Source organism: Tessaracoccus zhenghani, from assembly GCF_055326325.1.
In genome coordinates, this window is the sequence record NZ_JBUZNQ010000001.1 from 593,728 (window position 1) to 707,166 (window position 113,439).

The window sequence follows — 113,439 nt, forward strand, 5'->3', positions numbered from 1 at the left end:
TCGCTTGTTTCTGGGGGGGCGGACGGGGGGGTGGGGAGGTGGTGGGGGGCGTCCCCCCCCCCCCGCTTCTGTCCGGTGCTTCAGTGGTGGTCCACCGGCACGACCGTGAAGCCTGTGCCGTTGGTGTAGTTGACGAGCACGTCGAACCACGAGTCGATGTCGGGCCGCTGTCTCAGCAGTGCTCGACGCTCACGTTCGGTCATTCCCCCCCAGACACCCCATTCAATCCGGTTGTCGAGCGCCTCCGCGAGACACTCAGATCGGACCGGGCATCCGACGCAGACTGAACGAGCCCGTTTCTGATCTTTACCTTCTGGAAAGAGTGCGTCCGCCATGTCCCGGCATTTGGCCTGGAGCGTCCATTCACTAACCTCGGCGAGCGACATCAGCTGCCCTCCCTTGCGCAGTTCGTCCTATGCATCGACCGTAGCGCATGTCATGGCGTTTGCAACAGGGGGGTTCGGGTTACCGCCCATGCCAGCGGCCATTGAAACGTCTGACAAAGGGGTTTTGGACCCCCTCACGTAGAATGCGCCGTATGAAGTCTGCCTCCCTGGGCCAGAAGGGCTATTCCCTCCTGATGTTCTTCGCGGTATCACTCCTGTCGGGCCTCCTGCTCGCAGGGCTGGCCGTGCCTATGACCGCTCTCGCCGGCAACGGCGTGAAGATGGCTGCCGAATCGCTGGAGCAGTTGCCGGCCGAGTTCGAGACCCCGCCGCAGTCCGAGCGATCCCGCGTCCTGATGGGCGACGGCAAGGTGCTGGCCACGTTCTTCGACGAGAACCGCATCTACGTGCCGCTCGAGGACATCTCGCTGTTCATGCAGCAGGCGCAGATCGCCATCGAGGACCACCGCTTCTACGAGCACGGCGCGATCGACTTCCAGGGCTTCGGCCGCGCGGCCGTGAAGACGCTGACCGGCGACACCCAGGGCGCGTCGACGCTGACCCAGCAGTACGTGAAACTCGTGCGCGTGGAGACCGCGTCGATGAACAACGACCAGGAAGGCGTCCGCAAGGCCACCGAGGTGTCCCTCGAGCGCAAGATCGTCGAGATGCGCTACGCCATGGCCGTCGAGGAGAAACTCACCAAGGACGAGATCCTCGAGCGCTACCTCAACATCGCCTACTACGGCGACGGCGCCTACGGCGTGGAGGCCGCGGCCCAGCACTACTTCCAGGTCTCAGCCAAGGACCTGGACCTGGCACAGTCGGCGATGCTGGCCGGCCTGGTCCAGAACCCCGTGCAGACCAACCCCACCAGATACACCCAGCGCGCCATCAACCGCCGCGACACCGTGCTGAACCGCATGGCCGAGCTCAAGCTCGTCACCAAGGCGGAGGCCGCCGCCGCCAAGGAGACGACGTTCGATCCGTCGAAGATCAAGCGCCTCCCCAACGGCTGCGTGGCCTCTCAGTTCCCCTTCCTTTGTGACTACGTGCAGCGCACGCTGATGAAGATGCCGAGCATGGGCGAGACGGAGGAAGAGCGCCGCAACATGCTGAACCGCGGTGGGCTCACCATCCACACGCTGATCGACGCGGAGGCCCAGCTGGCCGCAGAAGCGGCCGTCGCCTCCCAGATCGCACCGCTCGACCCCGTGTGGGGTTCCTCGGTGCTGGTTCAGCCCAGCACCGGACTGATCGTGGCGATGGCCCAGTCGCGCCCCAAGATGGGACCGGACGAGGCCGTGGGCGAGACGTTCAAGAACATCAACGTCGAAGGCTCCATGGGTGGCATCGAAGGCTTCCAGGCGGGCTCCACGTTCAAGGCCTTCACCATGGCCGCCGCGCTGGACCTGGGGATGACACCGGACCAGAAGTACGACGCCCCCAAGGAACTCGAGATCGACGGCGAGACCTTCACCAACTGTGAGGGCCCGTTCAAGACCCGTGCGGACCGCCCCGTCAGCAACTACGACAAGGGCTACGGCACCATCGACATGCGCAAGGCCGCGGAGTCGTCGGTCAACACGTACTTCATGCAGCTCATCCAGGCCGTGGGCATCTGTAACACCACGACGATGGCCGAGAAGGTGGGCGTGAAGCTCGCCAACGGTGACCCCATGAGCTCCCAGGCCTCGTTCCCGTCGTTCACGCTGGGCACCGCCTACATCACGCCGCTGTCCATGGCGGAGGCCTACGCCACGTTCGCCAACCGCGGCATCCACTGCACCCCCATCATCCTGCAGTCGGTCACGACCAAGGAGGGCAAGAAGCTCGAGGTGCCCTCGGCCAACTGTGAACAGGTCATCCGGCCGGAGATCGCCGACGGCGTCAACTACCTGCTCCAGGGCGTGGCCATGAACGGCACCGGTCGCCGGGCGGCGCTGCGCGACGGTCGCGACGAGGCCGGCAAGACCGGTACCACCAACGAGAACAAGGCGGTCTGGTACGCCGGCTACACCCCGGAGATGGCGGGCGTCGCCATGATCGGCGTCGACACCGCCAACCCGTGGTGGAAGACCAACACGCAGACGGTCAAGGGCACCATGCCCGCCAGCGGCACGTACCTGGAGGGATCCGGTGGCGGCGACGCGGGCCAGATCTGGAAGGCCGCCATGACCTCGGCACTCGCGGACAAGCCCAAGACGAAGTTCACCGAACCCACCAAGACCATCCTCGAGGGCCAGCTGGTGCCGGTGCCCGACGTGAAGGGCATGGGCTACAACGAGGCCAAGGAGACCATCGAGGCGGCCGGCTTCACCACCCGCACCCAGCGGGAGTACTCGAGCCGTCGCAAGGGCGCCTTCCTCGGCATCACGCCCTCTGACCAGGCCGTGAAGTTCTCCACCATCACGCTGCGGGTCTCAGCCGGTCCGGAACCCGCGCCGAAGCCTGCGCCGAAGCCCGTGGTCACTGAGCCCGCGGCGACGGCCCCCGCTGCCCCCGCTGCCCCCGCCGCTCCTCCGGCCGCACCTCCCGGCCAGAAGCCGGGTGGCCCTCCGGGCCAGGGCGGGGACGACGACGACTGATGCGCGCCGCCACCAAGATCCTCGGCGGGCTGGCAGGCCTGGGCGCCGCCTGCCTCGGCTGGGGCCTCGTCGAACGGAGCCTGTACACCGTGCGCCGGGTGCAACTCGACGTGCTGCCGAAGAGCTCCACAGAGCTCCGCGTGCTTCACGTGTCGGACTTCCATCTCATGGACTCCCAGCGCGGGAAGCAGGAGTTCATCGCCGCCCTGGCTGGGCTGGAGCCGGACCTCGTGGTCAGCACCGGCGACAACATCTCTCAAGCCAGGGCCATCCCTGCCCTGATGGCGTCGCTGGAGCCCCTGCGCGGCATCCCCGGCGTGTTCGTCTTCGGGTCCAATGACTACTTCGCGCCACAGTTCCGCAACCCGCTGAGGTACCTCACACACGGGTCGTCGAACGGCCACAAGCAGCCGGAGCCTCGCCCGCTACCCACAGCCGAGCTCGCCGACCGTCTCGAGGAGCTGGGCTGGGTGAACCTCACCCAGGGCCGCGCCGTGCTGGAGGTCGCGGGGCATCGGCTGGCCTTCCGGGGCACGGACGACGCCCACCTGCGCCGCGACGACTACCCCGCCGTCGGCGGGCCGCCGGAGCCGGGCGCAGCGCTCAACATCGGCGTGACCCACGCGCCGTACCTGAGGCTGCTGGACGCCATGACCGCGGACGGCATGGACCTGATCTTCGCCGGCCACACCCACGGCGGCCAGGTCTGCGTGCCGGGCTACGGCGCGCTGATCACCAACTGCGACCTCGACACGGCCCGCGTCAAGGGCCTGTCCACCCACACCTCCGCGGGCCACACCGCGCACCTCCACGTGTCCGCGGGATTGGGCACCTCCCCCTTCGCGCCGTACCGGTTCGCATGCCGCCCAGAGGTGACGCTGCTCACTCTGGTTCCCCGGCCGGATACGGACTGACGCTCGCGGTCCCGTGGGCAACCGTGAATTCGCACCCGGGCCCGCCGTGCGCTAATCTGTTCCTTGGCTCAAAGAGCCATCGGGGTGTGGCGCAGCTTGGTAGCGCGCGTCGTTCGGGACGACGAGGCCGCAGGTTCAAATCCTGTCACCCCGACCATGTGTCGCAGGACATGGGAAAGCCTGAACCCTCTGGGTTCAGGCTTTTCTGGTTCCCCGGGGCTGGTGGTCCGCCCCGGCCCGCAGAGGGCCTCAGTAGGTTTCGAGCTTGCCCTGATCGTCGTTGCAGACGAGGCCCACTCCGGTGGGCAGTTCCAACCCGGTGAGCTCCGCGCAGTCCGGCGTCGCCTGGAGCACCGTCAGGAGATGCCACTGGCTCGTCTCGCCGTCCTCTCCCCAGATCGCCTGGCCACCACCACAGTCCGTGCTGATCGTGCCGAGGATGAAGCCGTCCGGGTGCTTACTCATCACGCTGAGCCCCAGCACGGTGCAGCCGTCCGTACCGGCGGAGGTCATCGCGTTCTCCGCGTAGTCGCGGAACGTCGGTGACGCCTCCTCCAGCAGGTCGAGCTGCGAGTAGGCGACATTGTGGATGTGGTGGTCCTCCCACCCGTTGGTGGGCTGGAAGCCCGGACCGGCCGCAGCCGACTGCACCGACGTGAGCTCGCTGGTGCGCACCGCCGCCCGCGACATGGCCTCTTCCGCCTCCGCGACGGCGTCAGCCTGCTTCTCGGCGGCCACCACTTCGGCCGGCAGCTCGTCAGCGGCGGCGTCCTCGGCGACGCCGAACCTGGGAGCCAACTGCCTGGCCGAGACGGCCGACGACACCATGGAATCCGGGGCGCACGCCGGCAACAGCAACAGCGCCGCGGCCGGGGCCGCGAACCAGGCAGCCCTCATCAGAAGTCCCGCGCCGAACCGTCGTCGCCCAGGCAGCGCAGGCCCGGAGCCCCAGCGGGGATGCCGTTGTACGCGAGGTCCGCACAGGGCACGGGGTCAGCGAACTGGACGATGTAATGCCACTGGTTGTCCGCGATGCCCCACACCACTTCACCGCCCGCACAGTTGGACTCTTCAGTGCCGTAGGCGAAGCCGTCGGAGTGGATGCCGTGGAGGATGACCTCCTCGGTGACGCAACCGGTCTCGTCCTCGACGCCGACGCGGCTGGTGAGGAAAGCGCGCAGCGACTCCGGGAGTTCGGTGGCCTTGATGATGTCGGCGCCCGAGCGCAGCGTCAGGTCCAGTTCCATCCAGGGACCGCCCTCCTGCGGGGGCTGTTCAACCGGGGACAGGCTCGTCGTCGACTCTGCGGTGGGAGGCGGGGCCGACTCGCTGGCCGACGCGGATTCACTGGGCGAAGCTGACTCCGACGCCACGATCTCCGTCTCCGCCGTGGACGGTGGTTCAGTGGCGCCGGGCGTGGTCATGTCAACCGCAGGCGCCGTGGGGGACGGCGCGGCCGGTTCGGGGGAACACCCGCTCAGTGCAGCTGCACACGCGAGCACGCCCGTCAGGATAACTGCCGTTCGCACCCCAGCACTGTAGCAGCGTGAGACAAAGTCCCATCAAGTAGCAATGAATGAAAATGTCTGGCTATGGTGGAAATGGAAGCGCTCAACGGAGATGCGTGATTCCACCGCAACGAAGGGGTCCCATGACAACCGCCACCCAAGTTCACCGGAAAACACGAGCCGACCTCCCCGCCACGGGCGAGGCACCCACCCACCCGAAGCTGGTGGCATGGCTCGATGAAGTTGTCGAGCTGTGCAAGCCCGACGCCATCCACTACTGCGATGGTTCCGACGCGGAGTACGACCACCTGGTCCGCGTCCTCGAAGAGGCGGGCACCGTCATCCGCCTCAACGACGAGAAGCTACCCAACTCGATCTACGCCCGCACGGACCCGGACGACGTGGCCCGCGTCGAGGACCAGACGTTCATCTGCTCCGAGGACGAGCGCAACGCCGGCCCCACCAACAACTGGATGGCCCCGGCCGAGATGAAGCGCGTCATGAAGGGCCTCTACGACGGCTGCATGCGCGGGCGCACCCTGTACGTCATCCCGTTCTGCATGGGCCACATCGAGGCCGACGACCCGAAGTTCGGCGTCGAGGTCTCCGACTCCGCCTACGTGGCGTTGTCGATGCGGATCATGACCAGGATGGGCGCTGAGCCGCTCAAGGCGATGACGGACACCCAGGCCGACTTCGTCCCCTGCCTCCACTCGGTGGGCCTGCCGCTCGAGGAGGGCGAGCAGGACGTGCCGTGGCCCTGCTCGGAGACCAAGTACATCGTCCACTTCCCCGACGAGCGGATGATCTGGTCCTACGGCTCCGGCTACGGCGGCAACTCCCTGCTGGGCAAGAAGTGCTACTCGCTGCGCATCGCCTCCGTCATGGCGCGCGACGAGGGCTGGATGGCCGAGCACATGTTGATCCTGCGCCTCATCTCCCCGGAGGGCCGCCAGTACCACATCGCGGCCGCGTTCCCGTCGGCCTGCGGCAAGACCAACCTGGCCATGCTCGAGCCGACGGTCCCCGGCTGGAAGGTCGAGACCCTGGGCGACGACATCGCCTGGCTGCGCTTCGGTGAGGACGGCCGGCTGTACGCCACCAACCCGGAGACCGGCTTCTTCGGCGTGGCGCCCGGCACCAGCTACGAGACCAACCCCAACGCCATGCGCACCATCGCCAAGGGCAACTCCATCTTCACCAACGTCGGCCTCACCGCCGACGGCGACGTGTGGTGGGAGGGCATGACCAAGGAGAAGCCCGAGAACCTCACGGACTGGAAGGGCCGCCCGTGGAGCGGCTCGACCGGCCCCCAGGGCGGCCGCAAGGACGAGAAGGCGGCACACCCCAACAGCCGCTTCTGCACCCCCATCGAGCAGTGCCCCATCCTCGCCGACGACTACCACAACCCGCAGGGGGTGCCCATCGACGCCATCGTGTTCGGCGGGCGTCGGGAGAACACCATCCCGCTGGTGACGCAGTCGCGCAACTGGAAGCACGGCGTCTTCATGGGCGCCACCTGCTCCTCGGAGACCACAGCCGCAGCGAAGGGCGCCGTCGGCGTGCTGCGCCGCGACCCCATGGCGATGTTGCCCTTCATCGGCTACCACGTGGCCGATTACGTGCAGCACTGGATCAACATCGGCAAGAAGGCCGACGAATCCAAGCTGCCGAAGGTGTTCTACGTCAACTGGTTCCGCCGCGACGAGGACGGGCGCTTCATGTGGCCCGGGTTCGGCGAGAACTCCCGCGTGCTGAAGTGGATCGCTGAGCGCGTCGACGGCAAGGCCGACGCCGTGGAGACCCCCACCGGCTTCGTCCCCACCAAGGAGTCGCTCGACGTCGAGGGCCTCGACATCTCCGACGAGGACCTCGAGGCCGTGATCAGCTACCGTCCGCAGGAATGGCACGACGAGGTCCCGCGCATCGGCCGCTGGTTCGACACCTTCGGTTGGCGGCTTCCGCGCGAGTTGGTCGACGAGCTGCGCCACCTTGAGGTCGCCGTCGGGCGCGCCCCCAGCTCGATGTGGTGATGACCCTCCCCCGACCGGCCGACTGAACGCAATCGCCGGCATCGCCCTTCGAGGCGGTGCCGGCGATCGTCGTGCGGGGGGATCAACGAACGAGCTCAAGCCCGTCTGCCACCTTCTGGTCCAGCGGCGACCAGTCGGTGACCGGGTTGTTCTTCAGGGACAGGAAGGTCAGGTTCTCCAGAACCGCAAACGGGGAGACGTCGGTGATCTGGTTGTCATCCAAATTGATCCCCGACAGCAGTGGCAGCTCCGTGACGAACGAGGCGTCGGTCAGGCCCGCGTTCATCGCCATGAACGTCTCAAGACGATCGAGGTCGGTCACGTCGGAGGCCTTCAAGCCGGTCACCGGGGCATCGGGGCCGCCGATGAGCAGATGCTCGAGCCCGCGGAGCGCGTTCAGGTCGGACAGGTCGGCCAGCGGGACCTGGCACAGGTTGAGGCTCGTCAACGTCGACAGCGAGGCCAGGGGATCCAACGAGAGGGCCCCGGCGATGTAGCGCCGTCCCTGGATGTCGAGTTCCGCGAGGTTCCTGGCCACCTCGATGCCCCCGAGGTCCTGGACGGTATATCCGTTGGCGGTGATGCACTCCAGGGTGATCAGCGCCTCGACCTCCGAGCGCACGATCTGATCGTGCCCCGTCTGCGCGCGGACGCAGTCGGTCAGGGAGCGGTCGGCGAAGGTGACCTCGTCCGCCGGCTGGGTCGGCTCGGGCGACGCGGTGACGGTGGGGATTCCGATCGGCACCTCTGCCACCGGGCGGTCGTCGGTGAAGCGGACGATGTTGTTGAAGACCCACTGGTCCTGCCAGCCGTAGACGCCGGCGGCACGCTCCCCCGCGGTCTGGGTGACGACGGTTGCCATGGCGTAGGAACGGCACCCCCGGCGCCCGGTCCGCTCGTTGTCGCACTCGGTCCACCACTCGCGGCCGTCCGCGGCCGTCCAGTTGCCCGGGTTGGCCAGCGGGTTGGAGCCCCAGAGCTTCCGGGACGCGGGGAGGTAGGTGAGGTTGTTGAAGGCCCAGCCCGTCGTGCGCGTGAACGTGCGCTTCGCCCCGTCGAGATGCGCGTAGGTGATCACGGTGGCCTTGATCTCCGTGCGGCACCGGGTGGTCCGGGAATACGGCTCGCAAGCGGTGCGCCATTCCCGCCCGTTGACGAGATGGGTGCCCTCGGTGGTGTAGACATCGACCTCCGCATGCGCAGGCCCGGCGGGCGCCAGGAGGGCCGGTGTGGCGGCGAGCACCACGACGAGCAGTAGCTTGAACCAGGAACGCATGGCCTCCCCCAACCAAGGCGCCACCCTGACGCTCAGAACGACGCTAACAGAGCCGTCGCCGCCGCGTTGCGCGGCCCCGCATAGCCTGGGTCCATGCAGCGTTTCACGTGGCTCATCGTCCTCATCGCCGGTCTGGCGTTCGCCTTCAGCATCGAGGGCTGGAAGGTGACGCCCTTCAGCGCCCTGCTGGCCGTGTGCGTGATCCTCCTCGCGTGGTGGATGAGCCCGTTCTCCGGCGGCCGCACCAAGCGGCACGCCGACGTCATGGCGTTGCCGCCGGAGCAGCGCCGCGTCGTGGCCTACTGGCGGCCCGGCTGCATCTACTGCCAGCGCCTCCGGGGCGGCCTCGGGAGTGATGCCAAGAAGGTCACGTGGATCAACATCTGGCAGGACCCGGACGCGGCGGCATTCGTCCGCAGCGTCAACAACGGCGATGAGACCGTCCCCACCGTCGTGATCGGCGGCGAGGTGCTGGTCAACCCTGATCCGCGCGAGGTCCGCGCCGCCCTCTGAGCAGGCGGTGACGCTGGTCGGTGACGGCGGCCCGGAGGTTCACCCGCCGTCGACCGTGGTGCTGCCAGGGAGGAACTCCCACTGGAACACGTGCTTCTCGAACGGCGACTCCCGCTGCGTGACGGCCCGGTGCACGACGATGTCCCCGATCCTGGTGAAGACGTCGGGAGTGCCGTAGACGCTGATGGGGCCCAGATAGTCGCCCTCGTTGTGCGGGATGTCACCGATCGAGATGATCTCGAGGTCGTCCGGCACCCGCAGGCCCATCGACAAGGCCATCCCGCGGAGGATGCCCGCGAACAGGCCGTTTGTGCAGATCACCGCCGTCGGGCGCGACTCCAACAGCTCCCGGCAGGCGCGGGCGATGGCGTCGCGCTGGAAGCCTGCCCGGTGGATCAGCGGCTCGTCACCGAACTCCGCCGCGGCCCCCCGGAAACCCACCAGCCGGGTGGGGCCCGGGCGGCGGTCTTCGCTACCGAAGATCGAGAGGAAGTGCACCTCGTCGTGGCGTGCCCTCAGCCGCCGGTAGGCAGCCGCTGTCGGCCCCACCGCCGAGGAACTGATCACGTCGAACCCGTCCGGCTCGGCCTCGGTGGAGAACACCACCAGGTTGGCACCGTGCTCGACCAGGTCCAGGGTGCGGGCCAGGCCGCCCTGCTGGAAGTCGACGGACGTGAGGAAGGCGACACCGGGGGTGTAGCCCTGCAGAAACTCGTACCAGGTCTCATCGACGAGGGTCAGCGTGGAGAAGCCCTGCGGCAGGGCCCGGCGCTGCACCTCGATGGCCACCTGCGCCGCCCACGGATCCTCCGGGCTGCCGAGGCCGAGGACGACGGTGCTGGTGTAGCCCCGGCGCATCGCCTGGGCGAACCTGTTGGGGACGTAGCCGAGCTCCGACGCGGCGGCCTCGATCCGCTCGACCGTCTCCGGGGACGCAGGCTTGCTGCGCCCCGCGCGACGACCCGACAACACGAAGGAGGCGGTGGCGGTGGAGACACCGGCGGCGCGCGCGACGTCGACGAGCCGCGCACGCTTGACGTTCGGCTCGTTCAGACTGCCGGGACTCACTCCTGCCATCTGTCAAAGTATCGGACCAGTTCAGGGTCCAGCGGGGGCACCGTCATCGGCGCGCCACCCGAACGGATGGATTCGGCACCCATGCACGCGACCGCGACGGCCTGTCGGGCCGCGACCGTGGACACCTCGGTGGCCCCGCCGTCGCGCACGAAGCGGAGAAACTCCGCCACCAGCGAGGGATCCGCCCCGCCGTGCCCGCCGTCACCCCGGTCGATGACCTCGACGTGGTCAGGGGTGCGCGCGCCCGAACGGCGCGATGTCCAGATGTTGATCTGGTCACCGCCGGAGTCGCCGATGTTCTCGATGCGGCCCGCGTCACCGATCACGGTGTAGTTGCGCCAGTAGTCGGGGGTGAAATGGCACTGCTGGTAGGTGGCCAGCACGCCGTTGTCGAGACGCAGGTTCAGCAGCGAGATGTCCTCAACGTCGACGACGGGGTTGAGTTCCTTCTGCGCAGTGGGGGGCCAGTTGTCCTGCGAGTACCAGTCCCACATCAGCCGGTCCGAGTTGTCGCGCCGGTCGGTGATGTCGCCGTAGACCATGAGGTCGCCCATGCCGGAGACCTCGGCGGTGTAGCCGCCTGCCAACCAGTGGATGACGTCGAGGTCGTGGGCCCCCTTCTGCAGAAGCAGGGTGTTGACCAGCGAGCGGTCCGCGTGCCAGTCCTTGAAGTAGAAGTCGCCGCCGGCGCCCACGAAGTGGCGGCACCACACGGAGCGGACCCGGCCGATGGTGCCGGCGTCGATCAGTGCCTTCATCTGGCGCACCACGGGCATGTGCCGCATGTTGTGGCCCACGTACAGCTTGGTGCCCGAGTCACGGGCGGCCGTGAGGATGGCGTCGGCATCCGGGATGGAGATGGCGAGCGGCTTCTCGCAGAACGTCGGCAGCCCGGCCGCGAGGGTGCGCAGCGTGATGTCCTTGTGCGTGTAATCCGGGCTCACCACCATCACCGCGTCCAGGCCATGGGCGAGGAACTCATCCATCGAGGTGTAGGCGGCGCATTCCGGGCCCACCTTCTCGGCAGCGTCGCGGTGGGCGCGTTCCGCCGGGTCCAGTACCGCGACGATCCGCGAACCCTCCCCCGGCCGATGCGCGTGCAGGGCGACCGAGCGGCGCAGGCCGAAGCCGACCACGCCGATCCTGAGGTCTTCCATCATTCTCCTTCGTTGATTTCCAAGAGTTCATCGAGGATGGGCCCGGCGGCCAGGCTGAGTCCGCCGCCCTCTCCATCGGTGGTCACCAGGGTGACCGGGGTGGTGCCCGCGCCGAGCAGCGGAGCGGGGACGTAGAGCGTCTGCTGCGGGCCGATCCGCCAGTAGCGGCCGAGCATCTCGGGCCCGGCGAACGCGAAACCGCGCGTCTGTGCGCGCGTGTCCAGGAAGGCGTCCAACCCGCCGTCGCTCGCGACGTCGAACTGGGTCACGAGCAACCCGGCGCCCTCAGCCGGCAGCCCTGCCGCGACGGCGGCGAGGATCTCGTCGCCGAGCAGGTCGAGCGGGAGGGGCCACGCCTCCCAGCCCATGATGTAGTGCGTGCCGAACCAGGCGCCGCGGAGCAGCCCCTTGCGGTCGCCCAGCAGCGGGCCGAAGTTGATGCGGCCCTGGGATTCCACCAGCACCTCGAGGGTGTGGGTGCCGTGCTCAAGATCCACCTGCAGCGCCTGTGGGGCACCCTCGTCGCGCTCCACGATGCCGAGGCGCACGCCGTCGACGAACACGACGGCGCGGTCCCGCAGCCCGTGGAGCCGCAGCGTGTGTAGCCCGGGGCGGAACTCGCCGCCGGGGTGGTCGAACGAGGCGCGCAACAGGAGGAGTCCGCGCTCCAGGCCGAGTTCCTCGAACGAGGGCGGGAAGGGCGTCGGACCCTCATGGGCCTGCAGCCCCGGGACCCGGGACACGGCCGCGGCGGACAACTCGCGCAGCGCGTCGAGCGTCAGCACGCCGCGCGCCCGCTCGGGCAGTTCCGTCTCCGGCAGCGACGCGGGGTCTCGCACCAGGTCAGCGGGTACCTCGGGCAGCTCCACGTAGCGGCCGATCACCTCGCGGTAGGCGTCGAACTTGTCCGTCAGCCGCCCGTTCTCCGCGATGGGTGCGTCGTAGTCGTAGCTGGTGATGGTGGGCTGCAGCCCGTCGTGGAAGTTGCAGCCGCTCCACAGCCCGAAGTTGGTTCCCCCGTGGGCCATGTAGAAGTTGGCGCTCATGCCGCGGCTGAGCATGTCGTCGAGTTCCTGCGCCACCTCGGAGGCCGGCCGCACGTGGTGGCGCTCGCCCCAGTGGTCAAACCACCCGTTCCAGAACTCCATGCACATGGGCGGGGAATCCGGGAACTCGCTGACGGAGAACTCGTGGAACTGGACGGCCCGGGAGCCGAAGTTGATCGTGGGCAGCACGCCGTCGACGGTGCCCGCCTGTGTGTAGACGCGCGCGGGTCCGTCGCTGGTGACCAGCGGGACCGTGACGCCGCGGCGCAGCAGGCCGTCGCGCACGTGCGCCAGGTACTGCTGGTCGTCGCCGTAGCTGCCGTATTCGTTCTCGACCTGCACCATGATCACGCGGCCGCCGTCGGGGTACTGGCGCTGCACGATGTGCGGCAGCAGCGTGTCGAACCATGCGTCGACCGCAGTGAGGTAGCGCTCGTCCATGCAGCGCAGGCGGATGGCGGGGTCGCGCAGCAACCAACCGGGAAAGCCGCCGCCCTCCCATTCGGCGCAGACGTAGGGGCCGGGGCGCACGATGATGTCCAGGTCCGCCTCAGCCGCCAGGTCGAGGAACCGGCCCAGATCCCGCGCACCGTCGAAATCGACGACTCCCGGGGCCGGGGCGTGGAAGTTCCACGGCACGTAGGTCTCGACCGCGTTGGCGCCCATGGCGCGGAGCCGGCGCAACCTGTCGGCCCAGTGGCCGGGATGGATGCGGCTGTAGTGGAAGGCACCCGAGACGACGAGGTGCTCACGGCCGTCACGGAGGAAGTGCTGGCCCTGATGGGTGAACATGAAAGACGGCTCCAAGGAAGAGGGGGTGCGGGCTGGGACGGAGGCGGCCTCCGCCCCAGCCCACGCGTGTGACGGTCAGTTGCCGCGGTGCTCGAGGTTCATGAGCGTCAGGACGGCGTCGGCGGGCAGGGTTGCGTTGGGTGCGTAGTCGTCCTCACCGGGGACCGGGAAGTTGGTCCAGTTGGTGCCGTTGATGACGGCCTTCCAGCCGGCGGTGGCGGTGGCGATGAACGGGGCCTCGTCGATCAGGATCTCCTGGGCGCGGATCGACAGTTCGTTGGCGCGGTCCTGATCCGTGCCGGGCTCGATGCCTGCCAGTTCCTTGACGATCGCGTTGTATTCGTCGTTCTGCCAGCGGCCGTAGTTGAGGATCGCCTGCTCGCCGAGCGGGAAGTAGGTCTCCTCGCCGAGCGAGTTCCACACCTCGTACGGCGTCGAGCCGCCCACCGGGGAGCCGGAGAGCATGCCGAAGTTGCCGGTGGTGCTGGCCTCGGAGAACGGGGCGTCGGCCATCTGGTTCACAGCCACCTCGAGGCCGAGGTTCTCGCGCCACTGGTCGGCCATGATCGTGCCGGTGCGCACCCACTCGTCGTAGGGCTGGTACACGTCGTAGCGCAGGTCGAAGGACTCGCCAGCAGCGTTGACGAGCTTGCCGCCCTCAACCTTCCAGCCGCCCTCTGCGAGCTGCGCCTTGGCGTACTCGGGGTCGTAGACGTGCTCCGAGTCGTCGGCCAGCTGGTCCGCGTAGACGGTGGAGTCGATGCCGGAGGATGCAGGGACGCCGTAGCCCACGGCCACCACCTCGGCAGCGGTCTCCAGGTCGACGGCGGCGCGCAGCGCGCGGCGCACGTGGACGTCGTCGTAGGGAGCCTGCTCCACGTTGAACGTCAGGCCGTCGGAGGTGCCCACGGGGTAGAAGCCGTAGAAGTTGTGCTCTGGATCGAGTTCCACGAACTCCTTCTGGGCGTTGGCCCAGCCGAACGTGCCGAACTCGACCTGCCCGGAGATGATCTGGCTCTTCTGTGCGTCGCCGGTGACGGCGTGCATCGCCACCTGGTCGACGCCCTTGGACTCGCCGCCCCACCAGTCGTCGCGGATGTCGAAGACGATCTGCTGCGGCGAGAACCGCGCCACCGTGGCGGGGCCGGTGCCGACGGGCTCAGGGTTGGTCCACGTGCGGACGTCCTGCTCCTCCCACACGTGCTGGGGGACGATGCGGCGGGTGGCGAACCCGATGAGGTCCTGGTAGGCCTGCTCCTCGTACTTCACCACGACGGTGGTCTCATCCGGCGCCTCGACGGCGGTGAACGGGTAGGCGGCCGGGGTTTCGCCCGACAGCACCAGGTCCCAGGTGAACTTCACGTCGTCGGCCGTGAACTTCTCGCCGTCGGACCAGGTCACGTCGTCGCGGATCTTGAAGGTCAGTTCGGTGCCGTCGTCGTTGAATTCCCAGCTCTCGGCCAGGTAGGGCAGCATCTCGCCCGCGGAGGTGCGGTTGACGCGGATGAGCGGCTCGTAGATGTAGGCGGTACCCGGGGTCACGGTGACGCCCGTCGGGGAGAACAGGTTGAAGTTCTGGTTCCAGGTGGTGCCGCCCCAGCCCACCTGTTGCAGGATGCGTGGTTCGGTGTTGGCTCCGCCGTTGGAGTCCCCCTCGCCGCGGTCTGTGGAGCATGCGCCCAAGGTGAGCGCCAGGGCCGCCACAATCGCCCCGGTCAGTGTCTTATTCAGCATGTGACATCACTTTCTGGTTCGTGTCGCTGGATTGGTCGTAGAGCCAGCACTTGACGTCTTGGCCATTGACGTCGAAGAGAGGCGGTTTGGCTTCGCAGACCGGCATGACCCGAGGGCAGCGGGGGCTGAACCGGCAGCCACGAATGCTGATGGACGGATCGGCGGGTTCGTCGATCCGCAGTTCCTCGCTGAAATCGGTGTTCTTCACCCGTGAGGGGTCCGGTGCTGATTCCAGGAGAAGCCTGGTGTAGGGATGCTTCGGCGACGCCACGACCTCCTCGGTGGGGCCCGCCTCCACGAGTTCACCGGAGTACATGACGCACATCCGGTCTGAGACGTAACGCGCGCTGGCGATGTCGTGGGTGATGTAGAGGATGGTGACCCCGCGCTCCTTCCGGATCTGGTCCAGGAGGTTGAGCACGTCGAGACGGATGGAGACATCCAGCATCGAGGTGGGCTCGTCGGCCAGCAGGATGTCCGGCTCGACGGCGAGCGCGCGGGCGATCGAGATGCGTTGACGCTGACCGCCGGACAGGGAGGTCGGGTAGCGGTCGATGTAGTCCGCAGCGGGGGTGAGCGCCACCAGCTCGAGGAGTTCCAGGATCTTCGCCTCCACCTCCTGCGCGTTGAGCGAGCGGTGGTGGATGCGGATGGTCCGCCCGAGGATGTGGCGGATGGTCTTGAGCGAGTTCAGGGAGGCGAACGGGTCCTGGTAGACCAGTTGCACGTTCTTGTAGTACTCGCGGCGGTTGAGCCGCCCCGTGACGGGCTGGCCGCGGAACCGGATCTCACCCTCGTGGGGGGTGTAGATCCGGGCCAGTGCGCGGGCCAGTGTCGTCTTGCCTGAGCCGGATTCCCCCACCAGGGCGACGATCTCGCCCCGGTGCAGTTCCAGGCTGACCTTGTTGCAGGCCCGCACGTCGACCTTCTGGCCGTGCGCGTCGCGGCCGGCGAAGATGATCGACAGTTGGTCTGCGGCCAGCACCACCTCGGCGGGATCGGTGCTCATGCGGACGCCTCCTCGAGGGCGGGGGCGGCAGGGAGGATCCCGCCGGAAAATTCGGCGGCCCGCACATGGCAGGCGACCACGGACCGGTCCGTCGGGACGAGTTCGGGCCGTTCGACCGCGCAGAGGCCGCGGGCCTCCTCGCAGCGCGGACGGAAGGAGCACCCGGAGGGCAGCTTGCGCAGGTCCGGGGGCGAGCCCGGGATGCCGTGGCGTTCGCGGCGCGGTTCCGTCAGGGACGGGAAGGCGTTGCGGAGGCCCTGGGTGTAGGGGTGTTGTGGGTCCTCCGCGATCTGGCGGGCGGCTCCGATCTCGACGATCCGGCCGCCGTACATGATGGCGATCCGGTCCGCCATCTCCAGCAGGAGGGACAGGTCGTGCGTGACGAAGATGACTGCGAAGCCGAGCCGGTGCTGGAGACGCAGGATCTGGTTGAGGATCTGGCGCTGCATCACCACGTCGACGGCTGTGGTCGGCTCGTCCATCACGATCAGGTCCGGGTCGCAGGCCAGCGCAAGCGCGATGAGGGCGCGCTGGCGCATGCCCCCGGAGAGTTCGTGGGCGAACTTGCCCATCGCCTGAGGGGCGATGCCCACCATGCCGAGCAGTTCGGCGGTGCGCTCCTTGATCTGCTGCCTGCTGAGGGAGCGGTCGTGGGCGTGCAGGGCGTCGGCGAACTGGTCCTGGAGCCGGGTGACGGGGTTGAGGCAGGCCATGGCTGACTGCATCACGAGCGAGATGTCGGACCAACGGAACGTGCGCAGGATCTTCTCTGGCGCGGAAACCAGGTCAATGCCGGCAGGGTGCTTGTCGTCGTAGAATCGCACCGAGCCCTTGGGCGTGACCGCGGGCGGCTGCTGCAGACGGGTGACGGCGTTGAGCAGGGTTGACTTGCCGGAGGCGGATTCACCGGCGATGCCGAGGATCTCCCCGCGCTTCAGCGTAAAGCCGATGTCGGCGCACGCCTTGACGTTCTCCCCATCGGTGAGGCCGAGGTAGACGACGTCGAGGTCCTCGACCTCGAGCAGCGTGGCTGGGGTGGTGGTCATGCGGTCACCTCCGAAGTGCGGCGGGCGTGCACCCGGCTGTTGAACCTGCGGGTGCGGGCGGCCAGGGTGGCGTTGAGCTTGGGGTTGGTGACCTCGTCGAGGCCGAAGTTGATCATGGCCGTGGCGAAACCGATCAGCGCGATGCAGAGGCCGGGCGGCAGGAAGTACCACCACTGCCCGCGCAGGATGGCGCCGGAGCCCTGGGCCTGCGCGATCATGGTGCCCCACGTGATGCCGGAGGTGTCGCCGAGGCCGAGGAAAGCCAGGGAGGACTCGGCGAAGATGCCGCCGACGAGGGCGCCGAGGAACATCGAGGAGATGATGCCGCCCAGGTGCGGGATGACCTCGACGACGATGATGCGCCAGGTCGACTCACCCGAGGTGCGCAGCGCTGACGTGAAGTCGCGGCTCCGGAGGCTGAGCGTCTGCGCGCGGATGGAGCGCGCACCGCCCGGCCAGCCGAGCAGGCCGATGACCAGCGCGATCAGCAGGTAGCCGGCGTTCTGCACATAGCCGGCGATGATGAACAGCAGCGCGAAGCCGGGCAGCGTCATCAGCACGTTGATGATGGCGTTGATGGTGCGGTCCGTGTTGCCGCCGATGTAGCCCGACGCCGTGCCCACCAGCACGGCCATCACGGTGGCGATGGTGCCGGAGAGCGCACCGACGACCACGGAGCCACGAGCCCCGATCACCAGTTGCGCGAGCACGTCCTGGCCGGTGTTGTTGGTGCCCAGCCAGTGCTCCGCACCGGGAGGCGCGGCGATGGCCTGGTAGTCCACGGCCCGGGGATTGATCCGGAGCACGTACTCGACGAACCACGGGCCGAGGATCGCCACCAGGATGAAGAACGCGAGGACGGCGAGACCGACGACGACCCTCTTGTTGCGCAGTAGTCGCTTCATCTCAGCCCTCCCTGGTCCGCGGGTCGAGCAGCACGTACAGCGAATCGGCGATGAAGTTGGCCACCAGCACGGCGAGCACGATCATCAGGAAGATGGCCTGCATGAGTGGGTAGTCCTTCGTCGTGATGGCCTGGAACAGCAGGTAGCCCATGCCGGGATAGGTGAACACGATCTCGGTCAGCACCACGCCGCCGATGATCCCGCCGATCGACGATGCGAGACCCGTGACGTTGGGGAGCATGGCGTTGCGGGCGGCGTAGCGGAAGATCACGCGGGCTTCGCTGATGCCCTTGGCCCGGGCCAGCGTGACGAAATCCTCGGAGATGGTGGTGACCATCATGTTGCGCATCGAGAAGAGCCAGCCGGAGAAGCCGACGAAGACGCCGGTGAGGATGGGTAGCGCGGCGTACTTGAACACCGAGATCAGGAACCACAGGTTGTTGATCTGGAACGGCACATTGGGGTCGTAGCCACCCGAGGACGGGAAGAGCCCCAGCGTGAGGGAGAACACCCAGAGGCAGATGAGCCCCACCCAGAACGACGGCATCGAGGAGAAGAACTGCGAGATGGGCGTCAGCCAAGCGTCGAGCTTCGAGCCGGGCTTGTAGCCGACGATGATGCCCAGTGATGTGCCGATGGCCCACGCGACGATCGTCGAGATGCCCACGAGGAACAGCGTCCAGGGCAGGGCACCGATGATGAGTTCGAGGACCGGCACCGGGTAGCGGGAGACCGAGAGGCCGAAGTCGAGGGTGAAGACGCTGCCGAGGTAGTTCCAGTACTGCTCGAAGATGTTCAGGTTGGGATCGCCGTACAGGTTGCGGATCGAGCGCAGCATCTCCGGGCTGAGCGCGGTGCCGGTCTGGCGGGTGATCTGCAGCGCCAGCGTCTGCGCGGGATCACCGGGCATGGCGCGCGGCACGAAGAAGTTGATGGTGAGGGCCACCCACGCCGTGACGACGTAGAACCCGGCGCGCTTGAGGAGGTACCTGCCACCGGAGCGGTGAGCGCGGCCGAGCTGGTCGTCGGCCGTCTGCGGCTCGAGCGGATCCGCCTCCGAGACGGGCGCACGCCCGGAATAGACGGTCCCCTCAGCGGGGTTGCCTGCCGTCATCTTGCTCCTCTCGACCTGGCGACTACCTTGTCAACACCCTTTTCCCCTGCTCCAGCGCAGTGGCTAATGGGTTAGCCAGCTAATTGATTAGCCAAAGGTAGCAGCCGAGGGGTTCGCCAGAAAGCCGTGCCCAGAAACGATCTACCGGGTTGCGCGATTGACGCCCGGACCGCCCGGTGAGACGGTGCAGGGGTGAGCGGTTCTGTGCTGGTGAGTGGTGGTCTGGTGGTCGGTCTCGACGGCGAGGGCGAGCGGGCCGTCGACGTGCGGATCCGCGACGGGGTGGTCACCGAGGTGGGGCCGTCTCTGCCGGTCCGGGGCGAGGAGGTCGTCGACGCCTCGGGCTGTTGGCTGATCCCCGGGCTGTGGGACAAGCATGTGCATTTCGGCCAGTGGGCCCGCTCCACCACGTGGATCGGCCTCGCGGGCACCGCCGGCCCTGAGGAGGTCTGCGCCCGGGTGGCAGAGGCCCTGGAGATGCGTCGCGACGACGGCCGCATCGCGGTGGGGTTCGGCTACAGGTCCGCGGCGTGGGAACGCGTGGGCACCGTCGCGGAACTGGACGCAGTGTCCGGCTCGCAACCCGTGGTCCTGATCTCCGGCGACGCGCACAACGGCTGGCTGAACTCGGCTGCGCTGGAGCGCCTGGGGGTCGCGGCCCGGCCGGGCCCCATGACGGAGAACGAGTGGTTCGCCACGCTGGCCCGGCTGACGGCGATGCCGGAGCAGGCCGCCACCGTCGAGGAGGAGGGTGCCGCCGTCGGGCACCTGGCGTCGCGGGGGCTGGTGGGCATCGTGGACCTGGAGTTCGCCGACGCCTTCCACCACTGGCCCCGCCGAGTGGCCGCCGGGATCCGCGGGCTGCGTGTGCGGGCCGGCGTCTATCCCCCGCAACTCGATGAGGTCCTCGGAGCAGGCTGGCGGACCGGCGACACGCTGCCCGGTGGCGACGGATTGATCACGATGGGGCCGTTGAAGATCATCACCGACGGGTCGCTGGGCACACGCACGGCGTGGTGCTGCGAGCCCTACCTGGGTCTGCCCGCCGACGACCCGCATCCCTGCGGCGTGGTCAACGTGGCGGGCGACGAGTTGGCAGCCCTGCTGGACCGGGCGCGGGAGGCCGGCCTGGAACTGGCGGTGCATGCCATCGGGGACCGGGCGAACCAGGCGGCCCTCGACGCCTTCGAGGCCACGGACGCGGCCGGCTCGATCGAGCACGCGCAGTTGCTGCGCCGCGAGGACGTGCCGCGATTCTCGCGACTGGGGTTGACGGCCAGCATGCAGCCGCACCACCTCGTCGACGACCGGGACATGACCGAGCGCTGGTGGGGCGACCGCGCGGACCGGACGTTCCTGGTGAAGTCATTGCTCGATGCCGGCGCCACTCTCGCATTGGGTTCCGACGCGCCGGTGTCGCCGCCGGATCCGTGGCTCGGCATCGCCGCTGCGGTGCACCGCAGCGGCGACGACCGGCCGGCGGTGCAGCCGGAGGAGTCGCTGACCGCGCGCGAGGCCCTTGCCGCGTCCGTCGACGGCCGGCGCATCAGCGTCGGCGGTCCGGGCGACGTGGTGCTCCTCCGCACGGATCCGCTGGCGGACCACGGGTCGCCTGAGGCCACTGCCGCTGCCCTGCGTGCCATGAAGGTGGTTGCCACCATCTGCGACGGGGTCCTCACCTCCCAGCCATAATGGGGCCCATGATCACGCTGCCCACTTCCCGTGTCCCGGACCCGATGACCGCTCCCCCGCTGCGCTGGGGGGTGCTGGGCACCGGGTGGATCGCGGACCGGTTCTTCGACGCCGCTCACCGCCACACCCAGCAGCGGCTGGCCGCCGTCGGGTCCCGCACGCAGGCGAAGGCGGACGAGTTCGCCGCCCGGTTCGAAGCACCGCGGGCCTACGACAGCTACGAGGCACTCGTGGCAGACCCGGACATCGACGTCGTCTATGTCGCCACTCCCCACAGCGAGCACCTGGCCAACGCCAAGCTCGCCGTCGAGGCTGGCAAGCATGTGCTCGTCGAGAAGGCCTTCACCCAGACGGGGGCCGAGGCCCGCGAACTGCTGGACGCCGCACGAGCTGCCGGGGTGGCCGTGATGGAAGCCATGTGGACCCGGTTCATCCCCCACATGGACGTCCTCCGCCAGCTGTTGGCCGACGGCGCGCTCGGCGAGATCGAGACGGTCTTCGCGGACCACGGCCAGTGGTTCGCCGACGACCCGAAGTCGCGGTTGTTCGACCCCGCCACCGCCGGCGGGGCGATGCTCGACCTGGGCGTCTACCCGGTGTCCTTCATGCACTTCGCGCTGGGCACCCCGGGGCGCGCCCTGTCGCTGGGCACCCGCGCCTTCACCGGCGTCGACCGGCAGATCTCCGCGGTCTTCGACGGCTTCGAGGCGCACCTCGGCGCCAATGCCCTCATCACCACCACCTGCAAGGCTCTCACCCCCACCCGGGCCTTCATCGCCGGGACGAAGGCCACCGTCGACATCCCCACCTTCTTCTACGGCCCGCAGCAGTTCACCTTGCGCACCGTCGACGGAGAGACGCAACTGAGCGACGAGCCCACCCTCACCGACCACGCGGGGCTGGCCTACGAAGCGGCCCACTTCGCCTCGATGGTGACCGAGGGCCGCACCGAATCGGAACTGCTGCCCTGGCACGAGACGCTGGCGGTGATGGACACGATGGAGCAGTTGATCAACGCACTGCCGCGCGCCTGATGACCTTGACGACCTCCTCGTAGACCAGCACAGCGACGCCTGCGCCCACGGCGACCGCCCAGTGGGCCAGGTCGAGCGACGTGGTGCCGAACGCGTGCTGCAGGAACGGCACCTGCACGACGGCGACCTGCGCCAGCGCGGCCCCGAGCAGCGACACCCACAGCCACGCGTTCGTGAACAGGTGGCTGAACGCGCTGCCCAGGTCTGAGCGGGAGTTCAACGCGTTGAACAGCTGCATCATCACCAGCGCGGTGAACACGGTGGTGCGGGCGACTTCCAGCTGCTGATCCGTCCCGACGAGGTGCTCGAGCCCGCTGAGGAAGCCGCCGGGCAGGCTCAGGTCGTAGATGACCAGGCTGATGATGCCCATCACCAGGCCGGTGCCGATGATGCGTGCCCACATATGCCCGTCGATGATCCGGTCGTCGTAGGCGCGGGGTTTGCGGCTCATCACGTCGTCGATCTCCGGGTCCACCCCCATGGCCAGCGCCGGCCCGGAATCTGTGACGAGGTTGATCCACAGGATCTGGGTGGCCAGCAGCGGCACGACGGTGGCGCCGGGGTTGCCGGGATCCGCCAGGCCGATGAACGAGCCCAGCACGACGCCGAGGAACACCGTGGCGACCTCGCCCATGTTGGAGCTGAGCAGGTAGCGGATGAACTTCTTGATGTTGTCGAAGATGACCCGGCCCTGGCGGACCGCCGCCACGATCGTGGCGTAGTTGTCGTCGCCGAGGATCATCTCCCCGGCCTCCTTGGTCACCTCGGTGCCGGTGATGCCCATCGCGATGCCGATGTCGGCAGACTTCAGCGCTGGGGCGTCGTTGACGCCGTCGCCGGTCATCGACACGATCTGGCGGTCCGCCTGCAGCGCGTCGACGATGCGCAGCTTGTGCTCCGGCGACACCCGGGCGTAGACGGAGGTGCGGCGCACCAACTCAGTGAGTTCGTCGTCGGAGAGGCCCTCGAGGTCGCGGCCGGTGACGGCCCTGGGCGCGCCTGGGCCGTTGTCCGTGATGCCCAGGTCCTGGGCGATCCTGGCGGCCGTGACGGGGTGGTCGCCGGTGATCATGACGGTCTTGATGCCGGCGCGGTGCGCCTCGGCGATGGCCTGGGCGGCCTCGTCGCGCGGCGGGTCGATGATGCCGACGACGCCCACCCACACCAGGTCGTGCTCCGCGGTCTCGTCGAAGCCCTCCGGGTCCGCGTCGCCCGCCTCCCGCCAGGCGACACCGAGCGTCCGGTAGCCCTGCTCGGACAGACCGACGACGGCCTGGCCGAGTTCCTCGCGCCGCTCGTCCGTGAGCGGCCGTTGGGTGCGTCCCACCTGTTCCTCGACGCAGCGCTCGAGGAGGACGTCGGGGGCACCCTTGGCGAACAGCCGCTGCTGGTCCTCGCGGTGCCCCAGCACGGACATGAGTTTGCGCTCGGAATCGAAGGGGGCCTCGGCGTCGCGTTCGTACCAGCCGACGCGCTCGGTGACGCCCTCGAGTTTGTGCTGGGCCACGACGAACGCGGCCTCGGTGGGATCGCCCTGGATGCTCCAGGTGCCGTCGTCGTCCTGGGTCAGCTGCGCATTGTTGGCCAGCACGCCCGAGGCCAGGAGCCGGCGGGCTTCCGCGGCGGCGTCGTCGCCGCCGTCGATCTCGACCCCGCCCTCCGGGGCGTAGCCGGTGCCGCTGAGCTTGACCCTGCCCGAGGCGGTGACGATCTCGCGCAGCGTCATCTCGTTGCGCGTGAGCGTGCCGGTCTTGTCCGAGCAGATGACCGACACGGAGCCGAGCGTCTCGACGGAGTGGAGGTCCTTCATCACCGCGTTGCGCCGCGCCATCGTCTGCACGCCGATGGCCAGCACCAGCGACAGGATGGCGGGTAGGCCCTCCGGCACTGCGGCGACGGCGAGGGAGACTCCCATCAAGAGGATGTCCACGGCCTCGTCGAGGCTGCGCACGCCGTTGACGAGCGCCACTGCCCCCATCACCACGATGGCGATCACGACGACCAGCAGGCCCAGCATCTTGGAGATCTTGGCGATCTCCTGTTGCAGCGGCGACGGATCGCGCTGCGTCTCGTCGAGCAGCGTGGCGATGCGGCCCATCTCGGTGTCCATGCCGGTGCCGGTGACGACGGCGCGGCCGACGCCGCGGGACACGGCGGTGCCCTTGAAGACCATGTTGAGGCGGTCCCCCAGCGCGGCCTCTCCTGACAGCGTGCCGGCGTCCTTCTCGACGGGCTCGGACTCGCCGGTCAGCGAGGCCTCCTGCACCTTGAGCGACGACGCCGTGAGGAGCCTGCCGTCGGCGCCCACCGCGTCGCCCTCCGAAAGCACCAGGATGTCGCCGGGGACGATGCCCGCGGAGGGGACATCGGTGAGTCTGCCGTCGCGCAGCACGGTGGAGTGCGTGGCCGTCATGTCCGACAGGGCAGCGACGGCGTTCTCGGCCTTGTTCTCCTGCACGAAGCCGAGCACCGCGTTGGCCACCACGATGATTGCGATGACGAGCGCATCGATGGGCAACCCGGAAGCCCCTTCAGCAACCCAGGCGAAGATCGAGATGACGATCGCGACGAGCAACAGGTAGACCAGCGGGTCTGCGAACTGACGCAGGAAGCGCCGCCAGGCCGGCTCCTCCGGGGCGCCGCGCAACTCGTTGGGCCCGAACTCTTCGAGGCGTTCGGCGGCCTCCTGCGAAGTCAGCCCGTTGCCTGGATCAACCGGGATCTCGGCAGCTACATCGGCTGCGGATTTCGTGTATGCCGGTGCCGTCATGGGCGCAAACTCGCTTTCACAGGTGCCTTTCTTCCACCATACGCTCGTCGCCGGAGGGGTCCGGTCAGGCGACCAGGCTGCGGGTCTCCTCGTCGGCCAGCGCGAATACAGCGGCGGGGGCCTCCGGGGAGGAGGTGGAGAGGACCGCCAGCGGTTACTTACTCCAGATGGAATCGAAGACGTCGGCGACCAGGTCGTCGAAGATGCCGAGCTCCCAGGCCACGTCCAGGGCGGTGTAGCGGGAGCGGTAGAACATGGCCTTGGGAAACATGGTGCGCACGTCGTCGCGCGTCACGCCGATGTCCTCAGGCCGGGACGGGGCACCCGCCTCACGCAGCATGGTGCTGAGTTCCGCGGTGGTGACCAGTTGGGCGCGCAACTCGTCCACGACGGCGGGCCATCGGTCGAGCAGGGGCTGCAGGCGTGCGACGAGTTCGTCGCCGGCCGCGTACTTGGCACGGGTCTCGCGGGCGGCGTGGTCCGCCAGCGCACCGGTGAAGCGGCTGCGGATGTCAGCCTCGATCTCGCTCCACGGGGCGCGGGCGGCGGCCGCTGCGGGCAGGTCGATCGCGGTGAGGTCGCGGGCCAGCAGGGCCTCGTAGAAGGCGCACATGGCCAGGGAGCCGACGGCCACCTTGAAGCCGTGCGACAGTGGCGGATTGCGGTGGGCGCCCAGCCCCTCGATCTCCCACAGGTGGGCGAAGTAGTGCTCGGCGCCGGAGGCGGGTCGGGTGCCGTCGTAGGCCTGCATGGCCAGGCCGGAGAGGCAGAGCCCCTCGACCAGGCCGGAGAAGGCCTCGACGTTGCCGGCCGCCAACTCCGCCGGGCGCGACAACGCCGTCGCCACGCCCGACTGGACCATGTCCCACACGGCCCGGTCGATGGGCTCCACTCCGGTGTGGTGCGCCAGGATCCAGTCGGCGCCCCCGGGGATCTTGGCGACGAGGTCGCCGTAGCCGGAGGCGGTCATGGCGGGCGGCGCGGCGGCCACCACGTCGAGGTCCATGATGACCACGACTGGGGCCTTGCAGTTGCGGGTGGCTTTGACGCCGTTCTCCGTCATTGGGGCTCCTGCGCCGGTGTAGCCGTCCATGGAGGCGGCGGTGCCGACGACGGCGTAGTCGCGGCCGAGTTCGAACGCCGCCAGCTTGACCAGGTCGTTGATCGTGCCGGAGCCCAGCGCGATGGGCAGGTGCGTCCCCGGCGTTCCCGGGGAACCAGTGGCCGCATCCTGGGACGTCAGCGCACGCTGGATCTCCCGACAGTTGTCGTAGGACGCGTACAGCGCCGGTTGGCCGGGGAAGACCAGCGGCTCAGCCACCTCGCACCCGGCCCCACGCAGGGAGGCGGTCAGCCCTTCCCCCGCCACCGCCCACGTGTTCTCGTCAGCCACGATGAGGAACGGACCGGCCCCGAGGTGGGCGGCGACGAGCCGACCACTCTGGGCGAGCGCCCCGCGCTCGACGGCCGCGCCCACCGTGTCGGTGGCCCGGTTCAGCGCCGCGCGGAGGGTCTCACTCGTCACGGCCGAACACCACCTCGACGCCGAGGGCGAGGGCGGGGGTCGCGTCGACCCGCCGGGTGTTCTCGCCGGGGAACGCAGGAGCGTCCTTGGCGACCTCGATGACTCGGGTGGCGTATGCCATGTTCGTTCCTTCTCTCGTTCTACGAGGTGGTCGTGTACTGACCGATGCTCCAACCACGCTATGGCAACGCGCGGCACACCGTTGACGAAAGGCGAGCACAACGCGGGCCTGTCGGGTGATGTGCCTGTCTTTCCCAGTTCCGGGCGGTCAGTTGCCGGAGCCGTTGGAGCCGAAGAAGGAATCCCAGGGGACGTTGACCTGGCGGTCGAGCCCGACGACCTCGTAGAGGTGCCGCAGCAGCGGGAACTTCTCGGGCGCGACGATCCCACGGTCCGTGAGCTTCACCAGGGCCTTCCCGATGACGGCGATGGCCGCTGCGCCCTCAAGCGTGACGCCGGGCATCTGGTCGCGCGCCTGGCTGAAGGTGAGGCCGCTGCCGACGAGCCGGCCGCACTTCACGTTGCGGCCGCCCATCGACGTGACGAAACAGTCGCCGATACCGGGCAGGCCCAGTGGCGTGGTGGGGCTGCCGCCGAGGAGGTCCATGAACTGGATCATCTCGATCGAGGCCTGGCCGAACAGGGCCGCCCCGTAGTTGAAGTTGACGTAGCGCTCTCCCGCAGTGTCGCCCATCGCGTCGAGGATGCCGCTCATGAAGCCGGCGCCGAACGCGTAGCAGTTCTTGGTGGCGGCGCAGACCTCGACGCCGACGAAGTCGGTGTTGGTCCACACGTGGTAGACGTCGGTGGCGAAGAGGCCGCGCCACATGTCAAGGACCTCCTGCCGGTCGCCGGTGAACACGACGGAGGTGTGGCGGCGCACGGCCACCTCGCCGGCGATCGACGGCCCGGCGATCGCTGAGAAGGTCACCTGGCTGCGCAGTTCCTCGGGTAGCTCGCCGGCCAGCACCCGCGGCAGGATGGTGAGGTTGCCCTCGTCGTCGGCCTCCATGCCCTTGGCCAGCGCGATGACGTGCATGCCGGGCCGCAGCAGCATCGCGAGCTGCTGCCCCGCCCAGTGGACGCCGAACGAGTTGACCCCGCTCAGCACGAGGTCGACGCCGTCGAACGCGTCGGCGGCCTCCTCGAACTGGTGGGCGGTGGTGCCCTCGGGAAGGGGGAGCCCGAGGTTGGGATGCACCCCGGTGCTCTTGATGGAGTCGATGATCTCACGGTCGAGATGCGTGCCCACCAACCGCATCGTGTGGCCGTTGTCAGCCAGCGGGGTGGCCAGTGCGCTGGCCATGATGCCTGCGCCGAGAACCGCGATCGTCGCCATGTTGCTCCTTTGCCGCTGCCACGCCTCGATGCGTGAGCTTGTCGATGCCCCTGACGCTACTGTGGCCGGGTCGTCATTGCGAGGTGCGGACGGGCTATCCCATCGTCGTGCAGACGGCCGGTTGATTCCGGTGCGTGGGACAGCGCCGGGCTGGCACTGTGGAGGCACACCGATCAGAAGGACCCCGCCATGACGCTCAGCTCCCCCACCGGGTGGTACGACGCCTACGTCTTCGACCTCGACGGCACCATCTACCTGGGCGACGACCTGCTGCCGGGCGCGAAACGGGTGATCGAGGAGCTGCGGGAGGCGGGACGGGTGGTGAAGTTCCTGTCCAACAACCCCACGAAGGACCCGCAGCAGTACCAGGCGAAGCTGGAGCGGCTGGGCCTCCCCACCCCGCTGCAGGACATCGCCAACACCGTGGTGACCACCACCCGGTGGCTGCTCGACCACCACCCAGGCGCGGCGCTGTTCGTGATCGGCGAGGAGCCGCTGCAGCGCGCGCTGCGGGAGGCCGGGTTCCGCCTGACGGAGGACCCGGCTGAGGTCGACATCGTGGTGGCGTCCTACGACCGGGGCTTCGACTACCGCAAGCTGCAGATCGCCTTCGACGCCATCTGGTTCCACGAGCGGGCGTTCCTGATCCAGACCAACCCGGACCGGTTCTGCCCGTTCCCCGGGGGGCGCGGCGAGCCGGACTGCGCGGCCATCACCGCCGCCATCGAGGCGTGCACGGGGGTGAAGTGCCAGGTGTCGCTGGGCAAGCCGTCGGCGTTGATGGTGGAGGCGGCGCTGGGGGCCGACAACGTGGACCTAGGCCGGTGCCTGATGATCGGCGACCGGTTGATGACGGACATCCAGATGGCGATCGACTGCGGCATGCCCTCGGCCCTGGTGCTCACCGGTGAGTCGACCGTCGACGACGTGCTGAAGCAGCCGGAACACAACCGCCCCACCTACATCGTCGAACGCATCGATCAGTTGCTGCCACGCCGATGAAATGCGACCGGTCGGCGCCCGAGGACGCCGACCTTCACATGCCTGACCTAGCCGTCAGCCATCCAGGTGGTGATGGTGGGGATGCTCGGCCTCCAGTTCGGTGAACGCCAGACGCCCCTCGTCATCCTCTTCGGCCTCGAGCAGGGCCGAGGTGCCGGCCACCATCCTCGTGCCCCTGCCTTCAGGGAGCACTGTGCGCCGGAGAGTGACATAGACAAGAGGGGTGATGATGAGGGTGAGAAGGAAGCCGATCGGCAGGATGCCGGTCAGTTGCAGAACGTAGGAGACGGTGAAGCCGACCAGCAGAGCAATGATGCCTGCCCAGTTGAAGAGCTCGACCCGGCGCGTGGACGCGGGCTTACCCTTGCGCACGATGAAGTAGTCGGCGACCACCAGCGAGCACAACGCGAACGTGGCGATACCCAGAGCGGCGAGGAACTGGACAAGCAGTCCCAGGATGCCTGCGTACACCGCGACGAGGGCGATGACGTTACCGATGATGAGCATCGCGATGCGGCTTGGGGTCTTCTGGAAGAGCGCATCGAAGAGATTCGACAACGTCAGGGAGCCTGCATAGGCGTTGATCGCCTGGGCCTTGACCTGCGCCGCGTACATGACGATGAAGCCGATGATCCCGGCAAGAATCACGAAGTAGGCGCCCGCATTGTTGTGCGCGAGGAACTGGACCTTGTCCGCGATCGAATCGCCCATCTGGGACTCAGCAAGCGCCGGGTTATCCGACAGATACTGCGCAACCACGGTGTCCCCAGCCTGGTACAACAACGCACCGAGCGAGACGACGCCGAAGTTGACGATGATATTTCCGCCGATGGCCATGATGGCCACGTCCTTCTTGTTCCGGGCATACCGGGCGAAATCCGCGCCGGTGAGAGCGAGAGCCCCTGCAAAGCCGATCATGCCGGCAAGCACGGCGAGGAAGGCGCCCGGGCCGAACCCTTCGGGCCGCTGAGTCATGATCTCGGCCAGGGGCTGAGTCGACCTATTGACCGCGATGAACAGGATGACCACCAACAGGGCGCTGGCGATGATCGTCAGCCACAGCGACGAGACCTGGATGAGTTTCAGTCCGAACAGAGCCAGCAAGATCCACGCGATCGTCAGGATGGTGTAGATCACGATCCCGTTCATCACCGTGGGCTGCCAACCCAACAGGAACAGGGTGCCGTTGTAGAGAAGCGCGTTCTCAAGCGCCAGGAAGCTCAGGATCATCCAGGCGAAAATCAGTGACGCCAAAGCCGATCCCCGAGCGCCCAGCCCGTGAAACCGGGTGCTCACAGTGCTGGACATGCCAGTGCTCTGGGCAACCCTGCCCACACCGGTGCCGATGACTGAGCCGAAAGTCGCCGAGATCACGGCCGCCACCATGGTCCAGCCGACGCCGACCATGTAGCTGGAAGTGCCGCCGATCAGCAGCATTGCGAGTGTGGTGCCGACGCCTGCGGTGTTGGCGAGCAAGGACCAGCCGCTCACCCGCTCGGCCTCCGACACGGGGTTGAGGACGTTGTCCTCCATCTTGTTGCGGATATCGCTCTGTTCCTTGGCGCTGCCCGTTGTCTCCGTCACGGATCCTCCTTGATCGTGTGCACTGTGTGGTGCGGATGGGATCGGATTGTTCGCTGAACGGCCATCCTCCGGATAGACGCCTGTCCGGCCACACCGGACACGACACTGCGTCCGGAGTCACCGGACACGGGGTTCGCTGGGGCCGTGGCAAAGGCTTACGTTCCTGCCATGAACAACGACGTTTCTCTCACCAGGCTCAGGCAGCCGCACCACGACATCAGATCCTTCGCCGAGCGTGACGCCCGCTGGACGCGGCTCTCGCAGGCAGCACGTGACGAGGGCTACGACGTGCTGCTTTTCGCCGCCGCCGATTACCGGGGCCACAAGGGCAGCGTGCGCTACATCTCGGGCTACAACCCCTGCCATCGCTACGCCTACGCCGTGATGTTCCCGGGGGAGGAACCCCAGGTGGTCCTTCCGCAGAACCTCGAAGCCGACCGGCGCCCGAGCCACGATTGGGTCTCCCAGTACCTCACCCCGTACAAGCTGGGAAAGGGCCTGGCTGAGGTTCTGGGGAGCAAGGGCGATTCCCCCCACATCGGCGTCATCGGACTTCGCCAGGTGATGAAGATCGAGGATTACCTGGCCATCACCGAGCTGCTGCCCAAGGCGAAGATCTCGGACGCGGGCCCCATGTTCAGCCGAATCCGCGCGGTCAAGTCCGCCGCAGAGCAGCTTGCGGTCCGGGAGAGCGCCTACATCCTGGACGCGTGCTTCGATCGTCTGCTCGACATCACCCAGCCGGGCATGACGGAACAGCAGATCGCTGCGGAGATGTTCAAGGTGGGCTCGGAACTCGGCGGGCAGGACCCCCTGTTCCTCACCATGTTCGCGGAAATCAAGGGCAACGACGGCAGACCCACCTTCGGCCAGCCCGAGGACCGGGTCCTGGGCGTCAACGACGTGTTCACCTTCTCGTTCGAGATCGTCGGCCCCAACGGTTACTGGACCGAGCTGTCCCGCATGGTGACATTCGCCACCCCCACCTCCGCCGTCGCTGAGATCGCCGGGGCGGTGGCTGCCGGCACAGCGGCCGCGCAGCAGGCCCTCGTGCCGGGCACCGTCTTCGGAGACGTCCAGCGTGCCGTCATCTCTGCCGTCGAAGCCAGGGGCGCCAAGTCCGAATACTGGTCAGGGCACGGCATGGGCCTTGACGTGCTCGAAGAACCCTGGATCGGGCTCGACGTCGTCGGCGACGACTCCGACGCGAACGCTGTGACGCAGTCAGCCGACGGTCAGGTGCTCGCGCTCCACCCCACGCTCTGGAACGAGGAGTCCCAGGTCATGGGCTACATGTCCGACTCCTTCATCATCGCTGACGGCTTCGCGGAGAAGTTGTCGAAGCACCCCACCCAGATCCACCAGATCAGCTGATCCGACGTTGACCAAAGGAGGTCACATGTCTGAAATCCAGACCCGAACCGTCGATCCGGTGCTCGCCTCAGTGCTTGCCCGGAGGTTCGATGCCATCGCCAAAGAGATGGCCACAGTGCTCATGCGCTCGTCCAGATCCCCCATCTTCAATGAAGTCGGAGACCTTGTCACGGTCATTTTCGACGCCAAGGGACGAACGATGGCCCAAGCCGAGTTCGCCGCCATCATCGCGTTCGGAGCCCAGCCCCCACTGAAATACATCATCGACTACTACGGCGACGACATCCATGAGGGCGACGTCATCATCCACAACGATGTCTATACCGGTGGCAACCAGAACGCCGACACAGGCATCTACATGCCGATCTTCCACGACGGCGAACTCGTCGGGTGGACGGCCTCCAAGGGGCACCTGGCCGATATCGGCGGGATGACGGCCGGCGGCTACGATCCGGCGGCGCGCGAAGTGTGGCAGGAGGCCTTCCGTATCCCACCGGTCAAGCTGTACGAAGCCGGTAGGCGTCGCAACGACGTCTGGGATCTTGTCTCCGCCAACATCCGCTTCGGTTTCGTCATTGAGGACATCAAGGCGATGATCGGTGCCTGCGAGGTGGGCAAGCGCCAACTCCTGCAGGTTCTCGATCGGCATGGGCGCAAGGTCATCGACGACCACATGCAGTACGTGATGGACGCCTCCGACAAGCAGGTCCGTGCGGAACTGGCCACCTGGCCCAACGGCGTCTACCACGGCGAGAGCGAAATGGTCAGCGACGGGGTGGACCCCTCCAGCCGACACATGATCCGTGTGAAGATCACCATCAGCGACGACGACATCGAGTTCGACTTCAGCGAATCGGACGATCAGACGCCAGGCATCGCGAACCAGCCCAAAGCCTCGGCCGCCGGCGCGGTGCGCATCAACTTCCTGATGCTCGTAGCGGCTGCGGGGGTGGTCCTGCCGACGAATGAGGGGATGTTCGGCCCGGTCAAGACGATCTTCCGCGAGGGCTCGCTCCTGAACCCGAAGTTCCCCGCGGCGACCATCTTCGGTAACCAGATGACCGACAACATCACGGAAGCCATCATGATGGCGTTGGCCGACGCGCTTCCCAAGCGGGTGACCGCCGGTTGGTGCAAGGCGATGAACGCGACCATGACCGGCGTGGATCCAGACACCGGCGAGCCCTACGTCTCGCTCACCGTCTTCCAGCGCACAGGCCCTGGCGCTATGAACGGCTATGACGGATGGGACGGGTTCGGCTTCAGCGGCGTCGTCGGGCAGATGCGGTCCCCCGACATTGAGATGTTCGAGCTCACCTCCCCGCACTTCTTCCTCTACCACGAGTACGACCCGGACAGCGCTGGCGCAGGACAGTGGAGGGGCGGGATGGGCACCCGATCTGCCTGGCGTGTCGAAGGCCTGGACGCGCACGGCGTCACCCTGGGCGAAGCCGCTGTGTCAGAGGGCGCACTCCCCGGGCGCGGGCTGGAGGGCGGCGAGGACTCCGGTCTCAACGTCATGCGGGTCGAGCTGCCCGACGGCAGCGTCTACGACTGGGGCTCCAAGGAACGCATCACCCTTCCCACCGGTTCCACCATCGTGTCCCTGTGTGGCGGCGGAGGTGGCTACGGCGACCCCTTCAAGAGGTCAGCGGAACTGGTCACCGACGAGGTCCGCAATGGGATCACCAGCATCGAGAAGGCTCGCACCTCGTACGGCGTGGTCGTAGACCCGGAGACCCTCGAACTAGATGAAAAGGCCACGTCGGCACTTCGCAAGGACAAGGAGAACAACCAATGAGCACCATGCGCGTAGGTGTGGACGTGGGCGGCACGTTCACCGACTTCCTGGTCGTCGACCAGGACGGCTCACGTCTGATCCACAAGACGAGTTCCATCCCGTCCGACCCCGCACGTGCCGTCACCAAGGGCCTCCGCGAGATCGCAGAGAAGCGCGGTGAGTCGGTGGAACAGTTCCTGGCGCAGGTCAGCACGATCGTGCACGGGACGACCGTCACCACCAACGCTCTCCTCACTCGACGGGGCGCCAAGACCGGCCTGCTCGTCACTGACGGGTTCCGCGACGTGCTACCCATCCGCGACGGCACCCGCGAGGAGCCCTACGACAACCGGATGCAGAAGCCGAAACCCCTGGTCAATCGTCAGCTCACCCTTCCGGTGGGAGGACGCATAGACAAGCACGGCGACGAGGTCACCGCGCTGGATGAGGAGTCCGTGCGCGAGGCAGCGAAGTTCCTGAGGGAACAGGGGGTCGGCGCCGTCGCCATCTCCTTCCTACACTCGTATGCCAACCAGGACCATGAGATCCGCGCCAACGAGATCCTCGAGGAGGAACTGCCGGACGTTTACATCACGCGCTCGAGCAGGCTCCTGTCCCAGGCCCGCTACTACGACCGCACCTCGACATCGGTCCTGAACAGCTATGTCGGCCCCATCATCTCGGACTACCTGGCCGTCCTCACGGAGACACTGGAGGAGGCTTCGTTCGGGGGGATCCTTCTGATCATGCAGTCCAACGGTGGCGTCGCCACCCCTGAGGAACTGGCACGCCGCTCGGCGCTCTCGCTCCTGTCCGGCCCTGCTTCCGGCCCAACCGCGGGCCTGATGGAAGTGGCCGTCCATGGGTTCGACCGCTGTCTAACCGTCGACATGGGCGGCACCAGCTTCGATGCTGCCATCGTGGCTGGCGGACGGCCGCTGGTGATGACGGACGGTCTGATCGACCGCTGGCGGATCGCGCTTCCCATGGTGGACATCCACACCATCGGTGCGGGAGGTGGGTCCATCGCACGCGTCGACGAGGGTGGCATGCTCATGGTCGGGCCACAGAGTGCCGGAGCGGTTCCCGGACCGATCTCCTACGGTCGCGGTGGGGAACTCCCCACGACGACCGACGCGGATGCCGTGCTGGGGTATCTCTCCCCGGAGAGCTTCGCAACCTCTGGGTTGAACCTTGACGTCGATGCGGCCCGCAGAGCGATCGGCGAACAGATCGGCGACAAACTGGGTCTGGATCCGCTCACGGCCGCAGCGGGAATCTACGACGTGGTCAACGTCTCCATGGCGGCCGGCGTGCGGGAGATCACGGTGCGCCGCGGCCTCGATCCACGTGACTTCCCGATCGTGGTCGCCGGCGGAGCGGGGCCCGTGCACGCCGCCGCCATCGCCAGGGAACTGGAGATTCCGATGCTCATCGTGCCGCGGCAGTCGTCGATCTTCTGCGCGGCCGGCATGCTGGTGTGCGATTTCCAGCACGACTACGTCCAGAGTCAGAAATGGAACCTCTCCAGCATCGAGACCGACGAACTCAAGGCCCTGTGGACCGAGATGGCCGAGCGTGGACGACGCACCCTCCACTCTGAGGGAGTCACGGATGCCGACATCGAATTCCTCCCCTCCATGGACATGCGCTACAAGGGTCAGTGGTTCGAGATCAACGTGCCCCTGGCGTCCAGCTCGCTGGAGTCGGTGGACCTCAATGAGATCGCCGCGGAGTTCCATCGCCTGCACGACGTCCAGTTCGGGTACCACTCGGAGGCGTCGCCCATCGACGTGTTGAACGTCCGTCTGGCCGCCATCGGACGCGTGCGTGGTTCGGTGGGCAACTCGGAAGAGGCCCCCGAAGGTGCCGACCCAGTGTCCGGGGAGCGCGAAATGTGGAGCCCGGCCCAGCGCCGGATGGTCACCGCAACCGTGTACAACGGTGAGTTCATGAGGCCCGGCGATGAGATCTCGGGGCCGGCCATCATCGAACTCGGCACGACGTCGATCGTGGTGCTGGATGAGTACGACGTGGTCGTGGATGTGAGCGGCTCGTTCGTCCTGTACCTGCGCAGCAGGGCCGAGGAGATGCGCTCGCAGATCGCGGTGGCAGCAGCGGTCTGACGGCCGCGGTGCAGCGGAGAGCCAGGGGGTCGGTCGTCACCGGCCCCCTGGTTCGCGCTCAGCGCAACTCCCGTGCTGTTCCGGTCCAGCCCATGGCGCGCGATGTTTCGATGGCCGCCTGGCGTACCGCCGCCCCAAGCTCCTGAACTCTCGTCCGGTTCATTGACGCCGCCGTGTCGCCGATTCCGATCGCTCCCATGGCCAGATTGGTGCCGTCGAACACCGGCGATGCAACAGACCGGATGCCGGGCTGGCTCACGTCCGTCACGATGTAGCCGACACGCTCCCACCCCTTGAGTTCTTCCTCCAGCGACTCCTGTTCCTCGGCGGTCAGGAGCGGTCCGAGCTCGGCGTCCCTGGCCGCCTGCGACATGGTTGCCAGCACTGCGCGCCCACAGCCCGAGGCGTGAATCGCCCACCGCCGGCCAGTTCGGTTGATGGTGGCGACACGGGTCGAGGCCCGTTTCCGGTAGGCATAGAAGACAGCACCCGGGAGGTAGGCGGCAACATGGACCTCGACGCCGAACCTGTCGAGGTGGCGTTGAATGGGCTGCTGGGCCGCGTCCACTAGCCCCTGCCGCTCAATGACCTGCCCGCCGAGCATCGCCAGCCCGATTCCCAACTGGAAGCCGCCGTCGGCCCTGGCTTCCAGCAGGTTGGCTGTCACGAGGGTCCTGCAGAGGTCATGCACCGTGCTGCGAGGGATTCCCGTCTTCGAGGAGATTTCGCGCACGGTCAGCAGGCGGTTCATCCGATCGAACACGCCGAGAATCAGGGCCGCCTTTGCCACTGACTGAACATCACCAGCCACGGAAGAAGCTTACCCGGATGACCCGTCGGCCCAGATGGGTGACCGTCGTGGATCCAGCGTCCCGGGGGTCTCAGCGGAGGAAGAGGGCCCTGAGCCTCTTGGTGGCGACGGTGACCCCGATGAGGATCATCACCGCGAAGTAGCCGAGGTGCGCCCACATCGACGGCTGGATCAGGCCCGTCGTCAACTGGCGGATCATGTCCACCCCGTGCCACAGCGGCAGGGCCATGATCACCCACTGCACCGCCTCCGGGTAGACCGTGATGGGGAAGAACGTGGCCGAGAGCAGAAACATCGGCAGCATCACGAAGAACACCAGATCCAGGTGCTGGAACGACGTCATGTAGCTCGTCGCCGCGAGACCCACGGAGGCGAAACCGCAGGCCACGACCAGCGCCGCGGGGATGGCCAGCAGCGCCGTCCACGAGAGGTTGAGGCCGAGCAGCGTGGTGACCACCATGAACCCGCTGGCGTAGAGCAGCCCGCGGAACAGCGCCATGAAGATCTCACCGAGCGCCACGTCCATGGGGCCCAGCGACGTGGACAGCATCTGCTCGTACAACTTGCCGTAGCGCATCCGGAAGAACACGTTGGTGGTGGAGTCGTACAGCGCGCCGTTCATGGCCGACACCGCCATCAGTGACGGCGCGATGTAGGCCGCGTAGGGTACCTCGCGGCCGTAGAACTCCACGCCATCGATCAGGGCGCCGAGGCCCAGGCCCATGGACAGCAGGTAGAACACCGGCTCGAAGAAGCCGGACAGGACGACGAGGTAGTTGTTGCGGGCGATCACCTTCATGCCGCGGGCGACCACCGAGCGGGTGTTGCCGCGGTAGATGCCGCGCAGCGCCTTCGGCACGCGCGTCTGCCGGGCGAGGGAATCTGTGCTCACTGGTCCAACCTCCTGCGGAAGTGGCGCACGGACAGCAGCCCGCCGATAACGGCCATGACGGTCAGGAACCCGACGTGCGTCAGGCCCATGCCCAGCGTCAGGGGCGCGCCGTAGAGGGCGGTTCGGCCCAGTTCGGCGGCGTGCCACAGCGGCGACACCCAGCCGATGGGTTGCAGGTAGCCGGGCAGCGTCTCCAGCGGGAAGTAGGTGCCGGAGAACAGGGTGAGCGGCACGATGATGAACCGCTCGATGAAGCTCAACTGGCCGCGTTCGTCCTTCTGCGTGGAGACCCACGCCATCACGCTGAAGCCCACCGCCACGGCGAGCAGCAGCCCGATGGGCAACAGCAGCAGCACGCCCCACCAGCGGCCGATGCCGAACACCAGCAGCGCCACCAGGTAGAACCCGATCATCGGCAGGACACGCACCATGACCGCAGCCTGGAAGCCGCCTGCCATCTGGCCAGGCGTGATGGGGGTCAACCGCATGGCGTTGAACAGGTTGTTCCACTTGAAGCCGCCGAACACGCCGAAGGTGTTCTCCTGCGAGGCCACCTGCATCGCGCTGGCCAGCACCAGCGCCGGCGCGACGAACGTGAGGTACGGCACGCCCTCGAGGCCCTTGCCGTCGTCGACGAGGACCCCCAGCCCGGCGCCGAGGCCCAGGAGGTAGATGAACGGTGACCCGATCCCGGTCAGCAGCAGCGTGGCCAGGTAGGCGCGCATGTGCATCACCCACTGCTCCACCACCGCCCACCAACCCATGCGGGCGACGACGCGGTGGTCTGCCGTGAGCCGGGTGTCGATCACAGGCTTGTCCGTGGTGAGGCTCATTCGATCAGGCTCCTGCCTGTGAGGCGGAGGAACACGTCCTCCAGCGACGACCTGCGCACCAGCGAGGTGACGGGCTCCAGCCCCCGCTCGACGACGGACTGCAGCGCGTGTTCTCCGTTGTCGGCGTAGATCAGCACCCTGTCCGGCAGGAGTTCCTGCCGCTCGCCGATCCCGTCGAGTTGCCCCGCGGCCGCCTGGTTGCGCGCCGAACCGAAGCGGACCTCGAGCACCTCGCGGGTGGAGTACTGCCTGATGAGCTGCTGTGGCGAACCCTCGGCGACGATCCTGCCCTTGTCGATCACGACGAGCCGGTCACACAACTGCTCCGCCTCGTCCATGAAGTGCGTGGTCACCACCAGCGTGACGCCCTCCTCCTTCAGCCGGAAGAGACGGTCCCACAACACGTGGCGGGCCTGCGGATCCAGGCCGGTGGTGGGCTCGTCGAGCAGCATCACCTTGGGGTTGTTGATCAGGCCGCGGGCGATGGTGAGGCGGCGCTTCATGCCGCCGGAGAGCCCGTCGACCCTTGCGGTGCGCTTCTCGCGGAGCTGCGCGAAGTCGAGGAGTTCCTCCGCCCGTGCCCTGACGTAGGCGCGGGGCAGCCCGAAATAGCGGCCGTAGACGTAGAGGTTGTCGATGACGCGCAGTTCCTCGTCGAGGAGGTCACCTTGGGGCACGATGCCCAACTGAGCACGGATCTCCGGCCCGTGCCGGTTGGTGTCGAGGCCCAGCACGCTGAGTTCGCCGTCGGAGCGGGTGGACGTGGCCGCGATCATGCGCATGGTGGTGGACTTGCCGGCGCCGTTGGGCCCGAGGAACCCGAACGACTCGCCCGGCGCGATGTCGAAGTCGATGCCGTCGACGGCTGTGAAGCTGCCGTAGCGCTTCGTCAGCCCACGGGCGGAGATCACTGGAGTAGGCACCCCAGAAACCTACAACCTGCCCCGGACAAACCGGGGGGTCAGTCAGGCGGATCGGCGAAGGCTTTGGCCAGGGTGATCATCCGGCCGCGGAAGTCGTCGGAGGCCGGCGCGTATCCGGCCGCCCAGACGGCGTTGAGCACCAACCGGACGAAGGTCCAGGCGTAGGCGCGGTCGAGGTCGAGCCCCGCGGCATCAGCCACCACGTCGGCGCGCAGCCGCACATGGGCCCGCAGGTTACGCGCGCGGACCGCCGCCTCGGGGCGGTTCCACACCACCGGGGCCACGGCATAGGCCCACTCCCCGACGACGGGTTTGGGGTCGATCGCGAGCCAGTCGCCGCGTGCCGGGTCCAGCGGCGCGAGCACGTTGGCGTCGTGGAGGTCCTCGTGCACCAGCCGGCCGGGGACGGGGGCGGCGAGGAGGTCGTCGAGCGTGCTGAGTGCCTGCTCCGCGAGGCGTCGGGGAACGGCGCGGTCGGCCTCGGCCAGCTGGCCGCGCCACCGTCTGGCCTTGTCCGCGACCCTCGGGAACTGCGGCGAACCCTCGCGGTCGAGGCTGCAGAACAGGCCGCCGATGGTCTCGCAGGATTCCAGGACGGAGGCTGAGGTGAGCGGGCGGGAGGCGTCGAGACGCTCCAGCAGGAGCGCGTCGGCCGCCGGATTGGCGGCGATGAGCCGGACGGCACCCTGGCCGGCCCAGAGCCGCAGGGCCAGGTGCTCGAGATCCGCCTCGTGGTGTGGCCAGCCCACCTTCACGACGGCGGGCTGCCCGTCGTGGAACACCGGCAGCACCAGCGCGTTCTCGCCGTGCCACGGGTCGCCGTCGGGCGTGAGGTCCCAGCGGGCCAGGTGCTCGTCGATGAGCTTGGGGAGCCGGGCCAGCCAGGTGTCGCCGTCGACCGGGCGCGCACCGAGCACGTCGGCCGGGCGACCGGCGACCAGTGCGCGGAACGGAGCTGGGATCACGTGCCCCACGCTAGCGGGATGCGAAAGGGGCGGGCCGCCGGAGCGGCCCGCCCCCCTCAGGTGGGTGCTACTTGATCTTGGCGGAACGGTTGCCCGAGGTGCGGGTCACCTGGACGACGGAGGGGCGGGGTGCCGCCACCTTGTCGCCCACCTGGACGGGGCCGCCGGCCGAGAGCTGGTCCGGCCACAGCGAGGTGTGTGCGCCCCACCTGCCGTCCTCACCCGGATGCTGCACGGCGACGAAGACCGAGTCGTCGCGGTCATGGATGACCGGGCCGCAGGTCTCGGAGGCCGACGGCACGGCGAGGAACTGCTCGACGCGGCCGCGGTTCGGGCCGTCGACGGTGACCTTGTGCAGGGCATCGCAGAGGCCCAACGTGCCGGGCTGACCGTCGGTGGAGATCCAGAGGTTGCCCAGGGAGTCGAAGGCGATGTTGTCGGGGCACGAGATCGGCGACACCTTGTCGGCCGGGTAGCCCGAGAAGTAGGTGCGGGTCGAGGTGCGGGGGTCACCGCAGAGCATCAGGATGTTCCAGCTGAACTTCTCGGCAGCGTGGTCGTTGCCGTCCTCGACCATCTCGACGATGTGGCCGTCGCGGTTCGCGGTCAGCGGGTTGGCCTCGTCGACGGCGGTGCGGCGCGAGTTGTTGGTGAGCGCCAGGTAGACCTTGCCGGAAACAGGGTTGGTCTCCAGGTCCTCGGGCCGGTCCATCTTGGTGGCGCCGACGCGGTCCGCGGCGAGGCGGGTGAAGACGAGCACCTGCTCCGTGGTCATACCGGGCACCAGCGACTCGGAGCCGCGTACCAGCGGGACCCACTCGCCGTAGCCGTCGAAGGCGCCGTCGGCCGGGAGGTCGCCGTCGCCGGTGATCTCCGCCTCGGGCGAGTTGCCGTGGTAGCGCGCCACGTAGAGCGTGCCATCCTCGAGAAGGCGCATGTTGTGTTGCTTGTCGCCCTCGACGAAGGTGCGCGACGACACGAACTTGTAGACGTAGTCGTGGCGCTCGTCGTCGCCGGAGTAGACGACGGCCTGGCCCGACGGCGCGATGACGCAGGTGCCGGCCTCATGCTTGAGGCGGCCCAGCGCGGTGTGCTTGACCGGGGTGGAGGTGGGATCCTCCGGGTCGATCTCGACGATCCAGCCGAAGCGGTTGCCCTCGTTCGCGTACTCCTCGTTGCGGAGGTCGAAGCGGGGGTAGACCGTCTCCCAGCCGCGGCCGGTGGCGCCCGAGCCGATGCCGTAGCGCGCGTGCTCGGCCGAGCCGTTGCCGCGGAAGTACTGGTTGAAGTTCTCCTCGCCGGAGAGGACGGTGCCCCACGGGGTCGTGCCGCCGGCGCAGTTGTTGAGGGTGCCCTCGACGAGGGTGCCGGTGGGGTCGTCGGCGGTCTTCAGCAAGTCTGAGCCGGCGGCGGGGCCGGAGACCGAGAACGGCGTGAAGCCGGTGATGCGCCGGTTGCGGCGGCCGGCTCGCACGTACGTCCAGGGCTGACCCTGCTTGTCGCGCTGCAGGTCGACCACCGAGAATCCGTGGGCGGCCAGGGCGATATCGACGACCTCCTTGGCGTTTCCGAGGCGGAAGGCGTCGGAGAACATGATGCCTTCGTTGGTGTACTCGTGGTTGCACACGAGGTAGCCCGAACGGTCGTTGCCGCCGTCAGAGATGACGTTGAGGTAGTCGCAGTTGTAGCCGAACTGCTGGGCCTGCGCGACGCTGGTCTGGTTCTCGATGTCGAAATCCGGGGCGTCGGCGAAGATCGGGTCGCCCCACCGGATGATCGGGTCCCAGCGGTAGCCGCGGGGCACAGTGACGGTGTCCACAGAGCGCGGCACCGGGGCGATGGCCTCGAAGGGGAGCTTCCCGCCGCCCTGCGGAAGGACGCCGTTGTCCGCGGCGGCGGTACCGGCGGTGACGTGCGACACGACGAGGGCGCCGGTGATGCCTGCGGCGCCGCCCAGTGCGGCACGGCGGGAGAACACGGCCGAGACGATGTCGCGGAACGACTCGTTCCCAGTGGTGTTCGGCTCGGGGTGCGAACAGGCGTTGCCGCACTTCAGTTCGCAGGTGATGGGCGAGCGGTTGCCGCGGGTGTGGCCGAGCATGGGAAGTAGACGCTTCATTCGAAACCCCTTGGGTGGTAGGCGATCGGGCACAGCTATCCCATCGGACCAGATGGGCAGAATCCGGTCGTCCAGGTGACCGATGGGTGAACAGTTGTGGACGACCGAGACGTCCGGCCGTCCGCGGGCAGCCACCGTCGGCAGCGGGGCAGTCTGGACCGGTGGAGTGCGTGGTGATAAAGGAAACGATGGGCCAGTCGGTAGGCTGCGGGCATGCACATCGACGCGTTCCGCGAACTTGCGCTGGACCGCTCCCCAGGCGCCGCGCCCCTGCCCGTGCAGGTGGCGGCCGGCATCCGCGACTTCGTCGCCCTTGGCTCCCTGCTCCCGGGCGAGGCGGTGCCGTCGACGCGCGCGGCCGCCGTCGCCCTGGGCGTCTCGCGCGGCACCGTGGCGGCTGCCTACGATCAACTCGTCGCCGAGGAATACCTCGTGGCCCGCGACCGTTCCGGCACCGTCGTCAACCCGGACCTGCGCTCGGTTTCGGCCCCCACCGTGAGCAACTGGATGGGGTCGTCGCCCCGACACGCGGGAAAACGGGCCGCGATCAACCGTGACCCCATCCACTTGCTCACGGCCTCCGACGGCGGGGCCTGGCCCGACGACGCGGCCTGGCGCAGCGCTTGGCGGCGGGCAGTGACGGACGAGCCGGTCCCCGCGCTGGCCGAGGCGGTGGCCGAACACCTGCGCCACATGCGCGGGGTGGTGGTGGAGGCGGACCGCATCACGGTGACCTCCGGTGCGCGCTCCGGGCTGTCGTTGCTGCTCGCCGTGGCGGCGCGACGGGCGGGCAGGCGCCCGAGGGTCGCCGTCGAATCCCCCGGCTTCCCGGGTCTGCGGCGGCTGCTGGAACATTCGGACGTGGACACCGCGGCGCTGCCCGTCGGCGCGGCGGGCCCGCACCTGGAGGCACTGAGCCGCGCCCACCGCCGCTCCCCCATCGACCTGGCCATCGTCACACCCAATCACCAGTACCCCGACGGCGGCGCGCTGTCCGCACGCCACCGGCAGGCCATGATCACCTGGGCGCGCGACGAGGGCGTGGTGTTGGTGGAGGACGACTTCGACTCCGAACGCCGCCACCTGGGCCCGCCGCTGCCCACGCTGTGGAGCCTGGACCCCACCGTCGTGGCCCACTTGGGCACGTTCGCGGCGGTCATCGGGCGGGGAGTGGGCACCGGCTACCTGCTGGCCCCGCCGTCGTGGCATGCCGAGATCGTCGGCGCGGCCGACGCGACGGGCGCCGCTCCCCCGCTGTTGCTGCAACGCGCCGTCGCCGCCTACCTGGCCGACGGCGGCCTACGCCGGCGGCTGGCCCGGGCCCGCCGTCGCGCCTCCTCGACGGACCGCGAACTCACGTTCCGCTGAAGGCCGCGCTCAGTCGACGATCTGGAACTGGACGCCCTGATCGTCCTCCACGGTGGCCACCCGCCCGTTGGGAGACTCCATCGGCCCGTCGACGAGCCGCCCGCCCAGTTCCTGGATCCTGCCGATCGCCTCGTCGGTATCCGCCACCGAGAAATAGACGCGCCAATAGGACACGGGCACCTTGGAGGGGATGAACTCCGAGGCGTCGCACAGGCCGGCCACCGCGTCGTCGCCCTGCCCGTTGGTGGAGTACCGCCACTCCATCCCCTGGTCACCCACGGGCTGCACGTCCCACTGGAAGACGTCGCGGTAGAACGTCAGGGCCTCGTCGTAGTTGCCGGTCATGAGTTCGAACCAGACGGGGGCGCCCGGCTTGTCCTTCGCCTGGATGGCCACGGTGTCGCTCTGCCAGGCACCGAGGGCGGCCCCGGTGGAGTCGCTGAGGAACGCCATCGTGCCCTGCCCGGGGATCTCCATGGGCTCGACGTGGATCTCGCCGCCCGCCTGCCTGGCCCGCTCCGTCATGGCGCGGATGTCGTCTGAGCGGAGGTAGACGCACCAGGTGGGGATGCCCATGTCGGGCTGCTGCACCATGGCGCCGCCGACGACCTCGTCACCGCGCATGATCATGTGGTAATTGCCGTACTCCTCGCCGGAGTTGTCGAACCGCCAGCCGAACAGGCTGCCGTAGAAGGCCTGCGCCTTGGGGAGGTCCTGCGCGTAGAGCTCGACCCAGATGGGCGCGCCCTTGAGAGTGGTGTCGGTCATCGTTGGCCCTTCTCATCGTGAGCCCGGTGGCTCACTGAGCAGCCTAAGCCGACGGGTGGGGCAGGTCCATAGCCTTCGTCACCCGGCTGGTGCGTGCCGTTCGATGAGGATGCGGCGGCCCTCGAACGCCCTGCTCAGCGTTGCCTGGTCCGCGTATTCCAGGTCTCCGCCGACGGGCAGGCCGGACGCCGGCCTGGTCACGCGGACACCGAAATCATTGAGCATGCGGCTCAGGTACGACGCGGTGGCCTCACCCTGGGTGTCGGGATCCGTGGCGAGGATGACCTCCTGCACCTCGCCGTCGGCGAGGCGCTGGAACAACTCGCGGGTGTGGAGGTCTGCCGGGCCGCGGCCCTCGATGGGCGAGATGGATCCGCCCAGCACGTGGTAGAGCCCCCGGAACTCGTTGGTGCGCTCGATGGCCACCACGTCCTTGGATTCCTCCACGACGCACAACTGCGAGCGGTCGCGCCGGGGATCGCGGCAGATGCGGCAGCGCTCCTCCTGCGAAACGTTGAAACACACCTCGCAGAAGCGGGCGAGCTGCTTGACCCTCCGGAGCGTGTCGGCAAGCGCGTAGACGTCCTCCTCAGGTGCATCGAGGAGGTGGAACGCGATGCGCTGCGCGCTGCGCGGACCGATGCCCGGCAGCCGGCTCAGCTCATCGATCAGTTCCTGGATTGCGCCTTCGTACACTCAGCCCCCGAAGCCCGGCATGCCGGGCATGGTGGGGAGTTCGGGAAGCGTGGCGGCCGTGGCGGCGTCCACCTCTGCCCTGGCGGAGCGGAACGCGGCCACGATGAGGGCCTGCAGCGTCTCGATGTCGTCGGGATCCACCGCGGCGGGCTGGATCTCGACCTCCTGCATGTCGCCCTTGCCGCTCAGGGTGACGCTGACGAGCCCGCCGCCGGCGGTGCCGGTGAACGACTGGTTGCCCAGTTCCTCCTGCGCCGCCTGCAGGTCTGTCTGCAGCTTCTGCGCCTGCTGCATCAGCGCGTTGATGTCAAAGTCACCAAACATGTGTCACTCCTGAGTGGGGGTCGGTTACAAGCATAGAAGCCCTGCCGGATGGCCGGGATCAGTCGTCGTCGGCATCCCGCACCGAGATGACCTCGGCGCCGAACGCAGTGCTGAGCAGTTCCTCAGCGTTGTGGCCCGCGTCGAGCACCGCGTCGTCCGCCGACACCTGCTCCGACGGCGGGGGCGGCTCCATGCGGTCGCGCTCCTGCGGCTCCGGGTGCGGATCAGGCTCCACCGGGGCGACGGGTGCGCCCTGGGGCCGCTGCGCCGGGCGGGCATCCTGCTCGCCGCTGGCCAGCACCGACTGGATGCGCAGCTCGACGCCGATCACCTCGATGAGCGCGTCCGCCAGCACATCGGCGCTGCCGCCGGAACCGAAGTTCTCCCGGGGGCCGGGCGCATCGAAGCCGAGCACGAGGGCGCCGTCGGTGATGTCGACCACCTGGGCGTGGTTGCTGAGCAGCATGAACGTGAACCGACGGCGGCGCTTGACCTCGTCGAGCACGTTGGGCCAGACCCGCCGCAGCTCGGCAGCGGTGAGTTGTCCCTGGGAAGCGGGGCGCCGCTGCTGCACGGCAGGCTCCGGGGCGGCCTCCGGCTGCGGGGCGGGCCGCTGCTCAGGAGCCGGGCGCTGCTCGGGGGCCGGGCGCTGCTCGGGGGCCGGGCGCTGCTCGGGGGCCGGGCGCTGCTCGGCCGCGGGACGTTGGGCTGGAGCGGGACGTTGGGCGGGCTGCTCGGGCGTGGGCCGCTGCTGTTCAGAGACCGCCGCGTCCTCGGCGGGTGCGGGCGCCGGTGCTGGGCGCTGCCGCTCATGCTCCGCCGCGCGCGGCCGCTCGGGCTGGCGCGGGCGGGCCGCACCGGTGTCCTGCCAGTCTTCGACGGGGGCTGCCTCGCCGCTGCCCATCATTCCGACGCGGCGCTCGAGCCTGTCCATCCGGGCGTGCAGGCCGCGTTCGTCGGCGTCCGCACCGGGCAGCAGGACGCGGGCGCACATCAACTCCAAGTGGAGCCGGGGCGCCGTCGTGCCGCGCATCTCCGTGAGGCCGGTGGCGATCACTTCTGCGGCGCGCGTCAGCTCGCCCGAGCCCATCCCCGCCACCTGCGTGGCGAGGCGCTGCGCCTGATCTGCCGCCACTTCGAGCAGGCCGTTGGTGGCGGCCTCCGGCACGGCGGCGAGGATCACCAGGTCACGGAGCCGGCGCAGCAGGTCTTCGGCGAAGCGCCGGGGGTCCTGGCCCACCTCGATGACCTTGTCGATGGTGTGGAAGACACCTGCGGAATCGCCGGCGGCGAAGGCGTCCATGATGTCGTCGAGCAGCGCATCCGGCGTGTAGCCCAGGAGCGCGGCGGCCTGCGAGTAGCTGACGCCCTCCTCGTTGGCCCCGCCGAGCAACTGGTCCAGCACCGACAGCGAATCGCGTACCGAACCGGCGCCTGCGCGCACCACGAGCGGGAGCGCGGTGCGGTCCACCGCCACGCCCTCGGCGTCACAGATGCTGGCCAGGTAGTCACTCAGCACCTTCGGCGGCACCAGCCGGAACGGGTAGTGGTGCGTGCGGGAGCGGATGGTGCCGATGACCTTCTCCGGCTCCGTCGTGGCGAAGATGAACTTGGCGTGCGGCGGCGGCTCCTCCACGAGCTTGAGCAGCGCGTTGAAGCCCGCCGTCGTGACCATGTGGGCCTCGTCGACGATGTAGATCTTGTAGCGGCTGGCCACAGGCGCGAAGTAGGCGCGCTCGCGCAGGTCACGTGCGTCGTCGACGCCACCGTGCGAGGCCGCGTCGATCTCGATCACGTCGATGGACCCGGGGCCACCCCGGGCGAGGTCCACGCAGGACCGGCAGATCCCGCACGGGGTGTCCGTGGGGCCCTCCACGCAGTTGAGGCAGCGCGCCAGGATGCGCGCCGAGGTGGTCTTGCCGCAGCCTCGGGGGCCGGAGAACAGGTAGGCGTGGTTGACGCGGTTGTTCTTCAGGGCGCGTTGCAGGGGGACGGTGACGTGCTCCTGGCCGATCACGTCAGCGAACGAATCCGGACGGTAGCGGCGGTAGAGCGCCAGCGGCGCCGCGGGAGCCTCGATGCGCGGGCTGTGGTCGAGCTTCGACGGCGGCACGTGCGTCACGGCCGGCAGCTCAGGCTCCTCGTCCGGCTCCACCTCCGCGAAGAGGCTGGGGCCCGTCTGCTCAGGGATGGCACCGGGCGCCGGCTCATCGTCGAACAGGCTGGGCCCGTCCATGGGCTCGAAGCCGGGACCCTCATCAGCGATGGGGGCGTACTCGTCTTCTTCGATGTACTCGTCGTCCACGATTCCCACCCTATTGCAGCCTCCGGACATTCACCGGGCAAAGAAAAAGGGCCCCTCGCGCACCCGGAAGAGCTCACTTACCCTTGCTGCCTTCCGACCCTGGGGGAGTTGGGCGAGTTACCGCCGCGCGAGGAACCTTGGATCACTCTACCCCATCCTGATCGGCGCTTCACTTCGGCGGTTTCCCCCGAATCCAGATGTGGGGCGGTCCGGTGCCCCGAATCTGGATTTGGGGCCTTCCCCGCGCGGCGGCCCGACGCCCCGGATCTGGATTCGGGCCGGTCCGGTGCCCCGAATCTGGATTTGGGGTCTTTCCGGCGGCGGTGGCAGGGTGGCGGGATGGTCAGCAGTCTCGATCCCGCGCTCGCCGAAGTGTGGCGCGGCCCGTACCTCGAAGCGATCCACCACGGGGCGGTCGCCATCACCGGCCCCGACGGCGTGCGCCTCGCGCTGGGGGACGCCTCCACCCCGTTCCTCGCCCGCTCAGCGATCAAACCCATCCAAGCCGTGGCCATGCTGCGCCACGGGCTCGACGTCGAAGGCTCCGAGCTCGCGCTCGCGGGCGCCTCGCATGACGGCGAGCCCATCCATGTCGACGGCGCCCACCGCGTCCTCGAGGGCGCCGGCCTCTCCCCCGCGCACCTGCAGACCACGCTCGCCTTCCCCTCCCGCGTCCCCCTCGACGCCTGGCTCGCACAGGGCAGGGGCGCGGAGGCGATCGCCCACAACTGCTCCGGGAAACACTCGGCCATGTTGCGCACCTGCGTGCGCGCCGGCTGGCCCACCGACACGTACCGGAACCCGGACCATCCCCTCCAGGTGGCCATCCGCGAGGAGTTGGCGGTCCAGACCGGTGCGCCGGTGGGCGACCCCGTCGTCGACGGTTGCGGCGCCCCCGCCTTCCCCACCAGCCTCACCGGGCTGGCGCGCGCCTTCGGGAAGCTCGCCGGCGCGACGGATGGCCCCGAGCGGCGGCTGGCAGACGCTTTCCGCGCCCACCCCGAGTTCGCGTCGGGCACCCGGCGCGACGAGGTCGTCTACCACCGTGAGGTCCCCGGCCTCATCTGCAAGGCCGGCGCAGAGGGCACCCTGGCGCTCGGCCTGCCCGACGGCACGGGAATCGCCATCAAGATCACCGACGGTCGCCACCGCGGCACCGTGCCCGTGGCGGTCGCGGTCCTGAAGGCGCTCGGCCACACGACGGCGGCCCTCGAAGCGCTCGACCCCGAGCCCGTGCTGGGCCACGGCGACAAGGTGGGCCACCTCGCGCCGTCGCAGCAGTTGCTGGCAGCGCTGGCGGAACTCGACGCCTGACCCGGTGCGGCGCCGGAGGCACCTGGCACTTAAGATTCTCCCCGGCCCCCTGTCACCTAGCCCCCGAAGGCTGCCCATGAACGCCGTCGTGCTGTCCGTCCTCGTGATGCTGATCCTGTCGGTACTGCGCGTCCATGTGGTCCTGGCGCTGTTCCTCGGCGCACTCATCGGCGGCCTGACCGCCGGGTTGGGCCTCGAGGCGACGATGGTGGCCTTCCAGGACGGCCTCGCCGGCGGCGCGAAGATCGCGCTGAGCTACGCGCTGCTGGGCGCGTTCGCCATGGCCGTGGCGCACTCCGGCCTGCCACAGCTGCTCGCGAACTGGTTCATCGCCAAGCTCGACAGCGCCGACATGTCCACCTCACAGAAGGTGGTTGCCTGGGCAAAGTGGGGCATGCTCACCGGCGTGCTGGCGATGGCGGTCATGAGCCAGAACCTGATCCCCGTGCACATCGCGTTCATCCCGCTGCTGATCCCCCCGCTCCTGGTGGTCATGAACCGGCTGCGGCTCGACCGCCGCGCCATGGCGTGCGTGCTGACGTTCGGTCTGGTCACCACCTACATGTTCCTGCCCATCGGCTTCGGCAAGATCTTCCTGTACGACATCCTCTACGGCAACATCAACAAGTCCGGCCTCGACGTGAGCGACGTGCCGGTCATGCAGGCCATGTGGATCCCGGCGCTCGGCATGGTCATCGGCCTGGCCCTCGCCGTCGGCGTCACCTACCGCAGGCCGCGGGCCTACGACACGACCGCCGTCGTGGACGTGGAGGCGCCGAAGGTGATCGACAAGAAGAAGGTCTTCATCGCGCTGGTGGCGATCGTCGCCTGCTTCGCCATCCAGACCTGGCTGACGCTGATCGACTCGGCCGCGGACTCGCTGCTCGTTGGGGCGCTGGTGGGTCTCTGCATCTTCGTGGTCACCGGCGCCGTGAAGTTCACCGACGCCGAGCATGTGTTCACCGGAGGCATGAAGATGATGGCTCTCATCGGTTTCATCATGATCTCGGCGCAGGGCTTCGCGGCCGTCATGCAGGCCACGGGCGAGATCGGCCCGCTCGTCGAGGGCACCTCGGAGCTCTTCGGCGACAACCGCGGCATGGCCGCGTTCGCCATGCTGTTCGTCGGCCTGCTCGTGACCATGGGCATCGGCAGCTCGTTCTCGACGCTGCCCATCATCGCCGCCATCTATGTGCCGCTCTGCCTGGCGTTGGGCTTCTCACCGCTGGCGACCGTCTCGATCATCGGCACCGCTGGCGCCCTCGGAGACGCCGGCTCGCCCGCGTCGGACTCGACGCTGGGCCCCACGGCCGGCCTCAACGCCGACGGCCAGCACGACCACATCCGCGACACCGTCATCCCCACCTTCCTGCACTTCAACCTGCCACTCCTGGCCGCCGGCTGGGTCGCGGCGATGGTGCTCTGACGCTCGGGCGGAAAATCCTCCGCCGGCTCTGCAACCTTCTGGCCGGCCACCGCGTAGTAGTCGATGAAAGCCCTGGCCGCCCGGGGTTAGGAAATGACCGCGGCGCCGTTTACGATTGGCAACGATGTTTGCCTGGGAGGAAGCTCGAAATGCGTAAGAAGCTGTTGGGGGTCGCAGTCGCTGCCTTGGCGATGACACTGGTCGCACCGTTCGCGACCGCTGAAGAAATCAACCCCACCCCGCCGGGGGAACTGCCACCGCTGGCGGCCTCCCCCACACCCACACCCACACCCACACCCACCCCGACGCCGACGCCCGCGGTGCAGCCGAAGCTGACACCCGAGCAGGCCGTCTACGTCACCCCGGGCTACCACCTGGTGGCCGGCCGCTACTGGTACACCCAGTGCGAGATGTACTCCTCGACGACAGTGCGGTGCCGCACCAGCATCTACGCCTCCACGGTCTTCCAGAAGGACGGCCAGTGGTTCACGCAGAACGCGTGGGTGTTCAACAACCTGACGTACCTGCCGTCGCCGCGCTCCGTGTGGGCCAACAACCCGTTGGGCAGCACCGGCGAGTGGACCGCCACGGACGGCCGCAAGTGGCGCTCCGAGTGCGACACCGCAGCCACCGGCCGCGGTGCCTGCCGCAGCTACGCCGTCGCCACCACCGCGTCGGTGGCCACCGGCCAGGTGACGCAGAAGACAGACTGGGTGTTCAACGGCATCGTCAAGTTCGACAGCCAGTACAGCCCGTGGGTCAAGAGCATCCCCGCCAGCAACCCGCGCCCGGCCGGCGTGCCGTACCCCACCGCCCCGGTGCCCGTCGTCACGCAGCCGCTCGTGCAGTCCGGCTTCCGGCTGGACCAGCGCTGCATGACCGGCCGCGCGTTCTGCGTCTCGAAGGACCAGAACAAGATGGCCTGGGTGATCAACGGCAAGGTGCAGACCATCGTCGACGTGCGCTTCGGCAGGACCGCCACTCCCACCCGCAACGGCGCCTTCAAGATCGGCTGGAAGTCGCGTGACCACTTCTCCAGCATCTACAAGGTGGACATGCCGTTCGCGCTCTTCTTCGACGGCGGCATCGCCATCCACTACTCCGCCAACTTCGCCCGCGTGGGCTACAGCGGCGGCTCCGGTGGGTGCGTCAACGTGCGTGACTACGCTCAAATGGAGCGCTTCTTCAACATCGCCCGCGTGGGCGACAAGGTGATCGTCTACAACTGATCCACCCTCCCCCAGGCACTTCGACGGCGCGCCCACCCGGGCGCGCCGTCGCTGCTTTCCGGCCGGATTTGAGGCTGGGCGCGCAACTCCGGTAAGTTTCTCCCTGGAGGATTCGCCTAGAGGCCTATGGCGCTCGCTTGGAAAGCGGGTTGGGTTAACGCCCTCACGAGTTCGAATCTCGTATCCTCCGCCATCAGACCCCCGTCCGGGCTTCCCGGGCGGGGGTCTTGGAGTTCCCGCCTACGCGCTGGTCACCGAATGACCTCGAAGTTTGGCAAGCTGGGCCCATGGACGGCCTCCTGGATGACGACTTCGACCCGCTCGCGCCGGTCCACGTCGCAGACCCCTCGAACGAGGTGGGAGAGGAGGAGGCCGCCAACTCCATCGCAGACCCCCAGCGGATCGTGCGGCTGTGGTTCGAGGACGGCCGCCTGACCAGGGTTTCGGTCTCCCCCATCTGGCACCGCAAACTGGGCGAACACCGCACCCTCGGCAGCGCGTTCGCGGCGGCGCTGGCCGCCGCGCGGATCCGCATCGCGGAGCCGGAGGAACTGCCGGAGCCGGATCTCGACGGCGTGGACTTCTCCGGTCTGTGGCGCTTCGGCCCGGATCCTTTCACCACGTTCCAGTTGGCGTTGGAGAACGTCAACCAGCGCTGGCAGGCGGCGGCCCAGCGGCACCTCGAGCACCCGCCCGCTGCGTCGGAACCGGTGAGCGTGGTCCAGGAGGGCGCCTTGGGGGTGCGGCTTGACGAACAGGGCCACCTGGTGGCCGTCGAGTTCGACGAGGACTGGCTGGACGAGGCGGACGTCCGCGAGATCAACGACGGTGTGTTGAGACTCGCCCAGCAGGCCTACGCCCGCTACGTTGCCCCCTCAGACGCCGCCGGCGAACTGGCCGCCATCACGCGCGAGCATGAGATTCTGATGGCCGGCCTCCGCCGGATGGTGACCGGAAGGGATCCAGCATGACGAGCAACGAAGAGCTCTGGGACCAACTCACGTTCCGCGTGACCCGCTCCCAGGTGGGCGGCGTCCGCGCTGAGGACGACGACCTCCTCGCCACGGCAGACCTTCTCGAGGCGACGATCAATCCCCACCGCGGGGCCCAGGCCGGCATGGGCGGCGGCGGCTCCCCCGGGATGATGCCTCCCATGATGATGGGCGGCGCCGGCGGCGCGGCCGGTGGTGCCGCCGCCCCCGCAGGCGGCCTCGGCGCCGGCGGGCGGCTGGCGGACCCGGCTGCCGGCCCGCTGTCCGTCCCCGCGTCAGCACCGGCGGCAGCGGGCGTCCCCGGCGACGCCACGGCCCTCCCGCGCCAGAGCGGCGGAGCGGGCGGCGGCACCGGTGCCGGCGGTATTGCCGGCGGCGCAGGGCCCGCTCCCCTCGCAAGCGGCGGCGGCCCCGGTGTCGAACCCGCGGCGGCAGCGGAGGTTGCGCCCCCCGTCGAGCAGGCCAGCGAGGTGGCGGGGCTGGCGATGGTGGCCGGTGAGACCGCAACTCTCGGGCGTGCGGTGGCGGTGGCGCCGGCGTCGGAACCGCTGGACGGGTTCGAGGCAGACCCCACGCAGTTGCACGGGCTGGGAGAGCGCTGGTCAGGGCTTGCCGAGCAGGTCGCCGGATTGTCGCGGCATCCCGAGGCGGGTATGGGGCTGTTCGATGACGCCCAGCAGGCGCAGCACTCCCTCAGCCAACAGCTGGACTCATGGCGCACCGGCGCCGTGGAGGAGTTCGAGGCGATGGCCGAGCGGCTGCACGTGACGGCGGCCCGGTACGGCCGCGTCGACGATGAGGGAGTCGCCGAACTGCGCCGCACGGAAGGGCTGGACGCATGACCACCCGGACGCTCGTGATCAGGCTGGCACAGGTGCAGGCAAGTCTGCTGCGCCAGCAGGACGCCAACGCCACCGCCCCGAAGGCGGACTTCGACGCCGTGCGCGACGCCACCTGGGGGCTGCAACGCTCGGCTCAACGGGTGCTGGACGCGGATCTGAGGCAGAGCCGCGAGGCCGTCGCGGAGATCGCCCGTCAGCACCCGGAGATGCAGACGATCATCGGCTACCTCGTGGCAGACGGCGAACGAGCCGCCAGGGCGGATCTCGAGGAGGCGGTGGGCGAGCTGCGCAGTGCAGTGAACAGCCGGCTGAACCCCCATTCCCCCGTCCCCACCCGGCTGGAGACGCAGCAGGGTGAGGTGCTGGCGCAGGCGGACCACCTCGACGAGGCCCTCCGCACCGCCCAGGAGCTGCAGGAGTGCGGCACCTGGCAGGGCGAGGCCGCCCAGGCGTACCGCACGTCGGCGGACACGCAGGCCAACGCGCTGCAGGAGTACGCGGCGGTAACGCGCGCGTCGGCGGCGTACCTCGGGCAGGCCGCGCTCCTGCACCGCGCCACCTTCTTCCTCTGCGCGGAGTCCCTGAAGGCCGCCGCCGCCCAGGTCGACGTGCTGGTCGCCGGGGATGCGGGGCACCTGTTCGCCCGCACGCGCCGGGCGATCGCGGAGGTGAACCGGGCCACCTCCCAGCTGGGCCGCGACCTCGACGGGGCCCTGCACGGCACCCCCGCACTGGATCTCGCCCGGGGACTGGAGGACCTGGTGCGGGGCGCCGAGCTCCTCAAGGGCAACTGGCCGCAGGGCGGCGAACCGCCGAAGTGACGCTGCACTCCATCGCGTGCCACGACCGCGACTTCACCCAGTGGCGCGGCGGCGCGGACCACGCCCTGATCTGGGCCGTGCTGGCTGACGTCGACGACGTGCGCGCCGCCGTCGACTCCGCCCGCGCCCACTGGGCCGACGTGCTGCTGCCGCGCTATGACCGCCAGCCCCACATCACCGTCGGCTACGGCGGGCCGGTGCCGAAGCCCGGCGCCACCCCGGAGGATGAGCCGTACACCCCCGAGCGGATCGACGCGGACCGGGCCGCGGTCGAGGCGTTGGGCCTGGCGCCGTTCGAGGTGCGGATCGGCGGCTGGGACACGTTCCAGATGGTGCCGTACCTGCGCGCGGAGGCCCCCGAACTGCAGACCGTGGCCGGGGCGCTCCGGGAGGACCGACGGCGGCCGTACGTGCCGCACGTGACCATCGGGCTGTACGCGGTGTCGGCGCCGCTGAGCGAGTTGGCCGGGCGGGCCGCCGGGTGGGAGTCGCCGTCGATCGCGCTGCCCGTGACCCGGCTCAGCCTCCTGCGGTACGACGCGGCGGACGTGGCAGGGCCGCTGACGGAGGTGGACGCGATCGACCTCACGCGGCCAGTGCGAACGCCACGAGGAACACCGTCTGGATGACCTCGATCAGCGAGCCGAAGGTGTCGCCCGTCCAGCCCCCCAGCCGGGTCAGGAGGTGCCGGCCCCAGAGCGCGCCGACGAGAGCCGCGGCCGCCAGGCCGATCGCTGCGGCGAGCAGCGTCTGGTAGCCGCCGGCCCACCAGGCACCACCGAGGACGACGCCGGCGACGGCGACCAGGGTGATCGCCGCGGTCCTGAACTTCGTGACGCCCACGAAGAGCGCCCCGAAACCCTGCTGCCGGGCCGAGAGTTTCGAGACGCTCGCCACGGTGATGCCCAGCCGACCCGCGGCGGCCGCGGCCGCCAGCGCCACCCCGCCCAGCAAGGGAGTGGGCATGGAGGCGAGCGCGGCAGCGTCGATCAGCAGCACGAGGACGAGGGTGGCCACCCCCATCGGCCCGATGTCGGAGCGGCGCATGATCACCAGCGCCTCCGCCGGTGGGCGGCGGGAGCCGAGACCGTCGGCGGTGTCAGCCACCCCGTCGAGGTGCATCGCGCCGGTGACCCCGGCGAGGAGCGCAAGGCCGAGCATGGCCCCCAGGAACGGGCCGGCGAGGTGCCAGGCGCCGAACACGACCGCTCCCCCAGCGGCGCCGATCAGCAGCCCCAGCCAGGGGAAGGCGGCCATGGCGCGGGCAGCGAGCCTGCGGTCCACCTCGAACGCGCGCACGGGGATGATGGTGAACAGCCCGGTGGCCGCGCCGAGCGGATTCATGCCCACCGCTTCGCGATGCCGGCCACGCAGAACCAGACCTCGTCGACGGCCGTCGCAAGGCTGGCGTTGAGGCGACCCAACTCGTCGCGGTAGAGGCGACCGGAGGCGGTGGCGGGCACCACGCCCAGACCCACCTCGTTGCTGACGAGGATGACGCTGCGGCGGGTGGAGCGCACCGCCTCGACGAGGGACTGTGTCCGGGCCGCGACGGTGTCGCGCCAGCCGGGTGCGTCGTCCCAGGCCCCGGCCTCGAGGAGGACGCGGTCGAACCAGACGGCGACGCAGTCCACCAGGACGGGCGCCTCGTCGTCGGCCGCGAGGACGGCGCCGATGTCGAGGGTCTCCGTGGTGCGCCAGGTGCCGGGCCTGCGCTCACGGTGGAGGGCCACGCGGTGCGCCCACTCGGTGTCGCCGTCGCGCAGCTCGGAGGTCGCCACGTACTCCACGTCTGCGACTCCCGCGAACTGGGCCTCGGCCCAGGTCGACTTGCCCGATCGGGCCCCACCCAGCACCAATGCGGTGCCACCACCTGTGAACTGCATCAGCCCTCCGAGACGCCTGCGCTGGCGAAGGTCGCCATCTCGCTCAGGATACGGGCGGCCGCCTGGACCATGGGCAGGGCGACGGCGGCGCCGGACCCTTCGCCGAGGCGGAGGCCGAGGTCGACGAGCGGGCGGAGCCCGAGGTGCGTGACGGCGGCCCGGATGCCCGGCTCTGCGCCGGCGTGGCCGGAGACGAGGTAGCCGCGCACGTCGTCGTTGAAGGCGACCGCGACGCACGCCGCGGAGCACGCGATGACACCGTCGAGGATGACCGGCACCCGGCGCGAGGCGGCGCCCAGGATGAACCCTGCGATGGCGGCCTGCTCGAGCCCGCCGATGGCGGCGACGGTGCCCAGCGCGTCAGTGGAGTCGGGGCGGTGGAGCGCGATGCCGCGCTCGATGACGTCCACCTTGCGGTTCAGCATCTCGTCGTCGGCGCCTGCACCGCGGCCGGTGACAGTGGCGGCGCCGGTGCCGGTGAACACGGAGATCAGAGCGCTCGACGGCGTGGTGTTGCCGATGCCCATCTCGCCGGTGAGCAGGCACTTCGCCCCGCCGTCGATGGCCTCGAGGGCTGTCTCGATGCCCACCTCGACCGCGGCGCGGGCCTCGTGAAGCGTCATGGCGGGTCCCTCCGTGAAGTCGGCGGTGCCGGGGCGCACGCGGCGGTTCCGGATGGCGGGGTGCTCGGGCGCATCGTTGGCGACGCCGACGTTGGTGACCCAGACGGTGGCCCCGGCCTGGCGGGCGAGGGCGTTGATGGCCGCGCCGCCGGCTCCTATGTTGAGCATCATCTGCACCGTGACCTCCTGGGGCCAGGGGCTGACACCCTGCGCGCAGACACCGTGGTCGCCGGCGAAGAGGCCGATCACGGCGGGCTCCGGGACGGGGGGCGGGCAGACGCCGGCGATGGCGGCCAGCCGGTTGCCCACCGTCTCCAGATGGCCGAGGCTGCCGGGCGGCTTGGTCAGCTGGTTCTGGCGTTCCTCAGCGGCGGCCAACGCCTCCGCGGAGACGGGCTGGATGGCGGCGAGTGTGGTGTCGAGCAGCGACATGGGTTTCCTTCGGGTTGGATGGTGGGGTGATCTTGATTCTGGGCGGCACCGCGGAGGGGCGCCGGTTGGCGGCCGCGCTAGGAGGCGGGGCCGTGCTCTCGTTGGCCGGACGGACGGAGGACCCCTTGACGGTGGGCGACACCCGGCGCGGCGGCTTCGGCGGCGCCGAGGGCTTGGTGTCGTACCTGCGGGAGCACCGCGTGGAGGCGGTGCTGGATGCGACGCATCCGTTCGCTGCCACCATGTCGGCCAACGCCGTGGCCGCCTGCGCCCGGGCAGGGGTGCCGCTGCTGCGTGTGGTGCGGCCCGGCTGGGGCGGGCACCCCCTCGCAGCGACGTGGCGCTGGGTGGATTCGCACGCCGAGGCCGCGGCTGCGGCGGCCGAGGGCGAGCGGACGGTGCTGCTCACCGTGGGGCGGCAGCACACCGTCGACTACGTGCCGGCGCTGGCGGGGCATCGCGTGGTCTCGCGGGTGGCGGAGGCTCCCTCCCAGACCCTTCCGGCGGGCTGGGAGGTGCTGACCTGCCGCGGGCCGTTCACCGTTGACGGCGAGCGGGAGTTGTTCCGCCGGTACGGGATCGGCGTGGTGGTGACCAAGGACTCGGGAGGCGCGGCCACTGAGGCCAAACTGACCGTCGCCGAGGAGTACGGGGCCGAGGTGATCGTGCTGCGGCGGCCCGAGCTGCCGCGGGCCGACGAGGTGGCGAGCGTCGAGGACGCCTTGGCGTGGGTCCGTCACCGGCCCACCCCCACCTGACGCAGGGCGGCCACCAACTGCGCGTGCACGCCGGGTGTTCGAACGGCGAGGCGCAGCCAGGTGGGGCCGAGGCCGGGGAAAGTCTCCCCGCGCCGCACGGCGAAGCCTCGCTGAGCCAGCGCTCGACGTGGCCCCTCCACGAGCAATGGGATGGGGTCGTCGGAGGTTTGGGGTGTTTTCCTCGGCGTGTCGCGCCGTGACCCCATCCAATTGCTCACGGTGTCGACCAACACGAACGGGGCGGCCCCCGGCACAGGGCAGAGGCCGAGGTCCGTGAGGCGCATGACGAGGTCGCGACGATGGGCAGCGGCGTCCCGCGCGAGCCCGGCCGCCTCCGCCTGGGCGCGCGGGGTGAGGCAGGCGAGCGTGGCCCGGATGGCCGGGGTGGAGACGGACCACGGCGGCTGCTGGCGCTCGAGCGCCTCGATGAGGGCGGGGTCTCCGACGACGTAGCCCGCGCGGAGACCGGCCAGCGCCCAGGTCTTCGTCAAGGATCGCAGCACCAGCCGCCCGGGCATGCTGGGCGCGATGAGCGTTTCGGGTTCGCCGGGCACGGCGTCGAGGAAGGCCTCGTCCGCCACCAGCACCCCGGCGCGCAGCGCGGCCAGGTCAGCCGCGGAGTGCAGCACCGCCGTCGGGTTGGTGGGGTTGCCCACCACGATCAGGTCGGCCGGCGGCACGACGCCGGGGTCGAGTTGAAAGTCGCTCTCGGGGGTCAGTACGTGGCGCTGGGGTGTGCGGCCGGCGGCCAGCAGAGCGGCCTCGGGTTCGGTGAACTGCGGATGCACGATCAGGGAGGAGCCGGGGATGGCGCGGGCGATGAGGGTGAAGGCCTCGGCGGAGCCTGCCGTCGGGAGCACCATCGCGGGGTCGACGCCGTGGTGCTCCGCGATGGCCAGCCTGGCGGGTTCCGGGTCCGGGTAGGCGGCCCAGTCGGCGTCGCGCATGATGGCCTCCACCAGCCACGCCGGGGTGCGGGGCTGACGGACGTTGACGGCGAAGTCGATGAGCCCCGGCGCGAGATCCTTGTCGCCGTGGTGCCACAGGTCCGTCATGCGCCCACCGCCTCGGCGAAGCGGGCCGCGAGTTGCGGGTGGCCGGCCCAGTGGACGTGGAGGTAGGACGCGTGCAGCGTGGCGGTGGCAACGCCGTCGGGGTCCGGGAGCAGCCAGGCGGGACCGGCGGCTGGACGGTTGAGGAGCCGGGTGCGGTGGAACTCGTGGCCGGTGATCCCCTCCCCCGGGCGGCCCAGCAGCGAGGCGCGCTCCGTGGTGGCAGTGCGGTACCCGACGGTGAGCCGGGGTGCCATCGCCGCGTCCGCCTCGATCGCACCTGCCATGGGGACGCCGTCGAGGCTTCGGCAGAGGTACAGCAACCCGGCACATTCGGCGACCGTGGGGAGGCCTGAGCGGACGGAGTCGCGGATCTCCCCCATCAGGGTGGCATTGGCCGCCAACTCGGCGGCATACATCTCGGGGAAACCGCCACCGAGCCAGAGCCCGCGGGTCCCAGCAGGGAGGGAGTCGTCGAGGAGGGGGTCGAACTCGACGACGCGGCAACCCGCGGCGGCGAGCAACTCGTCGGTCTCGGGATAGCGGAAGGTGAACGCCCGGCCCCCCGCCACGGCGATGGTGGGCGTGCCCTCCACTCCGCAGCCCGGATCCGGGCGCCACGGCACCACGTCCAGGGGCGCTGCGGTCCTGGCCACCACCAGCACCGCGTCGAGGTCGACGTGCGCGGCCACGGCCTCGCCCATGGCGCTGATCTTCGCGTCGTCGCGCTCCGCCGCCGGCACCAGGCCGAGGTGCCGCGACGGCGCCTCGATCTCGAGGTTGCGCGGCAGCACGCCGAGCACCGGCAGGCCCACCTCCTCGACTGCGGCCCGGGCCTCCGTCGCGTGGCGGTCACTGCCCACCTGGTTGAGGATCACCCCCGCCACGCGGATTGCGGGGTCGAAGCGCGCCATCCCTAACGCCACCGCGCCGACGGTGCGCGAGGTGTGCCGGGCGTCGACCACCAGCACGACGGGGGCAGCGAGCAGCCTCGCGACATGGGCCGTCGACCCCTCACCCCTCGTGCCCAGTCGACCGTCGAAGAGGCCCATCACGCCCTCCACCACGGCGACATCGGCCCCCTCGGCCCCGTGCCTGAACAGCGGCGCGATCAACTGCTCGCCGCACAGCACCGGGTCCAGGTTGCGCCCGGGCCGCCCGGTGGCGAGGCCGTGGTAACCGGGGTCGATGTAGTCCGGCCCCACCTTGAACGGCGACACCGTCAGCCCGCGCGCCCGGAGGGCCGCCATCAGGCCCGTCGCGACGGTGGTCTTCCCGCTGCCCGACGACGGCGCGGCCACCACGATCCGGCTCACCATTCGATGCCCGCCTGCCCGCGCTGGCCCTGCGTGAAGGGATGCTTCACGGGCACCATCTCGGTGACGAGATCCGCAGCGTCGATGAGCGGCTGTGGGCACCGTCGGCCGGTGATGACCACGTGCTGCGTGCCCGGGCGCTCGTGGAGCACGGTGAGCACCTCGCCGAGGTCCACCCAGCCCCAGGCGATGGGGTAGGTGAACTCGTCCAGCAACCAGAAGCGGTGTCGCTCCTCGGCGATGCCTTCGCGGATCCGTGCCCATCCTTCGCGCGCCCCGGTCTCCGGGTCAGAGGCGGTGTGGGCCCGCGACCAGCTCCAGCCGGTGCCCATCCTCTCCCACGTGACGTCGCCGGGCAGCGCCGCGAACGCCGCCTGCTCCCCGGTGCGCCACTTGGCCGACTTCACGAACTGGTACACGCCCACGCTCCAGCCCTGTGCCCAGGCGCGCAGGGCCATGCCGACGGCGGCGGTGGTCTTGCCCTTCCCGTCGCCCGTGTGGACGGCGAGGACGGGCCGGTTGCGCAGTTCCTTCGTGCTCATCGCTGCAGCGCCCACGTCACGACGGTGCGCGCCGGGGTCCAGCCCAGCAGGCGACCGATCGGCTCGGCGTGCTCGACGCCGACCCTCGCCAGCGCGCCGCCCCACCGTCGATGGGCCGCGACGCACACCTCTTCGGCCTCCACGGTCACGCCGTGCACGACGATCCGGCCGCCCTCCGGCAGCCGGCCGATGGCCTGTTCCACCAGGGCGGGCGTCGCGCCGCCGCCGATGAACACGGCGTCGGGGTCCGGCAGCTCGGCGAGCCCGTCCTCGACGGCGCCCCGGACCAGCGTGTAGCTCCCGGCCGGCGCCAACCGCCGGGCGTTGGCCTCCGCCCGGTCAGCCCGCCGGTCGACCCGTTCCACAGCGACGCAGCGGCAGCCTTCCGCCGCGCGGCACCACTCGATGCCCACCGACCCGGCGCCGGCGCCCAGGTCCCACAACAGTTCACCCGGCATCGGCCGCAGGTGCGCGAGCGCGCCTGCGCGCAGCGTCCGCTTCGTGATCAGCCCGTCGTGCTCGAAGACCTCCTCCGGCAGGCCGGGGGTGCGGCCGAGGACGGTGCAGTGCGGGTCGTTGATCATCGTGCCTCCAGCAGAGCGGTGACGTCGTCGAGGTGTCTGGGGGTGCCGGCCAACCCTAGGCGGCCGGCGAGCTCCAGCGGCCACGGGCGGTGGAGCCGGGCGGCGGTCAGCAGCGCAGCGTCGTTCAGCAGCGACACCGGCCCCTGCCGCACCCGGCCGTCCACCACCACGGCGACCTCGTCGGCCCAGGCCAGCGCGAACGCCACATGGTGCGTGGCCAGCAGGATCCCGGCGTCGAGGCCGTCCAGGGCCGCGAGCAGTTCGTGGACGCCCTCGGGGTCGAGGCCCGCGGTGGGTTCGTCCAGCAACAGGTAGTCGGGCCGCATCGCGACGGCGCCCGCGAGCGCCACCCGCTTCCGCTCGCCGTAGCTGAGGCGATGCGTCGGCCGCGCGGCGAGGTGCGCGATGCCCAGTTGCCGCAGCGTCTCGTCCACCCGCACTGCGGCGTCGGTCTCGGACAGTCCCAGGTTGAGCGGCCCGAACGACACGTCCTGGCGCACGTCGGCGGAGAACAACTGGTCGTCGGGGTCCTGCAACACGAGCTGCACGCGGCGACGGTGGGCGCGCAGCCCGGCCCGCGACCGCTGCAGCGGCTGACCGTCGAGGAACACCCGGCCGGAGCGCAGTTCCAGGGCCCCGGCCAACGACTGCAACAGCGTGGTCTTCCCGGACCCGTTGGCGCCGAGCAGCGCCACCTTCCCGCGCCCCACCTGGACAGACGCGCCGGCCAGCACGGGACGTTCCGGGTAGGCGACCGTGATCTCCTCGGCAACCAGCATCACGCCACCGCCCAGACGGCGAGCCAGATGCCGACGACGAGCGCGGCGTCGCGCAGCACGCTCAACCCGGCAGCACCCGGGGCGGGCCGCAGGGTCGGCAGGTCCTCCTCGTAGCCGCGCAGCGCCAGGCCGTGCTGCAGGCGCGTGGCACGTTCCCAGGTGCGCAGCAGGACGGTGCCGGTGGCGTCGGCGGCGTAGCGCAGCCGGCGGGTGAACGGGGCGTCGGCGGCCAGCCTGGCCTGCTGCGCCTGCTGCAGGGCGACGGCGGTGCTCAGCAGTACGAACACCAGCCGGTACATCAGCTCGGCGATCTCCAGCAGCGGTGCCGGGATGCGCAACCCGCGACACCAGGCGAGCAGGTCCACCATGGTCGTGGTGGTGACCAGCAGCAGCAGGGCGAGCGTGCCGGCGACGCCGTGCGCCAGCACATCGAGCGCCCTGGCCCCGCCGTCGGGTGCCCACGAGAGCACGGCAGAGCCGCCCACCTGCACGGCGAGCGGAAGGACCCCCACGGCGATGAAGACCACCGGCGGCACCGTGACGAGCGCCACGAGGGAGGCCCGGATCCGCGCGGAACCCAGCATCAGCGCGACGGCGACCGCAGCCACCAGCGCGGACCCGGGCCAGGCCGGGGTCACCAGCGCCGTGAGGACCAGGGCGAGCGACAAGGCCACCCTGATGCCTACGGGACGCGCGCGCCACGGCGACCCCCAGGCCGCGTCGTCGACCGTCGCCAGGTGCGCCATCGCCCTACTCCTCCGTCGCGTCGGGAGGGACGCGACGACGGGTCAGGCGGCCCAGCAGGAACCCGAGAACGACTCCCCCGACGCCCGCCTGGATGGCGAAGAGTCCGGCCTCCACCTCCGGCCCGTAGCTGGCGGGCGAGAAGAGGGGCTCTGCCCAGGGCTCGGCGGGGAGCATCGCCCCCACCGTCGCATCCGTTCCCTCGAAAGTGGCGCCGTCGGGAGCGAAGACCACCGCGAGGAGGTAGCCCACCACCAGCGCGGCGATGAGGGCGATGGCGGTGACCAGTTCCCAGGTGCGGAACCTCCCCCTAGGCATGGGTGCCCTCGCTGAGCAGGCCCAGGCGCACCAGTTCGGGGCGCGCGGCGCGCGCCAGGAACCCGAAAACCAGGACGCCCAGCACGCCCTCTGCCGCGGCGAGGGGGATCTGCGTGAGCGCGAACACCGTGGCGAACTTGGTGAAGGCTGCAGCGAAGCCGCCCGCAGCGTCGGGGTACGCCAGCGCCAACTGCGCGGAGGTGACCAGGTACGCGGTGAGGTTGGCCACGAACATGGCGCAGCACACCGGCAGCCATGCCGGCGGGCGCAGGGCCCGGACGAGGCGGAAGGCGCCGTAGGCGGCCCACGGGCCGGCCACCGCGAAGGAGAAGACGTTGGCGCCGAGTGTGGTGAGGCCCCCGTGCGCCAACAGCAGCGCCTGGAACAGCAGCACCAGCGTGCCGATGAGCGCCATCACGGACGGGCCGAACACCGCGGCACCCAGCCCCGTACCGGTGGGATGCGACGATGAACCGGTCACCGACGGCAGCTTGAGCGCGCTCAGCACCAACGTGAAGGCACCGACGGCGGCGATGAGCAGTTTGTTCTCCGGGTGCTCGCGTGAACTCCGCACCACGGCGACGGCGCCGTGGATCACGAACGGTGCGGACGCTGCGAACCAGGCTGCGCAATGCAGCGGTGGCAGCATCCCCTCTGCGATGTGCATGGGGATTCCTTTCGGCCGGGATGTCGCGTCCCGGCGATCGGGTGGTGGGGATCCAGTTCCTGACTCTCCGCCCGGCTGGGCGGTTCACAGTGGCGCGACCGTGCCGGCTTGTTCCGGCTTCCTGGTCTCCTCACGGGGGGTTTTGTGTTGTGTCCCCATCCAACCAGACACCCGCCGGGAGGGTCGCCGGGGGGTGCACTACGGTGTCGGCGTGACCTACGACTACCTCACCGACGGCTCCGAGATCTACCGCGAAAGCTTCCGCATCATCCGGGAGGAAACCAACCTGGAACGGTTCCCCGATGACGTCAGCCGCGTCGTGGTGCGCATGGTGCACGCCAGCGCGGCCACCGACCTCGCCGACGACGTGGACTTCACGCCGGGGGTCGTGGCAGCGGCCAACGCCGCGCTGCTGGCCGGGGCGCCCATCTTCTGCGACTCGTCGATGGTGGCCACGGGCATCATCCGCTCGCGACTCCCGCGCGACAACGAGGTGATCTGCCACATCAAGGACCCGGCGCTGGCCCAACTGGCTGCTGACAAGGGCATGACCAAGACGATGGCCGCCATCGACCTGTGGCTGCCCCGCCTCGACGGCGCCGTCGTCGCCATTGGAAACGCCCCCACCGCGCTCTTCCGGCTGCTCGAGATGGTGGCAGAAACCGGGGTCCGGCCCGCCGCCGTGGTGGGCATCCCGGTGGGCTTCGTGGGCGCCGCGGAATCGAAGGCGGCGCTGGCCGACAACAGCCTCGGCCTGGAGTACCTGGTGGTGCACGGCCGACGCGGCGGCTCGGCGTTGACGGTGGCCGCGGTCAACGCGATCGCCAGCGTGGACGAGCTGACCAACACATCCCGGCAGGAGGGCTGATGGGCCGCGAGGTGGCGCTGATCGGCATCGGCGCGGGCGACCCGAACTGGCTCACGCTCGAAGCGGTCGCGGCGATCCGCGAACTCGACGTCCTGTTCGTGGTGGTCAAGGAGGACGAGTACGAGGAACCCGTCGCGTTCCGGCGTGACCTGGTGGCCCGGCACCGGGGATCTGATCTTCCCGGTTTGCGCGTGGTGGAGTTGACAGACCCGCCCCGGCCCTGGCGCAGCACGCCCGACTATCCCGCCGCTGTGACCCGGTGGCGACAGCAGCGCTTCGAGCAGTGGGGCGCCGCCATCGACGGGGCGCTCGGCGCCGACGAGACCGGCGGCTTCCTGGTGTGGGGCGACCCCAGCCTGTACGAGTCGACGCTGGCCATCGTCGAGCGGATCGCGGAAGCCGCCGTCGAACCGTTCTCCGTGCGCGTGCTCCCGGGGATCAGTTGCGTGCTGGCGCTGGCGGCGCGGCACCGCATCCCGCTCAACCGGCAGGGCAGGGCCGTGCAGATCAGCCCAGCACGGCTCCTGGCCGACGGGCTGCCCGACGGCGTGGACGACGTCGTCGTGATGCTCGACGGTAAGCAGACCTTCGCGACGATCGATCCCGCCGGCATCGACATCTACTGGGGGGCGTACCTGGGCACGCCGGATGAGATCCTTGTCAGCGGCCCGTTGGCCGACGTCCGGGAGGAGATCGCCCGGGTGCGGGCCGACGCCGCGACCCGCAAAGGATGGATGTTCGACACCTACCTGTTGCGGCGGGTGGGGCTCGACGCCTGAGCCTGCCGCCTGCAACTGGTCGAAGGACCCCGACGCCGACCGCGATGCCCACCCGCCCGTGATCGGCCACGTGACGACGAAAATTGTCAGAGGTCAGTGCTAGCACAAGTTGCCCCTGACAAGGCACTTTCCCTTGTTTTAGACCGTGCGTTCCCTTAGAATAGTTCACATGAGCGAAGCGCGCGAACTGATGCAGCAGGGCATCGCTGCGCTCTGGGACGCCGCAGGCTCACTCCGAACTGATTCACCGGCCGCGGAACGGTTGGCCCACATGGTGCACACCGTCACCGAGGCCGAGGCCCAACTGGCTGGTCTGCGTCTCCACCTCCTCCACGAAGCCCGCCTCTCCGCCGCCGACGCAGTCGTCAACGAGGTCCGCCAATCCGTGCGCACCACCACCGCGCAGGCCACCGCTTCGCTGAAACTGGCGCTGGATCTCGGGGAGCGTTTCCCGCTGATCGCCGCGGCGTTGAGCGACGGGGATATCTCCCTGGCGCAGGCCGAGGCCATCGTCTCAGGGCTACGGAAGCTACCCGGCAGGTTGACCCGCGCAGACCTGGTGGAGTGCCAGAAGTCGGTTCTTGAACACGTGGACACGCTGGGTCCCGCCGAGTTGCGGGAGTTGGCGTCGCGGCTGGTCGAGGTGATTGATCCTGACCTGGCGGAGGCTGACGACGCGAAGCGTCTGGCGGCCGAAGAGCGGACCGCGCGGCGGGGAAGGTTTCTGCGTCTATCGCCGGACCATCACGGCTCGATCCGGATCACCGGCCTGCTACCGGTGGCAGATGCCGCGTTGTTGGCCGCGCAACTGGAGGCGTCGATGCCGTCGGCCTCCTCCTACGCGGACGCGGGCGAGACGCCCGGGCCGGACGTGCGACGCGCCGACGCGCTGGTGCTGCTCGTCCAGGCCGCGGCCGCGTCCGGCGAGCTTCCGGCCCATGGCGGAGACAGGCCGCGGGTCCACATCACCATGCACCTCGACACCCTCACCACCGGGCTGGGAGCGGTCGGGCTGCCGGGCCTCGACGTCGACGGCCTCACCGCAGCCGAAGCCCGTCGCCTCTCCTGCGACGCGGGCGTGATCCCCATGGTGCTCGGCAGCGACTCCCAGCCGTTGGACGTCGGCCGCGAGCATCGGTTGTTCACCCCCGCCATCCGGGCCGCTCTGGTTCTCCGTGACGGAGGCTGCGCGTTCCCCCACTGCACCGCCACACCGGCCTCGTGTGAGGCGCACCACATCATCCCCTGGTGGGCAGGCGGTCAATCCTCACTCACCAACGGCGTTCTCCTCTGCCCACACCACCACCGGCTGGTCGAACCAGACCCTCAACAGTCAGCCGAATCACAATGGCAGGTCCACCTAGACCCGGTCACCGGGATGCCATGGTTCACCCCACCCAGACACATCGACCCCGCCCGCAGACCCAGGCAACACCGCAGGCACCTGCTGCGCGAACTCACCCCGTCAGCCAAGGCACCACCCTGCCCAGACGAGCCCGAGCCCCCTGACTTCAACCGGCTCGAGGAACTGATCGCCCGCACCGCGGCCGTCTGGCAATCCGCCGCCCGCTGAGGTGGGGCTGGCTCAGGACACGACGCTCAGGAGTCGGGGTCCGCGACGATGGCAACCACCGCGTCGCGGACCGCTCGGGACAGGCGCGGGTCCCGGTTGCCGATCACCGCGACCGTCAGCCCGTGGGCGTCCGCCGTTGCCGGCGTCCACGCGGTGCCGGCCCGTGCGTCGTCGGCCCGCACGCAGAACCGGTGGTGCGCCTCGGCCATCTGGGAGGCGGCGCGGTTCGCCGTCGGGTCATCGGTGGCGGCGAGGATGTACCAGGCGTCGCCCAGGTCGGAATCGAGGAACGCCCGCCGGATCCATTCGAACCGGCCCTCCTCAGCGAGCGCCCGCAGCGCGGGCGTCAGATGGGGCGCCACCACCCTCAGCCGCGCCCCGGCCTCCAGCAGCCGTGGCACGCGGCGCTCCGCGACCTTGCCGCCGCCCAGCACCAGCACGTCTCGGTTACGCAGCAACAGCCCCGCCAGATAGGTGGGCGACCCATGCGGCGGCGCCTCCGGCAGCATCTCCAGGTAGCGCTCCACCACCACGTCGGCCAGTTCCGCACACGCCCCGATCACGTCGGCCACCCGCACCTCGGCATCTGGATGGGCGGCGGCCCATTCGTCGGTCTGCCGCTGCGTCCAGGTGCTGAGCATGCCGGGGAACAGCCAGTGCCCCATCACCACGATGCGGCGTGCCCCCGCCGCGTACGAACGATCCAGGGCGGTGGGCAGCGACGGGCGGGTGACCTGGATGAACGCCGGTTCGACGTCGGCCCACTCCCCCAGCTCCAGCAGCATGCGGGCCAGGCGCACGTGATCGGCGTTCGCGTCCGGCACCAGCGCGCCACGGCCCACGAACACGACGCTGGTCTCGGCAGGGGCCCAATCGCCGCGGGCCCCGTGGAGCCGGCCCTCGACGGCCTCCATCAGGCGCGGATGCGGGCCCAGATGCGCCGCGTAATCCACGTGCGCTGAGGGCACCGCCGAGCGAGCCTCCGCAATGAACTCCGGGATATCGGAGCGCACGTGCCCGCCGGTGCCCAGCATCAGCGGGACGACGACGGCGCGCGGCCCATGCTGCTCCAGTGCCTGGGTGAGGGCTGCGGTGATGGACGGCTCAGTGAGTTCGACGAACCCCACGCTGACCGGCACGCCTGGCACCCTTTCGCGCACCAACTGGGCGAGTTCCAGGCACGCCTCCACTCCCGCTTCGAGCCGCGTGCCGTGGGCCGCGATCAACAGGGGGGTCCTCATGCGTTGTCCTTGGGGTGTAGTTCGGGCGCCGGTCCTTGGTGAGCCTGCAGCTCGTTCACGGCGCCCTGCTTCTCCAGAACCACCGACCCTGTCCGGTGTATTCCCTGCCCCTCTGGAACCGCCGGATCCATCCAGGTGTAGTCCCGCGGGGTGACCATCAGCTGGCGCCCCCCGCCGGACGTGACGTACTTCGTCGACGACGAGCCCACCACGACAAGGGAATTCATGTCCACCCACTCGGGCCGGAACTCCGCCAGCGTACTCAGGATGACCTTCTGCCGAGGTCGCTCCGCCTGCTGCACCACCGCCACCGGGGTGTCGGGCGGGCGGTGCTCGCCGAGGATCTCCAGGGCCCGCGGGAGATGCGCCACGCGCTTGCGGGAGCGCGGGTTGTAGAGGACCGTGACGAAGTCGCCGACGGAGGCGCCGTGGAGGCGCCGCTCAATGGACTCCCAGGGGGTGTGCAGGTCGGATAACGAGATGGTGGCATGGTCGTGGCCCAGCGGCGCGCCGAGGATGGCGGAGACCGCGAGCGAGGCGGTCACGCCGGGCACGACGTCGACGTCCACGCCGTCGGTGCCCTGCTCCAGCACGGGGCTGGCCATCGCATAGATCGCCGGGTCGCCGCCGCAGACCAGGGCGACGTTCTCGCCGGCCCGGGCCGCGTCGATCGCCGAGGCCGTGCGCTCCTCCTCGGTGCCCATCTTCGTGGCCATGATGCGGGCGCCGGGGCGGATGAGGTCGCGGATCTGCTTGACGTACGGGGCGTACCCGACGACGTAGGTGGCCTGCTGGAGACGCTGCTTCGCGCGGGGCGTGAGGAGGTCGCGGACCCCGGGGCCGAGCCCCACGACGCTGAGCCGCCCCCGCGCGGGGATACGGCCGACGGCGCACGTGGCGTCCTGGGTCTTCTGCTTGGGCACGATGAGGTCGGCGCCGCGCGCCATCACAGAGGCCTCCGAGACCGACGGTGTGCCGACGTGCTCCAGCGCGTACTGGCTGGGCGTCGGCACGTCGAAGACGGCCAGTTCTGCGGCTGGGTAGTCGAGGAGCTTGACGCCCAACTGATGGGCGAGCTGGATCAGCCCGAGCTCGCCGGCCTTGGCGTCGATGGTGGTGAGCGCTGTCACCGACTCGAGGGCCAGGTTGTGCTCAGCGAGGGTCGCCTCGAGGAGTCCGCGGAGGTGCTCGGCGGAGGTGCCCTTGTTGCAGCCCATGCCCACCACGAGGCTGGGGGGATGCAACACGACGGTGGGGGCTCTTTCAGTCTCAACCAGCGTGTGGTCCGTGACGAGGATGCGGGCGACGGGGCGTTCGGCGTTCTCTGACACGTTGGCCGGCAGCGGCGGCAGCGGCCACGGCTGCCGCTTCTCCACGAGCACCGGCCCGCCGTCGATGATGGCCCGGGTGACGGCCGCGACGTCGCCGGAGTAGGCCCAGCCCAGGGTGTCCAGGGCGGGGATGTTCAGCGCGTCGGTGGCGGTGGTCAGCACCGGCGTGGCGCCTGTGGCCTCGGCGATCCGCCGGGCGAGGTCGTTGGCGCCGCCCGCATGCCCGCCCACCAGCGGGACGGCGAACCGGCCGGCCTCGTCAACGACGACCACGGCGGGGTCGGTCTTCTTGTCCCGCAGCAACGGCGCGATGATGCGCGAGGTCGCTCCCAGGGCGAGGTGGCTGACGATGAGATCGCACCGCTGCCAGGCGGATGCCAGCCCTTCGCGGGCCGGGCCGTCGAAGCGGAGCGTGGGTCCGACGACGTCGTCGATGGCGTCGGCGTGCCGCCGGGCCGCCGCCGAGTTGGTGACCTGACCGATCACGTTCCCTGAGCCGGTCGAAGGGCGGAGGCCCGGGCCGTCGAGGATGATCACGACGTTGGGCTCCGCCACTTCTGCCGTCAGCGCCTCCTCGGGCGAGAACCAGCACACCCGTGCGTCGGCCTCCCCCAGCCGTTCGGCGACGACGAAGCGCACCCCCTCGGCAGGGGCGAGCGCAGCCGCGATCTCGCGCAGGCCGGTACCCGGCCCGGTGAGCACCGCGACCTTCGGGTGCCTGCGCGCCGCGGCCACGGCGTCGTCGATGGGGCGCCCGTGGGCGGAGACCACGACGGCGTCATCCCAGGGCAGCGCGACGGCGGCGAAGGCGGCCGCCACGGAACTCACCGCCGGCCGCACCGAGAGCTCGAAGCCGTCGGCACGGAGCCGGCGCACGATGCCGTGGAAGCCGGGGTCGCCGCTGGCGATCACCAGCGCGTCGGCGCCGTCCGGCAGGGAGCGCAGCCGCTCCAGCGCCGGGGTCAGCGCGCCGAGCACCACCCGGCGCGGCTCCTCCACCCCCAAGGCCTCCAGGTGCCGCCGGCCGCCCACCACCAGCGCCGCCCGCTCGGCCAGCGCAACCGTCTCCGGGGCGAGCTGCCCCAGGTAACCGTGGACGTGGATCATGACAGTTCCTCCGTGACGCCCCGCGTGCCGTGGGCGCGCAGGTCTGCCTGCGCCTGAGGTTCGGCCGCGCGGTACTCGTGCCGGAACCCGGGATGGTAGAGATGCGACCGGGTACTGAGCGGTCCTTCAGCCAGCGCCGGGCCCACCAGGACGACGGTGTGCTTCCACAGCTTGTGCTCGCGCATCGTCGCCGAGAGTTCGTCGAGGGTGCAGCGCAGCATCATCTCGTCGGGCCAGGTCACGCGGTACCCGACGATGCACGGGGTCTCCGGCGGGTAGCCGCCCGCCAGGAGCTCGTCCTGCAGCACCTTGTTGCGCGCCGCGGACAGGTACAGCGCCATGGTGGCGCCGTGCGCGGCGAACGAGCGCACGGTCTCCTTCTGGGGCATCGGCGTGCGGCCGCCCTCCAGCCTGGTGAGGATCAGCGACTGCGACACCTCCGGCACCGTGATCTCCACCTCCATGCGCGCGGCCGCGGCCGAGAAGGCGGAGATGCCGGGCACGGATTCGAAGTCGAGCCCCAGTTCGCGGATCAGGTCGCGCTGCTCCGCGGTGGCGCCGTAGATGGAGGGGTCGCCGGTGTGCACCCTGGCGACGGTGAGCCCCTCGTCGCGGGCCCGCTCGTAGAGGGGCGCGATGTCCTCCAGCGAGGCGGAAGCGGAATCGATGACCTCGGCCCCCGGTTTCACGCCTGCGACGATGTCGGGATGCACCAGCGAGGACGCCCAGATGACGATGTCGGCCTCCCCGATCACGCGCGCCCCGCGCAGCGTGATGAGATCAGCGGCGCCCGGACCGGCGCCGACGAACACAACCTTGCCGCTCACAGCGCACCGCCCGTCCCCGTGCGGCGCGGGGCGCTCAGCACGGTGGAGAAGTAGGGCGCCCGTTCGTCGTCGGTCAGGTCGTCCAGCGCCACGAGCCGCTGCCCCTCGAGGGACACGTTGACGCCCAGCACGGCGTCGCGCCCCTCCTCCCGGAGCACGCGCACCAGTTCGGGCAGCTTCCGGCCACCCTTGTAGGCGACCACGGTGTCTGCGGCTCCCAACAACTCCCGCACCCGGTCGAGGCCGACGGTGACCGGCACCAGCGCCAGGATCTCCTGCCCCTCCACGAGCGGCGTCTTCGACTCCGCGGCCAGGGCCTGCATCGCTGTGATCCCGGGAATCACCTCCACCTCGACGCCCTGCCGCGACTCCACGACGTGCGCCGCCAGGTACGAGAACGTCGAGTACACCGACGGATCGCCGACGGTGGCGAAGGCCACGCGCTGGGCCCCGCCGTCGAATTCCTCCAGCGCGGCCGACGCGGAGGTCAGCCACGCCTCCTTCCGCCGGTCCGAGACGCCGCTTCGGTCCGCCATGGAGAACGGGATGCGCCGGATCCGCGCGTCGGGCGCGACCTCCGCGACGATCAGCTCAGCCCGGCCCGGACCGTCGCCGGAGGCCTCCGTCGCGGGGACGAGGACGACGTCGGCCGCCCTCAGCGCCAGCGCAGCTTTGATGGTGGTGAGAGTGGGATCTCCTGGGCCGACACCGACGCCGATCAGACGTCGTGGGGCAGGGGTGGGGACGGTGGACACCGTGGCCTCCTGTGGGTTCGCTCGCCCGGACAAAGTGGCCGCGCAGACAGAGTTCCTGACTCACCCGTTAGGGCTCACAGTGGCGGGACCGCCCCGGATTCACACCGGGTTCCTCTGACGCTCTGCGCGTTGGCAGTCATCCTCGCAGACCCCCTTCCGGCGCCGACGGCGGGGTCAGCCGAACGACAGGATGCGCTCCACGTCCGCGTGTTCCTCCAGCGCGTCGGCCACCGCTTCGAGCATCATTTCGCGCCGCTGCGCGAACCCGGGCGCGGCCGACGGCGTCCAGTCACGCCCCGCGGCCTGGGCCACGACGGCGAGCCAGGCCCGGCGAAAGTCGTCTGACTCCAGCGCGCCGTGCCACATGGTGCCCCACGTCTGCCCGACGCGGACGCCGCCGAGGAACTCCTCGCCCCCGGGCGAGGGGCGCATGCGGCCGTGGTGGATCTCGTAGCCCTCCACTGGAATCCCGCGCCACTGACCCTTCGGCCGGCCCAGCACCTTCTCCGCCTCGAACCGCACGTCCACCGGCAGTAGCCCCAGGCCCGGCACGGGGGTGTCGTCGCCGCTCTCCACCGGGTCGACGATGGTGCGGGCCAGCATCTGGAACCCACCGCAGATCCCCAGCACCGGCCGCCCGCCCGCCGCCCTCGCGGTCACCGCCTCGGCCAGGCCGGTCTCGCGCAGCCACGCCAGGTCGTGCAGCGTGGCCCGCGACCCCGGCAGCACAGCCAGGTCCGCCGCGGCCACCTCTGCGGGATTCGTCGTCACGCTCACGTGCACCCCCGGCTCCGCAGCCAGGGCGTCCACGTCCGTCGCGTTGGAGATGCGCGGCATCCGGATCACGGCGACGCTGAGCCCGCCGTCGGCCTTCTCCTCGCCGCGCCACCGGGCGACCTCCAAGGCGTCCTCGCCGTCCACCCACATGCCCGGCAGCCACGGCACCACGCCGAAGTTGCGAAGGCCGCACCGGCGGGTGAGTTCTTCCAGCCCGGGGTCCAGGACGGCCTGGTCGCCGCGGAACTTGTTGATGAGGTAGCCGGCCAGCAGCGCCCGGTCCTCGGAGTCGAGCAGGGCCCAGGTGCCGTAAATGGAGGCGAGCACGCCGCCGCGGTCGATGTCGCCGACGAGCAGCACGGGCAGGTTGAAGGCCCTGGCCAGGCCCATGTTGGTGTAGTCGCCCTGACGGAGGTTGATCTCGGCCGGGGAACCGGCGCCCTCGCAGATCACCAGGTCGTGCCGGGCCGCGAGCTCGCGGTACGCGTCGTGGGCCGCCTGCGCCAAGAGCCGCCGTCCGGTGGCGTACTCCCCCGCCCGCAGTTCGCCCGCTGGTTGGCCGCGGAGGATGACGTGCGCGCGCCGGTCGCTGCCCGGCTTCAGCAGCACTGGATTCATCGCGGTCGACGGCGTGACCCCGGCCGCGATGGCCTGCAGGTACTGCGCGCGGCCGATCTCGCCGTCGGCCACCACCATGGAGTTGTTGCTCATGTTCTGGGCCTTGAACGGCACCACGTCGAGGCCGCGTCGCCGCGCCGCGCGGCACAGCCCGGCGGTGATCAGCGACTTCCCCGCATCCGACGACGTGCCCGCCACCAGGAAACTCATCGCCGTCCCCGCTTCGCCAAGGCGAACCCCGCCGCCAGAGCCGTCGCCGCGCCGGTGACGAGCGTGACCAGCTGCGCCGCCTTGCGCACCTCACACGCGCCGGGTCGGGGCCCGTCGCCGAGCAGCCCCCGCTCCTCCACGCGACTGGCGTACACGTTGCGCCCGCCCAACTGGACGCCGAGGGCGCCGGCCCAGGCGGCCTCGCACCAGCCGCCGTTGGGCGAGGGGTGGTTGCCCGCGTCGCGCAGCGTGACGGCCCAGGCGCGCCGGGCGGAGCCGCCGACCGCGGGAGAGAGCGCCGCACCCAGCACCCCGGTGAGGCGTGCCGGGAGCAGGTCCAGCGCGTCGTCCAGCTTCGCCGACGCCGTGCCGAAGCGGCCGTAGCGCTCGTCGCGGCGCCCCACCATGGCGTCGAGCGTGTTCACCGCCCGGTGCGCCAGCAGGCCGGGGATGCCCAACAGGGCTCCCCAGAACAGCGAGGCCACGGCCGAATCCGCCGTGTTCTCCGCCATGGATTCGACGGTGGCGCGGGCCAGTTCCGGCGCGTCGAGCTGGGCGGCGTCGCGGCCGCAGAGGTTGGGCAGCTGCGCGCGGGCGCGGGCGAGGTCGCCGATCTCCAGGCTGTCGGCCATCGTGTCGCCCTCCCTGGCGAGGCTGCGGGCGCCGAGCACAGCCCAGGTGGCAAGCGCCGTGGCGGCGGTGTGGAGCACGGGGTGCCGGCGGGTGAGCCGCTCGGCCGCGACCCCCAGCGCCACGACGGGCGCCACCGTCGCCGTCGTGTAGACCGCTCCTGCGGCGACGGTGTCGTCGTAGAGGGGGCCTTCGGCGCGGGCGGCGAAGGAGCCGAACCAGGCCACCGGGTGGTGGCGCCGGGGGTCGCCGACGATCTGGTCGGCGAGCACGCCGAGAGCGAGGCCGAGAGCTCTGGAAATCACGGGGGAAGGCTATCGGGCCAGGTTGTGGGTGCGGACCTCGCCGTTGCCGAACTCATGCCATTCGACGCTGCGGTGGTCCCGGCCGTCGAGCACTGCGAGCAGGATCCGCAGCGTGTCGCCGTGTGAGACGAGCACCACCTCGCCGTCGACCTCCGGCAGCCCCGCCATGAAGATCGTGAGGCGCTCATGCACGTCGCGCACCGATTCGCCGCCGCCCCAGCGCACCTCCGAGATGTGGACGCCGTCGGGCACCGGCTCCTCGATGAGGTCGTCGTAGCTGAGCCCCTCGAGCCGGCCGAGGCCCTGCTCGCGGAGCGCCGATGTCGCCTGGACGGGCACGCCCAGCGCGCGGGACACTGCGTCGGCGGTCTGCAGCGCGCGCACCTGGTCCGAGGACCAGATGGCGGAGACCGGCCTGCCGGCGAGCAACTCGGCGACCGACGCGGCCTCGGCATGACCCTGCTCGGTCAGAGGCACGTCGGGGGTCTGGCCCTGGAGCCGGCGCTCCAGGTTCCAGGCGGACTGCCCGTGCCGCACCAGATGAAGAATCACGCCGGTGAGTCTAGGGTGAACGCATGAGAGACGCCGTGGACGACCTGATCTGGGACGAGGCCCCCAAGGAGGCGGGAGCGATAGGCATCCTGGACGCGCCCGCGCTCGTGGAGGACGCGCTCACCATCACCGACGACGTGCGGGTCTTCTGCGACGACTGGCGCGACGCCGCGTCGGTGGCCCCGGAGTACCTGGTGGCCAACCCCGACGACCTCGGCGGCGTCGACCTGGCGCTGGCCCGCCTCCCCAAGAGCCTCTCGGCGCTGGACCACCACGCCGCTGTGGTGCAGGGCGCCCCGGACGTGACGTACCTGGGCGGTGCGCGCATCCGGCACATGAACCACACGATGAACGAGGTGCTCGCCAAGCACTTCGTGGCCGTGGCGGCCTCGCTGGGCCGCTCGAAGTCGCGGGTGCTGCGCGCCTGGGGGCCGCAGGGCCTGGAATCCGACTGGCCGAAGGTGCGCCAGCATGAAGACCTGGGCTACGCAGTCGCCGCCTACGGTGCGACGTTCGGCGGCACGAAGGTGGACCCCGGCACCCGCCTGCTGCTCATGGCGCTGGCCGGCGGCGGCGACCACGCCCCGCTCGAGGCCGACACCGTCCTGGACTGGGGCTGCGGCAACGGGTCCGTGGCGATGTGGCTGGCCAAGGAGGGCGTCGACACGGTGCTGGCCCGCGACGTGAGCTGGTCCGCCGTGGCCGGCACCTCCGTCGCCGCGGAGATCAACGGCTTCCAGGTGGACGCCACCTGGGGCGACGGGCTCGACGGTTACGCCGACCAGAGCGTCGACGCGCTGGTCACCAATCCGCCGTTCCACCAGGGCACGGCGAAGGATTCCAGCGACACGCTCGACATGTTCGTGGACGCCCGACGGGTGCTGAAGCCCGGCGGCCAGCTGTGGTGCGTGTACAACTCGCACCTGCCGTACCGCCGGGCCCTCAACGAGACGCTCGGGCGCACCCGGGTCGTCGCGCAGGACAGGCACTACACCGTCACGGTCACCTCGTCGGGTCGGTGACCCGCAGAGGTCCGAAGCTGACACAAAGAAACCTCACAGGAATCACATAGACTGGACGGGTTATCTAGGCGCGTACCCACCAAGGAGCCCAGATGAGCAATGAGCAGAAACAGCAGCCGGATCCGATGAACCGCCCGCCTCAGCAGTGGCAGCCCCCGGCGCACCCGCAGCCTTCTCAGCAGCAGCCCGTCCAGCCGCAGCAGCAGTACCCGCCGCGGCCCACGTACCAGCAGTCGGGTCCCTCCTTCCAGCAGTCGGCCTACCCGCCCAGGCCCGCGTCGTACCCCAGCTACCAGCAGTCGGGGGCCACCAGCACCTCGACGCGGCCCCCGCAGAAGCGCGGCGGCGCCCAGGTGGCGGGCGTGCTCGCCATCGCGATGCTCGCGGCAGGCGTCGGCGGCGGCACGGGATTCGTCGCCTCGCGCTACGCCGCTGAGGACGCCGCGGCCCCCGGCATCACGTCGACGTCGCCGAGCGCCAGCCCCTCGACGGAGACCACCGAGGACGCGTCGGGCGGCCAGCAGACCACGGTGGTGCAGGGCGACCCCACGAACCCCGACTGGAGTGCCGTGGCGGAGGTGGCGGCGAAGTCGGTCGTGGCCATCCAGGTGGCCGGTGCCGACGGCGGCAGCCAGGGCTCCGGCGTCGTGATCGACGGCGAGGGCCACATCGCCACCAACAACCACGTGGTCGCCAGCGCAGGCTCCGGCGCGCAGATCACGGTGCTGCTGGGCAACACCGCCTACCAGGCCGAGGCCGTGGGCTTCGACCCGTCGACGGACCTGGCCGTGATCAAGATGATCGACCCGCCGGCGGATCTCGCCGTGATGGGGTACGGCGACTCCCGGGAACTCGTCGTGGGCGACCCCGTGATGGCCATCGGAAACCCGCTGGGGCTGGCAGACACCGTGACCACCGGCATCGTCTCCGCGCTGAACCGCCCGGTGACCACGCGCGCCGTGTCGAACGAGACCGTGGCGCAGCAGACCTCCGACAGCGTGGTGGTGACCGCCGCCATCCAGACCAATGCCGCCATCAACCCGGGCAACTCGGGCGGCGCGCTGGTCAACGGCGCCGGCGAACTGGTGGGCATCACGTCGTCGATCGCGTCGCTGCCATCCGCCGGGCAGAACCAGGCCGGCAACATCGGCATCGGGTTCGCCATCGCTTCTGACCAGGTGCAGTACGTGGCCGAGCAGCTGATCGCCACCGGTCGGGCCGAACACCCGCAGCTGGGCGTGAGCGCGAGCGACGTGCAGAGTTACGGCCCGCTGGGCGCCGAGATCGTCCAGGTCGTGCCCGGCTCGCCCGCCGAGCAGGCCGGCATCGCGGTGGGCGACCAGATCACCCAGGTGGATGGCCAGCCCGTGAGCTCCACCGAGTCGCTCGTCGCCCTGGTGCGGGCCGGACGCGTGGGCGAGGAGATGGAGATCACCCTGCTGCGTGGCGGCAAGGAGACAAAGGTGGCGGTGACCCCCATCGCCGCACCCAACTGACGCCCCGGCCCGCTCGGGCATCCCAGCCGAGGCCGAGTGAAGTTGTGCAGCTACTCCGCTGCACAACTTCACTCTGCTTGGGGCCGGCTGGCCGCTGGGCGCCGGACGACGGCGGGGCAAACCCCCTCTAAAGTTGGGGCCTATGGACATCCGCGTGACGCTGGCGGCCGTGGGCCCCATCCCCGAGTCGCTCCTCGCCTGCATTCCCGACCCGATCTCCAGAACCGTGGACCGCACGGCCTACGGGCAGCGGGTCAACGTCTACGCCCGACACGACGAGCCCGAGCAGTTGCGTCAGGCCCTCCGCGCCGTCGCGGGTAAGGTCGCCGTCGGGGTACTCACCAGGCCGCTTGCCGCGCAACCGGCACAACTGCTGCTCATGGACGTCGATTCCACGCTCACGACGACGGAGGCCGTGGACCTGCTGGCCCACCATGCGGGGGCGGGCGAGAAGGTGGCGGAGATCACCGAGCGGGCCATGCGCGGCGAACTCGACTTCACCGCGTCCCTCCGCGAGCGCGTCGCCACCCTGCGGGGATTGCCCGTCTCGGTGTTCGAAGACGTGGCGCCGGCCATGACGTTGTCGCCGGGCGCCGAGGACCTCATCCGCGCCGCGCGCGCCGTCGGGGCGAAGGTGGGCGTCACCTCCGGCGGGTTCACGCAGCTCGTCGGCCCCCTCGCTGAGCGGCTCCGGTTGGACTTCTTCCACGCCAACGAACTCGAGACCGAGACCGTCGACGGCGTGGAGCGGCTCACCGGCCGCGTGATCGGCACCGTCGTCAACCGCGAACAGAAGGCCCGCGACCTCCTGCGCTTCGCCCACGCCCACTCCATCGACCCCGAGATGACGGTGGCCGTGGGCGACGGCGCCAACGACATCGACATGTTCGACGCGGCCGGCCTCTCAGTCGCCTACTGCGCCAAGCCCATCACGGCCGCGGCCGCGGATGTCGCCATCCCGTTCGCCAGGCTCGACGCGGTGGCCGCCTTCGCATTCAACCGCTGAGCGGCACCGTCGCGGCGACGGCCCAAGGCGCCCCTCTGGACACAGAACAGCGCCTGAGCCTCCACGGCTCAGGCGCTGCCATTGACGGTTCCCGTCAGGTTCAGCTCACGAGGTGGCGCAGCGCCGCCTGGTAGAGCTCCACGAAGCGGTACTCGCGGGCGCCCTTCTCGTCGGCGTCGAACTTCTCCTCAGCCGCCAGGAAGTCGGCGATCGACTCCCCCTCGGCCAACGTGGGCTGCCCGAGCTCGTCGATGCTGGCTTCCTTCATGAGGGCCTGCACGGCCGGATCGGCGCGGAAGGCCTTCGCCTTCTCGGCCAGCATGAGGTACATCTCCAGGTTCGCCTTGGCGGAATCCCAGATGCCCTGGACCCCCTCGGTACGCGACGGCTTGTAGTCGAAGTGGACGGGCCCTTCGTAGCGGGGCGCGTCCGGCGAGAACGGGAAGCCGTTGACCAGGAGGTCGACGGTGAAGAAGGCGCTGATGAGGTCTCCGTGGCCGAACACGAGGTCCTGGTCGTACTTCAGGCCGCGCTGGCCGTTGAGGTCGATGTGGAACAGCTTGTTCGAGTGCAGCGCCTGGGCCAGCCCGTGGGTGTAGTTGAGGTTGGCCATCTGCTCGTGGCCGACCTCCGGGTTGAGGCCCACGATGTCGCCGTTGTCGAGCGTCGCGATGAGCGCCAGCGCGTGCCCGATGGTGGGCAGGAAGATGTCGCCGCGGGGCTCGTTCGGCTTGGGCTCGAGCGCGATGCGCAGGTCGTAGCCCTGCTGCTTGATGTAGCCGGCGACGGTGTCGAGGCCCTCGGCGTAGCGGGCGTGGGCCGCGTAGAGGTCCTTGGAGGACTCGTACTCGGTGCCCTCGCGGCCGCCCCACATGACGAACGTGCTGGCGCCGAGCTCTGCGGCCAGGTCCACGTTCTTCAGCACCTTGCGCAGGCCGAAGCGACGCACGGACCGGTCGTTGGCCGTCAGCCCGCCGTCCTTGAAGACGGGGTGCGAGAAGGTGTTGGTGGTCACCATCTCGATGACCAGCCCGGCCTTGTCTGCGGCGTCCTTGAGGCGGCCGACGCGGGAGGCGCGCTCCTCGTCGGTGGAGCCGAACGGGAAGACGTCGTCGTCGTGGAACGTGATGCCCCACGCGCCGAGCTCGGCGAGCTTCTCGGCGTATTCCCACGGGTCGAACGCGGGGCGGGTGTTGCCGCCGAAGGGGTCGGTGCCGGTCCAACCGACGGTCCAGAGGCCGAAGGAGAACTTGTCTTCAGGGGTTGGTGTGCGGTTCATGCTCTTCACTCTCTTGGGCCGGGGTCTCCGGGGCGACTTTTCATCATCGAGGCGCCGCCTCTTTTGTTTTGTGCTGAGACTAAAGAGAGTCGGACCGCAGAGTCAAGCTGATGCGATAACAATTCGGACACGTAGTAGTACCCCATGCACAGACCGGTCCGCCGCCGCTCCGCCGTCCAATTTCGCCCCGACGGCCCCGGGGAAACGTCAGCCGGTATGGTGGGCCACGCCACCGAAATTCTTCAAGGAGGACAGATGTCAGGTCGCATCCGATACGAGGCGTTCAAGAACAAGGTGATGTCGGCCCACGACGCCGCCGCCCTCGTCGAAAACGGATGGAACATAGGCTTCTCAGGGTTCACCGGTTCCGGTTACCCGAAGGCGTTCCCCGAGGCGCTCGCCGCCATCATCGACGCCGCGCACAACCGCGGCGAAGAGTTCAAGATCGGCGTCTGGACCGGTGCGTCCACGGCCCCTGAACTCGACGGCGCCCTCGCCCGCACAGGCGGCATCTCCTACCGCGCCCCGTACCAGTCGGATCCCGACATGCGTAACACCATCAACTCCGGCGTGTCCTACTACCAGGACATCCACCTGTCCCACATGGGCCCCCAGGTCTCCCAGGGCTTCCTGGGCAAGCTCAACGCGGCAGTCATCGAGGTGACCGCCATCACGGAGAGCGGCGACCTCATCCCGTCGTCCTCCGTGGGCATGAACCGCACCTACCTCGAGCACGCCGACAAGGTCATCATCGAGGTCAACGAGTGGCAGTCCGAGGGTCTCTTCGGCATGCACGACATCTACTACCCCATCGGCGCCCTGCCTCCGAACCGCGTCCCGCTGCCCATCCAGAACCCGGGCGACCGCATCGGCGGCAAGTACCTCACGGTGGACCCGGAGAAGGTCATCGCGATCGTCGTGACGAACTCGCCGGACCGCAACACGCCGTTCAAGCACCTCGACGACGACTCCCGCGCCATCGCCGGCAACTTCCTGGATTTCCTCGGCCACGAGGTCAAGGTGGGCCGTCTGCCGGAGAACCTGCTCCCGCTGCAGTCCGGCGTCGGCAACATCGCCAACGCCGTGCTCCAGGGCCTGCTCGAGGGCCCGTTCGAGAACCTCACCTCGTACACCGAGGTGATCCAGGACGGCATGGTGGATCTGCTGGATTCAGGCAAGCTCAGCGTCGCCTCCGCGACGGCCTTCTCGCTGTCGCCGAAGGCCGCGGAGAAGATGAACGACAACGCCGCGCACTACGCCAAGAAGATCGTGCTGCGTCCGCAGGACGTGTCGAACCACCCCGAAGCCATCCGTCGCATGGGCGTCATCGCCTGCAACGGCATGATCGAGGCCGACATCTACGGCAACGTGAACTCCACCCACGTGATGGGCTCGCGCATGCAGAACGGCATCGGCGGCTCCGGCGACTTCACCCGCAACGGTTGGATCTCGTCGTTCGTCACCCCCTCGACGGCCAAGGGCGGCGCCATCTCGTGCATCGTGCCGATGGTCAACCACGTGGACCACACCGAGCACGACGTCCAGGTGATCATCACCGAGCAGGGCCTGGCGGATCTGCGTGGGCTCGCCCCGCGGCTGCGCGCCAAGGCGATCATCGACAACTGCGCGCACCCGGATTTCAAGGAGCCGCTGCGTGAATACGTGAAGCTCGCGGAGAAGAAGGCCAACGGCATGCACACGCCGCACGACCTGGCCACCGCGCTGGGCTGGCACGTGCGCTTCCTCGAGACGGGCACCATGGCTCAGTGAGCTGACAGCCACACGGGCACCGGGGGTGGGTTTCCACCCCCGGTGCCCTTTTCTGTGGGCCTGCGACGGGGATCGTGGCGGGGCTCTGTGGCGGGCTCTGAACCTGCGTCGCCACCCGCCCCCACGCGGGCGGCCGGACTCTGGCAGGCTGAGCAGCGTCGCGCCCTGAAAGGAGCCCCCACCCCGTGCTTTCCGCCGCCTTGACGTTCTTCCTGGTCATGGACCCGTTGGGCAACGTGCCCCTCTTCCTGACCGCACTGCGCAACACCCCGGAGGAACGGCGACAGTGGGTGATCCTGCGCGAACTCCTCATCGCCCTGGCCGTCATGGTGGCATTCCTGTTCGCGGGGCGGAGCCTGCTGGACCTGCTCAACATCGGCAACGCCGCGCTCGAAACAGCCGGTGGAGTGATCCTGTTGCTCATCGCCATCCGGATGGTGTTCCCCACCGCCGAGCGGAACCTGCGAGAGCCCCACACCGACGACGAGCCGTTCATCGTCCCGCTGGCCGTGCCCTATGTCGCCGGGCCGTCGCTGCTGGCCGTCGAGGTCGTGCTCATCTCGCAGAACCCGGCAGATTGGCCGATCTTCCTGGGGGCGCTGATCCTGGCGTGGTCGGTGACCGCCGGGATCCTCTACCTCTCGGGCTTCCTGCGCCGGGTCGTCGGCGACAAGACCCTCATCGCCATCGAGCGGTTGATGGGAATGATCCTGGTGATCCTCGCGGTCCAGATGATGCTGGGCGGCATCAAGGCCTTCTTCACGGGCTGACGCGGGGCGGCCGTCCGCCGCGACTGGTATGAATAGGGCCATGATCGACCTGGTTGCCCTACGCCGCGAATTCCATCAGATCCCCGAGGTGGGCCTGCAGCTCCCCCAGACCCAGGCCCGCGTCCTCAGCGCGTTGGAGGGGCTGCCGCTGGAGATCACCCTGGGCGAGTCCGTGACCAGCGTCGTGGGCGTGCTGCGCGGCGGGAAACCGACGCAGGGCAAGCGCCCCGTCGTGCTGCTGCGGGCGGACATGGACGCGCTGCCCGTCGAGGAGTTGACCGGCCTGGAGTACGCGTCGACCAACGGCAACATGCACGCCTGCGGGCACGACCTGCACATGGCGATGCTCATCGGCGCCGCCCACGAACTCTCCGCCCGCCGGGCGGACCTCGCCGGCGACGTGGTCTTCATGTTCCAGCCGGGCGAGGAGGGCGTCGACGGCTGCCGCTACATGCTGGAGGAAGGCCTCCTCGACGTGGCAGGGTCGCGGCCGGACTGGGTCTACGCCATCCACGTGTGGTCCGCGCTGGACCCCCATGGCACCTTCAGCACCAAGCCCGGCACCGTCATGGCCAGCTCGGACGTCGCCCGGGTCCGGGTGGTGGGTCGCGGCGGTCATGGCTCCACCCCGCAGCTCGCGGCAGACCCGGTGCCGGCGCTGGCGGAGATCACCACCGCGCTGAACACCATGGTCACCCGCCGCTTCGACGTGCAGAACCCCGTCGTGGTCACCGTCGGGTTGCTGCAGGCCGGCACCATCGCCAACGTCATCCCGGAGGACGGCCGCCTCGAGGCGACGCTGCGCACCTTCGACACCGGAGTGCGGGCCAAGCTCATCGAGATCATCCCCCAGGTGGTGGAGGGCATCGCCGCTGCGCACGGCGTCACGGGCGAGTTCTCCCTGGTCGAGCAGTACCCCGTCACGGTCAACGACGACGCGGAGGCCGACGCCGTGGCCGCAGCGGTGACAGACCTCTTCGGCTCGGAGCGCCACCTGCGCTGGGAGAAGCCGCTCGCCGGCGCAGAGGACTTCTCGCGCCTGCTGGAGGAGGCGCCGGGCTGCTTCATCGGCCTGTCGGCCTGCCCGCCGGATCTGGACCCCGCCAGCGCACCGTTCAACCACTCCGCCTACGCCCTCTTCGACGACGCCGTGCTGGCGGACGGTGCCAGGCTCTTCACCGAACTGGCCCTGCGCAAAATCGCCTGAAAAGGCGCACCGCCACCGTACGGGTGTGGCGGTGAGGGGGCGGGTCACGGGTACTGTCGAAGGATGGAACTCGACGACGCCGTTGCGGCGGCACTGGCCCACCCACTGGTGGTGGCCGCCGCGCCCAGCAGCGAGCATCCGGGAATGGTCACGCTCACGCTGCTCACTGGTGAAGACATCATCTGCAACCCGCAACTCGCCGAGCCTGATCCCGGCGAGTCGGACGAGGACGCCCTCATGCGCTTCCATGCGTCACTGGACAAGCTCCTGGTCACCGTCCAGACCACGCTAGACGAGGAACACAGCCTCGACGACGCCATCCCCCTGGTGCGCAGCGCCGACTACTTCACCAGGCCGGAGGCCAGCCCGGCCCTGACCTTCCCCCTCACCGACTACATCGGCGTCGGGCTCGCCTTCGACCTACCCACCGCCGTCATGCCCATCAGCGAGGACCAACTCGCCGGCGACACCGCGGAGGAGGCCGTGAACCGCGCGGCCCGCGCGGTGTTGAACCTGCGCGACATGGCTGAGCAGTTCGGTCTCGCCCCCGTCGTCGAGGACAATTCGATCCTCGTCGTGCACGCCACCGAGGGCAACGACTCCGCCTGGTTCGCGGACCTCCAGACCATGGAGGCGGCGCTCACCCAGATGGAGAGCGTCACCGGCTCGGAATGGGCAGCGGTGCCCGCCTCCCGCGAGGACCTCTTCCTGCTGGACACCGACACCCTGCACTGGCCGGAGTTCCTGGACGTGCTGGAGTCGGTGCACGGCAGCCACAAGGAGGTGTGCCCACTGCCCCACGTGCAGGCGGACCACGCGTGGCGCGAGTGGCTGCCACCAGCGGGGCACCCAGCGGAGCAGAGACTGACCCGGCTGCGCGCCGACATCCACGCCCAGCAGCACGCCGAGCAACGCGAGCGGCTCCAGGCCGGCGGGCCGTTCCCGTCGTCGATGCTGCAGATCGAGCGCTCCGGCCGCTGGGAGACCCTCGCGGTGACCGCCGACGACGTGACCAGCATCCCGCGCACGGACCTGGTGGTCTTCTTCCGCGACGGTGACCAGGAGCCGCTCGGCGTGAGCCTCGGCGACGCACTGGTGCTGTGCCCGCATCTCTTCTCCCTGCACGAGGGCACCTTCCCGCCCCGGCTCCTCGTCAAGCCGCCCACGGACGACGACCGCCGCGCGCTCGATCAGAATCGCGTCCAGTGGGGCGCCCGCGCCTGACAGAGGGGACAATGGGCCGATGCGTCCCATGCTCGCCACCCCCACCGCCACGCCCGGGGTGCCACCCGTCGGGCCGGGCTGGGTCCACGAGATCAAGTGGGACGGCGTGCGCTCGATCGCCGAGACCCGTGGCGGGGAACTGATCCTGTACAACCGCACCGAGGGGCAGATCACCATCGCCTACCCCGAGGTGGTAGCGGGCGCCCGCGGCCTACCTGACGGCCTCATCGTCGACGGCGAACTCATCGCGCTGAACAGCGACGGCGTGCCGTCGTTCCACGCCATCCAACCGCGGATGCACGTGCGCAACGCGGCGCGGGCGGCCAGGTGGTCCGCCGAGCGGCCCGTCACGTTCGTCGCGTTCGACCTGCTGAAGCTCGCCGGCGAGGACCTGACCCGGTTGCCGCTGGCAGAAAGGCGCGCACGGCTGGAGGAGCTCGACCTGGCCCGGCCGCACTGGCAGTTGTCGGACCAGCACGACGACGGCGAGGCGCTCGCCCGGGCCACTCGCGACGCCGGGCTCGAGGGCGTGATCAGCAAACGGGCCGATTCCGTCTATCTTCCCGGAGCACGGACCACGGACTGGGTGAAGACTCCGCACCGCACCGAACTGGTGGGAGTGATCGGCGGTTGGCTCCCGGAGACCACCAACCCGGCACGGCTGGGCGCGGTGTGGATCGGCCACCCGGCTGACGAGGCGACGTTCGAGACCAAAGCGGTGCTGTACTCACTCGGCCGCGTGGGCTCCGGGCTGAGCCACGCGGAGAAGGACATGTTGCTCGAGGTCCTCCGCACGACCGAACGCCCCACCCCGCCCTTCGATCCCGTCCCCTCAGACCCGGCAGTCCGTCGCACGCACTGGGTGGAACCCATGCTGTGCGTCCAGGTGCGCTACCTCAACGTCACGCCCGACGGGGTGCTGCGACAGCCGGTGATGATGCGGCTGCGCCCGGACGTGTCGCCGGCCGAGGCGGCCGTCGCCGAGATCGGTTGAGCCGTCGCCGCTCAGTTGAGCCGCTGCGCCACCAGCACCACGTCGTCGCGGTGCTGGGCACCGGCCCCGTGGGTGACAGAACGCTCGCGGTTGTCGAGGGTGATGACGCTCCACCCGTCGGGCAGTCGTTCGGAGATCAGTTCCGGGCTGAGGAGTTCCCTGCCGTAGGCGGGATGGTCCTCGTGCACCTGGGTGTCGAAGTCTGCGTGGTGCACGACCACGAGGTGGCCGCCGGGCGCTACTAGGCTCGTGAGGAGACCGGCCGTGTGCGCATCCGTGAACAGCGGGACGTAGCTGGCGGTGACCAGGTCGTACTCGGCGTGCGGCAGGAAGGCGGAGCCGAGCTCGCCGTGCACCCACTCCACCTCGACGCCGGCGGCCTTCATGGCCCTGGTGGCACGCTCGATGGCCACCGACGACGGCTCCAGCCCGACGACCTCCCACCCCTGCTGCTCGAGCCAGATGGCGTCGGCGCCCTCGCCCGAGCCGACGTCGAGGGCCAGCCCCGGGGAGAGCTTCGAGGCCTCCGCCACCAGCGCCGCGTTGGGGTTGCCGGACCACATGGCCTCGGAGTGGCTGTAGGTCTCGTCCCAGTCGTGGTCGTGCATGGCTCAAGTATGCCTCTGCCACCGGGGCCGGACGGCTTGTAGTCTTGGCGGCGATGGACACCACCAAGCAGATCGCGACCCTCCCGCCGCTGGAGGAACTGCGGGGCGGCGTGCCGCTCAGCAGGCGCACGGGCGAGCCCCGGCGCCCCGTCGTGCTCGCGGTCGCGTCGGTGCTGCTCTACCTCGCCGTCGCCTCGGCCCTGGGCGCCTACGCCTGGCACTGGTGGATGGCGGCGCACCCGGCCAGCTACGCCAACTCCGCGTGGCTCATCGCGTGGACGGATCCGGCACCGGGCACGTGGTTGTCGCTGACGCTGGAGGTCGCGCTGGCCGCCGCTCTCGCGCTGGCAGCGGGGGCCGCCGGCATCGCCGGTTTCCAGGCCTGGAACGGGTGGCGCTGGGCGCGCTGGGCCGGCCTCGTCGCGGCTGCGCTGATGAGCGGCTTCATGGCCATCACCCACTGGTACGCCGCGGTGCCCGTCGGCCTGACGGCGCTCGGCGCGGGCCTGCTGTTCCTACCGCCCGTCACCCGCTACTTCCGGCACTGGACGCAGGTGCGCGCCACCCCGCCCGCCCCGTACCGCCGGCCCGGTGAGATCCACTACGGCCGGCTCGCCCGGTTCCGCTGACTTATAGACTCCCCAGCATGGCCAACTCGCTCCTCAACGGTCTCTTCCGCGTGCTCCGCGACGCGGCCACCCGCTCGCTCCGGCGCCCGCTGGACGCCCCCGGCGGTGGACCCCGCACCCGCGCGCGCTTCAAGCAGAACGAGTCGCCGCAGGAGCGGCGCAGGGAGGAACCCTCTGGCGACTACCCGGGGGACTTCACGCGCATGCCGGAGATCAGCTACGCCCCCCATCTGGACGGCCGTCCGGACCCGGGCGAGATCGTCTGGACCTGGGTGCCCTACGAGGAGGACCACAGCCGCGGCAAGGACCGCCCCGTGCTGCTGATCGGGCACGACGGCCCCTGGCTCCTGGGGTTGCAGATCACCAGCCAGGACCACGACCGCGATGAGGAGCAGGAAGCGCGCGCCGGCCGGTACTGGGTGGACATCGGCGCCGGCGACTGGGATTCGCAGCGCCGCCCCAGCGAGGTGCGGGTCAACCGGATCATCCGCATCGATCCGGCTACCGTGCGCCGTGTGGGCGCCATCCTCGACGAGTCCACCTTCCGCACCGTCGGACGCGAGGTGGGCAACCACTACTGAGCGGCCATCAGGACGCCGCCTCGGCCTCCAGCAGCAGGCGCTCGAGCCGGTCCGTGTACGGGCCGGGGTGCGTGAGGTTCACCATGTGGGTGCCGTAGCCCAACACCACCAGCCGACCACGCCGGGCCGCGCGCGCGAAACGCCGCTCCTGCCCCCGGAACTGGTCGAACCGGCCGTTGAGGATGGTCACGGGGGCGCCGATGGAGGCCAGGTCGGCGAGCAGGTCGAACTGCGCCGCCGCCCGCACCCCCGCCGCCACCGCGGCCAGATCGGCACGGCCCCGCCGCAGATAGGCCTCCGCGCCCGCCGGGCCCAGCACGCGGCGCAGTGGCGCCTCGCCCGCCCGGTCCGTCCAACCGATCAGCCGGCCGTAGAATGCGGCGCTGCGCCGTCCCGGCTGGGTGGAGCACCCGGCCGCCACGAGCGAGCGGACCACTTCAGGGAAGCGGGCGGCGGCGTGGATCGCCAGCATGCCGCCCAGCGAACAGCCCACCAGGTGCGCCGGCCCCGCCGTCGACGCTTCGAGCAGGGCGGCCCTGATGGTGTCGAGGGCGCTCTGAGAGGTGAAGGTCTCGTCGCGACGGCTTCCGTGCCCCGGCAGATCCGGGCTGATGCAGGTCCAGCCGCGTTCGCGGAGCCGCTCCACCTGAGGGTCCCACATGGTCGACGAGGTGCGTAGACCATGGACGAAGACCACCGTGCGGCTCATGCGTCCCACCCTACGACGCCCCCACCCACCCGGCACCTCACGGAGGCGGGGCCACTTCTGCCGGTGGTGAACAAGGGGCCGGCCGATTCGGAGCGCCGGGCCGGCGAGTGGTTGAATGACTGTGCAGAAGCACAGGAGAGTCCATGATCACCGTCACAGACCTGCGGAAGGTCTACCACCAGGGCAAGCGTGAAGTGCGCGCCCTCGACGGAGTCTCGCTCACCGTCCCCGCCGGGTCCATCCACGGCGTGATCGGGCACTCGGGCGCAGGCAAGTCCACCCTGGTGCGTTGCCTCACCATGCTGGACCGGCCGTCGTCCGGCACCGTCGAGATCAACGGCGTGGACCTCACCGCTGCCCGCTCCGACGCGCTGCGCACCGCCCGTCGTCGCATCGGGCTCGTCTTCCAGCAGGCCAACCTCTTCGATTCGCGCACCATCCTGGCCAATGTCGCCTACCCGCTCGAGCTCATCGGCGTGGGCCGCGAGCAGCGCCGCGAGAAGGCCCAGGAACTGCTGCGGCTCGTCGGCCTCTCCGACGCGGGCAACGCCTACCCGGCACAACTGTCCGGCGGCATGCGGCAGCGGGTCGGCATCGCCCGGGCCCTGGCCACAGATCCCGACGTGCTGCTCTTCGACGAGCCCACCTCGGCGCTGGATCCGCGCACGACGGACGAGATCCTCGACCTCATCGTGTCGCTGCGCGACCGCAGCCCCCAGGACCTGGCCGTCCTCGTGATCACACACGAGATGCACGTCGTCAAGAAGATCTGTGACTCCGTCTCGCTCCTCGAAGCCGGCCGGATCGTCGAATCCGGGCCGCTCACGCACGTCGTCCAGCGCCTCAGCGGCAGGCTCAGCCAGGCGCTGCTCGGCATCCCGCCGCACTCCCCCGTCGAAGCCAGCGACGCGACCCTCGTCGACGTGCTGGCCAGCGGTGACCGCGCCGCCCTGCCGATGATCGCCCACACCTCGGGCGCCGTCGGCGCGGAGCTCGCGATCGTCGCCGGCTCGGTGGAGCAGCTCGCCGGCACCACGTTCTCCCATCTCCGGCTCGCGGTGCCCCACGGCACCGACGCCAACCGCGTCGTCGACGAGCTGAAACTGCTCGGTGCCGACGCCCGCCTCACCACAGACATCCGTCAGGAGGAACCCATCGCATGATCCTCCTCGACACCTGGTTCAACAACCCCGCGCTGCAGAAGGCGCTGCTCCCCGCGTTCGTCGAGACCATCCAGATGGTGGGCATCTCCAGCATCGCCACCGTCCTCATCGGCCTCCCCCTGGGCGTGGTGCTGTTCGTCACCCAGCGCGGCGGGCTCGCGGAGAACCGGGCGCTCAACTTCGCACTGTCGCCCATCCTGGTCAACATCACCCGTTCGCTGCCCTACGCCATTCTGATGGTGGCGCTCATCCCCTTCACGCGCTGGCTCGTCGGCACCTCTCTGGGCCCCATCGCCGCATCCGTGTCGCTGGCCATCGCCGCCATCCCGTTCTTCGCGCGGCTGGTTGAGACGTCGCTACGCGACGTGCACGTCGGCAAACTGGACGCCGCCCACGCCATGGGCTCGACGAAACTGCAGTCGGTCGCCAAGGTGCTGATCCCCGAGGCCATGCCCGCGCTCGTCGCGTCGATCACCACCACGGTGGTCACCATCGTCGGCTACTCGGCCATGGCCGGCCTCATCGGGGGCGGCGGCCTGGGCCGGTTGGCCTACAACTACGGGTTCCAGCGCTACCAGGCGGACGTGATGATCGTCACCGTCGTCATCCTGGTGGTACTGGTCCAGGTCATCCAGATGGCCGGCGAGGCCGTCACCAAGAAGATCGACCACCGCTGACCCACCCCACAGACTCCCGCCGTCAGGCGGGCGGCCCTTCGGGGCCACAGTAAGGAAGATGGCCGACTTGTTGTCGGCCCAGTAGCTAAGGAGAAAGACCTATGCGCAAGATCCTCACCGCCGTCGCTGCCTCGTTGGCAACCGTCATGGCCATGACGGCCTGTGGCTCTGACGCCGCCACGCCCGGAGCCGACGCCTCGCTCGACTCGGCGAACCCCACCAAGGTCGTCGTCGGCGCCAGCCCCGTGCCGCACGCCAAGATCCTCGAATTCGTCAAGGAGAACCTGGCTGCCGAGGCAGGCATCGACCTGGAGATCCAGGAGTTCGACGACTACGTGCTGCCCAACGAGGCGCTCGCGTCGGGTGAACTCGACGCCAACTACTTCCAGCACGTGCCGTACTTCGACAACCAGGTGGCGGAGAAGGGCTTCGAGTTCGAGCACGGCGAGGGCGTCCACATCGAGCCCTTCGCCCTGTTCTCCGACAGGCACGAATCGGCGGACCAGGTGCCCGACGGTGGCGTCATCGCGCTGACCAACGACCCGTCGAACCAGTACCGCGGCCTGAAGCTCCTCGAAGAGGCCGGCCTACTGCAGGACATCGCCGAGGACACCACCGCGCTGACCATTTCCGACGAGCAGAACCCGAAGGGACTGAAGTTCGAGGAGGCGCAGCCCGAGGTCGTCGTGCAACAGCTCGAGGACCCGAAGGTCGACGCGGCGCTGATCAACGGCAACTTCATCCTCAACGCGGGCCTGAACGCCGATGACGCGATCGCCATCGAAGCCGTCGAGGGCAACCCGTACGCCAACATCCTCGCGTGGCGCACGGACAACACCAACCCCGGTGTCGCCAAGCTCGAAGAACTGCTGCACTCCGACGAGGTGGCCGAGTTCATCAAGCAGGAGTGGCCTGCCGGTGACGTGATCCCCGGCTGATCACATCCCTTTGACGACGGGGCCACGCGGGTGATCCGCGTGGCCCCGTCGCCGTGTTTCCCCTTGTGATATTCGGTTTCCCGGACTCTTCTCCCCGGGCGCACCCGGGCGTACATTGTTTTCAAGACCCGGGCGACACCGCCCTAGCCGGTTGGAAACAGGGGGATTCTGATGCGGCACATCACGAGGTGGATCATGGCTGCGCTGACGCTTGCGTTGGTCGCGGCGGGCTGGGTGGCGGCACCCCCGGCCCAGGCCTTCGACGTCTACACCACGCCGGGGGAACACATCAGCGCCGGACGCGAATGGCGCACCTGGTGCGAGCCCTACTCGCAGACCGCGCGCTGCACGTCGCAGCTGAAGGTGGGCGGCGTGTGGACGTTCAACAACCTCACGTACCTGCCGTCGCCGAGGAGCCTGTGGACCGGCAATCCCCTGGCCACCCCGGGCGAGCACCACATCAATGGGCGCACCTGGTGGACCGAATGCGAAACGGCCACCACCGGCCGCAACGGCTGCCGTTCCTACCTGTGGAACGGGCGGCAGTTCGTGTTCAACAACATCGTGCAGTTCGGCACGATCCGCCCGGATCTCGCCACCCTCTACTGGTACCGGCCGCCCGCGACGCAGGCGCCGTCCGTGCCGGCACCCAGCGCCTACAACATCAACAAGGGCCCCAACGCGACGAACCGGGTGACTCTCACATTCGATGACTGCCCCACGTCGCTGTCGGCCTTCAAGACCACCGTCAGCGCGGCCACGGACCTGGGCATCGCGCTGGTGCTGTTCCCGACGGGCAACTGCATCAGCGCCGGACGGTTCGACGCCGCCTACGCCCGCTCCAAGGGCCACTACGTGTTCAACCACTCCATCACCCACCCCAACCTGACGACGCTGACCTATTCGCAGGTCGTCCACGAGCTGGGCGCTCCGGGCGTGGTGACCACCTACGGCCGGCCACCCGGTGGTTCCTACAACACCGACACCGTGAAGCGGGCCTACGCCGCCGTCGGGATGAAGATCTGGCTGTGGAACCTCGACACCTTGGACTACCGGGGCCGCACCAGCGAGCAGCTGATCAACACCGTCGTCACCTCGGCCCGGCCCGGCGACAGCGTGCTGATGCACATGAAGTGGTACGCGTTCAACGGGCCCACGCTGAGGGCGATGCGCGACGGGCTGAAGGCCCGAGGCATCGGGGTGTGCGTCAACCGCGGCCCTGTCGTGGCGAAGCCCGCTGGGCTCGCCTGCTGAGCCACACGAGGTCCATGTCCAGCGGCCGGCCATGCTTCTTGATCGAAGCCGAGGGGAAAGTTGAGCAGATCCATACATTGTCGAGGAACAGTGGACGTATCAGCCGGAAGGACCGGCACCTGAATGAGGGAGACCACCATGATCACCAAGCGCAGGATCGCCGCCATCGCCGCCGCAGCCGCGGCAGTCGTCGCTATGACCACCACCTCCGCCGGAGCAGTCGAACCCACCGGCCGCGAGTTCGCCGACCACGTCCGCATGATGGCCCAGTCAGAGATGGGCCTCGACGGCACCCACAACCCCGGCATGCACCAGGGATTCTCCGGCATGGAGCACCACCACTCCTCCTGACCGGAAAGGTCAGCTCGTCACGCGATCCCCGCCGAGCCACAGGCCGGGCTTGGTCGATTCTTGACCTTCCGCGGGTTGGCTCCCGCGCTGAGGGTGAATAGCCTCGAGGGAGTCCGGCGATCACCGTCGGCCAGGAACGGAGCACCAACACATGTCACGTACGAAGCGGATCACCGCCACCGTGGCCGGGCTGGCCCTCACAGCCACCCTGGCGGCCTGCGCAGACCAGAGCGCCACGACCTCTCCGGCAGCCTCTGCCTCCCCCACAGTTACATCCAGGGCCACGGAGTCAGCGTCTGCGAGCGCCTCGTCAGACGTCGCCGCGGACCACAACGAGCAGGACATCACCTTCACTCAGATGATGATCATCCATCACGAGGGTGCCATTGAGATGTCTGAGCTGGCCATCGAACGGGCCGAAAACGCCGAGGTCGTCGAACTCGCCAAGCGGATCTCCGCAGCCCAAGGACCCGAGATCGACGAGATGACCACCTGGTTGGGCGCTTGGGGCGAAGACGTCTCCCCCGACGACCACGGCGGCATGGACATGGGTGGCATGGACATGGACGGGATGACCCAGGAGGAGATGATGACTCAGCTCGACGCACTGTCCGGCGCCGAGTTCGATCAGGCGTTCCTCGAGGCCATGATCGCCCACCACCAGGGGGCGATCGAGATGTCCGAGCAGCAGTTGGCTGAGGGCCAGAACCCCGATGCTCTCTCATCGGCGCAGAAGATCATCGACGACCAGCAGGCTGAGATCACCGAGATGCAGGAGTTGCTCACCAGACTCTGACCCGACGCCTGGTGCGCGGACAAAGGACAACCGGGCCGAACCGGCAGTTGACCCCGCGATGCGGTGGCTAGGGTTGTCCTCATGACCCGCGCTGTTCTCTTCGACCTCGACGGCACGCTCGCCGACACCGTGCCGCTCATCGCCGAGTACATCGCCGGGGCGCTCAATGCCCACGGCATCGAGTGCGTCCCGCGCGACGTCTACCCGCTGATCGGCCGCCCCATCGAGTTCGCGATGGGCGAGTTGCACACGTTCGCCGACGACCCGGAGCGCATGAACCGCATCATCGTGGAGTACCGCGACGCCCTCCACCTCGCGGTCAACGCCGCCGGTTCGAAGCTGGTCCTCCCCGGCGTGCGGGAGATGTTGGAGGACCTGCGTCTGGCGGGCTACCGCATCGGCGTGGTGACGGCGAAGGGCACCGCCTCGGCCATCCACCTGCTCGACATCACGGAGTTGAGCCACCCCATCGACGCCCTGGTCACCACCGAGGACGTCGAGCACGGCAAGCCCGCGCCGGATTCGGCGCTGCTGGGCCTCGAGCGCCTCGAGGTCCAGGCTGAGGGCACTTGGTACGTGGGCGACGCCGTGAGCGACATGACCATGGCCATCGCGGCCGGGATGCGCCCGCTGGGCATCACCACCGGCGCCGCGACCCGCGAAGAGCTGCTCGCCGGCGGGGCCGAGGTCGTTGTGGACTCCGCCGCTGAGGTCACGGCACTGCTGACCACCGACCGCTGAAATTCAGAGGGAGGTTTCTGCCACATCGGGCCATAAGCGGGCGATGTGGCAGGAATCTCCCTCCGTTTCCCGGTCACCTCGGGCTGGGCGGTCGCAGATGCAGGCCGGAACGCAGTTCCGCCTGCAAGGAGAGCTTCGTGGCCTCCCAGGAGTGGTGCACCTGGTTGAAGGCCAACCCCACGGGCGTGTAGCCGAGGTCACGCAGGCCGAGGTAGCGCTCGTAGTCCTCGTCGCGGTACTCGTGGAACTCCGCGCTGTCGCACTCCAGGACGAGGGACCTGCCCACAAGGAGATCGACTCTCCCCACCCCCGCGATCCATACCTGGGCCTGCACCGGGATCCGTTGCTGCTGCAGCCAGAGCCTCACCCGGGTCTCGGAGCCGGATTCCGCCAGCGGGCTGAAGAACTTCAGCACCCGCTGCTTCCGCGCCGGGGCATCGGCGATCAGCAGCTCCGCTTCGGTGCGGGTGATCAGTTCCTTGTGGGCTGCAGATTCCAGCACCATCAGCGCCTCTTCCGGGCTGTGGTGCCGGATGACCTGAGCCAGACAGTCCTTGACGGGGAAGACCGCCTGTCCCGGAAGCGCCGCGGTGTGGCGGTGCCAACCTGCCCGCCCCACCGTGACCCCCTTCCCCACGACGATGTGCGGCTTCGGATGAGAAGGGGTCCAAAGCCCGTGATGCTTGCAGCCAGACAGGCAGCCCAGCCGACCGCCCACCCGCACAGCCTCGATCAGCCAGGATTCCGCAGTGGGGTGGGCGTACCAGCCGTGGGCCACCCTGGTCAGGGTGCCCGCCGACACGGCCGCTTCGATGTTCTTGCCCGTCCATTCCTTGGCCAGGAGGTCGGCACGGGAAATGACGAGTTGGGTCATCGGAATCTGGAGGGAGATTTCTGCCACATCGGGCTGTTTACGGGCGATGTGGCAGGAATCTCCCTGCGAATTTCATTGCCATGTTCCATGGCAGCACTGTGGCCGGTCAGACCACCGATTCACCGTTGTCCACAGCTTTCGCCACGCTGGCCTCGAAGCCGCCCTCGGCGTAGACCGGGTAGAAGCCCAGCGCCTCGTTGACCTGCAGCATGTGGCGGTTCTCCTCGGCGTTCCACGTCAGGATGGCCTGGGCGTTGGGCTCCTTGTCGCGCACCTGGATCAGGTTGGCGGCCTTCACGAGCATGCCCAACCGGTGGCCCCGGTGGTCCGGCAGCACGATCGTGTCCCACTGGTCCACGAAGGCCAGCGGATTGGCCCGGTCCACATGCATCTCGCTCAACGCCACCAGGTCTCCGGTGGGCAGGTGCCGCACCACGGCCCGGTAGATCCGGTCGGTCAACAGCCGTACCGCCTCGGCCTGCCGGACGCGCTCGGCGTCCCATGTGCGTTCCACGACGGTGAGCTCACCCTGCGGGGGATCCACCGCCATCCGCTCCATCAGAACCGCGTAGCCCGCCAACATTCCCTCGGGCATCTGCCCTTCGACGGTGACCACCTCGTAGTCGGCACCCGCCACCCCCTGCGCCTCGGCCAGCGCCTCGGCGGGATCGACGAGGGGCCGGGCGAAGTCGTACCGGCTGACGCGCTCCGCCTGCTTGAGCTTCAGCCCATTCGCCAGCGCCAGCTTCACTCCCCCATGGCCGGGGTCCACTCCACCGAAGCCCGACGACGGCCTCAGCGGCGCGTCGACGATGTTCGTGGTGATCCACACCTGGAACAGGGTGACGCCCTCGGCCACGAGCACCTCGCGCACCGTGTCGGCCAGCGCCTGCCCCAACCCGGTCCCACGGTGGGACGGGGTGACGTACAGCGTGACGTAGGCCAGCTCCGGCTGGTCCACCATGTTGCGGGCTGTGCGCGCCCACCCCGCGGCGACTTCGGCGTCGCGGGCCAGGAACCACCGGGTGGCCCATTCCTTCTCGGCCCTGGCGGAGACGAGATCCGCCTCCGGATCGACGTCCCACTCGGGCCCGCCGATGATCTCGCGGTTGCATTCGGTTTCGAGCCGCTTGTGGTCCGCCCAATCGGGGTCGGAGGCCAGTTCGGGCAGAGGGATTTCAAAGATGTTCATGATGAGTCCTAAAGAGGTGCGATGAGGTCGTCGGGAAAGGCTGCAGCGGCGTTGCCCGGGGCCGCGAAACACATCGGCACACACAGCGACAACGCCTGGGAAAACCCGCGCGCTCAGAGCCTCATCATCATGGAAAACACCTTGGCACTGGGACGACGGCTGCGCAAGACCCCGTGCGGAAATTAACCCGAGCGTGCGGCCCGGTCTACAGTGGAGGCGCCCTCGAGAGAAAGCACGATCTGCATGAGCGAGACCCCCGTCGAGTCGGAGCACCGCGACACTGACGCGTCCCCCGTTCTCCAGCCGGATTCCTTCGGTCGCTGGATGGCCCGGCTCCTCAAGGGCATCGCCGTCGGCGTCGGCGCGATCCTGCCAGGCCTGTCCGGTGGCGTGCTCGCGGTGATCTTCAAGCTCTACGACCCGCTGATCCGCTTCCTCGCCAATCCGCGCCGCAACTTCCTGCGCAACGTGTTGTTCTTCATCCCCGTCGGCATCGGCGTCGGGCTCGGCATCCTCGGCTTCGCCGTCGTGGTCGAGGCGGCCTTCGGCAAGTACGCCGCGCAGTTCGTGTGCCTGTTCATCGGCTTCGTCATCGGCACATTCCCGTCGCTCTACTACCAGGCCGGCAAGCGCGGGCGCAGCACCAAACACCTCGTCATCATGGCGGTCTCCGCCGCCGCGATCTTCGCGCTGATGCTGGTGGGCGGCCAGTCCGGCGAACTCCTGCACGTGGAGCCCAGCATCCCCGCCTGGTTCGGCTCCGGCGCCCTGATCGGCCTGGGCCTCATCGTCCCCGGCATGAGCCCCTCGAACTTCCTCATCTACTTCGGCCTCTACGACAAGATGGCCAGCGGCATCAAGGCGCTGGACCTGGGCACGGTCATCCCGCTCGCGCTGGGCCTCATCGTCTGCGTGCTGATCTTCGCCAAGGCCGCAGCGTGGGCCTTCGACCGCCACTACGCGGGCATGTACCACTTCATCCTGGGCATGGTGGTCGGTTCCTCGCTCGCCATCTTCCCGACGGTGGTCTTCCCCGCCTTCTCCGCCGAGGGGCTGCGCGCCGCAGACCTGAGCTTCACCAACGCGGTGCTCTTCGCCGTCGTGCTCCTGGTGGTGGGCGTCATCGCGTCCTGGCTGTTCAGCAAGGTGGAGGACCGGGTGACGGATCAGCGCGAGGCCCTGGTGGAAGCTGCCGACGAATAGCTCCGGGCAGCAATGGAGCGGGCGACGGGAATCGAACCCGCGTGTTCAGCTTGGGAAGCTGACGCTCTACCATTGAGCTACGCCCGCGTTTGCGAACCCAAGACTAGCAGGCATCCAGCCCCCGTCCGCAGCACCCCGAAATTGGCAGGACATGAGTAGGCTTGGAGCCGTGACTGACGCACAGCCCCACCTCAAACGGGATGAGCGCGCCATCACGCGCCTGGCCATGGCCCACGACGCGTCACATTTCCTGTTGACGCCGGCCGCCGTCGTCACCCCCACCAGCGTGGAGGACGTCTCAGACCTGATGGCGGAGGCCTCCTTCATCCGTCAGCCCATCACGTTCCGCTCAGGCGGCACCAGCCTGTGCGGGCAGTCGGTGACCGACGGAGTGCTGGTCGACGTGCGCAAACACTTCCGCGGGGTGGAGGTCCTCGACGGCGGCGAACGGGTCCGCGCCGGAGCCGGAGCCACTCTCGCGGCGGTCAACGCGCGGCTCGCGCCGTACGGCCGGCGGATGGGGCCGGACCCCACCAGCGAGGTGGCGTGCACCATCGGCGGCATCATCGCCAACAATTCCAGCGGCATGCTGGCCGGCAACCACGAGACGGCCTATCACACGCTCGAGTCGATGGTGTTCGTCCTGCCAAGCGGACGCATCGTCGACACCGCTGATCCCACGGCCGACATCACTCTCCGGCTGGAGGAGACCAAGCTGATCGGCGGGCTCCACATGCTGCGCAACCGGTTGCGCACCAACCCCACCTCGATCGCCGAGATCAACCGCCTCTTCAGCATCAAGAACACCATGGGCTACGGCATCAACGCGCTGCTGGAGTTCCACCGCCCCGTCGACATCATCCCCCACCTGCTGGTCGGCTCCGAGGGCACGCTGGGGTTCGTCGCGGAGGCCACGTTCCGCACCGTGCCGCGCTACAGCCACTCGGCGGCGGCGCTCGCGGTGTTCCCCAACCTCGACGCCGCGGCCACCGCCGCCCAGGGACTCGTCGAACACGGGTTCGAGGCGATCGAATTGATGGACGTGGCGGCGCTGCGCGTCGTGCGCGAGCAGCCCACCGCGCCGTCGATCATCCGCGACGCGGACCTCACCACGCAGGCGGTGCTGCTCGTCGAGCTCCACGACACCTCAGCGGAGAACCTCGCAGAGCGCGTTGCCCGGGCGGAGAAGGCGCTGGGCGAACTGAACGCAGTGGACGTCGTCGAACTCACCACGGATCCCACGCAGCGCAACGCGCTCATCGAACTGCGCCGGGGCCTCTACGCCCTGGTGGCCGGCGCGCGTGCCTCTGGCACCACCACCATGCTGGAGGACCTGAGCCTGCCGCTCGAGAACTTCGCAGACATGTGCAAGGCCCTCGACGTGCTGTTCGACAAGCACGGCTACGGCATCGACAACGTGCCCCTGTTCGCCCATGCGCGTGACGGCAACATCCACTTCCTGCTCAGCGAACGCTTCGATCAGCCCGCCGGTCTGCTGCGCTACCGGAAGTTCACCCGCAGCCTGGTGCGCGAGGTGTTGCGCCGCGGAGGCGTCCTCAAGGCGGAGCACGGCACGGGGCGCGCCATGGCGCCGTTCGTCAACGCCCAGTACGGCGACGAGCTGTACGAGGTGATGCGCGAGATCAAGCACCTCTTCGACCCGGCGGGCATCATGAACCCCGGCGTCATCATCTCCGACGACCCCGACGAGCACCTGCGCAACCTCAAGCTCATGCCCACCATCGAGCCGGAGGTGGACTCCTGCATCGAGTGCGGCTACTGCGAATCGGTGTGCCCCTCGCGCGACCTGACGATCACCCCCCGCCAGCGCATCGTGCTGCGCCGCGAACTGGCCGCCCGCCAGTCGGACCACGAGCTGCTCGACCAGATCACCGACGACTACCTCTACGCCGCCATCGAGACCTGCGCAGTCGACGGAATGTGCTCGGTGGCGTGCCCCCTCGGCATCAACGTCGGCGACCTCGTGCGTCACCAGCGACAGGAACTCGCGCAGGGCGTGGAGAAGACCGCCTGGACGTCGGCGGCGAAGCACTGGGGGCTGGCCACCCGGATGGGCTCCGCGGCCCTCACCATGGCCAAGACCACCACCCCGCTCGCCCTGGCCGTCACCAGCGCCGGCCGACGCCGGCTCGGCGAGGAGGCCGTCCCCGGGTACGACGAGGACCTGCCTCGCGGAGCCGGCCTGAAGCGCAGGCCGCACCGGAGGGACCGCGGCCGCATCTACGGGGTCGCCGCGTACTTCCCCAGCTGCCTCCAGACGGTCCTCGCCCCCGCCGGGCAGGGCACGTTCCAGGCGTTCCGCGACGTCTCCAACCGGGCGGACGTCTCCGTCTCGCTGATCAACGCCACAGACCTGTGCTGCGGCGCCCCCTGGAAGGCCAAGGGGCTCGTCGAGGGCTACGAGATCATGACGGCCAAGACCCTCAAGAGCATCGACGTGCACGGCCCCGACGGCGCCAGCCTGCCCATCGTGATCGACGCCTCCAGTTGCGCCCTGGCGCTCCAGGAGATGGCCGAGGGGCACGACATCGAGGTCCTCGACCTCGTCCAGTTCACCGCGGAGCACCTCCTCCCGCACCTCAAGGTCACCCACCCCATCGACTCCATCGCGCTGCACCCCACGTGTGCGTCCACCCGGATGGGGATCAACGAGCACCTCCTGGCCATCGCCAACGCCATCAGCGACGACGTGGTGGTGCCGGCCAGCTGGGCCTGCTGCGGCTGGGCCGGTGACCGGGGGGTGTTGCACCCCGAGCTGACGGAGTCGGCGACGCGGGAGATGGCCGAGGAACTCGGAGGTCGGCAGTTCGCCGCGTACGCGTCCACCAACCGCACCTGCGAACTCGCCATGACCCGCGCCACCGGGCAGACCTACCGCCACATCATCGAACTGCTCGCCCAGGCGACCCGCCCCTGAGCTGACCGCCCGGTCTCGCCCGGGCATCCCTCAGGAGGCGTCGGCGGCGGCCCGGATCAGCTCGGCGAGCCCCAGGTCGCGCGACTCGGGCGTGAAACCCATCCGCACCACCACCAGGTCCAGGCTGGGCGCGACATACATCCGCTGGCCGTCGTGGCCCTGCGCCCAGAACAGGTCCTCGGGGAGGTCCGGGTGGGCCAGGGTGCCGTCGCCGCGCAGGTTCGTCCACCACGACGACGCGTAACCCGCCTCCTCCGTGGCGTACTCCCCGGTGTCGGCGCCGGTCAGCGGCACGACGGTGGTGGACTCCTTGACCCAGCCCTCCGGCAGCAGCCGGACATCGTCGACCACGCCGTCGTCCAGCACGAACTGGCCGATCCGGGCCCAGTCGCGGGGCGTGGCCCACAGGTAGGACCCGCACACCGGCGTGCCGGCCGCGTCCGGTTCCAGCACCGCTGAGGCCAACCCGAGCGGGGCGAACAACTGTTCGCGCGGCATGGTCGGGCCCGCCCCCAGACGATCGTTCAGGACCGAACACGCCAGGTTCGTCGACCCCGACGAGTACTGCTGGAACGTCCCCGGCTCGTGCGCCGCGGGCTGCCCGGCGACGTAGGCCGCCATGTCGTCGGAGTTGAACAACATCTCCGTGATGGGCGTGCCCAGGTCGTACTCCTCATCCCATTCCAGCCCGCTGGTCATCCGCAGCAACTGGTCGACGGTGATCCCAGCGCGCTCATCCGTCCACTCCGGGCGGAGGTTGGCGTCGTCGAGGGCGACCGCCCCCTGCATCACCGCACGACCCGTCAGGAGGTTCGTCACGGACTTGGTCATCGACCAGCCGAGCTGAGGCGTGTTCGCCGTGAAGCCGTCGGCGTAGCGCTCGCCCACGATGACGCCGTCCTTCACCACCACGATGGCACGGGTGCCCAGCGCCCCCGCCTCGTCGTCGGACAGCCCGTCGCCGAAAGCGCGTCCGATCGCGTCGTCGAGGGAGGCGTCCAAGGCCGGCTCGTCCGTCAGCAGGGTGGTGGGCGGCAGTGCCTCGGAGGTCGGGAAGACGGGGCGTCGCGGCGACAGGGTGCAGCCCAGGCCCTCCGTGTAGTAGGCGGTCTGGCCCGCCAGCACGCCCAGCACGTTGACGTAGGCGTAGCTGCCGTTCTTGAACTGGGTCAGGAAGGGCACCAGGGGGTTGGGCGGCAGGTCCTCCGAGGCGTCGGTGCGCCCCGCGATCTCCGTGACCGCGCACAGGCTGTGCGCCGCATAGCCGGTGCCCGTCCGCAGCAGCGGACGCATGTAGAGGTAGCCCGCCAGCACCATGGTCAGCACGAGTGCGAGCACGACGCCCACCACGACCCACCGCGGCCGGCGGCGTTCCACCTTCGTGGCCATTCAGTCGCCCAGGTTGGTGCCGACCCCGCGCGCGGCGCGGACCCACTCGTGGTCCACGGGCACGGTCTTCAGGTTGCCGGCGACGTCCTCCAGCGGGACGGGCACCGCCGCGCCGCACTGCGAAGCGACCGTGATACCGAAGGTGCCTTCCGCCACGAGATCCGCCCCGGCAGATCCCAGCAGGGTGCCCAGCACCCTGTCGTTGGCGTCCGGGATGCCACCGCGCTGCACGTACCCCAGGATGGTCACGCGCGACTCCAGCCCGGTGATCTGCTCGAGCGATTCGGCCAGCTTGAAGGCGTTGTTGCGGTGGCTCGCCACCACCGCGTCGCGGTGCTTGTCTGCGGCGGCCTTCGCCTCCGCGGTGGAGGCGTGCTTGCGCAGCACCTCCGCAGCGGCCAGGTCCGCCGAGTCCTTCTCGTCGCGGGCGCCCTCGGCCAGCGCGATGACGGAGAAGTTGCGGCCCGAGGCGGCCCGCCGGTGGACCGATTCCGCCACGGCCTCCACCGAGTACGGGATCTCCGGGATCAGGATCACGTCGGCCCCGCCGGCGATGCCTGCGCCCAGCGCCAGCCAGCCGGCCTTGTGGCCCATGATCTCCACGACGATGATGCGGTGATGCGAGTGGGCTGTGGAGTGCAGCCTGTCCACGGCCTCCGTCGCGATGCCCAGCGCCGTGGAGAAGCCGAAGCTGGTCTCCGTGTGCGCGATGTCGTTGTCGATGGTCTTCGGCAGGTGGATGACGTTGAGCCCCGCCGCGGCGAGGCGCTTTGCGTTCTTGGCCGTGCCGCCGCCCCCGATGCACACGAGGCCGTCGAGGTCGTTCTTCTCGTAGTTCTCGACGATCGTGGACGTCATGTCGCGTACCTCGCCGTCGATCACCATCTTGTGCGGCTTGTCCCGCGAGGTGCCCAGGATGGTGCCGCCGATGGTGAGGATGCCCGACAGCGCGTCCGAGTCGAGCACCTGGAAGTTGTTCTCGACGAGGCCCTTCAGCCCGGAACGGAAGCCGAGCAGCTCCATGCCGTGCTGCCCGATCGCCGCCTTGCCGAAGCCGCGGATGGCCGCGTTCAAGCCGGGCGAGTCGCCGCCTGCCGTCAGAATCCCGATGCGCTTTGCCATGTGCCCACCCTAGAGCGGCGAGGCCCGGCCCGTGGGCCGTTCCGCGCCCGCGAGCAACGGCCATCCGTGGCATCCCTGAACTGACCCGGGACGCGGCCCTCCCGGCTGTCGGCGGGACGGGTCGACGACCTACAGTGGATCCATGTCGATCGAACAGAACCGGCTGCAGGAACTGCGGTGCGCGGACCAGGACCGTGAATTGGTGGCGCAGTTGCTGAACAACGCCTACGCCGACGGGCGGCTGACGTTCGACGAACACGCGGACCGCATCGCCAAGGCCTACGACGCCAAGACCTTCGGCGACCTCACCCCCCTGACGACCGATCTGGTGGCCCCGCAGCCCCAGCCCGTCGTCGAACCGTATTCGGCCCCCACCCCGGCGGGGTCGCCGGACCGCAGGCCGGTGCCCGCCCAATTCGCCGGGCCGCCCGCCGTGCCTGGAATCGACGCGTTCACCGGCGGCAACGCCGTCATGTCGACGTTCAAGCCCGGCCAACTCCACACGATCGCTTCCAACGTGACGGTCAACTCGTGGCTGGGTGATGCCAGGATCGACCTGGTGGGCGCGGCCTTCGAGAGCCGCGACACCACCATCAACGTCGGCGGGCTCATGGGCGAGGTCAGCATCCGCGTGCCCGAGGGCGTCTCCGTGGACCTGTCCCGGTTGAACATGATCATGGGCGAATCGAAGGTGGACGGTGCCGTGCCCCACCCGGACGGCATCCGGCTGCGGCTTGTCGGCACCTTCATCATGGGTGAGGTCACCGTGTTGGGCCCCGACACGACCCGCGTCCGCAAATACCAGAGGTTCACCCGTTGATGAATGACCTGTTCGACCCGCCCGGCACCCCCTGGCAGCGTCTCTCCGGTAACTACCTGACCCAGAAAATGATCCTCATCCCGCTGGGATGGGGGTTCTTCTTCGCGTTTCTCGCGGTGCCCGTGCTCCTGTGGGGCACCAGTTGGATGCGCTGGTCCTTCTTCGCCCTGGCGGTGGTGGTGATCGCGTGGCGGATGATCCGCGCGCCGCGGGTCTTCCGACGGTGGGGTTACGCCGAACGCGACGAGGACGTCTACCTCACCCGCGGCCTCTGGAGCCGGAGCCTGCAGTGCGTGCCCTACGGCCGCATGCAACTCGTCCAGGTCCAGTCCGGGCCGCTCGACCGGTTGTTCGGCCTTGCCACCGTGCAGATGATCACGTCGTCCACCAGCGGCACCGTCACCATCCCGGGACTCCCCGCCGCTGACGCGGCCGCTCTGCGCGACCGCCTGATCGCCCGCGGCGAGCAGCAGCAGGCCGGGATCTGATGACCCACGGGCCTGATTTCCTCCCGCCCCTGCCTCCCCCGGATCCGGCGGACCGCGTCGAGGCGGCAGATCCGGTGGTGGCGCCGTCCTTTGCTCCGCCTCCGCCGATCGTCCCCCACGACGACACCCCGGTGCAGCAGCTCGACCCGACGGCCTTCCCGCCGCCCCACCCGTTCGAGCCGCAGGCCCCCCGCGCCAAGATCATCGAGCGTCCCCATCCCCTCACGGGCCTCGCCCGCGGCGGGATCGCGCTGGTGGCGGGCGGCTACTTCCTCACGCGCGAGATCCTCGAAGGCTCCTCGGGCTTCGGCAGCAGTGCCCTGTTCATCGGCGGCGGTCTGCTCCTCGTGGCGCTGATCGCTGGCATCTCGGGGATCTTCACCTGGCGCACCACCACGTTCATCGCCGACGACGACGAGTTTCGCGTCGAGCGGCGCTTCCTCTCCGAGACCTCCACGAAGGTGGACTACACCAAGGTGCAGTCTGTCGAGGTCTCCCAACCGCTCATAGCGCGGCTCATGGGGTTGGCCAAGGTGCACATCGACGTCGGCGGCGCCGGCGGTGTGGACCTGGCGTTCCTCTCCCTCAGCCGCGCAGAGTCGCTGCGCGAGCACCTCGTCGCGCGGATGCGGCAGGCCCACATCCCCGTCGGCGCTCCGCAGTACCCGGCCGACGCCGTGCCCCCCCTGGGCGGCCAGCCCCCGGCGCAACTCCCCCAGGCCCGGGAGGACCTGGTGGTGGCGGTGCCGGCGGGCAACCTGCTGCTGGGCGCGCTCGTGTCGCTGGGCACCGGGGCTGCCGTGGTGGGCGGCGGCATCCTGGTGGTCTTCGCGCTCCTCGCCCAGACGCCCGTCACCATGCTCGCCGCGGCCTTGGGCATCGGTGGCTGGATCTGGAACCAGACCGGCCGCAACTGGAACTTCCGCATGACGCGCAGCGACGGCGCGCTCCGGCTCACGCGCGGTGCACTGAGCACCACCAGCCAGGGGCTGCGCCCCAACCGCATCCAGGGCGTGGCGATCAAGCAGGACCTCCTGCAGCGCGCCACCGGGCTCTACCAGATGACGGTGACGGTGCTGGGCTACGGCGACCCGTCCGGTGATGAGAACCGGCAGACCAACGCCGTCGTCCTCCCCTACGGGACCTGGGACGACGTGCTCACCGTGCTGCGCGCCCTGTGGCCCGAGGTGGACCTCACCCAGGTGCAGGCGCACCCCCAGCCGGAACGGGCCCGCTGGCTCACGCCGTTCAACTTCAGCAGCCACACCTGGGGCATCGGCGAGCACGTCGTCGTGACGCAGCACGGGTTGCTCGAGCGGGTCATCAGCATCGTGCCGCACCGGCGGATGCAGTCGGCGAGCATCCACCAGGGCCCCCTGCAGCGCCGCCTGAAACTGGCGCACGTGCACGTCCACACCACCGACGGCCCGGTCACCCAGAAGCTCTACCACCTCGACGAGGCCGACGCCCGGCGGGTCTTCGACGAACAGGTCGCCCGCGCCCGGATCGCCCGGGCCACCGCCTGAGTCCCAGCAATCCGGGTGCGCCCTATTTGATCGTGCCAAGCTCCGCTACGCTTGTGCGTCATGAGCATCATCCTTGGCATCGATGTTGGCGGCTCCGGCATCAAAGGCGCACCCGTCGACCTGGCAGCTGGCGACTTCCTGACGGACCGCAAGCGCATCCCCACGCCGGAGAAGTCCACCCCGAAGAACGTCGCAGCCGTCATCGCCGACATCATCGAGGAGTTCAAGGACCAGATCGGTGACGGCCCCGTCGGCATCACCATCCCGGCCCCCGTGGTGCACGGCCGCATCCCGTTCATCGCGAACCTCGACCAGAAGTGGGCCGGCCTGCAGGCCGACCAGTTCCTCGAGGACAAGCTCGGCCGCAAGATCACGCTGGTCAACGACGCCGACGCCGCCGGTCTCGCCGAGGTGCACTTCGGCGCCGCCAAGGGCCACCCCGGCCTCGTCATCCTGACCACGCTCGGCACCGGCATCGGCACCGCGATCATCTACCGCGGCGTGCTGATCCCCAACGCCGAACTGGGCCACATCGAGATGATGGGCAAGGACGCCGAGACCCTGGCCGCCTCGTCGGTCAAGGACAAGGAGGGCCTGTCCTACCAGGTCTGGACCGAGGAGCGCCTGCAGCCGTACTACTCGCGCCTGGAGATGCTGCTGTCGCCGGACCTGTTCGTCGTCGGCGGCGGTGTGAGCCGCGACTGGGACAAGTTCGGCCCGCAACTCAACCTCACCACGGAGATCATCCCGGCCAAGCTGCGCAACCGCGCGGGCATCATCGGTGCGGCCATCGCCGCCCAGGACGCCGCGGAGAACCCGGACCTCCTCGCCAAGCCGCACTGACACCGTCAGGACTCGCTGTGCCCCTTGCCCAGCGGGTCCGGACCGGGGACGGGGCCTGATGCCCCGGGCGTGGCGACGCCGAGGTTCACGTCGCCCGCCTCGTACGTGGCGTTGAGCCGTCGGTAGGTGCGCGTGAAGAAGACCAGCGTCGTCAGGATCAGGCCGCCGATGCTGACGATCACGAACACCAACGCGATGCCCCGGGCGTCGCCGTGCCCCAGCAACCAGCCCCACTGTCGCCGCCCGGCGGGCGACTCCGCGTAGGGGATCAGCCAGAACTGGGCCATCGGCCCGATGACGAAGGCGCTGATCGGGGCCGCCGACACCTCCACGGCCTGCGCGAACCCGAACACCCGGCCCTGCTTGGCCAACGGCACCACCTGTTGCAGCAGGGTCTGCTCGGCGCCCTCGATGAACGGCATCAGCGCCATGTAGGTCACCAGGCCCGCCACCAGGAGCACGACGGAATCGCGGATGGTGAACGCCCCGGCGATGACCCACATGGCCAGGCTGGCGAACAGCAGCGTGCGCAGCGGGAGCCGGCCCAGGCCCTTCCTGGCGATGATGCCGCCGCCGATCAGGAAGCCCACGCCCGACAGGCCGAACAGGATGCCCCACCATTCCACGGACACCAGTTCCAGGCCGTACGGGTCGAGCAGGCCCATGAAGACGCCGCCCAGGAAGTTGTTGAAGGTGGAGAACAGGATCAGCCCCATCAGCCCCGGGACGGCGGCGACGGCGAGCCACGCGCCCTTGAAGTCCACGGCCTTCGGCGCCCCTTCGGCGTGCACGATCTCCGGCTCCGGGATCCGGATGGTCAGAAGGTGCACCAGGGAGACCAGCACGATGGCCAGGGAGATCATCAGCGTCCAGAACAGCCCCAGCTGTCCGATGGCCAGGCCGGAGAAGATCCCCGTCACCATCATGGTCATGCCGTTGACGGTGCCCACCAGGCCGTTGGCGTTGGCGCGCCTGTCGGACTCCACGAGGATGGTCACGCAGGTGGCCAGCGCGATGGATCGGATGCTGGCGAGCATGGCCCCGGAGAGCACCAGGAGGCAGAACACCCAGAACCACGGCCGCCCCAGGTCGACGAGGACCTCGGGCGGGGTCAGGAGATAGACGGCCACGGCCAGGAGGAACACCAGAGCCGTGCCGACGGCGGAGGCCACCATCACCTTGTGCTTGTGGTGCCGGTCCACCAGGGTGCCGAACGGTACGCCCATCACCGCCATGCCCAGCATGTAGGCGCCGCCGAGGAACGACGTCGCGAGCACGGACCTGGTCTCGAGGTAGGCCCAGAAGGTGATGCCGAACCAGATGAAGGCGGTGCCCAGCATGGCCGCCGCCGTGTTGCCCAGGACGCGGCCGAAGGTGCCGGGTCTTGCTGCCTCTCGTGAACCCACGAGGCAACCTAACACGCAGCGATGCCCCCCGGAACCCGCGATCCGCGTCAGGTACGCGGGAGCGGCGCGACCTCCCGGTGGGTCACATCCGGTCCGGCGCGTCGATGCCGATCAGATCGAGGCCCTTGGCCAGCACCTGCTTCGTCGCCGCGCACAGGGCGAGGCGCGACGCGCGCACGTCGCCCTCGGACTTCAGCACCGGGCACGCCTCGTAGAACGACGCGAGCGCTCCAGCCAGGTCGTAGAGGTAGGCGCAGAGCTTGTGGGGCTGTAGGTGGTGGGCCACCTCGTCGACCGTCTCGCCGAACCCGCTCAGTAGCAGCGCGAGCTGTTGTTCGGCCGGCTCCTCGAGCACGGTGACCGAACCCCAGTGGATGTCCTCGGCCTCGGCCTTGCGCAGGATCTGGTTGACCCGGGCGTGGGCGTACTGCAGGTAGGGGCCGGTGTCGCCGGTGGTCTGCACCATGCGCTCGGCGTCGAAGGTGTAGTCCTTCTGCAGGCCGTTGGAGAGATCGGCGTACTTGATCGCGGCCAGCGCGATGTTCGGCGCCGCGACCTCCTCGGCCGCGTCGAGCAGGGAGCCCAGGGTGGCGGCGGAGCCGTCGCGGGTCTTGAAGGGGCGGCCGTCGGTGCCGAGCACCATGCCGTAGCCGACGTGCTGCGCGGTGACATCGCCGGGCAGGAAGCCCGCCTTGCGCGCGGCCGCGAAGACCTGCGCGAAGTGACCCGCCTGGCGCAGGTCCGTGACGTAGATGATCCGGTCGGCGTGCAGTTCGTTCACGCGGCGACGGATCGCGGCCAGGTCCGTGGTGGCGTAGCCGTAGCCGCCGTCGGACTTGCGCACGATCAGGGGCGCCTCGAAGCCGTCGACGAACACGCAGAGGGCGCCGTCGTCGACCACGGCGACCCCGCTCTCCTCAAGCTCCTTGACGAGGACGGGGAGGTCGGCGTTGTAGGTGGATTCGCCGGCGAGGTCGTCGTCGGTGAGCTTCACACCCAGACGGCGGTAGGCCTCGTTGAAGGCGGGCTTGGAGATGTCCACGAGCTGCTGCCAGATGCTCAGCGACTGCTCGTCACCCCCCTGGAACACGGCGACGCGGGCGCGGGCACGCGTGGCGAACTCGGCGTCCTCCTTGAACCGGCCGGCGGCGCGCTTGTAGAGCGCATCCGCCTCGTCGAGGCTCAGCTTGGAGACGTCGAGCCCCTCGTCGAGGACCTGCTCGATGAGCATGCCGAACTGGGTGCCCCAGTCGCCGATGTGGTTCTGCGGGATCACCGTGTGACCGAGCGCGGAGAGGACGCGGTTGAAGCAGTCGCCGATGATGGTGGTCCGCAGGTGGCCCACGTGCATCGTCTTGGCCACGTTGGGCGCCGAGTAGTCGATGACCACGCGCTGCGGGTGGTTGGCGGGGTTGATGCCGCCGTGGGGGTCCTCCAGCAGCGACGACACAGCCGCCGCGAGGACGTCGGAGCGCATCCGGAAGTTGATGAAGCCGGGGCCCGCGATCTCCAGGGGCTCGCACAGGTCGTCGACGTCCAGCTTGGCCACGATCTCCGCCGCGACCTCGCGCGGCGGCCGACCCTGCTGCTTGGCCAGCCGCAACGCGACGTTGGACTGGAAGTGACCGAACTGCGGCTTGGTGGCGGGACGCATCTCGGGGTCGACGCCGGCGACCTCACGGAGACGCGCGTCCAGGAGCGCGGGGAGAGACTGCATGAGGGCCATTGTTTCACCTGACGTGAAGCAGTCCCAACCGACGGCCGTTCGGCCGCACCGGCGCGCAATGAGCGGGGGCTGATGGGGCCCGACCGGGTTGGGGGGCGGGCCCCGATCAGACCCTGCGGAACCGGGGCCCCACCCCGAGTGCCGGCCTCAACGGAGCCCGGCGAGATCAGCTGGCGTCGACCGCGGCTCGTTCGATCGCGAGGCCCCGACGGTAGCGCTCCATGAACTGGTTGAAGCCCTCGACGTCGCGGGGGTCCGGGTCCATCGTCGAGATCTCGGCCCCGGCGAAGACCTTCGTGGCCAACCATTCCGCCAGGCTCACGTCGCCCGCGTCGAGGAACGCCGCAAGCAGGGCCATGCCCCACGCACCGCCCTCACCGGCGACCTCTCCGACCGACACCGGGGTGTTCATGGCTGCGGCCAGGAAGCCCTGCGCGACGCCCTCGGTCTTGAACAGCCCGCCGTGGGCAAACAGCGAATCGAGCCGCACGCCCTCGTCCTTCAGCAGCACGTCCATCCCGACGCGCAGCGCGCCGAACGTCGAGAACAGGTGGGTGCGCATGAAGTTGGCCAGGTTGAACGCGCTGGAGGGGTGCCGCACGAACAGCGGACGACCCTCCTCCATGCCGACGACGTGCTCGCCCGCCAGGTAGTTGTAGGCCAGCATCCCCCCGCCGTCGGGGCTGCCGTTGAGCGCGGCGCGGTACAGCGACTCGAACAGGGTGTTGGTGTCCACCTTGGCGCCGCAGGCGGCCAGCGCCTCACCGAACAGCGACACCCAGGCCGCCAGGTCCACCGCGCCGTTGTTGCAGTGCGCCATGGCGACCAGGTCGCCGGCCGGCGTCGTGACCAGGTCGATCTCCTCGTGCAGGGCCTTCAGCTCACCCTCGAGCACGACCATCGCGAAGATCGACGTGCCGGCGGAGACGTTGCCCGTGCGCTGGGCGACGGCGTTGGTGGCCACCATGCCGGTGCCCGCGTCGCCCTCCGGCGGCGCCATGGGCGCCCCGGGCTGCAGCGCGCCGGTGGGATCCAGCAGGCGCGCGCCCTCGTCGGTGAGCGTGCCGGCGTCCTGACCCGCGCTCAGCACGGCGGGCAGGATGTCGCCGATCTTCCAGCCGTAGCCACGATCTGCGACCAGTTCGTCGAACTGCCCGAGCATCCGCTCATGGAAGGTGCCGGTGGCAACGTCGATGGGGAACATTCCACTGGCGTCGCCGACGCCCAGCACCCGTTGGCCCGTCAGCCTCCAGTGGACGTAGCCGGCCAGGGTCGTGAGGAAGTCGATGGACCCGACGTGTTCCTCGCCGCGCAGGATGGCCTGCTGCAGATGGGCCACGCTCCACCGCTGCGGGATGTTGTGCTGGAACAGCTGCGTGAGCTCCGCGGACGCGTCCTGCGTCATGGTGTTCTGCCAGGTGCGGAACGGGGTGAGCAGCTGGCCGTCGGCGTCGAACGGCAGGTAGCCGTGCATCATCGCCGAGACGCCCAGCGCCTTCACCTGCTTCAGCTCGACCCCGGCCGCCTCGCGCACCGCTGCGGCCAGGTCCGCGTAGGCGGCCTGCACGCCCGACCACACGGCGTCGAGGCTGTAGGTCCACACGCCGTCTGCCAACGTGGAGCGCCACTCGTGGCCGCCGGTGGCGATGGGCTGCAGGTCCGGGCCGATGAGCACGGCCTTGATGCGGGTGGAGCCGAACTCGATGCCGAGCGTGGCCTGGCCATGCTCGACGGTGGAGCGGGCGTTGATGATGGGATCCACTGTGACCTCCGGAAGAGTGTGTGCTGCTCCATCATCCCGCAGCACGCGCGGAGCGTGCACCCTCCCCCCCGATTCCTGGCTAATCTGTGGGCCATGCGCATTTCTGTGATCGGTTGCGGTTACCTGGGAGCTGTCCACGCGGCCTGCATGGCCGAGCTGGGCCACGACGTCGTGGGCCTGGACGTGGACGCGGCGAGGATCGCCAAACTCTCGGAGGGGATTGCGCCCTTCCACGAGCCCGGGCTCCCGGAGCTTCTCCGCAAGCACGTGTCCGCCGGCCGGTTGCGGTTCACCACGGACCCAGCTTCGATCGCCGACGCACAGATCCACTTCATCGGCGTGGGCACGCCCCAGCTGCAGGGAAGGCTCGGGGCGGACCTCACCTACGTCAACCAGGCCGTCGACACCATCCTGGAGCACGCCGTCGTGCCCGAGGACGGACAACCCGTGCTGGTGGCCGGCAAGTCGACGGTGCCGGTGGGCACCTCCGAGGGCATCGCCGCGAAGCTCGCCGCTTCCGGCAAGGACATCCTCCTGGCCTGGAACCCGGAGTTCCTCCGCGAGGGCTACGCGGTGGGCGACACGCTGACGCCGGACCGCATCGTCTACGGCCTGTCCGAGGACAAGGAGAGCGGCCACCGCGCCAAGGCCCTCCTCGACGAGTGCTACGCCATCCCGCTGGCCGCGGGCACCCCTCTCATCCTGTCCAACTACCCCACGGCGGAGCTGGTGAAGGTGGCGGCCAACAGCTTCCTCGCCACCAAGATCTCGTTCATCAACTCCATGGCTGAGTTGTGCGACGCCACCGGCGGCGACGTCACGCGGCTGGCCGAGGCCATCGGGCACGACGACCGCATCGGCAAGAAGTTCCTCCAGGCGGGCATCGGCTTCGGCGGCGGCTGCCTGCCCAAGGACATCCGTGCCTTCATGGCCCGCGCCGGTGAGCTGGGCGTCGACGAGGCGCTCACGTTCCTGCGTGAGGTCGACACCATCAACCTGCGCCGCCGCGACCACGCCGTCAACCTGGCAGAGGAGGCCGTCGGGGGCCGCCTCGTCGGCAAGAAGATCGCCGTGCTGGGCATCACCTTCAAGCCGGACACCGACGACCTGCGCGACTCCCCTGCCCTCGACATCGCCGGCCGGCTCTGGGCCCGCGGCGCGGAACTGGCCGTCGTCGACCCCGCAGCCGCCCACACGCTGCGGCAGCGCCAGCCGGAGCTCAACGTCCCCGAAACGGTCGAGGAGGCCGTCACAGGAGCCGACGTCGTCATGCTGCTGACCCCGTGGCGCGAGTACGTGGACCTGGACCCCGCGTCGCTGATCGACCTGGTCAAGACGCCCAACATCATCGACGGCCGCAACGTGCTGAACCCGCACGACTGGGCCGACGCGGGCTGGACCTACTACGGCATGGGGCGCAGCGTCTCCACCTGGTGAGCCGACGACCGGCTCAGGTCAGGTGGAACCGCTCGGCCTTCTCGATGGGGCCGGTGACGAGGATCTCGTCCTCTGCCGACAACACGGAGTCGCCTGAGACGTCCACCCAGCGGCCGTCCGCGCGCTTCGAGGCGATGACCGTCACCCCGAATTCGGAGCGGACGTGCACCTCGCGCAACGGCTTGCCGAGCACCGCCGCGGGCGCGGTGGTGCGCACCAGCGCGTAGCCGCCACCCAGATCGATGTAGTCCTTCAGCTGGGCGCGCACCTGG

General features: G+C 69.5%; 98 protein-coding genes, 3 tRNA genes, 1 other RNA gene, 2 pseudogenes and 1 riboswitch (1 of these 105 only partly in view). Of the genes and pseudogenes, 48 read left to right on the forward strand and 56 right to left on the reverse strand.

What is annotated here, in order from left to right:
- Positions 1-80 precede the first annotated feature (80 nt).
- Positions 81-386, reverse strand: a complete 306-nt coding sequence (locus tag ACZK4S_RS02690) for a WhiB family transcriptional regulator (protein ID WP_076062986.1) — start codon at positions 384-386, stop codon at positions 81-83.
- Positions 387-538: 152 nt separating this feature from the next.
- Between ACZK4S_RS02690 and ACZK4S_RS02695 the strand changes: the two genes are divergently transcribed.
- The 3 genes from ACZK4S_RS02695 (at position 539) to ACZK4S_RS02705 (ending at position 4,045) form a co-directional block, all read left to right on the forward strand.
- Entirely contained in the window at positions 539-2,974 is a 2,436-nt protein-coding gene (locus ACZK4S_RS02695; protein ID WP_463643271.1) for a transglycosylase domain-containing protein, read from the forward strand.
- Positions 2,974-3,888 (forward strand): metallophosphoesterase, encoded by a 915-nt coding sequence (locus tag ACZK4S_RS02700; RefSeq protein WP_463643272.1) that lies wholly within the window; start codon positions 2,974-2,976, stop codon positions 3,886-3,888. The genes ACZK4S_RS02695 and ACZK4S_RS02700 overlap by 1 nt, the downstream gene beginning before the upstream one ends.
- An 80-nt stretch (positions 3,889-3,968) precedes the next feature.
- Positions 3,969-4,045: transfer RNA gene (locus ACZK4S_RS02705), tRNA-Pro, on the forward strand.
- A gap of 92 nt (positions 4,046-4,137) precedes the next feature.
- Here the strand turns inward: ACZK4S_RS02705 and ACZK4S_RS02710 are convergent.
- Positions 4,138-4,785 carry a hypothetical protein gene (locus tag ACZK4S_RS02710; RefSeq protein WP_463643273.1) on the reverse strand — a complete coding sequence of 216 codons (648 nt, stop codon included), beginning with the start codon at positions 4,783-4,785 and terminating at the stop codon, positions 4,138-4,140.
- A complete protein-coding gene (locus tag ACZK4S_RS02715; RefSeq protein WP_143571013.1) occupies positions 4,785-5,417 on the reverse strand; it encodes a hypothetical protein in 633 nt (210 codons plus the stop codon). Before ACZK4S_RS02715 ends, ACZK4S_RS02710 begins: the two co-directional genes overlap by 1 nt.
- A 122-nt stretch (positions 5,418-5,539) precedes the next feature.
- On the opposite strand from ACZK4S_RS02715, the gene ACZK4S_RS02720 reads away from it, so the two are divergent.
- Positions 5,540-7,429: a phosphoenolpyruvate carboxykinase (GTP) gene (locus ACZK4S_RS02720; protein ID WP_463643274.1), complete on the forward strand. Its 1,890-nt coding sequence runs from the start codon at positions 5,540-5,542 to the stop codon at positions 7,427-7,429.
- An 82-nt stretch (positions 7,430-7,511) separates the two neighbouring features.
- Here ACZK4S_RS02720 and ACZK4S_RS02725 read toward each other — a convergent pair whose 3' ends face one another.
- Positions 7,512-8,705 carry a leucine-rich repeat domain-containing protein gene (locus ACZK4S_RS02725; RefSeq protein ID WP_463643275.1) on the reverse strand — a complete coding sequence of 398 codons (1,194 nt, stop codon included), beginning with the start codon at positions 8,703-8,705 and terminating at the stop codon, positions 7,512-7,514.
- Between the two features lie 93 nt (positions 8,706-8,798).
- On the opposite strand from ACZK4S_RS02725, the gene ACZK4S_RS02730 reads away from it, so the two are divergent.
- A complete protein-coding gene (locus ACZK4S_RS02730) occupies positions 8,799-9,218 on the forward strand; it encodes a glutaredoxin domain-containing protein (RefSeq protein ID WP_463643276.1) in 420 nt (139 codons plus the stop codon).
- A gap of 39 nt (positions 9,219-9,257) precedes the next feature.
- Here the strand turns inward: ACZK4S_RS02730 and ACZK4S_RS02735 are convergent, their stop codons facing one another.
- The 8 genes from ACZK4S_RS02735 to ACZK4S_RS02770 form a co-directional block, all read right to left on the reverse strand.
- Positions 9,258-10,295, reverse strand: coding sequence for a LacI family DNA-binding transcriptional regulator (locus tag ACZK4S_RS02735; protein ID WP_076062965.1), 1,038 nt, complete (start codon positions 10,293-10,295; stop codon positions 9,258-9,260).
- A complete protein-coding gene (locus ACZK4S_RS02740) occupies positions 10,283-11,455 on the reverse strand; it encodes a Gfo/Idh/MocA family protein (RefSeq protein WP_238974201.1) in 1,173 nt (390 codons plus the stop codon). The genes ACZK4S_RS02735 and ACZK4S_RS02740 overlap by 13 nt, the downstream gene beginning before the upstream one ends.
- Positions 11,452-13,290 (reverse strand): glycoside hydrolase family 35 protein, encoded by a 1,839-nt coding sequence (locus ACZK4S_RS02745; RefSeq protein ID WP_463643277.1) that lies wholly within the window; start codon positions 13,288-13,290, stop codon positions 11,452-11,454. Before ACZK4S_RS02745 ends, ACZK4S_RS02740 begins: the two co-directional genes overlap by 4 nt.
- 75 nt (positions 13,291-13,365) lie before the next feature.
- Entirely contained in the window at positions 13,366-15,024 is a 1,659-nt protein-coding gene (locus tag ACZK4S_RS02750; protein ID WP_083665613.1) for an ABC transporter substrate-binding protein, read from the reverse strand.
- Positions 15,014-16,033, reverse strand: a complete 1,020-nt coding sequence (locus ACZK4S_RS02755; protein WP_076062952.1) for an ABC transporter ATP-binding protein — start codon at positions 16,031-16,033, stop codon at positions 15,014-15,016. The genes ACZK4S_RS02750 and ACZK4S_RS02755 overlap by 11 nt, the downstream gene beginning before the upstream one ends.
- A complete protein-coding gene (locus tag ACZK4S_RS02760) occupies positions 16,030-17,079 on the reverse strand; it encodes an ABC transporter ATP-binding protein (RefSeq protein ID WP_076062950.1) in 1,050 nt (349 codons plus the stop codon). Before ACZK4S_RS02760 ends, ACZK4S_RS02755 begins: the two co-directional genes overlap by 4 nt.
- Positions 17,076-17,984 (reverse strand): ABC transporter permease, encoded by a 909-nt coding sequence (locus tag ACZK4S_RS02765; RefSeq protein WP_076062948.1) that lies wholly within the window; start codon positions 17,982-17,984, stop codon positions 17,076-17,078. The genes ACZK4S_RS02760 and ACZK4S_RS02765 overlap by 4 nt, the downstream gene beginning before the upstream one ends.
- Position 17,985: 1 nt before the next feature.
- Positions 17,986-19,098, reverse strand: coding sequence for an ABC transporter permease (locus ACZK4S_RS02770; RefSeq protein WP_463643278.1), 1,113 nt, complete (start codon positions 19,096-19,098; stop codon positions 17,986-17,988).
- A 192-nt stretch (positions 19,099-19,290) separates the two neighbouring features.
- Between ACZK4S_RS02770 and ACZK4S_RS02775 the strand changes: the two genes are divergently transcribed.
- Complete coding sequence (locus ACZK4S_RS02775) at positions 19,291-20,790, forward strand: amidohydrolase (protein ID WP_463643279.1); 1,500 nt, start codon at positions 19,291-19,293, stop codon at positions 20,788-20,790.
- An 8-nt stretch (positions 20,791-20,798) separates the two neighbouring features.
- Positions 20,799-21,824 (forward strand): Gfo/Idh/MocA family protein, encoded by a 1,026-nt coding sequence (locus ACZK4S_RS02780; protein WP_463643280.1) that lies wholly within the window; start codon positions 20,799-20,801, stop codon positions 21,822-21,824.
- Here ACZK4S_RS02780 and ACZK4S_RS02785 read toward each other — a convergent pair.
- From ACZK4S_RS02785 to ACZK4S_RS02800, 4 genes are all read right to left on the reverse strand, one after another.
- Positions 21,802-24,594, reverse strand: coding sequence for a cation-translocating P-type ATPase (locus tag ACZK4S_RS02785; RefSeq protein ID WP_463643281.1), 2,793 nt, complete (start codon positions 24,592-24,594; stop codon positions 21,802-21,804). The two genes, ACZK4S_RS02780 and ACZK4S_RS02785, sit on opposite strands and share 23 nt — an antisense overlap.
- A 154-nt stretch (positions 24,595-24,748) precedes the next feature.
- Complete coding sequence (locus tag ACZK4S_RS02790; protein ID WP_076062936.1) at positions 24,749-26,119, reverse strand: sn-glycerol-1-phosphate dehydrogenase; 1,371 nt, start codon at positions 26,117-26,119, stop codon at positions 24,749-24,751.
- Positions 26,109-26,240: a hypothetical protein gene (locus ACZK4S_RS02795; protein WP_255362924.1), complete on the reverse strand. Its 132-nt coding sequence runs from the start codon at positions 26,238-26,240 to the stop codon at positions 26,109-26,111. Before ACZK4S_RS02795 ends, ACZK4S_RS02790 begins: the two co-directional genes overlap by 11 nt.
- A 147-nt stretch (positions 26,241-26,387) precedes the next feature.
- Positions 26,388-27,458 carry an NAD(P)H-dependent glycerol-3-phosphate dehydrogenase gene (locus ACZK4S_RS02800; RefSeq protein WP_076062933.1) on the reverse strand — a complete coding sequence of 357 codons (1,071 nt, stop codon included), beginning with the start codon at positions 27,456-27,458 and terminating at the stop codon, positions 26,388-26,390.
- Between the two features lie 189 nt (positions 27,459-27,647).
- On the opposite strand from ACZK4S_RS02800, the gene ACZK4S_RS02805 reads away from it, so the two are divergent.
- On the forward strand, positions 27,648-28,460 hold the full coding sequence (locus tag ACZK4S_RS02805; RefSeq protein WP_463643282.1) for an HAD-IIA family hydrolase: 813 nt from the start codon (positions 27,648-27,650) through the stop codon (positions 28,458-28,460).
- A gap of 54 nt (positions 28,461-28,514) precedes the next feature.
- Here ACZK4S_RS02805 and ACZK4S_RS02810 read toward each other — a convergent pair whose 3' ends face one another.
- Complete coding sequence (locus ACZK4S_RS02810; RefSeq protein WP_463643283.1) at positions 28,515-30,044, reverse strand: purine-cytosine permease family protein; 1,530 nt, start codon at positions 30,042-30,044, stop codon at positions 28,515-28,517.
- Positions 30,045-30,212: 168 nt separating this feature from the next.
- Between ACZK4S_RS02810 and ACZK4S_RS02815 the strand changes: the two genes are divergently transcribed.
- Genes ACZK4S_RS02815 through ACZK4S_RS02825 form a run of 3 tightly spaced genes read left to right on the forward strand, consistent with a single transcriptional unit; the run spans position 30,213 to position 35,324 of the window.
- The gene (locus ACZK4S_RS02815; RefSeq protein WP_463643284.1) at positions 30,213-31,418 is read left to right on the forward strand and encodes a M24 family metallopeptidase; all 1,206 of its coding nucleotides are present in this window, start codon (positions 30,213-30,215) and stop codon (positions 31,416-31,418) included.
- A 25-nt stretch (positions 31,419-31,443) separates the two neighbouring features.
- Positions 31,444-33,219, forward strand: a complete 1,776-nt coding sequence (locus ACZK4S_RS02820; protein WP_463643285.1) for a hydantoinase B/oxoprolinase family protein — start codon at positions 31,444-31,446, stop codon at positions 33,217-33,219.
- Positions 33,216-35,324: a hydantoinase/oxoprolinase family protein gene (locus tag ACZK4S_RS02825; RefSeq protein ID WP_463643286.1), complete on the forward strand. Its 2,109-nt coding sequence runs from the start codon at positions 33,216-33,218 to the stop codon at positions 35,322-35,324. Before ACZK4S_RS02820 ends, ACZK4S_RS02825 begins: the two co-directional genes overlap by 4 nt.
- Before the next feature lie 58 nt (positions 35,325-35,382).
- Here ACZK4S_RS02825 and ACZK4S_RS02830 read toward each other — a convergent pair whose 3' ends face one another.
- The 6 genes from ACZK4S_RS02830 to ACZK4S_RS02855 form a co-directional block, all read right to left on the reverse strand.
- Entirely contained in the window at positions 35,383-36,135 is a 753-nt protein-coding gene (locus ACZK4S_RS02830; protein ID WP_463643287.1) for an IclR family transcriptional regulator, read from the reverse strand.
- Between the two features lie 70 nt (positions 36,136-36,205).
- Positions 36,206-37,027, reverse strand: a complete 822-nt coding sequence (locus ACZK4S_RS02835) for an ABC transporter permease (protein ID WP_463643288.1) — start codon at positions 37,025-37,027, stop codon at positions 36,206-36,208.
- Entirely contained in the window at positions 37,024-37,860 is an 837-nt protein-coding gene (locus tag ACZK4S_RS02840) for an ABC transporter permease (RefSeq protein WP_463643289.1), read from the reverse strand. Before ACZK4S_RS02840 ends, ACZK4S_RS02835 begins: the two co-directional genes overlap by 4 nt.
- Positions 37,857-38,783, reverse strand: a complete 927-nt coding sequence (locus ACZK4S_RS02845) for an ABC transporter ATP-binding protein (RefSeq protein ID WP_076062922.1) — start codon at positions 38,781-38,783, stop codon at positions 37,857-37,859. Before ACZK4S_RS02845 ends, ACZK4S_RS02840 begins: the two co-directional genes overlap by 4 nt.
- A gap of 38 nt (positions 38,784-38,821) precedes the next feature.
- Positions 38,822-39,748, reverse strand: a complete 927-nt coding sequence (locus ACZK4S_RS02850; RefSeq protein ID WP_463643290.1) for an aminoglycoside phosphotransferase family protein — start codon at positions 39,746-39,748, stop codon at positions 38,822-38,824.
- Positions 39,749-39,815: 67 nt separating this feature from the next.
- Positions 39,816-41,867, reverse strand: coding sequence for a PhoX family protein (locus ACZK4S_RS02855; RefSeq protein ID WP_463643291.1), 2,052 nt, complete (start codon positions 41,865-41,867; stop codon positions 39,816-39,818).
- A 213-nt stretch (positions 41,868-42,080) separates the two neighbouring features.
- Here ACZK4S_RS02855 and ACZK4S_RS02860 point away from each other — a divergent pair, with 213 nt between their 5' ends.
- Positions 42,081-43,235 carry an aminotransferase-like domain-containing protein gene (locus tag ACZK4S_RS02860; RefSeq protein ID WP_463643292.1) on the forward strand — a complete coding sequence of 385 codons (1,155 nt, stop codon included), beginning with the start codon at positions 42,081-42,083 and terminating at the stop codon, positions 43,233-43,235.
- 9 nt (positions 43,236-43,244) lie between these two features.
- On the opposite strand, the gene ACZK4S_RS02865 is transcribed toward ACZK4S_RS02860, so the two are convergent.
- The 5 genes from ACZK4S_RS02865 to ffs all read right to left on the reverse strand — a co-directional run bounded on the left by ACZK4S_RS02865 (position 43,245) and on the right by ffs (position 47,468).
- Positions 43,245-44,003, reverse strand: a complete 759-nt coding sequence (locus ACZK4S_RS02865) for a VOC family protein (protein WP_463643293.1) — start codon at positions 44,001-44,003, stop codon at positions 43,245-43,247.
- A 78-nt stretch (positions 44,004-44,081) separates the two neighbouring features.
- Positions 44,082-44,699 (reverse strand): recombination mediator RecR, encoded by a 618-nt coding sequence (recR, locus tag ACZK4S_RS02870; protein WP_076062914.1) that lies wholly within the window; start codon positions 44,697-44,699, stop codon positions 44,082-44,084.
- The gene (locus ACZK4S_RS02875; protein WP_076062911.1) at positions 44,700-45,023 is read right to left on the reverse strand and encodes a YbaB/EbfC family nucleoid-associated protein; all 324 of its coding nucleotides are present in this window, start codon (positions 45,021-45,023) and stop codon (positions 44,700-44,702) included.
- Positions 45,024-45,081: 58 nt separating this feature from the next.
- Positions 45,082-47,259 carry a DNA polymerase III subunit gamma and tau gene (locus ACZK4S_RS02880; RefSeq protein WP_463643415.1) on the reverse strand — a complete coding sequence of 726 codons (2,178 nt, stop codon included), beginning with the start codon at positions 47,257-47,259 and terminating at the stop codon, positions 45,082-45,084.
- Between the two features lie 112 nt (positions 47,260-47,371).
- Positions 47,372-47,468: signal recognition particle sRNA small type (gene ffs / locus ACZK4S_RS02885), an RNA gene on the reverse strand.
- Between the two features lie 199 nt (positions 47,469-47,667).
- On the opposite strand from ffs, the gene ACZK4S_RS02890 reads away from it, so the two are divergent.
- The 8 genes from ACZK4S_RS02890 (at position 47,668) to ACZK4S_RS02925 (ending at position 54,581) form a co-directional block, all read left to right on the forward strand.
- Complete coding sequence (locus tag ACZK4S_RS02890) at positions 47,668-48,642, forward strand: asparaginase (protein ID WP_463643294.1); 975 nt, start codon at positions 47,668-47,670, stop codon at positions 48,640-48,642.
- A 76-nt stretch (positions 48,643-48,718) separates the two neighbouring features.
- Positions 48,719-50,068: a Na+/H+ antiporter family protein gene (locus tag ACZK4S_RS02895; protein ID WP_463643295.1), complete on the forward strand. Its 1,350-nt coding sequence runs from the start codon at positions 48,719-48,721 to the stop codon at positions 50,066-50,068.
- A gap of 149 nt (positions 50,069-50,217) precedes the next feature.
- Positions 50,218-51,297 (forward strand): L,D-transpeptidase, encoded by a 1,080-nt coding sequence (locus ACZK4S_RS02900; protein ID WP_463643296.1) that lies wholly within the window; start codon positions 50,218-50,220, stop codon positions 51,295-51,297.
- A 105-nt stretch (positions 51,298-51,402) separates the two neighbouring features.
- Positions 51,403-51,490 (forward strand) — tRNA-Ser (locus ACZK4S_RS02905).
- 94 nt (positions 51,491-51,584) lie between these two features.
- Positions 51,585-52,268, forward strand: a complete 684-nt coding sequence (locus tag ACZK4S_RS02910; RefSeq protein ID WP_463643297.1) for a hypothetical protein — start codon at positions 51,585-51,587, stop codon at positions 52,266-52,268.
- Complete coding sequence (locus ACZK4S_RS02915; protein ID WP_463643298.1) at positions 52,265-53,131, forward strand: hypothetical protein; 867 nt, start codon at positions 52,265-52,267, stop codon at positions 53,129-53,131. Before ACZK4S_RS02910 ends, ACZK4S_RS02915 begins: the two co-directional genes overlap by 4 nt.
- Positions 53,128-53,952 carry a hypothetical protein gene (locus ACZK4S_RS02920; protein WP_463643299.1) on the forward strand — a complete coding sequence of 275 codons (825 nt, stop codon included), beginning with the start codon at positions 53,128-53,130 and terminating at the stop codon, positions 53,950-53,952. Before ACZK4S_RS02915 ends, ACZK4S_RS02920 begins: the two co-directional genes overlap by 4 nt.
- On the forward strand, positions 53,949-54,581 hold the full coding sequence (locus ACZK4S_RS02925; RefSeq protein ID WP_463643300.1) for a 2'-5' RNA ligase family protein: 633 nt from the start codon (positions 53,949-53,951) through the stop codon (positions 54,579-54,581). The genes ACZK4S_RS02920 and ACZK4S_RS02925 overlap by 4 nt, the downstream gene beginning before the upstream one ends.
- On the opposite strand, the gene ACZK4S_RS02930 is transcribed toward ACZK4S_RS02925, so the two are convergent.
- On the reverse strand, positions 54,538-55,296 hold the full coding sequence (locus ACZK4S_RS02930) for an adenosylcobinamide-GDP ribazoletransferase (RefSeq protein ID WP_459396220.1): 759 nt from the start codon (positions 55,294-55,296) through the stop codon (positions 54,538-54,540). The genes ACZK4S_RS02925 and ACZK4S_RS02930 overlap by 44 nt on opposite strands.
- Positions 55,293-56,893: pseudogene (cobT, locus tag ACZK4S_RS02935) on the reverse strand (nicotinate-nucleotide--dimethylbenzimidazole phosphoribosyltransferase). Before cobT ends, ACZK4S_RS02930 begins: the two are co-directional and overlap by 4 nt.
- 26 nt (positions 56,894-56,919) lie before the next feature.
- On the opposite strand from cobT, the gene ACZK4S_RS02940 reads away from it, so the two are divergent.
- Positions 56,920-57,651, forward strand: a complete 732-nt coding sequence (locus tag ACZK4S_RS02940; RefSeq protein WP_463643301.1) for a cobalt-precorrin-6A reductase — start codon at positions 56,920-56,922, stop codon at positions 57,649-57,651.
- On the opposite strand, the pseudogene cobBC reads toward ACZK4S_RS02940, so the two are convergent.
- The 7 genes and pseudogenes from cobBC to ACZK4S_RS02975 form a co-directional block, all read right to left on the reverse strand.
- Positions 57,630-60,022: pseudogene (gene cobBC / locus ACZK4S_RS02945) on the reverse strand (bifunctional hydrogenobyrinic acid a,c-diamide synthase/histidinol phosphate aminotransferase CobBC). The gene ACZK4S_RS02940 and the pseudogene cobBC overlap by 22 nt on opposite strands.
- Positions 60,016-60,561, reverse strand: coding sequence for a cob(I)yrinic acid a,c-diamide adenosyltransferase (gene cobO, locus ACZK4S_RS02950; RefSeq protein ID WP_076061056.1), 546 nt, complete (start codon positions 60,559-60,561; stop codon positions 60,016-60,018). Before cobO ends, cobBC begins: the two are co-directional and overlap by 7 nt.
- Complete coding sequence (gene cbiT, locus ACZK4S_RS02955) at positions 60,558-61,145, reverse strand: precorrin-6Y C5,15-methyltransferase (decarboxylating) subunit CbiT (RefSeq protein WP_463643302.1); 588 nt, start codon at positions 61,143-61,145, stop codon at positions 60,558-60,560. Before cbiT ends, cobO begins: the two co-directional genes overlap by 4 nt.
- Complete coding sequence (locus tag ACZK4S_RS02960) at positions 61,142-61,939, reverse strand: energy-coupling factor ABC transporter ATP-binding protein (protein WP_463643416.1); 798 nt, start codon at positions 61,937-61,939, stop codon at positions 61,142-61,144. The genes cbiT and ACZK4S_RS02960 overlap by 4 nt, the downstream gene beginning before the upstream one ends.
- Positions 61,924-62,670 (reverse strand): cobalt ECF transporter T component CbiQ, encoded by a 747-nt coding sequence (cbiQ, locus tag ACZK4S_RS02965; RefSeq protein WP_463643303.1) that lies wholly within the window; start codon positions 62,668-62,670, stop codon positions 61,924-61,926. The genes ACZK4S_RS02960 and cbiQ overlap by 16 nt, the downstream gene beginning before the upstream one ends.
- A gap of 4 nt (positions 62,671-62,674) precedes the next feature.
- Positions 62,675-62,986, reverse strand: a complete 312-nt coding sequence (gene cbiN, locus ACZK4S_RS02970) for a cobalt ECF transporter S component CbiN (protein WP_463643304.1) — start codon at positions 62,984-62,986, stop codon at positions 62,675-62,677.
- Positions 62,979-63,653 (reverse strand): energy-coupling factor ABC transporter permease, encoded by a 675-nt coding sequence (locus ACZK4S_RS02975; protein ID WP_463643305.1) that lies wholly within the window; start codon positions 63,651-63,653, stop codon positions 62,979-62,981. The genes cbiN and ACZK4S_RS02975 overlap by 8 nt, the downstream gene beginning before the upstream one ends.
- A gap of 211 nt (positions 63,654-63,864) precedes the next feature.
- On the opposite strand from ACZK4S_RS02975, the gene ACZK4S_RS02980 reads away from it, so the two are divergent.
- From ACZK4S_RS02980 to ACZK4S_RS02990, 3 genes are all read left to right on the forward strand, one after another.
- On the forward strand, positions 63,865-64,521 hold the full coding sequence (locus tag ACZK4S_RS02980; protein WP_463643306.1) for a precorrin-8X methylmutase: 657 nt from the start codon (positions 63,865-63,867) through the stop codon (positions 64,519-64,521).
- Positions 64,521-65,300 (forward strand): precorrin-6A synthase (deacetylating), encoded by a 780-nt coding sequence (gene cobF, locus ACZK4S_RS02985; RefSeq protein WP_463643307.1) that lies wholly within the window; start codon positions 64,521-64,523, stop codon positions 65,298-65,300. Before ACZK4S_RS02980 ends, cobF begins: the two co-directional genes overlap by 1 nt.
- A 169-nt stretch (positions 65,301-65,469) precedes the next feature.
- Positions 65,470-66,873 (forward strand): HNH endonuclease, encoded by a 1,404-nt coding sequence (locus ACZK4S_RS02990; protein ID WP_463643308.1) that lies wholly within the window; start codon positions 65,470-65,472, stop codon positions 66,871-66,873.
- Between the two features lie 26 nt (positions 66,874-66,899).
- Here ACZK4S_RS02990 and ACZK4S_RS02995 read toward each other — a convergent pair whose 3' ends face one another.
- From ACZK4S_RS02995 to ACZK4S_RS03025, 7 genes are all read right to left on the reverse strand, one after another.
- On the reverse strand, positions 66,900-68,114 hold the full coding sequence (locus ACZK4S_RS02995) for a siroheme synthase domain-containing protein (protein ID WP_463643309.1): 1,215 nt from the start codon (positions 68,112-68,114) through the stop codon (positions 66,900-66,902).
- Positions 68,111-70,552, reverse strand: a complete 2,442-nt coding sequence (cobJ, locus tag ACZK4S_RS03000; RefSeq protein ID WP_463643310.1) for a precorrin-3B C(17)-methyltransferase — start codon at positions 70,550-70,552, stop codon at positions 68,111-68,113. The genes ACZK4S_RS02995 and cobJ overlap by 4 nt, the downstream gene beginning before the upstream one ends.
- Positions 70,549-71,379 carry a precorrin-4 C(11)-methyltransferase gene (gene cobM, locus ACZK4S_RS03005; protein WP_463643311.1) on the reverse strand — a complete coding sequence of 277 codons (831 nt, stop codon included), beginning with the start codon at positions 71,377-71,379 and terminating at the stop codon, positions 70,549-70,551. The genes cobJ and cobM overlap by 4 nt, the downstream gene beginning before the upstream one ends.
- Positions 71,376-72,134, reverse strand: coding sequence for a precorrin-2 C(20)-methyltransferase (cobI, locus tag ACZK4S_RS03010; protein ID WP_182765142.1), 759 nt, complete (start codon positions 72,132-72,134; stop codon positions 71,376-71,378). Before cobI ends, cobM begins: the two co-directional genes overlap by 4 nt.
- A 28-nt stretch (positions 72,135-72,162) precedes the next feature.
- A riboswitch (cobalamin riboswitch) is annotated at positions 72,163-72,293 on the reverse strand.
- Positions 72,294-72,308: 15 nt separating this feature from the next.
- Positions 72,309-73,739 carry a cobyric acid synthase gene (locus ACZK4S_RS03015; protein ID WP_463643312.1) on the reverse strand — a complete coding sequence of 477 codons (1,431 nt, stop codon included), beginning with the start codon at positions 73,737-73,739 and terminating at the stop codon, positions 72,309-72,311.
- A complete protein-coding gene (locus tag ACZK4S_RS03020) occupies positions 73,736-74,674 on the reverse strand; it encodes a cobalamin biosynthesis protein (protein WP_463643313.1) in 939 nt (312 codons plus the stop codon). Before ACZK4S_RS03020 ends, ACZK4S_RS03015 begins: the two co-directional genes overlap by 4 nt.
- 9 nt (positions 74,675-74,683) lie before the next feature.
- Entirely contained in the window at positions 74,684-75,226 is a 543-nt protein-coding gene (locus tag ACZK4S_RS03025; RefSeq protein ID WP_463643314.1) for a histidine phosphatase family protein, read from the reverse strand.
- Between the two features lie 23 nt (positions 75,227-75,249).
- Between ACZK4S_RS03025 and ACZK4S_RS03030 the strand changes: the two genes are divergently transcribed.
- The 3 genes from ACZK4S_RS03030 (at position 75,250) to serB (ending at position 78,750) form a co-directional block, all read left to right on the forward strand.
- Entirely contained in the window at positions 75,250-76,248 is a 999-nt protein-coding gene (locus ACZK4S_RS03030; RefSeq protein WP_463643315.1) for a class I SAM-dependent methyltransferase, read from the forward strand.
- 92 nt (positions 76,249-76,340) lie between these two features.
- Positions 76,341-77,744, forward strand: coding sequence for a S1C family serine protease (locus ACZK4S_RS03035; protein WP_463643316.1), 1,404 nt, complete (start codon positions 76,341-76,343; stop codon positions 77,742-77,744).
- A gap of 142 nt (positions 77,745-77,886) precedes the next feature.
- Complete coding sequence (gene serB / locus ACZK4S_RS03040; RefSeq protein WP_463643317.1) at positions 77,887-78,750, forward strand: phosphoserine phosphatase SerB; 864 nt, start codon at positions 77,887-77,889, stop codon at positions 78,748-78,750.
- Positions 78,751-78,850: 100 nt separating this feature from the next.
- Here serB and xylA read toward each other — a convergent pair whose 3' ends face one another.
- Complete coding sequence (xylA, locus tag ACZK4S_RS03045; RefSeq protein ID WP_463643318.1) at positions 78,851-80,029, reverse strand: xylose isomerase; 1,179 nt, start codon at positions 80,027-80,029, stop codon at positions 78,851-78,853.
- Between the two features lie 255 nt (positions 80,030-80,284).
- Between xylA and scpC the strand changes: the two genes are divergently transcribed.
- From scpC to ligD, 5 genes are all read left to right on the forward strand, one after another.
- Positions 80,285-81,799, forward strand: a complete 1,515-nt coding sequence (scpC, locus tag ACZK4S_RS03050; protein ID WP_076061092.1) for a succinyl-CoA:acetate CoA-transferase ScpC — start codon at positions 80,285-80,287, stop codon at positions 81,797-81,799.
- A 185-nt stretch (positions 81,800-81,984) separates the two neighbouring features.
- Positions 81,985-82,569 (forward strand): MarC family protein, encoded by a 585-nt coding sequence (locus ACZK4S_RS03055; protein ID WP_076061094.1) that lies wholly within the window; start codon positions 81,985-81,987, stop codon positions 82,567-82,569.
- A 40-nt stretch (positions 82,570-82,609) separates the two neighbouring features.
- Positions 82,610-83,776, forward strand: coding sequence for a M20 metallopeptidase family protein (locus tag ACZK4S_RS03060; protein ID WP_233120754.1), 1,167 nt, complete (start codon positions 82,610-82,612; stop codon positions 83,774-83,776).
- 63 nt (positions 83,777-83,839) lie between these two features.
- On the forward strand, positions 83,840-85,000 hold the full coding sequence (locus tag ACZK4S_RS03065) for a hypothetical protein (protein WP_076061098.1): 1,161 nt from the start codon (positions 83,840-83,842) through the stop codon (positions 84,998-85,000).
- Positions 85,001-85,019: 19 nt separating this feature from the next.
- Complete coding sequence (gene ligD, locus ACZK4S_RS03070; protein ID WP_076061100.1) at positions 85,020-85,994, forward strand: non-homologous end-joining DNA ligase; 975 nt, start codon at positions 85,020-85,022, stop codon at positions 85,992-85,994.
- Positions 85,995-86,005: 11 nt separating this feature from the next.
- On the opposite strand, the gene ACZK4S_RS03075 is transcribed toward ligD, so the two are convergent.
- Positions 86,006-86,602 (reverse strand): class I SAM-dependent methyltransferase, encoded by a 597-nt coding sequence (locus tag ACZK4S_RS03075; RefSeq protein WP_076061102.1) that lies wholly within the window; start codon positions 86,600-86,602, stop codon positions 86,006-86,008.
- A gap of 53 nt (positions 86,603-86,655) precedes the next feature.
- On the opposite strand from ACZK4S_RS03075, the gene ACZK4S_RS03080 reads away from it, so the two are divergent.
- Together ACZK4S_RS03080 and ACZK4S_RS03085 are read left to right on the forward strand one after the other, a co-directional pair.
- Positions 86,656-87,231, forward strand: a complete 576-nt coding sequence (locus ACZK4S_RS03080) for a hypothetical protein (protein ID WP_463643319.1) — start codon at positions 86,656-86,658, stop codon at positions 87,229-87,231.
- Between the two features lie 17 nt (positions 87,232-87,248).
- On the forward strand, positions 87,249-87,812 hold the full coding sequence (locus ACZK4S_RS03085) for a type II toxin-antitoxin system PemK/MazF family toxin (RefSeq protein WP_076061107.1): 564 nt from the start codon (positions 87,249-87,251) through the stop codon (positions 87,810-87,812).
- 7 nt (positions 87,813-87,819) lie between these two features.
- On the opposite strand, the gene ACZK4S_RS03090 is transcribed toward ACZK4S_RS03085, so the two are convergent.
- Positions 87,820-88,521: an alpha/beta fold hydrolase gene (locus ACZK4S_RS03090; protein WP_459396246.1), complete on the reverse strand. Its 702-nt coding sequence runs from the start codon at positions 88,519-88,521 to the stop codon at positions 87,820-87,822.
- Between the two features lie 143 nt (positions 88,522-88,664).
- Here ACZK4S_RS03090 and ACZK4S_RS03095 point away from each other — a divergent pair, with 143 nt between their 5' ends.
- From ACZK4S_RS03095 to ACZK4S_RS03125, 7 genes are all read left to right on the forward strand, one after another.
- Positions 88,665-89,684 carry a methionine ABC transporter ATP-binding protein gene (locus ACZK4S_RS03095; RefSeq protein ID WP_076061111.1) on the forward strand — a complete coding sequence of 340 codons (1,020 nt, stop codon included), beginning with the start codon at positions 88,665-88,667 and terminating at the stop codon, positions 89,682-89,684.
- Positions 89,681-90,361 (forward strand): methionine ABC transporter permease, encoded by a 681-nt coding sequence (locus ACZK4S_RS03100; RefSeq protein ID WP_076061113.1) that lies wholly within the window; start codon positions 89,681-89,683, stop codon positions 90,359-90,361. Before ACZK4S_RS03095 ends, ACZK4S_RS03100 begins: the two co-directional genes overlap by 4 nt.
- Positions 90,362-90,462: 101 nt before the next feature.
- Positions 90,463-91,299 carry a MetQ/NlpA family ABC transporter substrate-binding protein gene (locus ACZK4S_RS03105; RefSeq protein ID WP_076061115.1) on the forward strand — a complete coding sequence of 279 codons (837 nt, stop codon included), beginning with the start codon at positions 90,463-90,465 and terminating at the stop codon, positions 91,297-91,299.
- A gap of 171 nt (positions 91,300-91,470) precedes the next feature.
- A complete protein-coding gene (locus ACZK4S_RS03110) occupies positions 91,471-92,553 on the forward strand; it encodes a polysaccharide deacetylase family protein (protein ID WP_463643320.1) in 1,083 nt (360 codons plus the stop codon).
- 123 nt (positions 92,554-92,676) lie between these two features.
- Positions 92,677-92,904: a hypothetical protein gene (locus tag ACZK4S_RS03115; protein ID WP_463643321.1), complete on the forward strand. Its 228-nt coding sequence runs from the start codon at positions 92,677-92,679 to the stop codon at positions 92,902-92,904.
- A gap of 151 nt (positions 92,905-93,055) precedes the next feature.
- Positions 93,056-93,700 (forward strand): DUF305 domain-containing protein, encoded by a 645-nt coding sequence (locus ACZK4S_RS03120; RefSeq protein WP_463643322.1) that lies wholly within the window; start codon positions 93,056-93,058, stop codon positions 93,698-93,700.
- An 81-nt stretch (positions 93,701-93,781) separates the two neighbouring features.
- Positions 93,782-94,441: an HAD family hydrolase gene (locus tag ACZK4S_RS03125; RefSeq protein ID WP_463643323.1), complete on the forward strand. Its 660-nt coding sequence runs from the start codon at positions 93,782-93,784 to the stop codon at positions 94,439-94,441.
- Positions 94,442-94,514: 73 nt separating this feature from the next.
- Here the strand turns inward: ACZK4S_RS03125 and ACZK4S_RS03130 are convergent, their stop codons facing one another.
- Entirely contained in the window at positions 94,515-95,342 is an 828-nt protein-coding gene (locus ACZK4S_RS03130) for a putative endonuclease domain-containing protein (RefSeq protein WP_143570937.1), read from the reverse strand.
- Positions 95,343-95,421: 79 nt separating this feature from the next.
- Positions 95,422-96,507: a GNAT family N-acetyltransferase gene (locus ACZK4S_RS03135; protein ID WP_463643324.1), complete on the reverse strand. Its 1,086-nt coding sequence runs from the start codon at positions 96,505-96,507 to the stop codon at positions 95,422-95,424.
- A 243-nt stretch (positions 96,508-96,750) separates the two neighbouring features.
- Between ACZK4S_RS03135 and ACZK4S_RS03140 the strand changes: the two genes are divergently transcribed.
- A complete protein-coding gene (locus tag ACZK4S_RS03140) occupies positions 96,751-97,710 on the forward strand; it encodes a DUF368 domain-containing protein (RefSeq protein ID WP_463643325.1) in 960 nt (319 codons plus the stop codon).
- Positions 97,711-97,723: 13 nt separating this feature from the next.
- On the opposite strand, the gene ACZK4S_RS03145 is transcribed toward ACZK4S_RS03140, so the two are convergent.
- Positions 97,724-97,797: transfer RNA gene (locus ACZK4S_RS03145), tRNA-Gly, on the reverse strand.
- 82 nt (positions 97,798-97,879) lie between these two features.
- On the opposite strand from ACZK4S_RS03145, the gene ACZK4S_RS03150 reads away from it, so the two are divergent.
- The gene (locus ACZK4S_RS03150; protein ID WP_463643326.1) at positions 97,880-100,648 is read left to right on the forward strand and encodes an FAD-binding and (Fe-S)-binding domain-containing protein; all 2,769 of its coding nucleotides are present in this window, start codon (positions 97,880-97,882) and stop codon (positions 100,646-100,648) included.
- 30 nt (positions 100,649-100,678) lie between these two features.
- Here the strand turns inward: ACZK4S_RS03150 and ACZK4S_RS03155 are convergent, their stop codons facing one another.
- Positions 100,679-102,037, reverse strand: a complete 1,359-nt coding sequence (locus ACZK4S_RS03155) for a serine hydrolase domain-containing protein (RefSeq protein ID WP_463643327.1) — start codon at positions 102,035-102,037, stop codon at positions 100,679-100,681.
- Positions 102,038-103,159, reverse strand: a complete 1,122-nt coding sequence (locus ACZK4S_RS03160) for a 6-phosphofructokinase (protein ID WP_076061132.1) — start codon at positions 103,157-103,159, stop codon at positions 102,038-102,040.
- Between the two features lie 142 nt (positions 103,160-103,301).
- On the opposite strand from ACZK4S_RS03160, the gene ACZK4S_RS03165 reads away from it, so the two are divergent.
- Genes ACZK4S_RS03165 through ppgK form a run of 4 tightly spaced genes read left to right on the forward strand, consistent with a single transcriptional unit; the run spans position 103,302 to position 106,836 of the window.
- The gene (locus ACZK4S_RS03165) at positions 103,302-103,979 is read left to right on the forward strand and encodes a DUF1707 SHOCT-like domain-containing protein (RefSeq protein ID WP_463643328.1); all 678 of its coding nucleotides are present in this window, start codon (positions 103,302-103,304) and stop codon (positions 103,977-103,979) included.
- A complete protein-coding gene (locus tag ACZK4S_RS03170) occupies positions 103,979-104,467 on the forward strand; it encodes a PH domain-containing protein (RefSeq protein ID WP_076061136.1) in 489 nt (162 codons plus the stop codon). The genes ACZK4S_RS03165 and ACZK4S_RS03170 overlap by 1 nt, the downstream gene beginning before the upstream one ends.
- A complete protein-coding gene (locus tag ACZK4S_RS03175) occupies positions 104,467-105,993 on the forward strand; it encodes a PH domain-containing protein (RefSeq protein WP_463643329.1) in 1,527 nt (508 codons plus the stop codon). Before ACZK4S_RS03170 ends, ACZK4S_RS03175 begins: the two co-directional genes overlap by 1 nt.
- 60 nt (positions 105,994-106,053) lie before the next feature.
- The gene (gene ppgK, locus ACZK4S_RS03180) at positions 106,054-106,836 is read left to right on the forward strand and encodes a polyphosphate--glucose phosphotransferase (protein ID WP_076061140.1); all 783 of its coding nucleotides are present in this window, start codon (positions 106,054-106,056) and stop codon (positions 106,834-106,836) included.
- 5 nt (positions 106,837-106,841) lie between these two features.
- Here ppgK and ACZK4S_RS03185 read toward each other — a convergent pair whose 3' ends face one another.
- The 3 genes from ACZK4S_RS03185 to ACZK4S_RS03195 all read right to left on the reverse strand — a co-directional run bounded on the left by ACZK4S_RS03185 (position 106,842) and on the right by ACZK4S_RS03195 (position 111,730).
- The gene (locus tag ACZK4S_RS03185; protein ID WP_463643330.1) at positions 106,842-108,242 is read right to left on the reverse strand and encodes an MFS transporter; all 1,401 of its coding nucleotides are present in this window, start codon (positions 108,240-108,242) and stop codon (positions 106,842-106,844) included.
- Between the two features lie 82 nt (positions 108,243-108,324).
- A complete protein-coding gene (argS, locus tag ACZK4S_RS03190; RefSeq protein ID WP_463643331.1) occupies positions 108,325-109,968 on the reverse strand; it encodes an arginine--tRNA ligase in 1,644 nt (547 codons plus the stop codon).
- Positions 109,969-110,134: 166 nt separating this feature from the next.
- On the reverse strand, positions 110,135-111,730 hold the full coding sequence (locus ACZK4S_RS03195; RefSeq protein WP_463643332.1) for a xylulokinase: 1,596 nt from the start codon (positions 111,728-111,730) through the stop codon (positions 110,135-110,137).
- 93 nt (positions 111,731-111,823) lie between these two features.
- On the opposite strand from ACZK4S_RS03195, the gene ACZK4S_RS03200 reads away from it, so the two are divergent.
- Positions 111,824-113,167 carry a UDP-glucose dehydrogenase family protein gene (locus ACZK4S_RS03200; protein WP_463643333.1) on the forward strand — a complete coding sequence of 448 codons (1,344 nt, stop codon included), beginning with the start codon at positions 111,824-111,826 and terminating at the stop codon, positions 113,165-113,167.
- 13 nt (positions 113,168-113,180) lie between these two features.
- Here ACZK4S_RS03200 and ACZK4S_RS03205 read toward each other — a convergent pair whose 3' ends face one another.
- Positions 113,181-113,439, reverse strand: partial view of a potassium channel family protein gene (locus ACZK4S_RS03205; RefSeq protein ID WP_463643334.1) — the final stretch only. Its footprint extends 431 nt past the window's final position; the window shows 259 of its 690 coding nt (coding positions 432-690); its start codon lies off the right edge, out of view — the gene reads right to left on this strand; its stop codon occupies positions 113,181-113,183.

What these genes read in the sequence shown, in the direction of transcription:
- ACZK4S_RS03160 (WP_076061132.1), bottom strand. Translation starts at nt 103,159, where the DNA reads ATGGCAAAGCGCATCGGGATTCTGACGGCAGGCGGCGACTCGCCCGGC.
- ACZK4S_RS02930 (WP_459396220.1), bottom strand. Translation starts at nt 55,296, where the DNA reads ATGAATCCGCTCGGCGCGGCCACCGGGCTGTTCACCATCATCCCCGTG.
- ACZK4S_RS02860 (WP_463643292.1), top strand. Translation starts at nt 42,081, where the DNA reads ATGCACATCGACGCGTTCCGCGAACTTGCGCTGGACCGCTCCCCAGGC.
- ACZK4S_RS02720 (WP_463643274.1), top strand. Translation starts at nt 5,540, where the DNA reads ATGACAACCGCCACCCAAGTTCACCGGAAAACACGAGCCGACCTCCCC.
- ACZK4S_RS03175 (WP_463643329.1), top strand. Translation starts at nt 104,467, where the DNA reads ATGACCCACGGGCCTGATTTCCTCCCGCCCCTGCCTCCCCCGGATCCG.
- ACZK4S_RS02825 (WP_463643286.1), top strand. Translation starts at nt 33,216, where the DNA reads ATGAGCACCATGCGCGTAGGTGTGGACGTGGGCGGCACGTTCACCGAC.
- ACZK4S_RS02910 (WP_463643297.1), top strand. Translation starts at nt 51,585, where the DNA reads ATGGACGGCCTCCTGGATGACGACTTCGACCCGCTCGCGCCGGTCCAC.
- ACZK4S_RS02975 (WP_463643305.1), bottom strand. Translation starts at nt 63,653, where the DNA reads ATGCACATCGCAGAGGGGATGCTGCCACCGCTGCATTGCGCAGCCTGG.
- ACZK4S_RS03140 (WP_463643325.1), top strand. Translation starts at nt 96,751, where the DNA reads ATGAGCGAGACCCCCGTCGAGTCGGAGCACCGCGACACTGACGCGTCC.
- ACZK4S_RS03015 (WP_463643312.1), bottom strand. Translation starts at nt 73,739, where the DNA reads ATGAGTTTCCTGGTGGCGGGCACGTCGTCGGATGCGGGGAAGTCGCTG.
- ACZK4S_RS03100 (WP_076061113.1), top strand. Translation starts at nt 89,681, where the DNA reads ATGATCCTCCTCGACACCTGGTTCAACAACCCCGCGCTGCAGAAGGCG.
- ACZK4S_RS02725 (WP_463643275.1), bottom strand. Translation starts at nt 8,705, where the DNA reads ATGCGTTCCTGGTTCAAGCTACTGCTCGTCGTGGTGCTCGCCGCCACA.
- scpC (WP_076061092.1), top strand. Translation starts at nt 80,285, where the DNA reads ATGTCAGGTCGCATCCGATACGAGGCGTTCAAGAACAAGGTGATGTCG.
- ACZK4S_RS03030 (WP_463643315.1), top strand. Translation starts at nt 75,250, where the DNA reads ATGAGAGACGCCGTGGACGACCTGATCTGGGACGAGGCCCCCAAGGAG.
- ppgK (WP_076061140.1), top strand. Translation starts at nt 106,054, where the DNA reads ATGAGCATCATCCTTGGCATCGATGTTGGCGGCTCCGGCATCAAAGGC.
- ACZK4S_RS02815 (WP_463643284.1), top strand. Translation starts at nt 30,213, where the DNA reads ATGAACAACGACGTTTCTCTCACCAGGCTCAGGCAGCCGCACCACGAC.
- ACZK4S_RS03075 (WP_076061102.1), bottom strand. Translation starts at nt 86,602, where the DNA reads ATGCACGACCACGACTGGGACGAGACCTACAGCCACTCCGAGGCCATG.
- ACZK4S_RS02730 (WP_463643276.1), top strand. Translation starts at nt 8,799, where the DNA reads ATGCAGCGTTTCACGTGGCTCATCGTCCTCATCGCCGGTCTGGCGTTC.
- xylA (WP_463643318.1), bottom strand. Translation starts at nt 80,029, where the DNA reads ATGAACCGCACACCAACCCCTGAAGACAAGTTCTCCTTCGGCCTCTGG.
- ACZK4S_RS02690 (WP_076062986.1), bottom strand. Translation starts at nt 386, where the DNA reads ATGTCGCTCGCCGAGGTTAGTGAATGGACGCTCCAGGCCAAATGCCGG.
- ACZK4S_RS02895 (WP_463643295.1), top strand. Translation starts at nt 48,719, where the DNA reads ATGAACGCCGTCGTGCTGTCCGTCCTCGTGATGCTGATCCTGTCGGTA.
- cobF (WP_463643307.1), top strand. Translation starts at nt 64,521, where the DNA reads ATGGGCCGCGAGGTGGCGCTGATCGGCATCGGCGCGGGCGACCCGAAC.
- ACZK4S_RS02800 (WP_076062933.1), bottom strand. Translation starts at nt 27,458, where the DNA reads ATGGCGACGATCGCGGTTCTCGGCGCAGGCATCATGGCCAGCGCACTG.
- ACZK4S_RS03125 (WP_463643323.1), top strand. Translation starts at nt 93,782, where the DNA reads ATGACCCGCGCTGTTCTCTTCGACCTCGACGGCACGCTCGCCGACACC.
- ACZK4S_RS02840 (WP_463643289.1), bottom strand. Translation starts at nt 37,860, where the DNA reads ATGAGCCTCACCACGGACAAGCCTGTGATCGACACCCGGCTCACGGCA.
- ACZK4S_RS03105 (WP_076061115.1), top strand. Translation starts at nt 90,463, where the DNA reads ATGCGCAAGATCCTCACCGCCGTCGCTGCCTCGTTGGCAACCGTCATG.
- ACZK4S_RS02745 (WP_463643277.1), bottom strand. Translation starts at nt 13,290, where the DNA reads ATGTTCACCCATCAGGGCCAGCACTTCCTCCGTGACGGCCGTGAGCAC.
- ACZK4S_RS02785 (WP_463643281.1), bottom strand. Translation starts at nt 24,594, where the DNA reads ATGACGGCACCGGCATACACGAAATCCGCAGCCGATGTAGCTGCCGAG.
- ACZK4S_RS02820 (WP_463643285.1), top strand. Translation starts at nt 31,444, where the DNA reads ATGTCTGAAATCCAGACCCGAACCGTCGATCCGGTGCTCGCCTCAGTG.
- ACZK4S_RS03110 (WP_463643320.1), top strand. Translation starts at nt 91,471, where the DNA reads ATGCGGCACATCACGAGGTGGATCATGGCTGCGCTGACGCTTGCGTTG.
- ACZK4S_RS02990 (WP_463643308.1), top strand. Translation starts at nt 65,470, where the DNA reads ATGAGCGAAGCGCGCGAACTGATGCAGCAGGGCATCGCTGCGCTCTGG.
- ACZK4S_RS02750 (WP_083665613.1), bottom strand. Translation starts at nt 15,024, where the DNA reads ATGCTGAATAAGACACTGACCGGGGCGATTGTGGCGGCCCTGGCGCTC.
- ACZK4S_RS02695 (WP_463643271.1), top strand. Translation starts at nt 539, where the DNA reads ATGAAGTCTGCCTCCCTGGGCCAGAAGGGCTATTCCCTCCTGATGTTC.
- cbiT (WP_463643302.1), bottom strand. Translation starts at nt 61,145, where the DNA reads ATGATCAACGACCCGCACTGCACCGTCCTCGGCCGCACCCCCGGCCTG.
- cobJ (WP_463643310.1), bottom strand. Translation starts at nt 70,552, where the DNA reads ATGATCCACGTCCACGGTTACCTGGGGCAGCTCGCCCCGGAGACGGTT.
- ACZK4S_RS03090 (WP_459396246.1), bottom strand. Translation starts at nt 88,521, where the DNA reads ATGAGCCGCACGGTGGTCTTCGTCCATGGTCTACGCACCTCGTCGACC.
- ACZK4S_RS02900 (WP_463643296.1), top strand. Translation starts at nt 50,218, where the DNA reads ATGCGTAAGAAGCTGTTGGGGGTCGCAGTCGCTGCCTTGGCGATGACA.
- ACZK4S_RS03170 (WP_076061136.1), top strand. Translation starts at nt 103,979, where the DNA reads ATGAATGACCTGTTCGACCCGCCCGGCACCCCCTGGCAGCGTCTCTCC.
- ACZK4S_RS02780 (WP_463643280.1), top strand. Translation starts at nt 20,799, where the DNA reads ATGATCACGCTGCCCACTTCCCGTGTCCCGGACCCGATGACCGCTCCC.
- ACZK4S_RS02765 (WP_076062948.1), bottom strand. Translation starts at nt 17,984, where the DNA reads ATGAAGCGACTACTGCGCAACAAGAGGGTCGTCGTCGGTCTCGCCGTC.
- ACZK4S_RS02795 (WP_255362924.1), bottom strand. Translation starts at nt 26,240, where the DNA reads ATGGCATACGCCACCCGAGTCATCGAGGTCGCCAAGGACGCTCCTGCG.
- cbiN (WP_463643304.1), bottom strand. Translation starts at nt 62,986, where the DNA reads ATGCCTAGGGGGAGGTTCCGCACCTGGGAACTGGTCACCGCCATCGCC.
- cobO (WP_076061056.1), bottom strand. Translation starts at nt 60,561, where the DNA reads ATGAGCACGAAGGAACTGCGCAACCGGCCCGTCCTCGCCGTCCACACG.
- ACZK4S_RS02875 (WP_076062911.1), bottom strand. Translation starts at nt 45,023, where the DNA reads ATGTTTGGTGACTTTGACATCAACGCGCTGATGCAGCAGGCGCAGAAG.
- ligD (WP_076061100.1), top strand. Translation starts at nt 85,020, where the DNA reads ATGCGTCCCATGCTCGCCACCCCCACCGCCACGCCCGGGGTGCCACCC.
- cbiQ (WP_463643303.1), bottom strand. Translation starts at nt 62,670, where the DNA reads ATGGCGCACCTGGCGACGGTCGACGACGCGGCCTGGGGGTCGCCGTGG.
- ACZK4S_RS03155 (WP_463643327.1), bottom strand. Translation starts at nt 102,037, where the DNA reads ATGGCCACGAAGGTGGAACGCCGCCGGCCGCGGTGGGTCGTGGTGGGC.
- ACZK4S_RS03080 (WP_463643319.1), top strand. Translation starts at nt 86,656, where the DNA reads ATGGACACCACCAAGCAGATCGCGACCCTCCCGCCGCTGGAGGAACTG.
- ACZK4S_RS02915 (WP_463643298.1), top strand. Translation starts at nt 52,265, where the DNA reads ATGACGAGCAACGAAGAGCTCTGGGACCAACTCACGTTCCGCGTGACC.
- ACZK4S_RS02920 (WP_463643299.1), top strand. Translation starts at nt 53,128, where the DNA reads ATGACCACCCGGACGCTCGTGATCAGGCTGGCACAGGTGCAGGCAAGT.
- ACZK4S_RS02770 (WP_463643278.1), bottom strand. Translation starts at nt 19,098, where the DNA reads ATGACGGCAGGCAACCCCGCTGAGGGGACCGTCTATTCCGGGCGTGCG.
- serB (WP_463643317.1), top strand. Translation starts at nt 77,887, where the DNA reads ATGGACATCCGCGTGACGCTGGCGGCCGTGGGCCCCATCCCCGAGTCG.
- ACZK4S_RS03095 (WP_076061111.1), top strand. Translation starts at nt 88,665, where the DNA reads ATGATCACCGTCACAGACCTGCGGAAGGTCTACCACCAGGGCAAGCGT.
- ACZK4S_RS03120 (WP_463643322.1), top strand. Translation starts at nt 93,056, where the DNA reads ATGTCACGTACGAAGCGGATCACCGCCACCGTGGCCGGGCTGGCCCTC.
- ACZK4S_RS03165 (WP_463643328.1), top strand. Translation starts at nt 103,302, where the DNA reads ATGTCGATCGAACAGAACCGGCTGCAGGAACTGCGGTGCGCGGACCAG.
- ACZK4S_RS02710 (WP_463643273.1), bottom strand. Translation starts at nt 4,785, where the DNA reads ATGAGGGCTGCCTGGTTCGCGGCCCCGGCCGCGGCGCTGTTGCTGTTG.
- ACZK4S_RS03200 (WP_463643333.1), top strand. Translation starts at nt 111,824, where the DNA reads ATGCGCATTTCTGTGATCGGTTGCGGTTACCTGGGAGCTGTCCACGCG.
- ACZK4S_RS02855 (WP_463643291.1), bottom strand. Translation starts at nt 41,867, where the DNA reads ATGAAGCGTCTACTTCCCATGCTCGGCCACACCCGCGGCAACCGCTCG.
- ACZK4S_RS03065 (WP_076061098.1), top strand. Translation starts at nt 83,840, where the DNA reads ATGGAACTCGACGACGCCGTTGCGGCGGCACTGGCCCACCCACTGGTG.
- ACZK4S_RS02760 (WP_076062950.1), bottom strand. Translation starts at nt 17,079, where the DNA reads ATGACCACCACCCCAGCCACGCTGCTCGAGGTCGAGGACCTCGACGTC.
- ACZK4S_RS02735 (WP_076062965.1), bottom strand. Translation starts at nt 10,295, where the DNA reads ATGGCAGGAGTGAGTCCCGGCAGTCTGAACGAGCCGAACGTCAAGCGT.
- argS (WP_463643331.1), bottom strand. Translation starts at nt 109,968, where the DNA reads ATGGCCCTCATGCAGTCTCTCCCCGCGCTCCTGGACGCGCGTCTCCGT.
- ACZK4S_RS03135 (WP_463643324.1), bottom strand. Translation starts at nt 96,507, where the DNA reads ATGAACATCTTTGAAATCCCTCTGCCCGAACTGGCCTCCGACCCCGAT.
- ACZK4S_RS02805 (WP_463643282.1), top strand. Translation starts at nt 27,648, where the DNA reads ATGACGCTCAGCTCCCCCACCGGGTGGTACGACGCCTACGTCTTCGAC.
- ACZK4S_RS02740 (WP_238974201.1), bottom strand. Translation starts at nt 11,455, where the DNA reads ATGATGGAAGACCTCAGGATCGGCGTGGTCGGCTTCGGCCTGCGCCGC.
- ACZK4S_RS02880 (WP_463643415.1), bottom strand. Translation starts at nt 47,259, where the DNA reads ATGGACGGGCCCAGCCTGTTCGACGATGAGCCGGCGCCCGGTGCCATC.
- ACZK4S_RS02700 (WP_463643272.1), top strand. Translation starts at nt 2,974, where the DNA reads ATGCGCGCCGCCACCAAGATCCTCGGCGGGCTGGCAGGCCTGGGCGCC.
- ACZK4S_RS03085 (WP_076061107.1), top strand. Translation starts at nt 87,249, where the DNA reads ATGGCCAACTCGCTCCTCAACGGTCTCTTCCGCGTGCTCCGCGACGCG.
- ACZK4S_RS03115 (WP_463643321.1), top strand. Translation starts at nt 92,677, where the DNA reads ATGAGGGAGACCACCATGATCACCAAGCGCAGGATCGCCGCCATCGCC.
- ACZK4S_RS03035 (WP_463643316.1), top strand. Translation starts at nt 76,341, where the DNA reads ATGAGCAATGAGCAGAAACAGCAGCCGGATCCGATGAACCGCCCGCCT.
- ACZK4S_RS02755 (WP_076062952.1), bottom strand. Translation starts at nt 16,033, where the DNA reads ATGAGCACCGATCCCGCCGAGGTGGTGCTGGCCGCAGACCAACTGTCG.
- ACZK4S_RS03060 (WP_233120754.1), top strand. Translation starts at nt 82,610, where the DNA reads ATGATCGACCTGGTTGCCCTACGCCGCGAATTCCATCAGATCCCCGAG.
- ACZK4S_RS02890 (WP_463643294.1), top strand. Translation starts at nt 47,668, where the DNA reads ATGGTCAGCAGTCTCGATCCCGCGCTCGCCGAAGTGTGGCGCGGCCCG.
- ACZK4S_RS02995 (WP_463643309.1), bottom strand. Translation starts at nt 68,114, where the DNA reads ATGAGGACCCCCCTGTTGATCGCGGCCCACGGCACGCGGCTCGAAGCG.
- ACZK4S_RS02865 (WP_463643293.1), bottom strand. Translation starts at nt 44,003, where the DNA reads ATGACCGACACCACTCTCAAGGGCGCGCCCATCTGGGTCGAGCTCTAC.